This window comes from Arachnia rubra (genome assembly GCF_019973735.1).
Taxonomy (GTDB): Bacteria; Actinomycetota; Actinomycetes; order Propionibacteriales; family Propionibacteriaceae; genus Arachnia; species Arachnia rubra.
Map to the genome: position 1 here is coordinate 2,620,524 of NZ_AP024463.1, position 113,383 is coordinate 2,733,906.

At 65.0% G+C, this 113,383-nt stretch carries 107 protein-coding genes, 2 tRNA genes and 2 pseudogenes (2 of these 111 only partly in view); 47 read left to right on the plus strand and 64 right to left on the minus strand.

Features of this window, described 5'->3' with window-relative positions; all coding sequences use genetic code 11:
• Positions 1-954, plus strand: partial view of a glycoside hydrolase family 16 protein gene (locus tag SK1NUM_RS11930; RefSeq protein WP_212322254.1) — the 3' portion only. Its footprint begins 585 nt before the window's first position; only the last 954 of its 1,539 coding nucleotides appear in the window; its start codon lies beyond the left edge, outside the window; it ends in the stop codon at positions 952-954.
• Between the two features lie 117 nt (positions 955-1,071).
• On the opposite strand, the pseudogene mfd reads toward SK1NUM_RS11930, so the two are convergent.
• The 3 genes and pseudogenes from mfd to SK1NUM_RS11945 form a co-directional block, all read right to left on the minus strand.
• Positions 1,072-4,335, minus strand: a pseudogene (mfd, locus tag SK1NUM_RS11935) (transcription-repair coupling factor); the annotation flags it as partial.
• Between the two features lie 179 nt (positions 4,336-4,514).
• Positions 4,515-5,093 carry an aminoacyl-tRNA hydrolase gene (gene pth, locus SK1NUM_RS11940; protein WP_212322263.1) on the minus strand — a complete coding sequence of 193 codons (579 nt, stop codon included), beginning with the start codon at positions 5,091-5,093 and terminating at the stop codon, positions 4,515-4,517.
• Positions 5,090-5,383 carry a hypothetical protein gene (locus SK1NUM_RS11945; protein ID WP_212322265.1) on the minus strand — a complete coding sequence of 98 codons (294 nt, stop codon included), beginning with the start codon at positions 5,381-5,383 and terminating at the stop codon, positions 5,090-5,092. The genes pth and SK1NUM_RS11945 overlap by 4 nt, the downstream gene beginning before the upstream one ends.
• Positions 5,384-5,657: 274 nt before the next feature.
• On the opposite strand from SK1NUM_RS11945, the gene SK1NUM_RS11950 reads away from it, so the two are divergent.
• From SK1NUM_RS11950 to SK1NUM_RS11960, 3 genes are read left to right on the plus strand one after another with little or no spacing between them, the layout of a single operon-like run.
• Positions 5,658-7,043 carry a ferredoxin reductase family protein gene (locus tag SK1NUM_RS11950; RefSeq protein WP_212322267.1) on the plus strand — a complete coding sequence of 462 codons (1,386 nt, stop codon included), beginning with the start codon at positions 5,658-5,660 and terminating at the stop codon, positions 7,041-7,043.
• Positions 7,040-7,495, plus strand: coding sequence for an FMN-binding protein (locus SK1NUM_RS11955; RefSeq protein WP_212322269.1), 456 nt, complete (start codon positions 7,040-7,042; stop codon positions 7,493-7,495). Before SK1NUM_RS11950 ends, SK1NUM_RS11955 begins: the two co-directional genes overlap by 4 nt.
• Complete coding sequence (locus SK1NUM_RS11960; protein WP_212322271.1) at positions 7,492-8,193, plus strand: FAD:protein FMN transferase; 702 nt, start codon at positions 7,492-7,494, stop codon at positions 8,191-8,193. Before SK1NUM_RS11955 ends, SK1NUM_RS11960 begins: the two co-directional genes overlap by 4 nt.
• 44 nt (positions 8,194-8,237) lie before the next feature.
• Here SK1NUM_RS11960 and SK1NUM_RS11965 read toward each other — a convergent pair whose 3' ends face one another.
• Positions 8,238-8,867: a histidine phosphatase family protein gene (locus tag SK1NUM_RS11965; RefSeq protein WP_212322273.1), complete on the minus strand. Its 630-nt coding sequence runs from the start codon at positions 8,865-8,867 to the stop codon at positions 8,238-8,240.
• A 94-nt stretch (positions 8,868-8,961) separates the two neighbouring features.
• Between SK1NUM_RS11965 and SK1NUM_RS11970 the strand changes: the two genes are divergently transcribed.
• Complete coding sequence (locus tag SK1NUM_RS11970; protein WP_212322275.1) at positions 8,962-9,615, plus strand: DNA-3-methyladenine glycosylase; 654 nt, start codon at positions 8,962-8,964, stop codon at positions 9,613-9,615.
• 13 nt (positions 9,616-9,628) lie between these two features.
• On the opposite strand, the gene SK1NUM_RS11975 is transcribed toward SK1NUM_RS11970, so the two are convergent.
• The 5 genes from SK1NUM_RS11975 to SK1NUM_RS11995 form a co-directional block, all read right to left on the minus strand.
• Positions 9,629-10,102, minus strand: a complete 474-nt coding sequence (locus SK1NUM_RS11975) for a hypothetical protein (protein WP_212322277.1) — start codon at positions 10,100-10,102, stop codon at positions 9,629-9,631.
• Positions 10,103-10,286: 184 nt separating this feature from the next.
• Positions 10,287-11,132, minus strand: coding sequence for an ABC transporter ATP-binding protein (locus tag SK1NUM_RS11980; RefSeq protein ID WP_212322279.1), 846 nt, complete (start codon positions 11,130-11,132; stop codon positions 10,287-10,289).
• A complete protein-coding gene (locus SK1NUM_RS11985; protein ID WP_212322281.1) occupies positions 11,129-11,512 on the minus strand; it encodes a GntR family transcriptional regulator in 384 nt (127 codons plus the stop codon). The genes SK1NUM_RS11980 and SK1NUM_RS11985 overlap by 4 nt, the downstream gene beginning before the upstream one ends.
• A gap of 297 nt (positions 11,513-11,809) precedes the next feature.
• Positions 11,810-14,251, minus strand: a complete 2,442-nt coding sequence (locus SK1NUM_RS11990; RefSeq protein ID WP_223928003.1) for an FtsX-like permease family protein — start codon at positions 14,249-14,251, stop codon at positions 11,810-11,812.
• Positions 14,251-15,000, minus strand: coding sequence for an ABC transporter ATP-binding protein (locus tag SK1NUM_RS11995; RefSeq protein ID WP_212322289.1), 750 nt, complete (start codon positions 14,998-15,000; stop codon positions 14,251-14,253). The genes SK1NUM_RS11990 and SK1NUM_RS11995 overlap by 1 nt, the downstream gene beginning before the upstream one ends.
• A 299-nt stretch (positions 15,001-15,299) precedes the next feature.
• On the opposite strand from SK1NUM_RS11995, the gene SK1NUM_RS12000 reads away from it, so the two are divergent.
• Entirely contained in the window at positions 15,300-15,983 is a 684-nt protein-coding gene (locus tag SK1NUM_RS12000; RefSeq protein WP_212322291.1) for a Crp/Fnr family transcriptional regulator, read from the plus strand.
• Positions 15,984-16,209: 226 nt separating this feature from the next.
• Here the strand turns inward: SK1NUM_RS12000 and SK1NUM_RS12005 are convergent, their stop codons facing one another.
• From SK1NUM_RS12005 to glmU, 3 genes are read right to left on the minus strand one after another with little or no spacing between them, the layout of a single operon-like run.
• On the minus strand, positions 16,210-17,160 hold the full coding sequence (locus SK1NUM_RS12005; protein ID WP_212322293.1) for an L-lactate dehydrogenase: 951 nt from the start codon (positions 17,158-17,160) through the stop codon (positions 16,210-16,212).
• Positions 17,161-18,135: a ribose-phosphate diphosphokinase gene (locus tag SK1NUM_RS12010; protein WP_212322295.1), complete on the minus strand. Its 975-nt coding sequence runs from the start codon at positions 18,133-18,135 to the stop codon at positions 17,161-17,163.
• 10 nt (positions 18,136-18,145) lie between these two features.
• The gene (gene glmU, locus SK1NUM_RS12015; RefSeq protein WP_212322297.1) at positions 18,146-19,627 is read right to left on the minus strand and encodes a bifunctional UDP-N-acetylglucosamine diphosphorylase/glucosamine-1-phosphate N-acetyltransferase GlmU; all 1,482 of its coding nucleotides are present in this window, start codon (positions 19,625-19,627) and stop codon (positions 18,146-18,148) included.
• A 152-nt stretch (positions 19,628-19,779) separates the two neighbouring features.
• Between glmU and SK1NUM_RS12020 the strand changes: the two genes are divergently transcribed.
• On the plus strand, positions 19,780-20,868 hold the full coding sequence (locus SK1NUM_RS12020) for a hypothetical protein (protein ID WP_212322299.1): 1,089 nt from the start codon (positions 19,780-19,782) through the stop codon (positions 20,866-20,868).
• 3 nt (positions 20,869-20,871) lie between these two features.
• Here the strand turns inward: SK1NUM_RS12020 and SK1NUM_RS12025 are convergent.
• A tRNA-Gln gene (locus SK1NUM_RS12025) sits at positions 20,872-20,950 on the minus strand.
• A 204-nt stretch (positions 20,951-21,154) separates the two neighbouring features.
• On the opposite strand from SK1NUM_RS12025, the gene SK1NUM_RS12030 reads away from it, so the two are divergent.
• Together SK1NUM_RS12030 and SK1NUM_RS12035 are read left to right on the plus strand one after the other, a co-directional pair.
• On the plus strand, positions 21,155-21,721 hold the full coding sequence (locus tag SK1NUM_RS12030; protein ID WP_212322301.1) for a DNA-3-methyladenine glycosylase I: 567 nt from the start codon (positions 21,155-21,157) through the stop codon (positions 21,719-21,721).
• 119 nt (positions 21,722-21,840) lie between these two features.
• Entirely contained in the window at positions 21,841-22,458 is a 618-nt protein-coding gene (locus SK1NUM_RS12035; RefSeq protein ID WP_212327782.1) for a TetR/AcrR family transcriptional regulator, read from the plus strand.
• Here the strand turns inward: SK1NUM_RS12035 and SK1NUM_RS12040 are convergent.
• From SK1NUM_RS12040 to rsmI, 5 genes are read right to left on the minus strand one after another with little or no spacing between them, the layout of a single operon-like run.
• Positions 22,447-22,920 (minus strand): MarR family winged helix-turn-helix transcriptional regulator, encoded by a 474-nt coding sequence (locus tag SK1NUM_RS12040; protein ID WP_212322303.1) that lies wholly within the window; start codon positions 22,918-22,920, stop codon positions 22,447-22,449. The genes SK1NUM_RS12035 and SK1NUM_RS12040 overlap by 12 nt on opposite strands.
• Positions 22,921-22,929: 9 nt before the next feature.
• On the minus strand, positions 22,930-23,829 hold the full coding sequence (locus tag SK1NUM_RS12045; protein ID WP_212322305.1) for a 4-(cytidine 5'-diphospho)-2-C-methyl-D-erythritol kinase: 900 nt from the start codon (positions 23,827-23,829) through the stop codon (positions 22,930-22,932).
• Positions 23,822-24,709, minus strand: a complete 888-nt coding sequence (rsmA, locus tag SK1NUM_RS12050) for a 16S rRNA (adenine(1518)-N(6)/adenine(1519)-N(6))-dimethyltransferase RsmA (protein ID WP_212322307.1) — start codon at positions 24,707-24,709, stop codon at positions 23,822-23,824. Before rsmA ends, SK1NUM_RS12045 begins: the two co-directional genes overlap by 8 nt.
• The gene (locus SK1NUM_RS12055) at positions 24,702-25,565 is read right to left on the minus strand and encodes a TatD family hydrolase (protein WP_212322309.1); all 864 of its coding nucleotides are present in this window, start codon (positions 25,563-25,565) and stop codon (positions 24,702-24,704) included. Before SK1NUM_RS12055 ends, rsmA begins: the two co-directional genes overlap by 8 nt.
• Positions 25,562-26,410 (minus strand): 16S rRNA (cytidine(1402)-2'-O)-methyltransferase, encoded by an 849-nt coding sequence (gene rsmI, locus SK1NUM_RS12060; protein ID WP_212322310.1) that lies wholly within the window; start codon positions 26,408-26,410, stop codon positions 25,562-25,564. Before rsmI ends, SK1NUM_RS12055 begins: the two co-directional genes overlap by 4 nt.
• A 266-nt stretch (positions 26,411-26,676) precedes the next feature.
• Here rsmI and SK1NUM_RS12065 point away from each other — a divergent pair, with 266 nt between their 5' ends.
• Positions 26,677-28,389 (plus strand): dolichyl-phosphate-mannose--protein mannosyltransferase, encoded by a 1,713-nt coding sequence (locus SK1NUM_RS12065; RefSeq protein ID WP_212322314.1) that lies wholly within the window; start codon positions 26,677-26,679, stop codon positions 28,387-28,389.
• 18 nt (positions 28,390-28,407) lie between these two features.
• Here the strand turns inward: SK1NUM_RS12065 and SK1NUM_RS12070 are convergent, their stop codons facing one another.
• Positions 28,408-29,880 (minus strand): DHA2 family efflux MFS transporter permease subunit, encoded by a 1,473-nt coding sequence (locus tag SK1NUM_RS12070; RefSeq protein WP_212322319.1) that lies wholly within the window; start codon positions 29,878-29,880, stop codon positions 28,408-28,410.
• 104 nt (positions 29,881-29,984) lie between these two features.
• Positions 29,985-31,100, minus strand: a complete 1,116-nt coding sequence (locus tag SK1NUM_RS12075) for an FAD-dependent oxidoreductase (RefSeq protein WP_212322321.1) — start codon at positions 31,098-31,100, stop codon at positions 29,985-29,987.
• Positions 31,101-31,215: 115 nt separating this feature from the next.
• Between SK1NUM_RS12075 and SK1NUM_RS12080 the strand changes: the two genes are divergently transcribed.
• Positions 31,216-32,697: a uracil-xanthine permease family protein gene (locus SK1NUM_RS12080; RefSeq protein WP_212322323.1), complete on the plus strand. Its 1,482-nt coding sequence runs from the start codon at positions 31,216-31,218 to the stop codon at positions 32,695-32,697.
• Between the two features lie 11 nt (positions 32,698-32,708).
• Positions 32,709-33,905 (plus strand): tryptophan synthase subunit beta, encoded by a 1,197-nt coding sequence (gene trpB, locus SK1NUM_RS12085; RefSeq protein ID WP_212322326.1) that lies wholly within the window; start codon positions 32,709-32,711, stop codon positions 33,903-33,905.
• A gap of 14 nt (positions 33,906-33,919) precedes the next feature.
• Here the strand turns inward: trpB and SK1NUM_RS12090 are convergent, their stop codons facing one another.
• The 6 genes from SK1NUM_RS12090 to SK1NUM_RS12115 all read right to left on the minus strand — a co-directional run bounded on the left by SK1NUM_RS12090 (position 33,920) and on the right by SK1NUM_RS12115 (position 40,185).
• The gene (locus tag SK1NUM_RS12090) at positions 33,920-34,678 is read right to left on the minus strand and encodes a 4'-phosphopantetheinyl transferase family protein (protein WP_212322328.1); all 759 of its coding nucleotides are present in this window, start codon (positions 34,676-34,678) and stop codon (positions 33,920-33,922) included.
• 81 nt (positions 34,679-34,759) lie between these two features.
• Positions 34,760-35,722 (minus strand): zinc-binding dehydrogenase, encoded by a 963-nt coding sequence (locus tag SK1NUM_RS12095; protein WP_212322330.1) that lies wholly within the window; start codon positions 35,720-35,722, stop codon positions 34,760-34,762.
• 190 nt (positions 35,723-35,912) lie between these two features.
• Positions 35,913-36,374: a MarR family winged helix-turn-helix transcriptional regulator gene (locus SK1NUM_RS12100; protein ID WP_212322332.1), complete on the minus strand. Its 462-nt coding sequence runs from the start codon at positions 36,372-36,374 to the stop codon at positions 35,913-35,915.
• Between the two features lie 85 nt (positions 36,375-36,459).
• Positions 36,460-36,753, minus strand: coding sequence for an antibiotic biosynthesis monooxygenase family protein (locus SK1NUM_RS12105; protein WP_212322334.1), 294 nt, complete (start codon positions 36,751-36,753; stop codon positions 36,460-36,462).
• 24 nt (positions 36,754-36,777) lie between these two features.
• Positions 36,778-39,459 (minus strand): hypothetical protein, encoded by a 2,682-nt coding sequence (locus tag SK1NUM_RS12110; protein WP_223927561.1) that lies wholly within the window; start codon positions 39,457-39,459, stop codon positions 36,778-36,780.
• 141 nt (positions 39,460-39,600) lie between these two features.
• Positions 39,601-40,185 (minus strand): TetR family transcriptional regulator, encoded by a 585-nt coding sequence (locus SK1NUM_RS12115; RefSeq protein ID WP_212322338.1) that lies wholly within the window; start codon positions 40,183-40,185, stop codon positions 39,601-39,603.
• 102 nt (positions 40,186-40,287) lie between these two features.
• On the opposite strand from SK1NUM_RS12115, the gene SK1NUM_RS12120 reads away from it, so the two are divergent.
• Positions 40,288-41,532, plus strand: coding sequence for an MFS transporter (locus tag SK1NUM_RS12120; protein WP_212322339.1), 1,245 nt, complete (start codon positions 40,288-40,290; stop codon positions 41,530-41,532).
• On the opposite strand, the gene SK1NUM_RS12125 is transcribed toward SK1NUM_RS12120, so the two are convergent.
• Complete coding sequence (locus SK1NUM_RS12125) at positions 41,529-41,693, minus strand: MmyB family transcriptional regulator (RefSeq protein ID WP_212327785.1); 165 nt, start codon at positions 41,691-41,693, stop codon at positions 41,529-41,531. The genes SK1NUM_RS12120 and SK1NUM_RS12125 overlap by 4 nt on opposite strands.
• 1 nt (position 41,694) lies before the next feature.
• Entirely contained in the window at positions 41,695-41,838 is a 144-nt protein-coding gene (locus tag SK1NUM_RS12130; RefSeq protein ID WP_212322340.1) for a hypothetical protein, read from the minus strand.
• Positions 41,839-41,977: 139 nt separating this feature from the next.
• On the opposite strand from SK1NUM_RS12130, the gene SK1NUM_RS12135 reads away from it, so the two are divergent.
• The 8 genes from SK1NUM_RS12135 (at position 41,978) to SK1NUM_RS12175 (ending at position 50,003) form a co-directional block, all read left to right on the plus strand.
• Positions 41,978-43,000 (plus strand): zinc-binding dehydrogenase, encoded by a 1,023-nt coding sequence (locus SK1NUM_RS12135; RefSeq protein WP_212322341.1) that lies wholly within the window; start codon positions 41,978-41,980, stop codon positions 42,998-43,000.
• Between the two features lie 71 nt (positions 43,001-43,071).
• On the plus strand, positions 43,072-44,022 hold the full coding sequence (locus SK1NUM_RS12140) for an NADP-dependent oxidoreductase (RefSeq protein ID WP_212322342.1): 951 nt from the start codon (positions 43,072-43,074) through the stop codon (positions 44,020-44,022).
• A 21-nt stretch (positions 44,023-44,043) separates the two neighbouring features.
• Entirely contained in the window at positions 44,044-45,030 is a 987-nt protein-coding gene (locus SK1NUM_RS12145) for an aldo/keto reductase (RefSeq protein ID WP_212322343.1), read from the plus strand.
• A 79-nt stretch (positions 45,031-45,109) separates the two neighbouring features.
• Entirely contained in the window at positions 45,110-45,550 is a 441-nt protein-coding gene (locus SK1NUM_RS12150) for a low temperature requirement protein A (protein WP_244980236.1), read from the plus strand.
• Positions 45,551-46,325: 775 nt separating this feature from the next.
• Positions 46,326-47,672, plus strand: coding sequence for an MFS transporter (locus SK1NUM_RS12160; protein WP_212322346.1), 1,347 nt, complete (start codon positions 46,326-46,328; stop codon positions 47,670-47,672).
• Positions 47,673-47,984: 312 nt separating this feature from the next.
• Positions 47,985-48,800: a glycerophosphodiester phosphodiesterase family protein gene (locus SK1NUM_RS12165; protein WP_212322349.1), complete on the plus strand. Its 816-nt coding sequence runs from the start codon at positions 47,985-47,987 to the stop codon at positions 48,798-48,800.
• A 47-nt stretch (positions 48,801-48,847) separates the two neighbouring features.
• Positions 48,848-49,330, plus strand: a complete 483-nt coding sequence (locus SK1NUM_RS12170) for a hypothetical protein (protein ID WP_212322351.1) — start codon at positions 48,848-48,850, stop codon at positions 49,328-49,330.
• A 136-nt stretch (positions 49,331-49,466) separates the two neighbouring features.
• Positions 49,467-50,003 carry a GNAT family N-acetyltransferase gene (locus SK1NUM_RS12175; RefSeq protein WP_212322352.1) on the plus strand — a complete coding sequence of 179 codons (537 nt, stop codon included), beginning with the start codon at positions 49,467-49,469 and terminating at the stop codon, positions 50,001-50,003.
• Positions 50,004-50,109: 106 nt separating this feature from the next.
• Here SK1NUM_RS12175 and SK1NUM_RS12180 read toward each other — a convergent pair whose 3' ends face one another.
• The 4 genes from SK1NUM_RS12180 to SK1NUM_RS12195 all read right to left on the minus strand — a co-directional run bounded on the left by SK1NUM_RS12180 (position 50,110) and on the right by SK1NUM_RS12195 (position 53,988).
• Entirely contained in the window at positions 50,110-51,114 is a 1,005-nt protein-coding gene (locus SK1NUM_RS12180; RefSeq protein ID WP_212322353.1) for a sensor histidine kinase, read from the minus strand.
• The gene (locus SK1NUM_RS12185) at positions 51,107-51,784 is read right to left on the minus strand and encodes a response regulator transcription factor (protein WP_223927563.1); all 678 of its coding nucleotides are present in this window, start codon (positions 51,782-51,784) and stop codon (positions 51,107-51,109) included. The genes SK1NUM_RS12180 and SK1NUM_RS12185 overlap by 8 nt, the downstream gene beginning before the upstream one ends.
• 61 nt (positions 51,785-51,845) lie before the next feature.
• A complete protein-coding gene (locus SK1NUM_RS12190; protein ID WP_212322354.1) occupies positions 51,846-53,507 on the minus strand; it encodes a cytochrome c biogenesis protein DipZ in 1,662 nt (553 codons plus the stop codon).
• 4 nt (positions 53,508-53,511) lie between these two features.
• On the minus strand, positions 53,512-53,988 hold the full coding sequence (locus SK1NUM_RS12195; protein ID WP_212322355.1) for a thioredoxin domain-containing protein: 477 nt from the start codon (positions 53,986-53,988) through the stop codon (positions 53,512-53,514).
• Positions 53,989-54,226: 238 nt separating this feature from the next.
• Here SK1NUM_RS12195 and SK1NUM_RS12200 point away from each other — a divergent pair, with 238 nt between their 5' ends.
• Positions 54,227-55,627: a TolB-like translocation protein gene (locus SK1NUM_RS12200; protein WP_212322356.1), complete on the plus strand. Its 1,401-nt coding sequence runs from the start codon at positions 54,227-54,229 to the stop codon at positions 55,625-55,627.
• 202 nt (positions 55,628-55,829) lie between these two features.
• Here the strand turns inward: SK1NUM_RS12200 and SK1NUM_RS12205 are convergent, their stop codons facing one another.
• The gene (locus SK1NUM_RS12205; RefSeq protein WP_212322357.1) at positions 55,830-56,429 is read right to left on the minus strand and encodes a DUF1269 domain-containing protein; all 600 of its coding nucleotides are present in this window, start codon (positions 56,427-56,429) and stop codon (positions 55,830-55,832) included.
• Between the two features lie 439 nt (positions 56,430-56,868).
• Between SK1NUM_RS12205 and SK1NUM_RS12210 the strand changes: the two genes are divergently transcribed.
• Positions 56,869-58,041: a hypothetical protein gene (locus SK1NUM_RS12210; RefSeq protein ID WP_212322358.1), complete on the plus strand. Its 1,173-nt coding sequence runs from the start codon at positions 56,869-56,871 to the stop codon at positions 58,039-58,041.
• Between the two features lie 258 nt (positions 58,042-58,299).
• Here SK1NUM_RS12210 and SK1NUM_RS12215 read toward each other — a convergent pair whose 3' ends face one another.
• The 4 genes from SK1NUM_RS12215 to SK1NUM_RS12230 all read right to left on the minus strand — a co-directional run bounded on the left by SK1NUM_RS12215 (position 58,300) and on the right by SK1NUM_RS12230 (position 64,754).
• A complete protein-coding gene (locus SK1NUM_RS12215; protein ID WP_223927565.1) occupies positions 58,300-61,509 on the minus strand; it encodes a DEAD/DEAH box helicase in 3,210 nt (1,069 codons plus the stop codon).
• 347 nt (positions 61,510-61,856) lie between these two features.
• Positions 61,857-62,810, minus strand: a complete 954-nt coding sequence (locus tag SK1NUM_RS12220) for an NYN domain-containing protein (protein ID WP_212322359.1) — start codon at positions 62,808-62,810, stop codon at positions 61,857-61,859.
• A gap of 211 nt (positions 62,811-63,021) precedes the next feature.
• A complete protein-coding gene (locus SK1NUM_RS12225; protein ID WP_212322361.1) occupies positions 63,022-63,633 on the minus strand; it encodes an MBL fold metallo-hydrolase in 612 nt (203 codons plus the stop codon).
• The gene (locus SK1NUM_RS12230; RefSeq protein WP_212322363.1) at positions 63,630-64,754 is read right to left on the minus strand and encodes an S-(hydroxymethyl)mycothiol dehydrogenase; all 1,125 of its coding nucleotides are present in this window, start codon (positions 64,752-64,754) and stop codon (positions 63,630-63,632) included. The genes SK1NUM_RS12225 and SK1NUM_RS12230 overlap by 4 nt, the downstream gene beginning before the upstream one ends.
• A gap of 195 nt (positions 64,755-64,949) precedes the next feature.
• On the opposite strand from SK1NUM_RS12230, the gene SK1NUM_RS12235 reads away from it, so the two are divergent.
• From SK1NUM_RS12235 to SK1NUM_RS15260, 5 genes are all read left to right on the plus strand, one after another.
• Positions 64,950-65,873, plus strand: coding sequence for a TIGR01777 family oxidoreductase (locus tag SK1NUM_RS12235; protein WP_212322365.1), 924 nt, complete (start codon positions 64,950-64,952; stop codon positions 65,871-65,873).
• 111 nt (positions 65,874-65,984) lie between these two features.
• A complete protein-coding gene (locus SK1NUM_RS12240) occupies positions 65,985-66,704 on the plus strand; it encodes a class I SAM-dependent methyltransferase (RefSeq protein ID WP_212322367.1) in 720 nt (239 codons plus the stop codon).
• Positions 66,705-66,853: 149 nt separating this feature from the next.
• Positions 66,854-67,444, plus strand: a complete 591-nt coding sequence (locus tag SK1NUM_RS12245; protein WP_223927567.1) for a TetR/AcrR family transcriptional regulator — start codon at positions 66,854-66,856, stop codon at positions 67,442-67,444.
• A 410-nt stretch (positions 67,445-67,854) separates the two neighbouring features.
• Complete coding sequence (locus tag SK1NUM_RS15255; RefSeq protein WP_263407054.1) at positions 67,855-68,310, plus strand: ABC transporter substrate-binding protein; 456 nt, start codon at positions 67,855-67,857, stop codon at positions 68,308-68,310.
• Between the two features lie 11 nt (positions 68,311-68,321).
• Positions 68,322-69,059, plus strand: coding sequence for an ABC transporter substrate-binding protein (locus SK1NUM_RS15260; protein ID WP_212322373.1), 738 nt, complete (start codon positions 68,322-68,324; stop codon positions 69,057-69,059).
• On the opposite strand, the gene SK1NUM_RS12255 is transcribed toward SK1NUM_RS15260, so the two are convergent.
• Both SK1NUM_RS12255 and SK1NUM_RS12260 read right to left on the minus strand, forming a co-directional pair.
• Entirely contained in the window at positions 69,054-69,809 is a 756-nt protein-coding gene (locus tag SK1NUM_RS12255) for a transposase family protein (protein ID WP_212322388.1), read from the minus strand. The genes SK1NUM_RS15260 and SK1NUM_RS12255 overlap by 6 nt on opposite strands.
• A 110-nt stretch (positions 69,810-69,919) precedes the next feature.
• Entirely contained in the window at positions 69,920-70,693 is a 774-nt protein-coding gene (locus tag SK1NUM_RS12260) for an ABC-three component system protein (protein WP_223927570.1), read from the minus strand.
• Positions 70,694-70,844: 151 nt separating this feature from the next.
• Between SK1NUM_RS12260 and SK1NUM_RS12265 the strand changes: the two genes are divergently transcribed.
• Positions 70,845-71,279, plus strand: coding sequence for a helix-turn-helix domain-containing protein (locus SK1NUM_RS12265; RefSeq protein WP_212322392.1), 435 nt, complete (start codon positions 70,845-70,847; stop codon positions 71,277-71,279).
• Here SK1NUM_RS12265 and SK1NUM_RS12270 read toward each other — a convergent pair.
• The 3 genes from SK1NUM_RS12270 to SK1NUM_RS12280 are packed head-to-tail and all read right to left on the minus strand — an operon-like array spanning position 71,276 to position 73,211.
• A complete protein-coding gene (locus SK1NUM_RS12270; protein ID WP_212327380.1) occupies positions 71,276-72,166 on the minus strand; it encodes an IS3 family transposase in 891 nt (296 codons plus the stop codon). The two genes, SK1NUM_RS12265 and SK1NUM_RS12270, sit on opposite strands and share 4 nt — an antisense overlap.
• Entirely contained in the window at positions 72,157-72,444 is a 288-nt protein-coding gene (locus SK1NUM_RS12275) for a transposase (protein WP_212320937.1), read from the minus strand. The genes SK1NUM_RS12270 and SK1NUM_RS12275 overlap by 10 nt, the downstream gene beginning before the upstream one ends.
• A complete protein-coding gene (locus SK1NUM_RS12280; protein WP_223927572.1) occupies positions 72,369-73,211 on the minus strand; it encodes a transposase family protein in 843 nt (280 codons plus the stop codon). Before SK1NUM_RS12280 ends, SK1NUM_RS12275 begins: the two co-directional genes overlap by 76 nt.
• A 212-nt stretch (positions 73,212-73,423) precedes the next feature.
• Between SK1NUM_RS12280 and SK1NUM_RS12285 the strand changes: the two are divergent.
• A pseudogene (locus SK1NUM_RS12285) lies at positions 73,424-73,801 on the plus strand (transposase family protein); the annotation flags it as partial.
• 513 nt (positions 73,802-74,314) lie between these two features.
• On the opposite strand, the gene SK1NUM_RS15480 reads toward SK1NUM_RS12285, so the two are convergent.
• From SK1NUM_RS15480 to SK1NUM_RS12310, 6 genes are all read right to left on the minus strand, one after another.
• A complete protein-coding gene (locus SK1NUM_RS15480; RefSeq protein WP_396020914.1) occupies positions 74,315-74,650 on the minus strand; it encodes an ABC-three component system middle component 6 in 336 nt (111 codons plus the stop codon).
• Positions 74,553-75,005: an ABC-three component system protein gene (locus SK1NUM_RS12290; RefSeq protein WP_212322396.1), complete on the minus strand. Its 453-nt coding sequence runs from the start codon at positions 75,003-75,005 to the stop codon at positions 74,553-74,555. Before SK1NUM_RS12290 ends, SK1NUM_RS15480 begins: the two co-directional genes overlap by 98 nt.
• A gap of 1,185 nt (positions 75,006-76,190) precedes the next feature.
• Positions 76,191-76,448, minus strand: a complete 258-nt coding sequence (locus SK1NUM_RS12295; protein ID WP_212322398.1) for a hypothetical protein — start codon at positions 76,446-76,448, stop codon at positions 76,191-76,193.
• A gap of 184 nt (positions 76,449-76,632) precedes the next feature.
• Positions 76,633-76,705: transfer RNA gene (locus SK1NUM_RS12300), tRNA-Ala, on the minus strand.
• 47 nt (positions 76,706-76,752) lie between these two features.
• On the minus strand, positions 76,753-77,529 hold the full coding sequence (locus SK1NUM_RS12305; protein ID WP_212322399.1) for a hypothetical protein: 777 nt from the start codon (positions 77,527-77,529) through the stop codon (positions 76,753-76,755).
• A 75-nt stretch (positions 77,530-77,604) separates the two neighbouring features.
• Positions 77,605-78,891, minus strand: a complete 1,287-nt coding sequence (locus SK1NUM_RS12310; RefSeq protein ID WP_212322400.1) for a molybdopterin molybdotransferase MoeA — start codon at positions 78,889-78,891, stop codon at positions 77,605-77,607.
• A 17-nt stretch (positions 78,892-78,908) separates the two neighbouring features.
• Between SK1NUM_RS12310 and SK1NUM_RS12315 the strand changes: the two genes are divergently transcribed.
• From SK1NUM_RS12315 to mscL, 4 genes are all read left to right on the plus strand, one after another.
• On the plus strand, positions 78,909-79,484 hold the full coding sequence (locus SK1NUM_RS12315; RefSeq protein WP_212322405.1) for a 5-formyltetrahydrofolate cyclo-ligase: 576 nt from the start codon (positions 78,909-78,911) through the stop codon (positions 79,482-79,484).
• A gap of 31 nt (positions 79,485-79,515) precedes the next feature.
• Positions 79,516-79,824 (plus strand): FmdB family zinc ribbon protein, encoded by a 309-nt coding sequence (locus tag SK1NUM_RS12320; RefSeq protein ID WP_212322407.1) that lies wholly within the window; start codon positions 79,516-79,518, stop codon positions 79,822-79,824.
• Between the two features lie 97 nt (positions 79,825-79,921).
• A complete protein-coding gene (locus tag SK1NUM_RS12325) occupies positions 79,922-80,503 on the plus strand; it encodes an SAF domain-containing protein (protein WP_212322409.1) in 582 nt (193 codons plus the stop codon).
• Positions 80,504-80,728: 225 nt separating this feature from the next.
• On the plus strand, positions 80,729-81,094 hold the full coding sequence (gene mscL, locus SK1NUM_RS12330) for a large conductance mechanosensitive channel protein MscL (protein WP_212322411.1): 366 nt from the start codon (positions 80,729-80,731) through the stop codon (positions 81,092-81,094).
• Positions 81,095-81,156: 62 nt separating this feature from the next.
• Here the strand turns inward: mscL and SK1NUM_RS12335 are convergent, their stop codons facing one another.
• Positions 81,157-81,501, minus strand: a complete 345-nt coding sequence (locus SK1NUM_RS12335) for a hypothetical protein (protein ID WP_212322413.1) — start codon at positions 81,499-81,501, stop codon at positions 81,157-81,159.
• Between the two features lie 2 nt (positions 81,502-81,503).
• Positions 81,504-82,880 (minus strand): UTP--glucose-1-phosphate uridylyltransferase, encoded by a 1,377-nt coding sequence (locus tag SK1NUM_RS12340; RefSeq protein ID WP_212322415.1) that lies wholly within the window; start codon positions 82,878-82,880, stop codon positions 81,504-81,506.
• A gap of 346 nt (positions 82,881-83,226) precedes the next feature.
• Between SK1NUM_RS12340 and SK1NUM_RS12345 the strand changes: the two genes are divergently transcribed.
• From SK1NUM_RS12345 to SK1NUM_RS12360, 4 genes are read left to right on the plus strand one after another with little or no spacing between them, the layout of a single operon-like run.
• The gene (locus tag SK1NUM_RS12345; protein WP_212322417.1) at positions 83,227-85,476 is read left to right on the plus strand and encodes an ROK family protein; all 2,250 of its coding nucleotides are present in this window, start codon (positions 83,227-83,229) and stop codon (positions 85,474-85,476) included.
• Between the two features lie 23 nt (positions 85,477-85,499).
• Positions 85,500-86,762 (plus strand): ABC transporter substrate-binding protein, encoded by a 1,263-nt coding sequence (locus tag SK1NUM_RS12350; RefSeq protein WP_212322419.1) that lies wholly within the window; start codon positions 85,500-85,502, stop codon positions 86,760-86,762.
• Between the two features lie 5 nt (positions 86,763-86,767).
• The gene (locus tag SK1NUM_RS12355) at positions 86,768-87,706 is read left to right on the plus strand and encodes a carbohydrate ABC transporter permease (RefSeq protein WP_317988061.1); all 939 of its coding nucleotides are present in this window, start codon (positions 86,768-86,770) and stop codon (positions 87,704-87,706) included.
• Entirely contained in the window at positions 87,699-88,544 is an 846-nt protein-coding gene (locus SK1NUM_RS12360) for a carbohydrate ABC transporter permease (RefSeq protein WP_212322421.1), read from the plus strand. Before SK1NUM_RS12355 ends, SK1NUM_RS12360 begins: the two co-directional genes overlap by 8 nt.
• 86 nt (positions 88,545-88,630) lie before the next feature.
• Here the strand turns inward: SK1NUM_RS12360 and SK1NUM_RS12365 are convergent, their stop codons facing one another.
• The 4 genes from SK1NUM_RS12365 to SK1NUM_RS12380 all read right to left on the minus strand — a co-directional run bounded on the left by SK1NUM_RS12365 (position 88,631) and on the right by SK1NUM_RS12380 (position 90,902).
• Positions 88,631-88,993, minus strand: a complete 363-nt coding sequence (locus SK1NUM_RS12365; protein ID WP_212322423.1) for a type II toxin-antitoxin system VapC family toxin — start codon at positions 88,991-88,993, stop codon at positions 88,631-88,633.
• Positions 88,990-89,196, minus strand: coding sequence for a type II toxin-antitoxin system VapB family antitoxin (locus SK1NUM_RS12370; RefSeq protein WP_212322425.1), 207 nt, complete (start codon positions 89,194-89,196; stop codon positions 88,990-88,992). The genes SK1NUM_RS12365 and SK1NUM_RS12370 overlap by 4 nt, the downstream gene beginning before the upstream one ends.
• Positions 89,197-89,418: 222 nt before the next feature.
• Positions 89,419-90,465 (minus strand): glycoside hydrolase family 76 protein, encoded by a 1,047-nt coding sequence (locus SK1NUM_RS12375; protein ID WP_212322428.1) that lies wholly within the window; start codon positions 90,463-90,465, stop codon positions 89,419-89,421.
• Between the two features lie 95 nt (positions 90,466-90,560).
• Positions 90,561-90,902, minus strand: coding sequence for an Imm51 family immunity protein (locus SK1NUM_RS12380; RefSeq protein WP_212322431.1), 342 nt, complete (start codon positions 90,900-90,902; stop codon positions 90,561-90,563).
• A gap of 196 nt (positions 90,903-91,098) precedes the next feature.
• Here SK1NUM_RS12380 and SK1NUM_RS12385 point away from each other — a divergent pair, with 196 nt between their 5' ends.
• Together SK1NUM_RS12385 and SK1NUM_RS12390 are read left to right on the plus strand one after the other, a co-directional pair.
• Positions 91,099-92,799 carry an NAD-dependent malic enzyme gene (locus SK1NUM_RS12385; protein ID WP_212327804.1) on the plus strand — a complete coding sequence of 567 codons (1,701 nt, stop codon included), beginning with the start codon at positions 91,099-91,101 and terminating at the stop codon, positions 92,797-92,799.
• Between the two features lie 169 nt (positions 92,800-92,968).
• On the plus strand, positions 92,969-93,550 hold the full coding sequence (locus SK1NUM_RS12390; protein WP_223927573.1) for a hypothetical protein: 582 nt from the start codon (positions 92,969-92,971) through the stop codon (positions 93,548-93,550).
• 242 nt (positions 93,551-93,792) lie between these two features.
• Here the strand turns inward: SK1NUM_RS12390 and SK1NUM_RS12395 are convergent, their stop codons facing one another.
• Positions 93,793-94,188: an SdpI family protein gene (locus tag SK1NUM_RS12395; protein WP_212322447.1), complete on the minus strand. Its 396-nt coding sequence runs from the start codon at positions 94,186-94,188 to the stop codon at positions 93,793-93,795.
• Between the two features lie 353 nt (positions 94,189-94,541).
• On the opposite strand from SK1NUM_RS12395, the gene SK1NUM_RS12400 reads away from it, so the two are divergent.
• A complete protein-coding gene (locus SK1NUM_RS12400; RefSeq protein ID WP_212322449.1) occupies positions 94,542-95,381 on the plus strand; it encodes a hypothetical protein in 840 nt (279 codons plus the stop codon).
• A 72-nt stretch (positions 95,382-95,453) separates the two neighbouring features.
• On the opposite strand, the gene SK1NUM_RS12405 is transcribed toward SK1NUM_RS12400, so the two are convergent.
• Entirely contained in the window at positions 95,454-96,947 is a 1,494-nt protein-coding gene (locus SK1NUM_RS12405; protein WP_212322451.1) for a glutamine synthetase family protein, read from the minus strand.
• 180 nt (positions 96,948-97,127) lie between these two features.
• On the opposite strand from SK1NUM_RS12405, the gene SK1NUM_RS12410 reads away from it, so the two are divergent.
• The 5 genes from SK1NUM_RS12410 to SK1NUM_RS12430 all read left to right on the plus strand — a co-directional run bounded on the left by SK1NUM_RS12410 (position 97,128) and on the right by SK1NUM_RS12430 (position 102,556).
• On the plus strand, positions 97,128-97,832 hold the full coding sequence (locus SK1NUM_RS12410; RefSeq protein WP_212322453.1) for a phosphotransferase: 705 nt from the start codon (positions 97,128-97,130) through the stop codon (positions 97,830-97,832).
• Positions 97,833-98,037: 205 nt separating this feature from the next.
• The gene (locus SK1NUM_RS12415) at positions 98,038-101,385 is read left to right on the plus strand and encodes a bifunctional proline dehydrogenase/L-glutamate gamma-semialdehyde dehydrogenase (protein ID WP_212322455.1); all 3,348 of its coding nucleotides are present in this window, start codon (positions 98,038-98,040) and stop codon (positions 101,383-101,385) included.
• A 164-nt stretch (positions 101,386-101,549) separates the two neighbouring features.
• Positions 101,550-101,870, plus strand: coding sequence for a putative quinol monooxygenase (locus SK1NUM_RS12420; protein ID WP_212322457.1), 321 nt, complete (start codon positions 101,550-101,552; stop codon positions 101,868-101,870).
• Positions 101,871-101,882: 12 nt separating this feature from the next.
• Positions 101,883-102,308: a (R)-mandelonitrile lyase gene (locus SK1NUM_RS12425; protein WP_212322460.1), complete on the plus strand. Its 426-nt coding sequence runs from the start codon at positions 101,883-101,885 to the stop codon at positions 102,306-102,308.
• Positions 102,308-102,556 (plus strand): carboxymuconolactone decarboxylase family protein, encoded by a 249-nt coding sequence (locus tag SK1NUM_RS12430; RefSeq protein WP_223927577.1) that lies wholly within the window; start codon positions 102,308-102,310, stop codon positions 102,554-102,556. Before SK1NUM_RS12425 ends, SK1NUM_RS12430 begins: the two co-directional genes overlap by 1 nt.
• Before the next feature lie 165 nt (positions 102,557-102,721).
• On the opposite strand, the gene SK1NUM_RS12435 is transcribed toward SK1NUM_RS12430, so the two are convergent.
• From SK1NUM_RS12435 to SK1NUM_RS12465, 7 genes are all read right to left on the minus strand, one after another.
• A complete protein-coding gene (locus SK1NUM_RS12435) occupies positions 102,722-103,030 on the minus strand; it encodes a DUF2316 family protein (protein WP_212322462.1) in 309 nt (102 codons plus the stop codon).
• A gap of 80 nt (positions 103,031-103,110) precedes the next feature.
• A complete protein-coding gene (locus SK1NUM_RS12440; protein ID WP_212322465.1) occupies positions 103,111-103,683 on the minus strand; it encodes a TetR/AcrR family transcriptional regulator in 573 nt (190 codons plus the stop codon).
• Positions 103,680-105,155, minus strand: a complete 1,476-nt coding sequence (locus SK1NUM_RS12445; protein WP_223927579.1) for an MFS transporter — start codon at positions 105,153-105,155, stop codon at positions 103,680-103,682. The genes SK1NUM_RS12440 and SK1NUM_RS12445 overlap by 4 nt, the downstream gene beginning before the upstream one ends.
• A gap of 167 nt (positions 105,156-105,322) precedes the next feature.
• Positions 105,323-105,889, minus strand: a complete 567-nt coding sequence (locus SK1NUM_RS12450) for a CAP domain-containing protein (RefSeq protein ID WP_212322470.1) — start codon at positions 105,887-105,889, stop codon at positions 105,323-105,325.
• 629 nt (positions 105,890-106,518) lie between these two features.
• On the minus strand, positions 106,519-107,022 hold the full coding sequence (locus SK1NUM_RS12455) for a diadenosine tetraphosphate hydrolase (protein ID WP_212322473.1): 504 nt from the start codon (positions 107,020-107,022) through the stop codon (positions 106,519-106,521).
• A gap of 97 nt (positions 107,023-107,119) precedes the next feature.
• Positions 107,120-108,610, minus strand: a complete 1,491-nt coding sequence (locus SK1NUM_RS12460) for an MFS transporter (protein WP_212322475.1) — start codon at positions 108,608-108,610, stop codon at positions 107,120-107,122.
• A complete protein-coding gene (locus SK1NUM_RS12465) occupies positions 108,607-111,873 on the minus strand; it encodes a glycoside hydrolase family 2 TIM barrel-domain containing protein (protein ID WP_223927581.1) in 3,267 nt (1,088 codons plus the stop codon). Before SK1NUM_RS12465 ends, SK1NUM_RS12460 begins: the two co-directional genes overlap by 4 nt.
• 241 nt (positions 111,874-112,114) lie before the next feature.
• Between SK1NUM_RS12465 and SK1NUM_RS12470 the strand changes: the two genes are divergently transcribed.
• Positions 112,115-113,095 (plus strand): LacI family DNA-binding transcriptional regulator, encoded by a 981-nt coding sequence (locus SK1NUM_RS12470; RefSeq protein WP_223928008.1) that lies wholly within the window; start codon positions 112,115-112,117, stop codon positions 113,093-113,095.
• A 206-nt stretch (positions 113,096-113,301) separates the two neighbouring features.
• Here the strand turns inward: SK1NUM_RS12470 and SK1NUM_RS12475 are convergent, their stop codons facing one another.
• On the minus strand, positions 113,302-113,383 hold the end of the coding sequence (locus tag SK1NUM_RS12475) for an NmrA/HSCARG family protein (protein ID WP_212322494.1). The gene runs 872 nt beyond the window's last position; only the last 82 of its 954 coding nucleotides appear in the window; its start codon lies off the right edge, out of view; it ends in the stop codon at positions 113,302-113,304.

Consider the following 113,383-nt stretch of genomic DNA (forward strand, 5'->3'; position numbering starts at 1 on the left):
GCCTACGTGGGCAAGGGCAGTAGCACCCCCGTCACCACGACGGTCAGCAACCTGACCTCCGCGGACACCGCGGCGAGCACAGCACAGCAGACAAACCAGCAGAACGCAGCAGACGGCCACGTCGAGGGCTGGGGAGACCCCGTCTTCAATGACGATTTCAATGACTTCTCCCAGACGAAGAATAAGTGGAATATTGAAGATAATACCTATGTCGGCTACGACTGGGGGGAGATCAAGGCAGACAATGTTAACGTCCGTGATGGCAATCTGGTCATTCACACCGAACGTCTAAAGGAGCCGATATCCCACAAAAAGGGGGATATAGACAAGGATGGCAATATCATCAAGCAACGCTGGTACTCCACAGGATCCCTCCAGACCAAGAATGGAAAATTCTCCCAGGAGTACGGCCGTTTCGAGCTGCGTGCAAAGCTGCCGACGATCAAAGGACACTCCCGCGGCATCTGGCCCGCATTCTGGATGCGCCCAGATAATGCTGACACCAACGAAGGTGAGATCGATATCCTCGAGGCCTACGGCACCCCAGCGGAAAGCCACGAAGACGACCATATCGACCTGCTGACCCAGTCCACGGCCACCTTGCACTACGTGCAGCCAGATAAGCACCCGGGCCAGAAACAGAAGCACCCCAATGAAAAGGCGATCACGCCGGCGGGGATCGATGTCAATGATGGCCAATTCCACACGTGGACCGTGGAGTGGACGCCGGAGAAGATCACCTTCTTCGTGGATGGCCAGAACTACTTAGATGTCGACAAGTCGAACGACCCCCGCTGGAAGACTCTCTTCGGGTCGGGGGACAAATACAATCTCCGCCTGAACACCCAGGTCGGCTCGGGATACTGGGGCGAGCCCAATGCCGAGCAGACGGCCGACAGGACCGAGTTCGTCATCGACTACGTGCGCGCGTGGAAGTACCAGGGACAAAGCTGACTTTGCCACCTCGCCCGGCGGGGGCCGCGGGTCTAGACCCGCGGCCCCCGTTTGTTGCTACGGACTGATCACCCGGTCCAGCAGGGACATCGCCCAGGCAACCGTATCGCCGTCGGGTTTGGGTACCAGCAGCTGCGACGCCGCCGCCTTGTATACCGACCCCGGATACAGACGCTGCAGCCGCAGTTGGCGTGACTCGGGCAGCGTCACCGGCTCGACCCGGACGTTCTTTCCCTGCGCAACGATATCCACCACCCCGAGTTCGCGGGCGCGGTTGCGCAGCACCGCGACCCCCAGGAGCTGCTCGACGGGCGGCGGCAGCTCACCGTAGCGGTCCGCCAGCTCAGAGCGCACCGCCTCGACGTCCTCAGGCGAGCGGATCTCCGCGATCTGCTTGTACATCTCCAGCCGCAGCCGCTCCGACGGCACGTACTCGTCGGGCAGATGGGCATCGACGGGCAGCTCGATGCGCAGCGCCGGCTCCGGCGTGGTGTCCTCGCCCCGGTACTGGGCGACGGCCTCCCCCACCAGGCGCAGGTACATGTCGAAGCCAACGTCGGCGATGTGCCCGGACTGCTCCCCGCCGAGAAGGTTCCCAGCACCGCGCAGCTCCAGGTCGCGCATCGCGATCGACATTCCCGCGCCGAGGTCGGTGTGGGAGGCCATCGTCGTCAGGCGCTCATGGGCGGTCTGGGTGAGGGGCTTGTCCGCGGGATACAGGAAGTAGGCGTAGCCCCGCTCGGAGGAGCGTCCCACCCGGCCCCGCAGCTGGTGCAGCTGGGAGAGCCCTAGCACGTCGGCGCGGTCGATGATGAGGGTGTTCGCGGTCTGGATGTTCAGGCCCGCCTCGACGATGGTGGTGCACACCAGCACGTCGGCCCGCCGCTCCCAGAAGTCGAGCATGACCTGCTCCAGCCTCGACTCCCCCATCTGCCCGTGGGCGGTGGCGACCCGGGCCTCCGGCACCAGCTCCCGCAGCTCGGCGGCCACCTTGTCGATGGAGTCGACGCGGTTGTGGACGAAGAACACCTGGCCCTCCCGCGCCAGCTCGCGGCGGATCGCGGCCCGCACCTGCCCCTTGTCGTAGGGGCCGACGAGGGTCAGCACCGGGTGGCGTTCCTCCGGCGGGGTGGCGATCACGCTCATCTCCCGGATCCCTGTAATCGCGATCTCCAGGGTGCGCGGGATGGGGGTGGCCGACATCGACAGCACATCGACGTTGACCCGCAGCTCCTTCAGCCGCTCCTTGTGCTCGACGCCGAACCGCTGCTCCTCGTCGATGATCACCAGGCCGAGATCCTTGAACACGACCTCCTTGGCCAGCAGCCGGTGGGTGCCGATCACCAGGTCGATCCTGCCGTTCGCCAACCCTTCGAGGACCTTCCTCGATTCGGCGTCGCCCTGGAACCGGCTCAGCTGCGCCATGTGGACGGGAAAACCCGCGAACCGTGACGCGAAGGTCTGATGGTGCTGGCTGACCAGCAGGGTCGTCGGCACCAGCACCGCCACCTGCTTGCCATCCTGGATGGCCTTGAACGCCGCCCGGACGGCGATCTCTGTCTTGCCGAACCCGACGTCGCCGCAGATCAGGCGGTCCATGGGGACCACCCTCTCCATGTCGGCCTTGACCTCCTGGATCGCAGACAGCTGGTCGGGGGTCTCGACGAAGCTGAAGGCGTCCTCCAGCTCCCGCTGCCAGGGGGTGTCCGGCCCGAAGGCGTGTCCCTTGGTGGCCTGCCGGGCGGCGTAGAGCTTGATGAGCTCCGCGGAGATCTCCTTGACGGCCTTCCGGGCGCGCGACTTGCGTTTCGCCCAGTCCGCGCCACCCATCTTGTCCAGCGCGGGGGTCTCGGATCCGACGTAGCGGGTCAGCTGGTCAAGCTGGTCCATCGGCACGAACAACCGGTCACCGGGCTGGCCGCGTTTGCTAGCCGCGTACTCGATCACCAGGTAGTCGCGGACGGCGCCCTGGACGGTGCGCTGCACCAGCTCCACGAACCTGCCGACCCCGTGGACCTCGTGGACGATCGGGTCGCCGGCCTTGAGCTCCAGCGGCTGGATGGTGTTGCGGCGGCGGGACGGCAGTTTGCGCTGGCCACGCTCCGCGGCCTGCTGTCCTGACAGTTCCGCGGCGGTAAGCAGCTCCAGCTTCGCGGGCCCAGCGCGCCAGCCACGGCGGAAGGAGCCAACGACCACGTGCGCAGTCCCGGTCTCTGGTTCGCTGTCAAGTTCGGAGAGGCCCGCGGTGATCTGATGCTCAGCCAACAGCTCGGTCATGCGCGAAGCCAGGCCCTGCCCCTCGACGCCGATCAGCACCCGCCAGCCGTCACGGAGCCGGCCCTGGATATGAGCAACGGCAGCGTCCACGTCGCCACGGAAGTCCTCGGTGGGGGTGATACCGAGCTGGCGGGAATGCACAGAGTCGGCGTCGAGATTGGCGTCGGGGGCCTCGTCGGCTGTGAACGGGGTGAGGCTCCACCATTTGTGGCCGAGCCCCATGGTGTGTTCACGGACCTCACCGAGCGCCCGGTAGGAGGAGGCTCCCAGGTCGATGGGCGAGGTGCCGCCGCTGGCCGCAGCCGCCCAGCTGGCACTCAGGAACTCCTCACTGGTCGCGACCAGTTCGACGGCGCGGGCCCGCACCAGCTCCGGGGCCGCCAGCAGCACCAGGGACCGCTGCGGAAGCACGTCGGTGATCAGCTCCAGGCCGTCCACCAGGACGGGGATCAGGGCCTCCATCCCCTCGACCGCATGCCCCTCGGCGAGACGGGAGAGCATATCCGAGAGCTGAGGATGCTCCCGCTGAAGGGCTTTGGCCCGCTGCCGGACCGCACCGGTGAGCAGCAGCTCCCGGCAGGGCTCGGCCGTGACCTTCCTCAGCTGCTCACCGGTGGAGCGCTGGTCGGCGACGGAGAACGGCCGGATCTCGGTCACCTCGTCGCCGAAGAAGTCGATGCGGACCGGCTGTTCCGCGGTAGGTGGGAAGACGTCCACGATCCCGCCGCGCACCGCGAACTCGCCTCGCCGCTCCACCAGGTCGACGCGGTTGTACGCCGCATCCACCAGCGACTTCAGCAGACTGGTCAGGTCGCATTCCTGGCTAGCCTCGACGGTGACGGGTCGCATTGCGGCCAGGTCCTTGACCTGCGGCTGAAGCAGGGCGCGCACGGGCGCGACCACCACCTGCGGCGGCGCGTCAGAGGCAAGCCGCCGCAACACGGCCAGGCGCTTGCCGACGGTGTCGGCCCGGGGTGAAAGGCGCTCGTGGGGCAGAGTTTCCCACGCCGGGTAGTAGGCGACTGCGTCCTCACCGAGCAGGCCGGCGATCTCGGCAGCCATGGCCTCGGCCTCCCGGAAGGTGGAGGTGACCAGCAGCGTCGTGCGCCCGGACTCGGATGCCAGCAGGGCGGTCGCGGTGGCGAAGAATGAGGTGGCGCAGGTGATGTCACGCGCCTCCGCGCCCGCCACCTGGGAGTCGTGCAGCGTGGCCCGGACGGCTGGGTCGGCTTCGAGGGCGGGAAGAAGTCCGGGAAATCTCACGGCGTCATCCTGTCATGACACTAGGAGTTGAAACGATTCTGCGCGGCCGCAAGACCCTCGGCTACCAGGGCCTCGACCGCATCGGCCGCGACCGCCGCGTCGAGCCGCATGGCATCCAGATCCGCGGGGCGCATCCGGGAGAGCACGTAGTCGGCAGCGGGCTGGCGGCCCGGGGGACGGCCAATTCCCACGCGGACGCGGTGGAAGTCACCAGTGCCAAGGTGCGCCCGGATGGATTTAAGCCCGTTGTGCCCATTGTCGCCGCCACCGAACTTCAGCCGCAGGCGGGTGGGGTCGAGGTCCAGTTCATCATGGACGACGATCACGTCGGCGGGAGGGATCCTGTGGAACCTGGCGACGGCGGCGACAGCGACGCCCGAGTCATTCATGAAGGTGGTGGGCTTGACGAGCACCAGCCGGTGGTCACCCGGCAGCATCCCAGTGGTCACCTCGGCGCGCTGCCCGCGGGCGATGGAGAAACGCGCCCCCAGACGTCCGGCCAGGTCGTCCAGCGCCCAGAACCCGACGTTGTGCCGGGTGGGAGTATACGCCGGGCCCGGATTCCCGAGCCCGGCGACGAGATGCAGGGAAGGACTCACTCGGCCTTGACCGGAACCAGGTCGATGTGCTCAAGGAAGCCGGTGATCGGGTCGCGCTGGGTCTGCTTCGGCGTCACCAGGAGGGGGGCGCCGCCGTCGACGCTCACCTCCACGATGACTCCGGCCTCACGGAAGACCAGGAAGGCATCCTGGCCTTCAAAAGAGATGTGGATGGGGTCCAGCCCCGGGCCGTAGATGACGGCGGGAACACGGTCGGCGCGGCGCAGCTTGCGGGCGGCGCCCTTGCCGAACTCGGTGCGAGCGGTGGCTTCCAGCTTCTGGGGGGCCATTTCTACCTCCTGAGGTGTGGTCGGGGATGCACGCCTGCAGGGGTTGCTAGTCGATAACGGACGTCGGGTCCCTCGCCAGGCAGCCCGGTCAGCCTACCCGAGCTGTCGCGGAGACGTCACGTCCCCGACCTCAAGGGGTAACGAAGGTCATCAGGGTTTTCCCTGAGATACGATTTGGCACCGGTGAAAATTTAGTTACAATTTTCAACGACCCATAAGTTCTCACAGGTCATCTCACAGCTTCCTCACAAATTTGTCGCAAGGATTTATCAGCATGACCTCATCACCCCCATTGCAGCGCGTGGCGCAGCGGGCCCCTGCCCTGCCGCGCGGGCGGCGCCTACCCATCTGGCGCGACGTGCTGGTCGGGCTGGCGTGGGTGAGCACAGCCCTCGCAGTCGCCCTCTACCTGGCGGACGGCACAGTGCAGCAGATCCGCAGCATTCCCACAGCGCTGCACGCGCTCGGGATCGTGGCGGGTCTCGTCGCCACGAACTCGATGCTGTTCATGCTGCTGCTGGCCGCCCGGGTACCCGCCATCGACCGGGTGATCGGGCAGGTCAAGGCCATGGAATGGCACCGGCAGCTGGGGCAGATCACCGTGCTCGGGGTACTGGCCCACGCCGCCCTGATCCTCACGGAGGTCGCCTGGACGAGCCGCGACGGCCTCCTTGGGGCAATCAGCATGCTGTGGGAAGGCGACCTGCTGCTGGCCTCCGCCAGCGTCGTCCTGCTGGTGCTGATAGCGATCACCTCGGTGGTGGCGGTGCGCCGCAGGCTGCGTTACGAGATCTGGCACGTCGTCCACATCCTCTCCTACCTTGCCGTGCTCCTGGCGATCCCCCACATGTTCTCCATGGGCTCGGTTTTCCTGCCCGGCACCATGCAGCGCGTCTACTGGGCCACCCTGCTGCTGGCCGTCGGCGCCTGCCTGCTCGGCTACCGCGTCCTGACGCCCCTCTACCGTTCCTGGCGGCACCAGCTGCGGCTCGTGGAGACCGTGCGGCTAGCTCCTGACCTTCTCCACTTGGAGTTCGCAGGCCGTGATCTCGACAAGCTGGAGGCCCGGGGTGGCCAGTACTTCACGTGGCGCCTGCTGACCCCGCAACTGTGGCGGCAGGCCCACCCGTTCTCCTTGTCCGCGGCGCCGACCAACAACCGCCTGCGCATCACCATCCGCATCACGGGCGACGGCACAGCCGAGCTGGCCGCCGCCAAGCCCGGCACGAGGGTGATGTTCGCTGGCCCCTACGGCGCGTTCACCGACGCCTCCCGCACCCGCGATGGCCTCGTGCTGATCGGCGCGGGCACCGGCGTCGCCCCGATCCGGTCGCTGCTGGAGACCACCACCGCGCACCCGGCGGACACCGTGGTGATCCTCCGCGCCTCCCGGCCAGAGGACCTGCTCCTGCTCAGCGAGTTCCGGGGGCTGTGCTCCAGCCGTGGCATCGCGCTGCACCTGATGGTCGGGCCGCGGTACGAGGGACGCTGGGTGAGCGCCAACTACGCACACCATGATTTGTCGACGCTGGTCCCGGATGTGAAGAACTCCGACGTGTTCGTCTGTGGTCCTCGCGGATTCGTCGACTCCGTGCTGGCTGAGGCCCGCTCCCTGGGGGTGGCCTCCGAGCAGTGCCACGAAGAAAGGTTCTCTCTGTGAAAACCGGCTCCACCATCCTGACCGTCCTGGCCGCCGCCGGCGTGCTGGGCGCAGGGTACGCCATCGGGATGAGCGGGCAGTCACCCGCGTCCGAGTCCTCCCCCGGTTCCCCGGCGGGCTCCGGCGGCGGCTCAGCCACCACCTCCTCCCCGACCAGCGGGACTGTGAAACCTGGGGTCAGCGGCACCTTCACAGGCGCCACCACTCCGCATGAGCACGGCTCTGTGACGGTCACCGTCACCCTCGCGGAGGGCGCCATCACGAATGCGTCGGCCACGTACGAGGCGGTCGGGGACAGGTCGAGGGGCTACGCCGAATCAGCGATACCGCTTCTCAACCAGGAGGTGGTGCAAGCCAATGGGGCTGCGGTGGACACCGTCTCAGGAGCCACCTACACCACCGAGGCATACCTGACGAGTCTCCAGTCGGCGCTGGACCAAGCCCGGGCGTGAAGCAGATCTTCGAGGCGATGGGCACCATCGTCAGCCTGCGCTGCCCAGCCGGGAGCACCGCAGCAGTGGAGCAGATCTTCTCCGGCCTGGAGGCACGATTCTCGCTCTACCGGGAGGACTCCGAGGCCAGCCGGATGGCCCGCGGCGAGCTGCTGCTGAAGGACGCATCCACGGAGATGCGTTCCATGTATGCGCTGGCCCATGACTGGCGTGTGGCCACCGACGGCGCCTTCCAGCCCCACCGGCCGGATGGGGTCATCGACCTGGCCGGGGTGGTGAAGGCTGAGGCGATCCGCCGCTCCGGCGAGCTCCTGGCCAGCACCGGCGAGGCCTGGCTCGTCAACGCGGGCGGGGATGTGCTCACCAGCGGCGAGGGCGTGGTGGGAATCGTCGCCCCCACCGACCGCGGCAGGCTGCTGTCACAGTTCACCACGACCACGACGCACCGGGCGGTCGCCACGTCGGGGACTGCCGAGCGTGGCGAGCACATCTGGCGGGTCGGCAGTCGCAGCGAATTCACGCAGGTGACCGTCGCAGCCCCCGACATCATCACGGCCGATGCGCTCGCCACCGCCATCGTCGCGGGTGGGCAACGGACCCTGGACAAGATGGTCCGCGAACACCCCATCCAGGTCCTGGCGGTTGGCTACGACGGCAGCCTGGCGGCGACGTCCGCCTTCCGCAGGCCGGCGGGGTAAGTCCCGGAGCACCCGCCTGGGGACATTCCCGCAGCCCGGTGGCATTAGTGGTGGCCGCGGGTTCCCAGGTCGTTGACGAACTCAACCTGCGGGCCGTCCTGGGTGGCTTTGAACGAGGTCATGGACGTGGGGGGCAGGCTGAGCCGCCGCGCGGGCAGCAAGTCGATGCCGAGCACCAGCGAGATGCAGCTCATGATCGGCCCCCAGTGGGTCACGACCACCGTCGTGCCGTTGAGCCCGAGAAGCCTCTCGAAGGCGGGGCGGACCCGGCTGTGCAGATCGACGTGCGATTCGCCGCCGGATATCCGGAAGGTCTCGTCGCTCCAGAACCGGTAGGTCTCGTCGGGATGGTCGCGACGCAGCTCCTCACCGGTGCGGCCGTCCCATTCTCCGAAGGACAACTCGTCCCAGACCCGCCTGGGCGTGACCCCGGTGCCGAACAGCTCAGCGACCGGGGCCGCGGTTTCCTTTGCGCGACGCAGCGAGGACGATATGACACGCACCTCCGGCGCATCCCCCAGGAAGGCGCCGACGCGGGCCGCCAGGTCGCGGGCTTGGGCCTGCCCCTCGGCGTTGAGCGCCGGATCGGCACCCCCGCGCCCGTCCCATCGCCCGGAGGCGGTGAAGTCAGTGACACCATGCCTGCAAAGAACAACGCGGCTGCCGGTCTGCATACGAAGAAGGCTAACGGCCACGGGCATTAGCTGCCAGCAGCCGCTCCGGCTGGGCACAAAGACGCGCGGGTCGACTTCGCGGCACAATCTCCCTATGGACCTTCCCGGCTTCACACGAGCATCCCGTGACTGGTTCCGCCGCCCCGTCCTCAACCTCGCACCGCTGCTGCTCGGCTGCGCACTGGCCCGGACGACCGGCGACGGCACCGTCGCCGTCCGCATCACGGAAGTGGAGGCGTACGCGGGGCCGGCCGACCCCGGGTCGCACGCCTTCCGGGGCCGCACCGCCCGCAACGCCACCATGTTCGGTGAACCCGGGCACCTGTACTGCTATTTCAGCTACGGGGTGCACCACAACCTCAACGTGGTGTGCGACGAGGCCGGCACCCCGACCGGCTGCCTGCTGCGGGCGGGCCAGGTGATCCGGGGAGCCGAGCTGGCCAGGAGCCGCCGGACGGCGAAGCCCCGGGCCACTGCCCTGCCGGAGCAGCACCTGGCGCGTGGCCCCGGCAACCTGGGGCAGGCCCTCGGGTCGTCACGCGAGACCGACGGCGCCGACCTGCTGGGCGACGAGTGGTCGTGGTGGCTGCCACAGGACCCGCCCGCCTTGTGGCGGACGGGTCCCAGGGTGGGGGTCTCAGGCCCAGGCGGCGACGGCGAGCTCCATCCGTGGCGGTTCTGGCTGCCGGGCGAGCCCAGCGTCTCGGCCTACCGGCCGGGAACAGCCCGGGCCAGCCGCGGCCGGTGACCGCCAGCAAGGGTCAGTGGTCCTGACGCTCGTAGATGAAGATCGACACCAGCAGCGAGACGAGATAACCCACCAGGCCGAGCCCCAGCAGCAGCCACGGCCCCCAGGGGCGAAGCCACTCTGGGAAGTTCGCCATCAGCCAAGAATCAGGCATCGCCGACAGCGCTGCCCATCCTCCCACCATCACAGTTGCCACCGTGATGATAAAGACGAATAAACCCGTGATATATCCATATTCGAAGATTGCTCTCATGAGATATCCATAGTGAACGGAGACGGGAGCAAGGACCGCGTAGCTGAGCACAGCTGCCCCAAGGGATGACGGAGTCATGGCCACCCAGCCACTGGCTGCGTCCATCCCCAGGAGCACACGCAACCCCAAGACAACGGCTGCAAGGCCCCCGTAGAGCACCAAGAACATCAGCGAGGTCAGGTAATACGAGATCGTCACCACGCGCCGCCGCAGGAGCAGGATGTCGTAGAACACCCTGTGAGGGGCTAGCGTTTCCAGGCTGAAAATAAAAATCACCGACATCGTTAAGAATGTGCTGGCGAAACTCATGGGATCTTCAGCCCCATGAGAAAAAACAAACCAGTATAGGATCACCCCAGGGGTCGTGTAGAAAATCCCACGCATTCTGTATAGGTCGAACTTCAGCATGGCTCCAAGTTCACGACGCATTCTCTGATTCCTTTCGCTTGGCGAGATGCACCAGCAGCTCTTCGATAGACGGCGCTTCCGACACGATGCCGGGCCCGCACAGGCTTAGGTCGGAGGCGGCCAGGAGCCCCTCCCAGCCGACGGCGTGCCGCCTGAGTCCGCGGATCCGGGGGCGTAGCTCATCGGTGAGGTCAGCGGCCCCACCGCGGACCATCGCCCACGCCTCGACGACCTCATCGCGGGGTCCGGAAGCGATCACCCGGCCACGGTCGAGGATGGTGATGAGGTCGGCGATGCGTTCCAGGTCGCTGGTGATGTGCGTGGAGAACAGGATGGCGTGCCGCTCATCGGTCATGAAATCCGACAGCCTGTCCAGCAGCTCACTGCGCGCCAGAGGGTCGAGGCCGCTGGTCGGCTCGTCGAGGATCAGCAGCTCGGCCCGGTGCGCCAGAGCCACCGCGATCTGCATCTTCATGCCCATGCCGCGGGAGAACTCCTTGATCTTCAGCCGCGGGGACACCCCCGCCCAGCCGGCCAGCTCATCGAAGACCCGCTGATCCCAGTCAGGGTAGAAGGGACGGAACAACCGGGAAAGGTCGCGGACCCGCCAGTCGGTATGCCAGGGCGGCTGGTCCAGGACCACGCCAACACGGGTCTTGTCGATCAGGTGCACCGCGCCGGCATGGTGCCGCACTGCGCCGAGCGCGATCTTGATGGCGGTGGTCTTGCCCGCCCCGTTGGCCCCGACCAGGCCCATCACGTAGCCGCGCGGCACGGCCAGGTCGAGGGGGCCGAGACGGAATCCGCCATAGGCCTTGGCGATTCCCCTCAGGTCAAGGGGGTTGCTGCTGGTCATTGTTCCTCCTTGGAAGTGAGAGCTAGTTCGGCGATGGCTCGGATCTCGTCGTCGTCAATACCGGCTAGCCGGGCGGCAGCCACGCCGTCGGCGAAGTGTCTCTCCACCTCGCGCAGTGCCTGTTCCCGGACGAGCTCGGCGTCGCGTGCTAGGACGAAATACCCCTTGCCGGGGACGTTGGCGACCATGCCGGAAGCCACCAACTCCGCGTAGGCGCGGGTGGTGGTGATAACGGAGACCCTCAGGTCGCGGGCGAGGGCCCGGATGGAGGGCAGCGCCTCACCCTCGGTGACATCGCCACGCAGGATGGCCGTCTTGATCTGGTCCTCGATCTGGACGTAGATCGGGGTCCCGGCGGTATTAGATAGCACGATGTCCATGCACCCTCCTTTCTGTATATAGACACCATATACAGTAATGACGGAAAGTACAACTATGCCGCGGATTACGGGGTTCTACCGGTAGCCGACGGTGCTGATTCGGCCGGCCCATCTGGACTGTCAGCAGAGCGAAAAGCCAACCCGCGAGGCATCAGGATGAGCCCCAAGGAAAATCCCTGTTGTTGGGGTGCCCACTCACCGGGCGAGCCTGGCAGGCACCACTTCGCAACAAGCCAACCGGCCGGCGACGGGCTGCCCGTCACCGGCCGGTTTCGTCGAAGGACCTGTAGCTTGTAGCTAATCCACCGCCAGGGCCTCCGTCGGGGTGGCGTTGGCCGCACGCCGGCCGGGCAGGACCGATGCCAGGGCCGCTGCCGCCACGCACACCAGGATCAGGCCACCCGTGACCGGCAGGTTGACGGAGAACACCACATCGGGCCGGCTGGACTCCGACATCATCCCGAGGGAGGTGACCACGCCCAGCCACGCGAAGAACGACCCGGCTGCCACGCCCAGGACAATGCCCGCCAAGGCCAAGAACATCGCCTCGGTCAGCAGCATCAGCCTGAGCGAGCGCCGCTGCATCCCGAGGGCCCTCAGCAGGGCCGACTCGCGCTGCCGCTCCAGCACCGACAGGCCGAGGGTGTTGCCGACGCCGATGAGCGCGATGGCGACCGCGACGCCGAGCAGCGCGGTCAGCACCACCATGAGCACATTCACGACCTGCTCGATGATCCCAGCCGCGGTGGCACCGCCACCCATCACGACCCCGTCGCCGGTAGCGGCTTGCGTCATATAGGGTCTCAGCACGTTCATCACCTGGTTGATCGCCGAGACAGAGTTACGGTCGGTCAGCTTGACCCAGGCCTCCCGGACCTCGGCCGTCCCGGACAGCTTTTCGAAGACGGACTCCGAAACCGCTGCGGTATTTCCTTCAACCTTGTTGGAGCCGCGCACCTCGACCTCGCCGGCACCCGGAAGCTCAATCCGCGACGGCATGGCCCTGGCCGTCGCCAAGCTCACAGTGACCACGCCATCGGCAGCATCATTACGTCCGCCGGAGAGCCCAAGTTCCGCATACCCAGGGTTCACATTGCGGACGCTGAGTTGCTCACCGCCCAGGTCCACCTGCTTGCTGGAGACCTCGACCACCTTGGCGACCCCGCTGGAATTGCGGAGGCCCTCCACCACCCCGCTCGGGAGCGGACCGGAGGTAGCCCGCGCGGACACGTCAACGGGATAGCGCTGGTTGATCCACTCGATGGCCGAGGTGCGCATGGTCGAGACACCGACCTGCAGCGTCACGACCAGGCCCACCGCCAGCATCAGGGCCACCGCGGTGGCGGAGGCACGACGCGGGTTGCGGGCGGCATTGCTAGCCGCCAGCTTGACCGTCGGCCCTGCGAATCCGAAAATCCGGCCGAAGAGCCGCAGCAGGAGGGGGATATAGAACGGGGCCGCACCCAGGATGGCCAGGGAGAGGAAAGCGCCACCGCCGGCAGCCCACATGAGGCCATGCTCCGTGTCACTGAAGGCCTGGAAGACCAGCCCGCCTCCCAGCAGCAGGAACAGGCCACAGAACACTGCGCGCACGATGCTCAGCCGTTTGGCCCGGGCAGCACTCGGCACCACCTGCAGGGCCTCGAGGGGACTGACCCGGGTGGCGGTCAGCAACGGACCGATCATCGACAGCACGGTGGCCAGCACACCGGCGGCAACGGCGACAGCCAGCTCCCCGAACGGCAGCACCAGCCCCCAGTAGAGAGACTTCGTGAAGTACCCGGCGATGGCGCCAACCCCGATCCCGAGCCCCACGCCGATCAGCGACCCGATGAGCCCCAGCAGCACGGATTCGGTCAGGAGCCGTCCCGCGACCTGCCCGGTCGAGGCCCCGACGGCGCGCAGCAGGCCGATCTGGCGGCGTCGCTGGGTGACGAGGATGGTGAAGGTGTTGGCGATGATGATCATCCCGACGATCAGGGAGATCGCGGCGAATCCCAGCAGGAGGTTGCGGAAGACCTCGAAGCTGCCAGTCAGCTGATTGAGCTGAGCAGCGCGATAGGCGTCGGTGGTCTGCACCTTGAAGCTACCCTGCCCGAGGTCGTCGATCGCCTTCTGAATGGCCGGGGCCACCGAGTCCGGATCCTGGGCCTTGACGACCCACTGCACTGCCGTCTGCGTTTCGAAGCTGGCGACATAGGCGGTCGATAAGTAGAGCGTGGGCGCGTCGTTGGTGATGCCGACGACCTTGCGGGTGTTCTTGCCCTGCTCAGCGCCATCGATGGTGATCTCCTCCCCGATCTTCACCTCCAGTTTCTCCGCGCCCTCCTTGGACAGGACGATCTCATTCGCACCCGAGGGCCAGTTTCCCTCAGCGAGGGAGGCCCAGCGGAAGTCCTCGGAGGGCAGCCGCATGATGTTGAAATAGGCAGAGGAGGAGCCACGGGTCAGTGACGTGGGAAAGACCAGGATGGGCTCCGCGGCCGTCACACCGGAGACCCCTCGAATGGCCTTGGTGACGTCCTCCTGGTCGAACCGCTCGCCGGGCTTCTCCTCCATACTGACCACGACATCGGCCTTGGAGATCGACAGCTCCATGGACCGGGCAACCGAGTTCTCCTGGCTGCGCACCCCGACGAGGATGGCCGAGATGAAGCCGACGCTGATGGCGACGGCCAGCAGCGTCGCGACGAAGCGGCCGGGATGCAGCCGGATCTCGTTGATGGCGTCGCGTAGCATCACGCCCCCAGTCGGCCGAGACTAGCCAGCATGATCTCAGCGGAGGGCTGGGCCACATCGTCGACGATAACCCCGTCGGAGAGCACCAGCGCCCGGTCCGCGTAGCCTGCCGCCTTCGGGTCGTGGGTGACCATGATGATGGTCTGCCCCTGCTCGCGGGAGCACTGCTGCAGGTACTCGAGCAGCGCAACACCGGTGCGGGAGTCGAGCGCCCCGGTGGGCTCATCAGCGAAGATCACCTGTGGCCGGGTAATCAGGGCTCGCGCGATCGCGACCCGCTGCTGCTGGCCGCCGGAGAGCTGGCTGGGACGGTGGGTGAGGCGCTCGGTCAGGCCGAGGGATTCGACGACCTCCGCCAGCACCGCACGGTCCGGCTTGCGGCCCGCGAGCTCAAGCGGCAACAGGATGTTCTGCTCGGCAGTGAGGGTGGGAAGCAGGTTGAAGGACTGGAACACGAACCCGATCTGGTCGCGGCGGATCTTGGTGACCGCCCGCTCCGGCAGCCTGGAGAGGTCCTGCTGCCCCACCCACACCGATCCGCTGGTGGCACGGTCTAGCCCCGCCATGCAGTGCATAAGAGTCGATTTGCCGGACCCGGACGGTCCCATGATGGCTGTGAAGGACCCGGCCTCGATGGTGATGGTGACGTCGTTGACGGCGACGACGGGACGAGGTCCGCCCTCGCCGAACACCTTGGTCAGATTCTGGGCGCCGCAAGCGGGAGCCGTGACAGGTGGAGCGATGCTCACTATCGGTAACCTTCCTCGATTCGATTGCTCGTCATCAACGTATCGGCCAGGATCCGCGGGGTCATCACTCTGACGGGGGAAGTTCCAGACGGTCTCTTGCAGACCAAAGTGCTAGCCTCCCCCATGCCGGACTAGGGGTATCACCCCGCCTCACCGGCATCCAGCCCCAGGGAAATCAGATGATTGAATCGGGCACGACGCCGGACCTAACCCTTTGAATTGTCAAAGTTTGGCAAAACCCGGTCGGATACAGTTAACTATCGGAGAGAAAATCAGTTAACTGGGGTTAAGATCTGAACATGACCAGCGCCACACATCTAGTAGGCACCCGGTGGGAACCTATTGCCCGCCGCACAGTCGAGGAAGCTGTGGGTTGTCCCATACCGGGATGGAACCTGTGCGCAGCTTCATCCATCGTGATGGAGGTTGATTCAGGGCAGCCACTGCCCAACGGCAATCAGCCCATGATGTGGCTGATACTCAGCGGCACCATAACAGCCATGGTCACCATCAAAGGCAAGTCGCACATCGCGGGTTACCATCAGAAAGGAGATATCTTCCTCAACACAACACCCCACGAGTTCAGCGAACTGCTGGGGCTCCCCGCGAACCACCAGATACTGGAGTCCCCTCTGGCTCTCGCACGCCAGCGCGGATTGGCCAAAGAGAATTCCATCATCGTCGGCACCCCGATTCGTCTTCTCTCAGCCCTCGGGAAACGCCATCCCGAATGGCATCGCTTCTCCACCGTCGCATTGCTGCGCCTGGTCGCCTATCACATGCACCGGGAATACCAGCTTCTGACTATGAGCACCGAGGAACGCTACCTGGCATTCCTGCAGGAATACCCACGCCTGGCAGCCCGCCTGTCACAACGCGAAGTGGCGCAGTACCTCGGCCTGACCCCCGTCGGGCTCAACCGTGTGGTCTCCCGGCTCCGCCAGCGCGGCGCTATCCCCCGGCCGGCGGAGAACACGGCCTAGAGGTGTCGTGTGGCGTTAGTTCACCGGTGTTTTCCGGCCCCCGGATGCGGCGCCTCGCTTCGTTCACCTTCATCACGGTACGCAGTACCGTTTCACTCGACTGCCCCGCGAACCATCCGCTCCGGAACCGCCTCCCACTGACAGACTCCCACCACACGGCACTAGTAAATCAGCTGAATAGTGGATTCCCTGCCGGCAATGACGCCGGCAGGGAGTCCACGGAGTTTCAGAATCCCAGTGAATTCAGGGTATGCCGAATTGCGTCGGCCGATTCATGCATACAGCCGAGTTCACCATCGGTCAGATGCAGCCGGAGGCTACGCCCAGCGCCCTGACTGTCGACGATAGTGGGCACGGAAAGACAGACGTCCTTGATACCGTGCCAGTCATCCACGAGTCCCGAAATGGGAAGCACGCGATGCTCATCGCGCAGGATCGACTCGATGATCCGCGTCGCCGCCAGACCGATGGCATAGTTCGTTGCTCCCTTGCCCTCGATCACCTCGTATGCCGCATTCACCACGCGGTCCGCGATCTCATCGCGAGTGGACTCATCGAGTTTCCCGGTCTCGCGTTCCCAGTCCAGCAACGGAATGCCACCGATGGTGGCAGCGCTCCACAGCGGGATTTCAGAGTCGCCATGCTCACCCGCGATATATGCATGGACATTCACCACGGCCACCTCACAGGCCTCTGCTACCAGATAACGCAGCCGAGAGGAATCCAGCACCGTGCCCGACCCGAATACCTGATTGGAGGGCAGCCCGCTGATCTTGAGAGCCGCATAGGTGGTGACGTCCACGGGATTAGTCACCATGAGGAAAATCGCCTCTGGCGAACGCTCCACCAGCGGCGGGATTACCTTCTTCATCAGGTTCACGGTGGAGGCCGCGAGGTCCATCCGGGACTCCCCTGGTTTTTGCTTGGCGCCTGCGGTAATCACGACCACATCGGATCCCCGGGTGACCTCAGGGTCCTCTGACCCCTCGATCTTCGCCTGCGGCATGAACTGGCTGCCATGAGCCAGGTCGAGCGCCTCGGCGCGAACCTTCGCCGCGTTGATATCGTGCAACACGACGTGCCGGGCAACCCCCCGGATCAGACTGGCGTAGGCGAGCGAGGAACCCACCGCCCCAGCGCCGATGATCGATACCTTATTGACCCCACGAACACTCATTTATGCTTGCCCTCCAAACAGAGATGTCACCGATCCGTCGCGGAAGACGGCGTTGATGGCCCGCGCGATGAGCGGGGCGATTGACAACACCGTCAGATTGTGGATGGGCTCGGCGGTCCGAATCGGCAGCGTGTTGGTCACGATGATCTCCGCCATGCCCGATTGATTCAGCCGCTCCACCGCAGGTCCTGAGAACACAGCGTGGGTAGCGGCGCAGATGACCTTGTTGGCGCCTCGCTCATGCAGCGCATGGGCCGCCTGGGTGATGGTTCCAGCAGTGTCGATCATGTCGTCGACGAGCAGGCAGGTTTTGCCCTGCACATCGCCGACGACCTCATGCACGGCGACCGTATTGGCCTTCTCATGGTCACGGCGCTTGTGGATGATCGCGAGCGGGCAGCCAAGTTCGTCCGTCCACATGTCGGCCAGCCGGACTCGCCCCGCGTCCGGGGAGACGACACACATCTGTGAGGCGTCGTAGTGGTCTCGTATGTATGCGCTCAGCACCGGCAGACCCCAGAGGTGGTCGACGGGGCCGTCGAAGAATCCCTGGATCTGCGAAGCATGCAGGTCCACCGACATGATCCGGTCGGCGCCGGCGGCCCGGTACAGGTCCGCGACCAGCCGCGCCGAGATGGGCTCCCGCCCGAGGTGCTTCTTGTCCTGGCGCGCGTACGGGTAGAAGGGGGCCACCACGGTGATCCGCTTCGCGGAGGCGCGTTTCAGGGCATCCACCATGATCAGCTGCTCCATGATCCACTCGTTCACGGGCGCGGTGTGTGACTGGATCACGAAGGCGTCACAGCCACGTACCGACTCCTCGAAGCGCACATAGATCTCGGAGTTCGCGTAGGCCAGGGCGCGGGTCGGCACCAGGTTCGTTTCGAGGGTCTGGGCGATCTCCTCGGCCAGCTCCGGGTAGGCCCGCCCCGAGAAAAGCATCAGGTGCTTGTTGTTCGCGGTCTCATTCCTCATGCGGGGATGCTCAATCCTTCTGCTTGGCGCGTGACTCGACGACGGACGGATGGATGCTGCCGTCGTTCGCGGCGGCGGCCCGCGCGGCCTTGGAGTGGGGGCGCCGCTGATCCACCCAGTCGTCGACGTTGCGCTGCCGGCCCCGGGCCACGGCCAGCGCCCCGGCAGGCACGTCATCGGTGACAGCGGATCCGGCCGCCACGAAAGCGCCGTCGGCGATGTCGACGGGCGCCACCAGCACCGAGTTGGATCCAATGAAAGCGGAATTCCCGATGTGGGTGGTGGATTTGTTGACCCCGTCGTAGTTCGCGAAGATCGTGCCGGCCCCGATGTTGGTGCCGTCGTCGATCACCGCGTCTCCGACGTAGCTCAGGTGCGGTACCTTCGAGCCCTCTCCGATGACGGCGTTCTTGGTCTCGACGAAGGCACCGATCTTTCCGCCGGTACCCAGCTGGGTGCCGGGCCGCAGGTATGAGAATGGCCCGACATTGGCGCCGTCCCCGATGATGGCGAAGGATCCGTGGGAGCGGGTGACGGTGGCGTTCTCGCCGACCTCGACGTCCTGGAGGGTGGTGTCCGGGCCGATCACGGCTCCGGTGGCGACGGTGGTGGCTCCCTGCAGGATCACGCCGGGCAGGAGGGTGACATCCTGGCTGAGGTCGACGTCCACGTCCACCCAGGTGTTACGCGGGTCGATGACGGTGACCCCCTCCAGCATCCAGTGTTCGAGGATGCGGCGGTTCAGCTCCTGGCTCATCCGGGCCAGCTGGATGCGGTCGTTGACGCCTTCGGTCTGCCACACATCGTCGGTGATGAGGGCACCCACGGGGTGGCCCTGGTCGTGGGCGTAGCGCAGGACGTCGGTGAGGTACTGCTCGCCCTGGGAGTTGTCGGTGGTCAGGTGCGCCAGGCCGTCGCGGAGGGTGGCGGCGTCGAAGACATAGATCCCGGAGTTGATCTCCCGGATGAGAAGCTGCTCGTCGGAGGCGTCGCGGTGCTCGACGATGCCGGTCACCCTCCCGGCGGTGCGCACGATCCGCCCGTAGCCAGCGGGATCCGCCACCTCGGCGGTCAGCACGGTGACGGCGTTGCGCTCGGCGCGGTGGATGGACACGAGGCGGCGCAGGGTGTCCCCGGTCAGCAATGGCACGTCGCCGTAGGTGACGACCACCTCGCCATCGAAGTCGGGAAGCTGCCCCAGCCCGCAGGAAACCGCGTGGCCGGTGCCGAGCTGCTGGTCCTGGACCGCTGTGGTCACGTTCTGGCTCAGCGATTCGAGATGCTCGATCACCTCCACTCGCTGATGCCCCACCACGACCACGAAATGATGTGGGTTGAGCGCTGCTGCCGCGGAGACCGCGTAGCTGAGCATCGATTTCCCGCACACCTCATGGAGCAGTTTGGAGCGACGCGACTTCATGCGCGTCCCACCGCCGGCTGCCAGGACGATGACCGCCGCGACGGGAGCCAGATCGTTGTCAGGGATGGTCAAGACCGTTTCCTTCCCGCTGTGTCCACCGGGGCCTCCCCGGACTCACGGTATGAAAACTACCAGCCGGGGAGTCAGGGAGCCCAGAGCCTGCGTCAACCCGGTCCTCGACGCTGTCCGGTTCGCCTGACCCGCTGCCTCGTTACCCTGAGGCAGTGGTGAGGTTCAACACGGATCCATTGATGGCCCCGCTCACTCCGCAGGAGTTGCGGGTGTTGAAGCAGCGTCGACGCAGCGGAGAGTTCGGCTACACAAAGGTGTCTACGATCGCGGTAACCGCGATCTTCTTCATGGTCTTCTTCATCCTCTTCATATTCGTAGGCAGCAATGTGGCGAGGGTCTTCATCAGCGACATGTCCATCACGCAGAGATTTCAGCCTCGCTTCGAGCTGATCCTGATTCCGGCAGCGTTCGTGGGAGTCTTCGCCATCGTGGCCCTGGTCTTCATCAAGGCCGGGCTGGCAAATTTCCGGAAGAGACGCAACTGGGCTTTGCTGGCACGGTTCGCCGACGTGAACGGCCTGCGTTTCGCATTGCAGTCGGCTAACCCGCGGTACCCCGGGCTGCTGTTCGACATGGGGCACTCCAGAGCTTCGGTGAACCACTTGTACTCGCCCACCGGGGTGCTGGTCGATGTCGGCGGCTACGAGTACACGACAGGCTCGGGAAAGAACAGCACAACCCATCACTGGAATTTCGCTGCCTTCCGGCTGCCGAAGCCCGTACCGCATCTGCTGCTCGACGCCAAGGCGAACAACAACTGGGGGTTCACGAACCTTCCCGCGGTCTTCGCCTCGTCGCAGCGCGTAAGCCTCGGAGCGCCATTCGACGACCACTATCAGCTCTACGCCCCCAGCGGGTATGGCCACGATGCTTTCTACCTGCTGCCTCCCAACGTACTGGATGCCTTGCTGAGGGCGCCGGCCAGCTATGACATCGAGATGGTCGACCAGTGGCTGTTCTGCTACACGCAAAGTCCCCAGGATCTGACCGACCCGGCGACCTGGCGTCTCCTTGAGATGATCGCCGGCGGTGTGCTGGGGGCGCTGAATCCCGTCGTCAGCCGGTACAGCAACCAGCACACCAGGCAGCAGCCGGCTGGCGGGCCCTACGGCCCTGGGATCCCGGCCCAGGTGGCGTCACAGGGCCTGCGGCTCAAACGGGGAGTCAACCTGACGTCTCTCATCGGCATCGCAGGTTTCGTGATCTACCTGCTGGTGCGGGCGCTGCTGTTCAGGATGTGACGGCTCCCCGGGTAGGAGTCGAACCTACTTCGCTAATCCTGATTCAAAGTCAGGCGGGCCCTGCCGGAAGACCAACCGGGGAACGGCCCTTGCCGGGCCAGTTGGCAAGTGTATAGGAAAACCCGGCCAGGCTGAGTGCCTCAGAAGATCTGCAGCTGCTCACGGCCGTGCGGCGCTGTTTTCAACAGCGGTCACGAACCGGGCCGGTCCTGGAGGACCGGTTGCGGCAACGTCCATGATGGAAAATGACCAGGGCGGATCTTTCACGAGGGATCAAGGAGGGATCATGGAGCGTTGTTTCGGAGCCGGGGACCCGCTGTACGAGCACTACCACGATACGGAGTGGGGACGTCCCATCGCCGATACCGCCGAGGAGACGGTCCTGTTCGAGCGGCTGGTCCTGGAGGGTTTCCAGTCGGGGCTGAGCTGGATCACAGTGCTGCGGAAACGCGAGGCCTTCCGGGAGGTGTTCGCGGGATTCGACCCGGCGCGGGTGGCGCAGTTCGACGAGCAGGACATCGGCCGTCTGATGGGCGATGCCAGGATCATCCGGAACGAGGCGAAGATCCGCGCCGCCGTCGGCAACGCGAAGGCCCTGGTGGCACTGCATGAGGCGGGCGGGACCCTGGCGGGGATCCTCGCGGACCATGCCCCTGGCCCACCATTGGCAGCGCCCAGGAGCCGTGACGAGATCCCCAGCCGCACACCGGAGAGCGAGGCCCTCAGCCGGCGGCTGAAGGGCCTGGGCTTCCGTTTCGTCGGCCCGGTGACGATGTACGCCACCATGCAGGCCGTCGGACTGGTCAACGATCACCTGGCCTCCTGCTGGGTGCGTCAGGACAAAGCCTGGTGAGCTCTCCGAGGCGTGCACAACCGGAAGCCCGTCATTGTTTGGGCATCCCCCAGCGGATGCGGGAGACTGGAGGTATGTCCATGCCCGCCAGCGCACGCGCCCGGCGTTCCCGGGTGCGCCTGAGCTCGGCACAGCGCCGCGAGCAGTTGCTCACCATCGCCCGGGAGGTGTTCGCGGAACGCGGATTCGAGGGGACCTCGGTGGAGGAGATCGCAGCCCGCGCCGGCGTCTCAAAGCCTGTGGTCTACGAGCATTTCGGAGGCAAGGACGGCGCCTACCAAGCTGTGGTCGAGAAGGAGACCACTACCCTGCACGCCGAGATCCACGCCGCCCTCACCAGGCCAGGTGCAGGCCCGCGGGAAACCCTGGAGCGCGGCGCCCTGGCTCTCCTGGACTACATCGACCGCTGCCCCGACGGGTTCCGCATCCTCTCACGGGATTCCTCGCTCGCAAACCCCACCGGCTCTTTCGCCTCCATCCTCAGCGAGATCGCCACCCAGGTCGAGGACATCCTGCGCGCCGAGTTCCCCCGCCTCGGACACGACCCGCAATACGCGCACCTGTATGCCCAGGCCCTGGTCGGGTTGGTGGCCATGACCGGGCAGCAGTGGCTGGATGACCGCGAGCCCGAACGACTCGTGGTGGCGCGGCACCTGATCAACCTGGCCTGGAACGGCATGGCGCACCTCACACCCAGCCCCAGGCTTCTCGTGGAGGTCAAGGACTCACGCCAGTAGGCGGCGCAGCATCGCCGCCAGGGATTCCCGTTCGCCGGCTGACCAGCCAGCCAGGAGGGATTCCTCCAATTCGACCAGGGCCTCCAGGGCATTGTCCACGGCACGCCTGCCGGCCCCGGTGAGTCCGACGACGACGGAACGGCCGTCGCTGGGTGCGGCATGACGGGTCACCAGTCCACGGTCGCACAGCCGGTCCACCCGGTTGGTCATGGTGCCGGAGGTGACGTGGGTCTGATGCAAGAGCTGCCCCGGAGATAGCTGGTAGGGCTCCCCAGCCCGCCGCAGGGCGGCCAAGACGTCAAATTCCCAGTTGTCCAGACCATGCTCAGCGAAACAGCGTTTGCGGGCTGCGTCGAGCAGGGCGGCCAGGCGGTGGATCCGCGACCACACCGCCATCGGCGAGGTCGCGAGATCGGGACGTTCCCGGTGCCACGCGGCCATCACCTCGTCAACCTCGTCCATCACGGCTCCTCACCCCACCACCTGAGCCCCAGGCACTGGGCCACAGACCCTGCGGACAGCACGGACCCTGGAGGACAGCAGCAGCCGCTCAGCGATCGCATCGGATGTCCCGGCCTCACCGGCCAGGAACGCGATCGTCGGGCCGGAGCCACTGACGATGGCGCCGGCCGCTCCGGCATCGCGTCCCATCCTCAGGACCTCGGCCAGTTCGGGCTGGAGGCTGATCGCAGCCTGCTGCAGGTCGTTGCTGAGCAGCTTTCCCAGACGCGGAACGTCGCCGTCGGCGAGCGCCGCCAGCAGGTCCGGGCCGATGCCGGTGGGCTGCGGCGAGCTGATGCGGTCGAATTCCCGGAAAACCGCCGGGGTGGACAAGCCATGGTGGCTGAGGGCAAGCACCCACCGGAAGGTGCCGCCAACGGCCACGGGGGTCAGTTTCTCACCTCGTCCGGCCCCCAGTGCGGTGCCTCCGTGGAGCAGAAAGGGGACGTCGGCGCCGAGCTGGGCTGCGAGGCCATGGAGCTGCTGGAGGCTCAGCCCGGTTTCCCACAGCTGATTGCAGGCGACGAGGGTGGCGGCGGCGTCGGCGGATCCTCCGGCCATGCCACCCGCAATGGGGATGCGCTTGTGGATCCGGATGTCGGCACCAGCACCCTCGGCTCCGCAGGTCTTAGCCAGTAGCCGGGCGGCGCGGGTCACGAGGTTGGTGCCGTCCGTGGGCAGCCCCGCTGCTCCCTCACCCCGGAAGCTCAGCCGGATTTCCCCGGTGCTGAGTGGCCGGGCGGTCAGCTCGTCGAACAGCGACACAGCCTGGAAGACCGTGCCGAGGGCGTGATAGCCGTCCTGGCCGGTGGCCCCAACGTTCAGCGCCAGATTCACCTTCGCCGGCACCCGCACCCGCACTTCAGCCACAGTCCGGGCCTAGCGTCGCGGCGGCTCCATCCGCCAGCCTGCTCGCGATGGCGGCGAAGGCCGCGACGTCGAGGACCTCGCCCCGGACCTGCGGGTCCAGGCCTGCCGACTCGATGGCCTCCGCTGCCGCCGCTGACCCGCCGAACAGCCCCGACAACGCGGCCCGCAGCATCTTGCGGCGCGACGCGAAGGCCGCGTCGATCACCGCGAACACCTGCTGCCGGGTCGCCGTGGTCTCCGGTGGGGCGTGGCGCTCCAGCCGCACCAGCCCCGAGTCGACGTTGGGCACCGGCCAGAAGACCTTCGGGGGCACAGTGCCGGCGCGCGTGGCCGAGGCCCACCAGGCGAGCTTCGCGCTGGGCGCTCCGTAGACCTTGGAGCCGGGCTGCGCGGCCAGCCGGTCCGCGACCTCCAGCTGCACCATCACCAGGCCCCGCCGCCAGGACGGGAAGTGCTCAAGCAGATGCAGCAGCACCGGCACCGACACGTTGTACGGCAGGTTCGCGACCACCGCGGTCGGCGCCTGGCCGGGCAGGTCGGTGACGGCCAGCGCGTCGGCAGCGACCACGTCCAGCCGCGCCGCGGCCTGTGGCCCGAGCCGCTGCGCGACGGTTGTCCCCAGACGGCCGGCCAGGCGGTCATCGATCTCGACGGCGGTGACCGCACGAGCCACCTCAAGCAGCCCGAGGGTCAGCGACCCCAGCCCAGGGCCGATCTCCAGGACGACGTCATCAGGTCCAATGCCAGACAGGGCAACGATGCGGCGCACCGTGTTGGCGTCGACGACGAAGTTCTGGCCGCGCTGTTTGGTGGGCCGCAGGTCCAGCCCAGCAGCGATCCGGCGTGCCGAGCTGGGATCCAGCAGGCCGGTCTCAGGCATCGCCGCCCCAGCTCGTGGCGTAGGCCGCCTCGGTGTTGGCCCTCACCTGGCGGCAGAAGCCGGCCAGGTCGGCGTCCAGCAGATCAGCCAGGAATACGACCGTATGGGGTAGCAGGTAGGGCGCGTTCGGCTTGCCGCGCTGCGGTTTCGGCGTGAGATAGGGCGCGTCGGTCTCCACGAGAATGCGGTCCAGAGGTGTCGCCTTCGCGGCCTCCCGCAGCGGCCCCGCCGATCCGAAGGTCACCACCCCCGGGTACGACAGCCAGAAGCCACGGTCCACGCACTCCCGGGCGAAGCCGGCGTCCCCGGAGAAGCAGTGCATCACGACCCTCCCGGGGCGCTCCCCGGAGTCGAGGATCCTCAGCACGTCGGCGTGGGCGTCCCGGTCGTGGATCACGAGGGTGAGGTCCTTCTGTCGCGCCAGGGCAATGTGGGCGCGGAAGCTGTGGGCCTGCGCCTGCTGCCCCTGAGGGTCGCGGGTGCGGTAGTAGTCCAGCCCGGTCTCACCGACGGCCACCACGCCCGGCAGCGACGCGAGCGCCGGCAGTTCCGCCAGCTCTTCGTCGAGGGCCGCCAGGCCGCCGCCCTGGAAGCAGCGTGCCGCGTCATTCGGGTGGATGGCGACGGCGGCCCGGACCCTGGGGTCGGCAGCCGCCAGGGCAGCGGCGGCGCGCGATGAAGGCAGGTCGCAGCCGACATCGACCACACCCAGCACCCCGGCGGCCGCGGCCGCATCGAGGGACTGCGCCACCTCAAGTCCGGAATACTCGGCGGTGGATCCCAGATGGGTGTGATTGTCGATGACATGCGCAGGAAGCGCCTCAGGAGCAGCCGGGAGATGCTCTGGAAGGCTCATTCGCCCTCCTTCCTGGCCGCCAGGGCGGCCTCGTAAAGTTCCTTGCGGGAGATCCCGAGCAGGTCTGCCACAGCACGCACTGCCTGTGACAGTTTCTCACCATCGGCGACCCGGGAGGCCACCAGGTCAAGAGCGTCCCCCATCCCGGCGCGGACTGGTTCGGCTCCGGCAACGACGACGGTCACCTCACCCCGGACCCCGTCCGCAGTCCAGCCTGCCAACTCCGCCAGGCAACCCCGGACGATCTCCTCATGGGGCTTGGTCAATTCCCGGCACACCACCGCGCGCCGCCCCGGGCCGAAGGTATCCGCCGCGTCCAGCAGCCACTCGTGGAGACGGTGCGGCGCCTCGAACAGGATCATGGTGCGCTCCTCCGCGGCCAGGGCCGCCAGCCGGGCGCGCCGCTCCCCCGGTTTCCTGGGCAGGAACCCCTCGAAGCAGAACCGGTCGCAGGGCAGCCCGGAGACCGCGAGCGCGGTCAGGACCGCCGAGGGCCCGGGAACGGCGGTGACCGGCAGGTCATGGTCGATGCACGCCCTCACGAGGCGGTATCCCGGGTCGCTGACCGAGGGCATCCCGGCATCGGTGACCAGCACCACCCGCTGCCCGGCAGCAATCACGTCCACCAGCTCCGTGGTCCGGGCAGCCTCGTTGCCCTCGAAGTAGGACACCACCCTCGCCCCAGTCACCACACCAAGGCGACGCAACAAGGTCACTAAGCGGCGAGTGTCCTCAGCCGCGATCACATCAGCAGCCACCAAGGCCTCGCGCAACGCAGGACTGGCATGGGTATGCGATCCGATAGGGGTGGCAGCCAGCACCAGTACGCCTCGGGTCGGATCCATAACCGCCAGCCTAGTGTCGCCCCACAATCTCGCTGTTGCTCTCCCACCCCAGATGCGGCGTCTCGCCTCGTTGACCTCGCCCACGGCACACCCAGGCGCCGCTTCACACAGTTACCCGCCACTCCGCCCCGGGACCGCCTCCCACTGACCAGCCTCCGCCACACGACACCAGCATCAGGGCCGTGAACTCACTGGCCTGCCTCCCCAGCCCCCCAGTCCGCCTTTGCAACAGAGCACCTTGTCGCGGAACCTCTTAGACTGTCCGCGTGGTGACGACTATCGAGGCTCTTGAAGACGGGCAGCTCAGGGACCGGCTGCCCGGATGGCTGGTGGCCGTCGGTCTCGCGGTCTTCGCCTTCGCAACCCGCATCTACAACCTGGGGTTTCCCGGGAAGATCGTCTTCGACGAGACCTACTACGCCAAGGACGCCTGGGGGCTGCTGCACTCCGGCTACGAGAGGCAGTGGCTGGACACCAAGCAGTTCGGCACCGACGACAAGATCGCGGCCGGGGACCTGAGTGGCTTCACGGACAATCCCGCCTATGTGGTACATCCGCCCCTCGGCAAGTGGCTGATCGCGATCGGTGAGCATTTCTTCGGGATGACGCCCTTCGGCTGGCGATTCATGTCCTGCGTCTTCGGGGCGCTGCTGGTGTTCCTGACGGTGCGGATGGCGCGGCGCCTGTCGCGTTCGACGCTGGTCGGCGCCATCGCGGGGGTGCTGCTCACCTTCGATGGCCTGGCATTCACCATGAGCCGGATCGCACTACTCGACATCTTCCAGGCAACGTTCGTGCTCGCCGCCGTGGCTGCGCTGATCGCCGACCGGGACTGGTTCCGCTCACACCTGGCCCGGTACCTGCGCACAAACAACATGGAAAGCCTGCAGGGCGCGTATGGTCCGCTTGCCCTGCTGCGGCCCTGGCGGCTCGTGGCCGGGGTAATGTTCGGCGCGGCCTGCGCTGTGAAGTGGAACTCCATCTACGTGGTCGCCGTGTTCGGGGTCCTGACGGTGGCCTGGGACATCGGTGCCCGCCGCCTCGCCGGCGCGGGCCGCAGGCTGAACGTCACCTGGCTCACCTGGGCCACGGCGTCGGCGTTGATGATCTGCGCCACGATCGTGATCGGTTCCCGCGCCGGTTTCCCCCAGGCTGCGTTGCTGGTCGGTGCCGTCGGCGGGCTGATCCTGTACGCCCACGTCCTGGGGCTGTGGCGGTCGCTGCTCAGCGACGCCCCCATGGCTTTCCTGTCGACGGTGGTGCTAGCGATCCCCGTCTATCTCGCCTCATGGACGGGCTGGCTGACGACCTCGGGCGGCTACCTGCGTGACTGGGGCGCGAAGCACCCGGACGACCCCGTCGTGCGGTTCCTGGGACCGGACCTGGGGGCATTGTGGAACTATCACGTGTCCGCCTACTCGTTCCACACCGGCGAGACCATGATGGTCAAGGCGGAACACCCCTACGAGGCCCACCCGCTGGGCTGGCTGGTGATGGTGCGCCCGATCGGGATCGACGCCCAGAATGACATCCAGCCAGGCGACCAGGGCTGCACCGCCGACGGCACCACTTGCCTGAGGGTGATCTCGGGAATCGGCACCCCCATCCTGTGGTGGATGGCCTTTGCCGCTCTGATCGCGGGGATCTGGTGGTGGCTGGGCCGCCGCGACTGGCGGTTCGCCGTCCCCGTCCTGGGCGTGCTGTCGGTGTGGCTGCCGTGGTTCCAGTACGCGGACCGTCCGCTGTTCTTCTTCTACGCGATCGTGCTGCTGCCGTTCTACGTGACGGGACTGGCGATGGCTCTGGGAAAGATCCTCGGCCCGGCGCACCATCCGAGACGCCGCATCCGTGCCGTGCTCGCCGGGGTCGCCGTCGCGCTGGTGGTCCTGCACTTCGCGTTCATCTACCCGATCCTCTCGGACGAGCTGCTGACCCGCCCTGAGTGGCTGGCGCGGATGTGGTTTGGCACCTGGATCTAACGCAGGAACGCGGCAGGATCACGCTTTCTTGCGGGCTTCCAGGGCCAGACGCTGGTGCTGTGGCCGTTCCAGGAAGCAGGCGATGACCGCGACGAGGAAAATCGAGGCCGCGGGCAGCAGCAGGGTGGTCGACATGGCGGCGGCGATTCCCTCCCGGGCCGTCTCCGGGATCGCCTCTTCCTGTCCTGGCTCCGAGCCGACGTGCGTCAGCAGCAGTGCGCTCATCACCGTCGCGATCAGCGCGCTGCCGAGCACCGAGCCCACCTGCCGGGTTGAGTTGTAGACCCCGGAGCCCGCGCCGGCGCGCATCGGTGGCAGGTTCGCGGTCGCCGACGACGACAAGGGGCTGAACACCAGGCTGCCTGCCGCGCCGGTGAGGGTCATCGTGGCGATCGGCACCCACACGGGTGTGGTCATGTCGAGGAAGTGCGCGGTCGCCAGGAGCGACCCCGACCACACCAGGGCGCCGGTGACGGTGAGATAGCGCGGATGCACCTGGTTGACCAGCCGTCCGGTCCAGTTCGACACCACCAGGGTGACCACAGCCGCCGGGGCGTTCATCAGGGCCGCGGCCAGGGGGGTCAGGCCGCGAGCCTGCTGAGCCCACATCATCAGCGGGTACGGGGTGGCGACGGAGGTCAGGCCGACCAGGGCGATGGCCAGGTTGGCGACGGAGAAGTTGCGGTCCTTGAACAGTGCCAGGGGCATCAGCGGCTCATCCGGATTGCGCCACTGCCACAGGACGAACACCACGAGCAGTAGCACCCCCGTGATCAGCAGCGACGTCACGCTGATGGGCCCGTAGATCACGCCCCAGTCGTGGCTGGTCGCCTCCTGGAGGCTGAACACGATGCAGAACAGCCCCGCGCCGGAGAGCACGACCCCGAGCCAGTCGAACCGGTGCCGGTTCTTCTCCAGGTCCGGGACCAGCCGGGCGGCCGCGATGTAGCCGACCACACCGATCGGCACGTTGATGAAGAAGATCCACTCCCACCCGAGCATCCCGATCAGCAGGCCGCCCAGCAACGGGCCGACGAGCATCGCCAGGCCCGCGGTCGCCCCCCAGATCGCCATCGCCTTGCCGCGCTGGTGGGGTGGGAACAGCCGAGTGATCACGGCCATGGTCTGCGGGGTCATCAGAGAAGCGCCCAGGCCCTGCACCACCCGGGCCATGACCAGCATCTCGACGGTGTTGGTCAGGCCGCAGGCCAGCGAGGCGAGGGTGAAGACGATGAGCCCGAGTAGGTAGATCTGCTTGGGCCCGAACCGGTCGCCGAGCCGCCCAGTGATCAGCAGCGGCACCGCATAGGCCAGCAGGTAGGCGCTGGAGACCCACACCACGGCGGCGACGTCCGCGCCCAGCTCAGTCATGATCGTCGGAGTCGCGACCGTGACGATCGTGCTGTCGACGAGAATCATGAAGAACCCCGCCACCATGGCCCACAGCGACCGCCAGGCGTTGGAGGGCACAGCGGACTCGGGTTGGTTCATGGTTCTCCTCAGGTCGCGAGCCGATTATCTCGGCTAGGACAATAGCGGCCTTGCGGCGACCAGGAACTTTCCTGGACCAGATGCCGGGCATTTCGCCCAGAACATCAGCCGGCGGGGCGGCGGCGTTTCAGCAGGCGTCCGGCCCCAGCGCGCAGCTTCGAGGCCCAGGGCAGCGACACGCCGCGGGCAGCGCCGGTGCCCAGCAGCAGGGCCGCCAGGTAGCAGCCCGACGCGGTGCCATTCATCAGCTCACCGCGGCCGTTGCCGCGGGTGTAGAACCCGCCGGGAATGGCGGAGGCGCCGACGACGGGGCGGCCGTGGTCACTGGGATCGATGATGAGCTGCCCGGGCGTCGAGTCTGTGGCCCCAAACTCGGTGGCAGCCCAGTTGGACAGCGCCACGGCGGCATCCTGGACCTGGATGCGAGCGCATTTGGAGCCGAGCAGCAACACCTCGCCGCCGATGGGCCGGATCAGCCAGACCGGCGGGCCCGCGAGCAGCGTCACCTCCCTGGGAACCGCGACGCCCCGCAACCGCAGGGCCGGCACGTACTGCGGCTGCCCGATGCCGGCCACCGCCCCCCAGGGACTCACCCCGAGGGTGTCGACGACGGCGTGCGCGGTCATCACCTCCAGGTCCCGCGACCAGGCCAGGTTCCATCGGAACGCCACCTCGGTTGCCCCGTCACCGCGCCTGATGCGGGTGACGGTGACGTCGTGGAGGATTCTCGCCCCGGTGGACGCGGTCTGCGCCTCCAGGGTCTGGGCGTAGTCGCCGGGATCGACCAGGAGAGCTGCTGAACGCAACCCCGCGCAGGCCCTGGAACTCAGCTCGGGCGTCAGCAGCGAGACCTCCGCCCCGCCGCCAGCGATGAGCTGCTGCACCCGCCGAAGCTCCCGGTCCAGGGCAACGCCGAGGGAGTGGTCGTGCAACTCCACCTCGGTCAGCTCCAGGGCACCTGCAGCCGCCACTCCACGGATCTCCTCGAGTCCCGCGAGATTGCGCCTGACATGCTCGTGGGCCGCACCGTCCCCGTAGGCCCCGGCCATGGTCGCGACCGTGCTGGCATGCGCGCAGGCTGCGACACCATGCCCGATGGCTGCGGTGACAAGCTCCGGGTTAGGGTCGAGCACAGCGACGGAGAAGCCCTCTGTGGCCAGGCGTCTGGCAGCGGTCAGACCCGCGACGCTGGCCCCGATCACAACCACATCCAGCACCATGACCCAACCCTATCCGGGGCCCGGAGCCGGCTCGCAGGACATCACGGTTCACTCATGTCATCTGTGCCTGGACCCGGCAACGGCAGTAACATGCCCGCGACGAAAGGACTGGGCCATGTTCGGCTGGAAGTTGCACAACAACGGAATCCTTGCTCCCGGGGCCGTGGTGGCCCCGACCGAACGACTCAGCTGGGGACGAACGATCGGGCTCGGCGCCCAGCACGTGGTCGCGATGTTCGGCGCCACGTTCGTGTTCCCCCTGCTGATGGGGCTCAATCCGCAGCTCGCGGTGATGATGAGCGGCATCGCGACGCTGGTGTTCCTGTTCGTCGTGAAACACCGCGTACCCAGCTACCTAGGCTCCTCGGCCTCGTTCGTGGGGGTCGCGACCGCGATCTACGCGGCCGGCGGCAACCCCGCGACCTTGACGGGCGCACTCTTCGTGGTCGGCCTGACCCTGTTCATGGTGGGGTTGATCATCCACTTCGCGGGGGCCCGGGTGATCCACCGGGCGCTGCCGCCGGTAGTGACCGGGGCCGTCGTGATGCTGATCGGCTTCAACCTGGCCCCGGTGGTCGCGGGGACGTACTGGCCGCAGGACCCATGGCTGGCGTTCATCGTCATGCTGATCGTGATCACGTTAAGCGTCGGGCTGCGTGGCTTCCCCGGGCGGATCGCGATCTTCTTGTCGCTGGTGACCGGCTACATCCTGAGCTGGGTCTTCGACCTGGTCTTCGGGCCCGTCCAGAACGCCGCCGCCGACGGCACCGTCACTGAGAAGCTGCGCGTCGACTGGTCGGCCGTGACCTCCGCGGACTGGTTCGGGCTGCCGCCGGTCACCGACCTGGCCAGCTGGCAGTTCGGCGGCACCGGCAACGTCGTCGGCTTCCACCTGCCGCAGTTCTCGCTCGGCGCCATCGTCATCGCCCTGCCGGTGGTGATCGCGCTGATCGCTGAGAACACCGGGCACGTCAAGGCGGTCGCGGAGATGACGGGCGAGAACCTCGATCCGCTGATGGGACGCGCCATCGCCGCCGACGGTGGCGGCTCGATGCTCGCGACCCTCGTCGGCGCCGGCCCCACCACCACCTATGCGGAGAACATCGGTGTGATGGCCGCCACGCGCGTCTACTCGACGGCCGCCTACGTGGTGGCTGCGCTGGTCGCCATCGGGTTTGGCCTGTCGCCGAAGTTCGGCGCGGTGATCTCCGCCACCCCGGGCGCGGTGCTGGGCGGCATCTGCGTCGTGCTGTACGGCATGATCGGCCTGCTCGGAGCGAAGATCTGGAAGGAGAACCACGTCGACTTCGGCAATCCGATCAATCTGATCCCGGCCGCGGCGGGCATCATCATCGGCATCGGCGACGTGAAGCTGCCGATCGGCCCGAACCTCACCCTGGGCGGTATCGCGCTGGGCACCATCGTGACGGTGGCCGTCTACCACATCGCCCACGCCATCGCGCCACGCGAGCTCCGGGAGGCTGTCGACGGCGCAGGCCTGATCTATGACGCGCCCGGCTTCTACGACGAGGACGGCGACGACCCCCAGGAACCAGCCGATAGCGGCGATGAGCGGGGGGACAACGACCGGCGGTAGCATCTGGAGCCATGACTTCGCTGATCCACGCCGACCAGGCCGGTTTCTTCGGGGAACACGGTGGTCGTTTCCTGCCCCCGCAGCTTGAGGCCCCCATCGCCGAGGTGGCAGCCGCCTACGCTGAGGCCCGGCAGGACCCCCAGTTCCAGGCCGACTATGAGGCGCTGCTTGCCGACTATGTCGGCCGCCCGTCGCCGCTGTTCCTGGCAGCCGGGCTGACGAAGCATCTCGGTGGCGCGAAGATCTATCTGAAGCGCGAGGACCTCAACCACACCGGCGCCCACAAGATCAACCACTGCCTGGGCGAGGGCCTGCTGGCCAAGCGGATGGGCAAGAGGAAGCTGATCGCGGAGACCGGCGCGGGACAGCACGGTGTGGCGCTTGCGACGGCGGCCGCGCTGCTCGGGCTGGAGTGTGAGATCCACATGGGCGCCATCGACGTGGCCAAGCAGCACCCCAATGTGGTGCGGATGGAGCTGCTGGGCGCGAAGGTGGTCTCGGTGACCTCGGGCGGACAGGCCCTCAAGGACGCCGTCGACTCGGCCTTCGGGGTGTTCGCCAACGACTACGCAGATACGTTCTTCGCTATCGGGTCCGTCGTCGGCCCGGACCCCTACCCGTCGATGGTGCGCGACTTCCAGTCGATCGTGGGGCGTGAGGCCAAGCGCCAGATCCTGGAGAAGGAGAACCGTCTGCCGGATGCGCTGGTGGCGTGCGTCGGCGGCGGGTCGAACGCGCTGGGACTGTTCACTGGCTTCCTGGAGGACGAGTCGGTGAGGATGTTCGGCGTCGAGCCCTCGGGACGGGACCTGGGCGTGCTCGGTGAGCATGCCGCGACGATCACGCTCGGCTCCCCCGGGATGCTGCACGGCATGCGGACGCTGCTGCTACAGGACCAGGACGGCAACCCGGCGGCAGTGCACTCCATCGCTTCGGGCCTGGACTATCCCGGGGTTGGCCCGCAACACGCCTTCCTGCGGGATATGGGTCGCGTCGACTACGTGCACGCCTCGGACGACGAGACCCTCGCGGCCTTCCAGCTGCTGTGCCGCACCGAGGGCATCATTCCGGCGCTGGAGTCGTCGCATGCGCTGGCCCACGCCATCCACCTGGCCCCTACGATGAGCCCCGACGAAGTAATCGTCGTCAACCTCTCAGGCCGCGGCGACAAGGACATCGACTACGTCGCCGAGCGTCTGGCGAAGTAGGCGGCTCCCCCTGGTCAGGGCCGCTGGCGCCGTGTCGCCAGGGCACCGGTGCAGTCCCGGTCCCGCCAGGCCAGGATCCGGCACTGATCCCACTCGCAGGTCCACCAGGCTGGTGTGTCGGGACCGGCGGGGCGGTACTCCCAGGACTCCCCCAGGGTCCCTCCGGGTCCGGCCAGGCCGGGCAGGCAGACTTGTCTCATCCGGTCCAGGGTGATCGCCCCGGTTTTGACGAGGGCCTCCTTCGCGACCCACAGGCGCAGCAGCTCGTCGGGGCGCTGCGCCCAGTTCTCCGCGGGATGGCACAGTATCGCCTTGACCGCGCTGAGTTCGCTGGCGCGCGCGTTGTCCTCGACGTCGATTCCCACCGCCCCGCGGCCTGCGGCAGCCACCGCGGCAGCCACGCTGCGGCGGGAATGCGACAGGGAGATGCAGTCCCCAGTGGGGCTGATGGGTCGTCCGGCGTCGTCATGGCTGATCACGGGCACAGCGTTCGCCGAGGTCGCCGGGGCATCAGCGATCAGCGATTTCGCCACCAGATGCGCCAGGGTCTGTGCCAGGCGGTCGTCAGGTCTGCGCAGCCTGGCCAGCCGCTGCCACTCCGCGGTGGAGAACCAGCCCGTAACGTCGTCCAGTCCAGTTCTCGGGGTGGCCAGCCACCACTGAGCGCGGATCAGCGGCCCATCGGCCACGCTGAGCTCACCCAGGCACCCTCCCAGTGCCCTGGGGCCGGGGTGATTCCCGGTGGCCGGCGGCCGGAGCCAGTTCGTCGCCATGGGATCAGTTTTCTCACACCTGTGTCGGTAAAGCCTCCGCAGGGGATTTTAGTACCGCATGGCGTCATTTCGCCGGTTTTTTCAGCCCCGGATGCGGATCGCGACCTTCCCGGTGGTCCTCCCCTGTTCGAGTGCGGCGAGCAGGTCCGTGACTCTGGGAAACTCCGCGGTCTCGGTCAGGTCAACCCGGATGTCGCCGCGCGCCACAGCGGTGAGCGCCCAGGCGAGGGAGTCGGTGCCGGCCTTGGGGTGGGCTGCAAGCCAGGCACCAACGTTGAAGCCGGCGGTGGTCTTGTTCTGCAGCCAATGGTCGATGGAGCTGACCGGAACGTCGGGAGCCTGGGAGGCGTTGCCCACGCGGAGCAGCCGTCCGCCACTGCGCATGAGACCAAAAGCCGTCCGCGTGGCCTCACCACCGACCGGGTCCACCACGATGTCGTAGGTGTCCTCCGGCACCGCAGTCAGGTCGCTGCGCAGATAGGCGTGGTCGTAGCCGAGGGCGGCAGCTGTCTCCTGCTTGGCAGCGGTGCCGACGACAGCGTCGATGCGGCCGGCTCCAAGCGCTTTGGCCACCTGGGCGAACTGGGAGCCCAGCCCTCCCACACCCGCGTGCACGAGGAGGCTCTCGCCAGGTGTGAAGCGGGCGACGGTGGTCAACGCGAGGTGGGCAGTCACTGTGTTGATCGGGACCACCGCGGCCACGTCGGTGTCCACACCATCCGGGATCGCGGCCACGAGCGCGGCAGGAGCACAGACGATCTCAGCGAATCCGCCAGCGGCGGGGAGAATCGCCACCACCCGCTGCCCGAGTGTGAACCCGGTGACATCCTCACCGAGTTCCCGGACGACCCCGGAGACCTCCAGCCCGGGGATGAAGCTGGGGAGGGATGGCATCGCGCCGGTGGTCCAGAGGGCATCGATCAGGCCCACTCCGGCAACCTGCACATCGATGCTGATCTCCCCCGGCTCAGGACGTGGATCTGGGACCTCGGAGCACTCAAGGCCGGCAAAACGATCATGACGGGCGACGACGAGAGCATGCATGGGTTTCTCCTTGCAGGATCGGATCTAGTAAGCACTCTCATGTATATCAGGATTCTACTGAAAAACAGAACTCTGATATAGGTCAGGAGTCAGTCATCCTCGGCGATAGAGGTCCGGGAAATCGGCAAATACAGATCGGGGAGCTGCCGGCCGGCGAGCCCAGCTGCCGGGCCAGCCAGTGCTTGTCCCGCTACGCGCTACGGCTGCGAATATGCTCCTCAGCGCGGGAAAGATACTCACGGAAACGATCGAACTCGGCAGGTGTGAAAGCCGCGCGGAGGTCATCCTCGATGGCACGCGCCACCCGGTCCGCCTTGGCGGCGAGTTCCCGGCCCGCATCAGTGAGCTCACAGACGAGGACCCTGGCGTGCAGCGAGGAGACATCCCGGGTGATCAGCTTCTTGGCCTCAAGATTATTCAGGATCGTCGCCATGGTCTGAGGCGAAACCAGCGCCGCACGGGCCAGCTGCGCGGCCGACTGCCCAGGAACATAGCTCAATGCCAGGAGCGTGGCGTACTGCGGAACCGTCAGATCGAAGTCACGTAGAGCTCGCGCCTTCTCCGCCATGAGAACTTGCTCGACCCGCTTGATCCCGCTCCCAAGACGCACCGACACATCCGCCTCGAGTCGTTCCCGCCCCGCCTGCATCATTCTGGAAACCGCCTTAGTTCACTTCGCAACCACGCGGCAGTCTACTGAGCAGTTGCCAGTGGGCAGCGAGCGAAACCCCAACAGCTCACTCGTCGTGCTGGACGACCTCGAAGCCCAGTAGCTCGATGGACATCCCGCGGCGTTCGTCGGATGTGTGGGCGCTGGTGTCGCGGGCGGCCACCCACGCGTCGTAGTTCTCGCGGGAGGCCCAGCGGGTGACGACGAAATAGCGCTCCTCGCCGAATTGGGGACGTAGCAGTTCGAATCCCTCAAAACCATCGGCTGAGTCGACGGCCCGTCTGCGGGCTGCGAATCGCCTTTCGACCTCAGGTCCCGCACCCTCGGGAATCCTCAGGGCTGTGATGTTCACAAACGTCATGCTGTCCTCCTGAACTCCTGTGACCTAGCCGTCGGTGGTCTCCCGGGTGACGGGTGTGCTCACCCACACCCTCTCATCGCCTCGGTCGATTGTGGTGCCGAACCTCGCGAGCCGGTCCGCGAGGGTCTGCATTGAGGCTCTGGGCGGAATCCAGGTGGCGCTGACCCCGCAGGCGGCGGCGATGCTGGAGAGCACTTTGTCCGGGATCGCAGCCACCCGGAAGCGCGTCGAATCCCCAATAGCGATCACCCGCTGGGCGCTGTGGATGATCTCCAGCGCACGCTGCGGGGCGACCTGCTCGGCCTCGTCGGCGATCGCCCACCCAATGGCCTCAGGACCCAAGCTGCCGAACATCCCGCCAAACAGTTCGATGCCCGTGGTGACCACTGGGACCGCCAGGAAGAACAGCTGCCACGCCGCTCGGATCTTCTCCAGGCCCAGATCCTCCGGGGCTTTTCCCGTGATGACGTCGATGGCGGTGCCGAGCGCGCCGACCATACGGACGGCGGTCCCCGCCAGGAGAGCCTCATGCAAGTTCAAGGCCGCCAGGAACAGCTCCGAGCGCGCAGCCTCCAGCTCCGCATCGAGCCAGGGGGCGTGGAGTTCGCGCCTTTCCCCCACCCAGTGCTCATCGGGATAATTGTCGCCGAGCCGGTTCTTGTCCGCCCTGATCTCACGACTCAGCTGATCCAGCTCGGCCCCTATGCTCTCCAGCTCCGGGGCCATCTCCACCTGCTCCATCCGGAGTTTCTCAAAACGCCCCCGGAGCTCCTCACCCTGGTCGATCATCCGCTGGTATTCCTGCTCGGCCTGCTGCAGATTCCCAGTCGCCGCGTCATGCTGCCTGCGCCATTCCCGGGCAGAACCTCCCAGGGTGAAGAGAAACTCCGTCGCGCCCGGTTTGAAGGCCAGTGTCTTGTAGTGCTGGGTGGTCATGTCCTCGACCCGCTGCTTGGCGGCCCGCTCCGCCTCGGTGTTCGCCAGCATCTCGGACTCGACAGCAGAAAGCTCCGCCTCAACCACCGGCGTGCGGTCCTGGAGGATGCGTTCCCGCTCGATCAGGTCGCGTTGGGTCAGCATCGCCTGGCGGGCGTCGAGCCGGGTCTGGATGAGTTTGGTCACCTTCTTCTCAGCCTGCTGGAATTCGTGCCGGGCCATCCACCAGCTCCGGTGGGACGCCTTGCCGTCGCGCCAGTTCCTCAGCTTGCCCAGCATCCTGACCGAGGTGGTCTCCCCGGTGTCCGGGTCTGTTGTGTCTAACCAGAACTCGGCGCCGAATGCCTCCCTAGCATTCGCGTCGCCGAACCTGGCTGCGACCATTCCCCAGGCCGCGCTGGGGGCCGCCCCGTCCTGCGTCGGCTTCTCGGCGGGTGGTTCCTGCGAGCCATCCTGCGCCCCCTCCCCCAGGACAGCAGTGGCGATGTCGGCGAAATAGTCCGCGGATTCCCGCCACGGCTGGCCAATGGACTCGCGGCTCAAGAGGTCCGCCGCGATCTCACCGGCGGCCGCGTCGCTGCCCGCGACCACCACCATCTCGAACCCACAGAACTCGTCACGGAGCTGCGGCATCACCCGCTGGAACCCCTTCGCATCCTTCCAGCTGTGCTCCTCAGGGGTGAAGGCCTCCGTCGGATGCGACAACCCGGCCAGCCGGCGCGCACGCTCCACGACATTGCCCGCCAGGATGTCGCGCAGCACGACGGTCCGGCCGGGCCCGGACGTGACGTTGATCCCCAGCAGCCCTCTCGTGGGCGCCAGGTCGTCAAGGGCCCGGTTGATGACGAACTGCTGCCTCAGGGTCGGGGAATGTGACGGGTCGCGGGGCCAGCGGCCGCGGGGAAGCCGCTCCGGTGAGGTCAGGGCGTCCACTGCCTCCGGTTCGGCGACGATGTCGATCCGGCTGGTCTCGGCCAGCTCCTGGTCCTTGGTGAGGTAGGCACGCAGCGCCGCTCCCACCTCGCCCTCCTCCTGCAGGGCTGCAATGACGATGTCCAGCTCCTCCTGGAAGGGACTGCCGGGAAAGTGCGGTTCCGCGATCTCACCGCCCTGGGGGATGTCAGTCAGCTGGCTCTTCAAGAGGATCCGGTCCATGGACAGCTCACGGGCGCCCTCGATACCCCAGGTCTTCTCAACGATGCGCAGCAGCTCCTTCAGGGAGTCGGCGTCCTGGGGCGGCGGAAGCTCCTCCTCGACGCTTGCACGCCGCGCCCTCTCGAAGGAGCCGATCATCTCATCCAGCCGGGTCTGCGCGGAGGCGAATTCATCGATCCACCCGGGACCGGGGTCCTCTCCGTGGGCAACCCTCCCGATCGCCCAGAGCGCCGCCGACAACACCGCGGACCCGGGGATGATCCGCCCGTTCTCGTCCAGCACCAAGAAAACGCAGGCACCGTCTCCCGTGGGTAGTCCCGCGTGCGCAGGCTCCTCTTTGGACACCCTGCGGAGCCACTCGTAGGTGTCCTTGAGCCGGTACACCCCGAGGAAGACGAGGTGCCGCCAGGCCTTCGGCGTCTCCTCCTGCTCATTCTCCGGGGTCTGGAGCACGTCCCACGGTAGCGGGCTGGAAGGCACCCACTCGATCACCTGCTCTTTCCCGTCCCCGTCAGCGAGCGAGAAGAGGCGTGGCATCGGCTGCGGGCTGAAGAGCTCAAGCAGCCGCCAGAACGTGAGAATCTGGCGGCGCTCATTATCAAGAAAGCCCGGCATGGCTACCATCTTGCCGTTGAAGAGACTCAAACGCACTCGTCTTTCTACCCGACGACATCCGGGATCCATCCTAGAGCGTCACGCGAAATAACTTCGCGCCAGTGGTTTTCCTCTCCAGGATTGCCTCTGCCGGCCCCACCCCTACAGGGCAAGCCTGCGGGCAGCCCTCACCACCGACTCCCGGCGCCGGGCATGCTCGGCCTCGGTGGCTGGCCCGGTCAGCATACGCGCGACCTGCGGCACTGATGACCACCAGCTGGCCAGCGACAACACCAAGAAGACGATGTGATCGGCATCAAAGTCACCGGTGATCACCTTCCCCCGCTGGCCATCAAGGACAGCCGCCGTCTTGTAGCTGTAGTGCTCGCGCCGCTGTTCCTCGTCGGGCACCTCCTCGGCGTCGAAGATGAGTCCCTCCCAGCGCAGCAGCCGCCCGAGCTCCGGGTGCTCCAGATGGTAGTCATAGACCTGTCCCGCATAGTCGCCGATGTCCTCTTTGGCGAAAGATTCGACGGGCAGGGCCTGCGCCACCTTGGCGAGTTCCTCACGCAGGACCCGGGAGAACAGCTCGCGCTTGCCGCCGAAGTAGTTGTAGACGCGCTCCTTGTTGACTCCCGCCGCCTTGGCGATCCGCTCGATGGTGGTGCCGTCTGGGCCATGGGCCGCGAACTCACTCGTGGCCGCCTCCAAGATGCGGCGTTTCGTCGCCTCAGTGTCCCAGGCCATCGCTCATTCCCGTTCATTGCTCAAATTCCAACGATTTGGTTGGATTTCGGCGCCGCATCGCACTACCCTCTTTTCCAACGATCACGTTGGGAAGGAAGGTATATGACGCCGGATCCCGAAAGCACCCCCGTGGCAAGGACGGGAGGAGACCAGCCCGGCCAGGAGGAGACTTTCCCAGCCAGTGTAGGTGGGGTCTCAGTGCTGGTCATCACAGCGTTGGCGGTGTTGTCGCAGCTCTACGCGGCGATCCCGCTACTGGTGCCAGTCGGCACTGCCCTGGGTGGCAGTGCGACGTTCGCGCTCTCCACAGCCTATGGACTGTGCTATGCCCTCGGCTTCCTCCTCTGGGGGCCAATAGCAGACCGGTATGGTCGCAGACGGGTCATGATCACCGGACTGGCCTGCCTGGTGGTCACGACGTTCGGATGCGGACTGGCCAGCTCGCTTCCGCTGCTTGCCGTGCTGCGCGGCGCACAGGGGTTGATGGCCTCCAGCCTTCCCCCCGTCGGGCTGGCCTACCTCAGCGAGGCCGTGACTCCCAAGCACCGAGCGACGGCGATCGGAGCGATGTCCACCGCTTTCCTCGTCGCTGGGATCGTCGGGCAGATAGGGGCGCAGGCTGTGGCTGAGCGGTTCGGATGGAGTTGGGTGTTCTTCGGCAGCGCCTGTCTGCTTGCGCTGTGCATGCTGTCGATCGCCCTGCTGGTGCGTGAGCCTGGCCGCGCGCCGTCTCCCGGTGGGCTCGGCCAGCAGTTCCTCACCATCGTCCAGCTCTTTTCCAGGGGCGATGTGCTGTTCCTGTGCGCCGCGCACCTCACGCTCCTGTTGTCTTTTGTCGCCATGTATACCGGTCTCGGCATGCATCTGACTGCTCTCGGGCACGATCCGGGAACGGTGTTTGCACTGCGACTGGCCGGCCTGCCGGGCATGTTTGTCGCGCTGGCCGCGGGGCCCCTGACCCGCAGACTGGGTGGCAGCACGGGCCTTACACGGACGGGTTTCCTGGTCGCTGGTCTCGGATTGGTCGCAGAGGCCCTGGCTCCAGAATCGATGATCGGCCTAGGGCTCGCCAGCCTGGTCTTCGTGACTGGCATCGCCCTGGCTGTACCGGCCATGATCGCGCTGTTCGGGCAGGCCGCCGCGCCCCGGCGTGGAAGCGGCATGGCTATCAACGGCTTCGTCCTGTTCATCGGTGCCAGCCTTGGTCCGGTCCTGGCCACCGCCGGGCTGAGTTTCACCATCCTGTTGTTGGTCATCGCGCTGCTCCTGGGAATCGCCGCCGTCTTCGTGACGCTGTCCGCCCGCGCTGCGGCGTCAGCAACAGCAAAAAGACCCAAGGAGTCCTAGGAGTTCTTGGGAGCGGTGAGGGCGCGCAACCGGACGAGCCGCTGATAGGAGGCCGTCCCAGGGACCGCGGTCCAGGCGACGACCTGCATGTCCGGGTCGGCGTTCCACGTCAGCGCCGACCATTCAAGTTCGAGATCCCCGACCAGCGGGGGATGCAGCACCTTAACTCCCCAGGTGCGCGGCGCGACCTCGTGGCTGGCCCGGCACCCGGCGCATACCGAACGACGTCGTTATCCCCACGGCCTCGGGTGTCAGGCCAGCTCGCCGCGCCCGCAGGAAGTCACCGAGGACGGTTGATGAAGCCATGGCTGTGACTATTCCAGAAGAACCGGCTCCATGCCGTGTCACTGCCAGGGAAAGACGCTCCTAGGTTCGATGCTTGCTGTTACCGGACCAGAAATAAATACTGGCCACAATCCCAAACGTCTTCCAAAGGAGCACACTCATGCGTGCAACCGTCATGTACGGCGCCGGCGACGTCCGCGTTGAGGATCGTCCCGCCCCAGCCATCGAGGAGGACACCGATGCAATCGTGCGCGTCGTGCGCACCTGTATCTGCGGTTCCGACCTGCACCCTTACCACTCAATGGCGGCCTCCAGCGACGGCACCACCATGGGTCACGAGATGATCGGCGTGGTGGAGCAGACCGGCGACCTGGTCTCCACCGTCACCCCGGGCGACCTGGTGATCGCACCATTCGCCTTCTCCGACAACACCTGCGACATCTGCCTGGACGGCTTCCAGACCGCCTGTCCGCACGGAGGGTATTTCAGCACCTGCCAGTCCGAGGTGGTGCGCGTACCACAGGCCGACGGCACCCTCGTCGTCGCGCCCGCCACCGAGGATGAGGCGATCCTGAAGTCCTATCTGGCGCTGTCCGACGTGTACTTAACCGGCTACCACGCCGCCTTCATGGGCAAGGTGGAGCCGGGCAAGTCGGTGACGGTGATCGGCGACGGCGCAGTGGGGCTGTCCGCGGTGCTGGCCGCCTCCCGGATGGGTGCCGACCGGATCATCCTGATGGGCCGTCACACCGACCGCACCGACCTGGGCCGCGACTTCGGTGCCACCGACGTGGTCGCTGAGCGCGGTCAGGAGGGCGTTGAGAAGGTACGAAGCATGACCGACAGGCAAGGCACCCACGTCGTCCTGGAGGCCGTCGGCCACATGGCCGCCTATGAGCAGTCCTATGGGGTGGTGCGCTCTGGTGGGGTCATCAGCCGGGTCGGGGTCCCGCAGTATGAGGACGCGCCGGTCGGTTTCATGAGCCTCTTCGGCCGCAACATCACCCTGACCGGCGGGCCGGCCCCGGTGCGCGCCTATCTGGAACAGGGATTGAAGGACGTCACCTCCGGCCTGATCAACCCAGGACAGCTGTTCGACGTCACCCTGCCGCTCGACGAGGCCCCCAAGGGTTACGAGCTGATGGACTCCCGCAAAGCCCTGAAGGTGATGCTCAAGCCCTGACGGCAGTCCGCCGGGGGCCGCTTCCGGCGGCTCTCTTCGACCCCACACCTGTCAGCTAGGAGGATTCAGGCATGCATGCCATCGGTTTCGACACTTATGGGGCTCCCCAGGTGCTCCACCCCGTCAACCTCCCGGACCCCACACCGGGCGCCGGCGAGGTACTGGTCCGCGTCGCGGCCGCGGGAGTCGCCCCCGTCGACGCGATGGCCCGCTCCGGCCTGCTCGCGGCTCTGTACGAGAGACAGCAGCCGCCCTTCGTCCCCGGGATGGAGATCGCCGGGACGGTGGAGGTGCTCGGGATTGGGGTCAGCGACGGTGAGCTTTCCGCGGGTACCCCCGTGGCCGCCTTCGTCGACTTCAAGGGCGCGCATGGCGGCTACAGCGAGCTGCTCGCACTGCCGGCGGAGTCGGTGGTGCGCGCCCCCGCCGGGCTGTCGATGCCCGAGGCGGCCACCACTGTGCTCAATCCCCTGACCGCCCGCAATGCCTTGGATGCGCTGGACCTGCCGGCCGGGGCGACGCTGCTGGTGACCGGTGCCGCTGGTGCGGTCGGCGGGTATCTCGTCCAGCTGGCCGCGCATGCGGGCCTGCGGGTCGTGGCCCAAGCCAGTGCCGGGAACGAGAAGCTGGTGCGCGACCTCGGCGCGGCGTGGTTCGTGCCGCGTGACGCAGACCTGGCACAGGCCGTCAAGGCACAGCTGCCGGATGGCGTCGATGCTGTGGTGGACACCGCGAACATCGGGGTTGCGGTCGCTGATGCGGTCCGTGACGGCGGCCAGTACGCGGCGCTTCGCCCCTCGACGGACGAGACCGGCCGCGGCATCGCGGTCAAGGGCCTCAATGTGCGCCAGCGTGCCACCGACCACGCCGCGATCGCGGCCCTGCGCGACCTTTTCGACCAGGGGGTGCTGACCGCGCGGCTCGGTGAGGTCGTCCCAGCCCGCGACGCTGCCCGCGCCCACGAGCTGCTGGAGACCGGTGGGTTGCGAGGCCGCATCGCCCTGGACCTGACAGCTTTCTAACACCCCGTGAAAGGAGCCAGCATGCACGCTCGTTCTCTCGGCCAGGGACTCCAGGTCTCGGCGATCGGCCTCGGCTGCATGGGGATGTCGCAGAGCTACGGACCGAACCCCGGCAGCCGCGACGACATGATCGCCGTGCTGCGTGACGCCGTCGACGAGGGCGTCACGTTCTTCGACACCGCCGAGGTCTACGGCCCCTACGTCAACGAGGAGCTCGTCGGCCAGGCCCTTGAACCGCTGCGCGACGCGGTCATCATCGCGACCAAGTTCGGCTGGGACATCCGCGACGGATCAATAGTGGGCCTTGACAGCCGCCCGGAGCAGATCCGGCGCGTCGCGGAGGAGTCACTGCGACGGCTGCGCACTGACGTCATCGACCTGTTCTATCAACACCGGGTCGATCCCAGCGTGCCGATCGAGGAGGTGGCGGGCACCGTCGGTGACCTCGTGGCGGAAGGCAAGGTGCGTCACTTCGGGCTGTCCGAGGCCTCCGCGAAAACCATCCGCCGCGCCCACGAGGTGTTCCCCGTGACCGCGGTGCAGAGCGAGTACTCGCTGTGGACGCGCGACCCGGAGGCGGAGGTCCTGCCGACGCTGGCGGAGCTCGGGATCGGGTTCGTGCCGTTCAGCCCGCTCGGCAAGGGTTTCCTGACTGGGACCATCGACACCTCCACCGCCTTCTCCGACGGGGACATCCGCACCCGCGTGCCCCGGTTCAACGAGGAGAACCTCTCCGCGAACCAGGTTCTCGTCGAGCAGGTGCGCGCGCTAGCCGCGGCGAAGGACGTGACGCCGGGTCAGGTGGCCCTAGCGTGGCTGCTAGCCCAGCACCCGTGGGTCGTCCCGATCCCCGGCACCCGCCGGGTATCACGGATCCGGGAGAATATGGCCGCCACGCAGGTGGCGCTGTCAGCCGACGAGGTGGCTGATCTCAACGGCCTAGCTGAGCGCATCGGGATCCGGGGCGACCGCTACAACCCCGAGCACATGGCCTTCCTCGACCGCTGACTCCCCCCACCCGGCACAACAGATACACCAAGACGGATACACACCGAATGACCGATACGGAATCACGGTCCTGTGCGGGCTGTGGTGGGGCTATTTCCTCTTCGGTCCCACCACCCTCCAGAGCGTCCTGGAGGAGAGCGAGAACCGCATCGAGCTGATCAGGCCGGTGCTGTCGTACGGGCACCTGGCGCTCGCCGCCGGGATCGTCGCCATCGCTGCGGGCATCGGCCAGGCTGTTGCCGATCCCGGGGAGCCGCTGCAGGTGGACAACGCGATCCTGCTGTTCGGCGGCACGATGCTTTACCTGGTCACTTTCGCCTTCACCCGGTGGCGGCTCTTCCAGACCCTCGCGGTGCCGCGGCTGTCAGCGGCGGCTGCGGTCCTGATCCTGTTCTTCCTGTCGACGCAGGTCGCGGCGATCTACTCGGTCGCCCTGCTGGCTGTCGCGCTGATCATCTTGAACATGGTCGAGAGCGTGGTGCTGCCCCGCACCCTCCGGAAGCCCGGGACCGCAGGGTAGGCGCAGGCTGATCCCGGCCCCGGCCAGGCCTACAACACCGCCTGGGGTGAGACGGACGGCGCGGGTGTCGGCGATGCGTTCAACCCAGCCCTGCGCGAAGAACGCCTGGCAGATGCTGACGCCAAGCGGTCCTGCGAGGTGGAAGCGACGCTCGGTGGCGTCCAGGCAGGCGGCGCCCCGGGTGGTCTCCGGGATTCCCCAGCTGGCGAGAAGATCCAGTCCGCCGGAGGTGGGCTGGAAGTCGTCATCCATCAGGCCGCAGTGCTGAAGCTGCGCGGCGAGACCGACGCCGAGACGTCCGGCAAGGTGCCGGTAGCAGGTGCGACCGGCACGCAGGCGATCCCCCGCGCGGTGGGCACCGAGGCTGGGCGGGGTCGCGACGGTGGTGCCAGAGACGACGGCGAGGTCCTCGATGATGCGCGCGATGCATTCCCCCGCTAGGCGCAGGTAGCGGTGACGTCCCTGGCGGATCTCCTCGGCGAAGCCACGGGCGACGAGCAGGTTGGCGTGTTCGCTCGCTGTGGAGCGGGCCAGGCCGCAGTACCTCCCCAGTTCACCGGCCGTCCAGGCTCGCCCATCCATCAGCGCGGCGCACATGGCCGCCCGCGACGAGTCGGCCAGCACCGCCGCGGCCGTGGAGATGTCGGGTACCGGTTCAGGGAATGTGCGGGCTCTCATCTTCTCCATTCTGGCTCCGGCTTCGTTCGGCCTGCACCGAACATTCCACGTGCGAGCATCGAGGCGACACCTGGCAGCCGAGGAAAGGGATGCCCGCATGGACACAAGACCAGCCCGGGGAGCTCTGGCAGCGGTGCTGCTGGGGTATTTCGTCGTCATGCTGGACACGACGATCGTCAATGTCGCGCTGCCGCGGATCGGAGCCGATCTTGGCGCCCAGGTGGCGGAGCTGCAGTGGGTAGCCGACGCCTATACGATCGTATTTGCAGCTTTGCTGCTGGGCGCGGGCTCGGCATGCGATCGTATGGGAGCGCGCAGGGTCTACGTCGCTGGGTTGCTGCTGTTCGCGGTCTTGTCGGCCGGATGCGCGCTGGCTCCCTCAATCGGGGTGCTCATCGCCGCGCGAGCGGTGCAGGGCGTCGGCGCCGCGGCGATCGTGCCTGGGTCGCTGGCGCTCATCACCGAGACCCATTCCGGCCCCGGTGAAAGATCCAGGACCATCGGACTCTGGGGCGGCGCCGGTGGGATTGCGGCGGCCGTCGGTCCGGTGCTGGGCGGGATGCTGGTGGAGACAGCGGGCTGGCGAGCGGTGTTCTGGGTGAACCTGCCGGTGATTGCCGTCACCTGTCATCTTGCTCTTAGTAGGCTCCCTGCCGCCTCGACAACTCTCCCCCGCGGCCCGGTGGATCACGCTGGGCAGATATTAGCGATAGCAGGGTTGGGGACGCTGGCTGCCGGGATCATCACCGCCGGTGAGGAAGGCCTGCGACCCGCTCAGGCGCTGCTGCTCGTCGCCGGGGTGCTGCTCCTGGCCGGTTTTGCGCTCGTCGAGAAACACCACCCGGCCCCGATGCTGCCGTTGAGCCTGTTCACCACCGCTGGCTTCGGGCTGCCTGTGCTGGCCGGGTTCGCGCTGAACCTGGGGTTCTTCGGGCAGCTCTTCGTGCTCTCGCTGTTCTTCCAGCAGCACCTCGGCTACCCACCCTGGCTGGCGGGACTGGCCCTGGCGCCGCAGGCATGCAGCGCGGTGGTCGCGGCGCCCCTTGGCGGAAGGGCCGCGGCTAGGATCGGTCCGTCCATCGCTATGCTCCTGGGCCTGGCAGCGGGGGCGGCCGGGTTCGCGTCCCTGGCCTTGGTGGATGAGCGGACACCCTATCCGGCAGTCGCTGTCCTGACGTTCATTGCCGGATGCGGGGTGGCTTTCGCAGTGCCCGCGGCGACCTCCGCAGCCATCACCGGGGCCCCGGCCGCCTTCGCAGGTCTGGCCGGAGGGGCATCCAACGCCGCCAGGCAAACCGGCAGCGTCCTAGGGGTTGCTCTCCTGGGTGCGCTGGTGGCTGGGCGCGATTTTCTGTCCGGGTTCCATCTGGCTGCCCTGGTCGCGGCCGGGGTCTTGGCCACCGCCGGCGCATTCACATCGGTGCTCATACTTCACAAGAGCTGACAGACCCCACCGGCAGATATGCTGCCACCGCCTGCCCTCCATACGGACGGCCAGCCTGGGAGGGCCCGGAGGGGTTGCGTTGACCCCATCGTGGGGTACGTTGAGGATGTACCTGAAGGTGAGGTACTTGCCCGATAACCGCCGGCTTGGGGCCGGTCGTGGGTTGAGCTCTTGTTGTACCGACTGCGTTTGAGGCAGTTCGACAATCACATTCATCGCGACGAGTGTTTGTTCGTCGTCCCTGCGCCTTGCGCGGTCACTCCCCCGCGATTAATCGGCCTAGCCAATTAAAACGAATAGGAGTCATTGCACGTGACAGTCAACCAGAATGCACAGCCCTCCGAGGCTACCGGCACTGTGGATGTCCAGGTGATGGGCTTTGACGGGGTAGCCAGCGAAACCCAGATTGCACCGACAGCCCAAGGCGTGACCGTCGATGAGCTGCTGGCGCGGAAGAACGGCTTCATGATCGCCCACCGAGGCGGCTCAGCCGACTGGCCGGAGATGAGCCTGCTGGCCTATAACGAGTCAGCCAACCGGGGCATACCCGCGCTGGAGTTCAGCTTCTCCCTGACCTCCGACGGCGTACCCGTGGGTGTGCACAACGAAAACCTGAAGGGTGTCGACCCGTCGGCCCCCGACACTCCCGTCACCCAGATGACCTGGGAGCAGGTGCGCCAGTACAAGACGAAGGGCCAGCCGTTCATCCGGCTGCAGGACCTGATCGCCGCCTATGGCTCAGATCACGTGCTGTTCGTCGACCCGAAGCGTAGCGCCCAAGCCTCCGACACCTATCTGCCCTGGCTCGATCCCCAGCACACCATCCTGAAGTACTCCGCTGATGCCACATGGCTGGCAGATATCTGGCGCGCAGCCGGCTTCAAGACCTGGGGTTTCTTCTACGCAGAAAGCGATGCCCTCAAAAGCGAGGCCAAGGAACAGGCCACGCACTGGGACCTGATCGGGGTGACGTGGGAGGCCCAGGAATCCACGTGGGAGACCGCCAAAGGCTATGGGCGTCCCATCATCGGGCACATCTGCCCTAGCCAGGACGCGATCAACAAATGCATGTCATTGGGTGCCGTGGGGGTCATGTGCTCCAAGATCGACGGAATGACCCTGCCGTGACGGCGCAACCAAACTCTGAAACCCACATCGAACAGGAGACCAGGACCATGCTGAACAGGCGTTCTTTCATCACGATCTCGGTAGCGGGAGCGGGCGTGGCGGCGGCGGGTGTCATCACGCCGGCCCTGACAGCTGCCGCCGACGAGTCAACCTCCACTGGGAACACCCAGATCCAGATCGGCCCCGTGGCGGTGCTGGCGGGTACGACGATCCTGCAGGTTGCCGCCAAGAAGGCCGACTTCGATTTCTTCACGTCGAGCGGAGCCTTCTCCAAGAGCAGCAATGGCCTGCTCGTCCCGTCGGGCATCCGGCTGCTGTCGCAGGAACGGGGCGTGGCACTGACCCCCATATCCGAGCAGCCGGAGGTGAAGCCGAAGGCGGAAACAGCCTTCTGCTGTGCCTATGCCGTGTTCGACGGCCTGGAGGGGACCAACCCGGTCGAGGTACGCATCCCCGGCTACACCCTCGTTACCGGCGTCCCGGTCGTATCCCTCGACAATGCGCCATTCGTCGTCAACAACAACACATAGTTCATGACCTGCTGGGGCCGGGAGGAGAAGCTCTCCCGGCCCCAGCGGCATCACCTCACCCCCAGACCGGGGGATAATCCGCACAGGTGGAATGTGGGATCCTGATCTCATGTCCCCTGATGACAGAATCGTGATCATGCGTGGACACGACGACCTGACCGCCACCGACCTGGCGAGTCTCGCTGCCCTTTTCGACACTGAATATCGCGCATCCTTCGGCCCCTGGACCCCGGAGCGTCCCTACGGCTATGCCGGGCACGACGTGCACATCCTGGCTCGCCGGGGCAGTCGAATCGTCGGACATGCCGGTTTCCAGCGGCGACGGATCGCCATCGGGGCTGGGAAACTGACGATCGCAGGTGTTGGGGGCGTGCTCGTCGCCCCTGAGGTCCGTGGCACCGGGCTCGGGACCCAGCTGGTGGACGCAGCCGCCGCGGCGATGCGGAGCCGGACAGGCATTGACGCCGGCTACCTGGGGTGCCGGGAGGATGTCGTCCCCTTCTACGAGTCCTGCGGCTGGCGGCGCATCGCCGCACCCGAGCGTCACATCGACCGGCTGAGTGGGGAGGTTGTCGAGAAGCCACCGGGACCGCCGCTGCTGATCCTCCCCATCACACTGGCCCTTGAGGACTGGCCCAGCGGGATGATCGACCTGCGCGGCCGCCCCTGGTAGTTTCCCGCGCACCATCACACCCGAACAGCTCATCGGAAAGCCGGTTCTTGACATCCCTGAGCAGCATCATCCGCCCCATAGTCATAGCCACAAGTGTAGCCATGCGCTATCCACTTGCCGTCCTCGGCAGTTCGATGGTCACGACACAACCGGGTGGCCTGTTCCGGATCTCGGCGGTCCCGGCGTGAGCGGCGACGATGGTGCGGACGATGGGCAGGCCGAGTCCGCTACCGGAGATCCCGTCAGGGGTGCGGGCTTGGTCACCACGCCAGCCTGCCTCGAAGACTTTCGTAAGCTCCTCGTCGCTGAGCCCGCCACAGCCGTCACCGACCTCCACCCGCACGGTGTCCGCATCGGCTGAGACGGTGACAGTCACGTCGGTGCCCGGCCGCGTGTAGGCGATGGCGTTGCCGACGACGTTCTGCAGCGCCCTGGACAGCAGTCCGGGGTCGCCGACGACGTCACTCGGCCCGCACTCGGCCGTCCCGGTCAGGTTCACACTGCGCTGCGCAGCCAGTGGGGCGAGGCTCCCGACGAGGTCGGAGACCAGGTCGCTGATGGCGATGGTCTCGGAGCCGAGTTCCAGGGACCCGCTCTGGAGCCCGGCGAGTGCCAGCACGTCATCGACCATGCCTGCGATGCGTCTCGTCTCGGCGATGATGCTGCGGTGGTAGGCGGCCGGATCCGGTGCGATCCCGTCCTCCAAGGCCTCCGCCATGGCGCGGATACCGGCCAGCGGGGTGCGCAGGTCGTGCGACATCCAGGTGATCAGCTCCCGTCTGCCTTGCTCCACCTCGCGCTGACGGCGTTCCTGCTCCAGGGCAGTTGATGCACGGGCGATCATCCGCTGGCTGCGCAGCGACACAAACACGCCAGTCAGCAACGCGGCCGGGGCGGTGGCTGCCAGCAACAGCAGCGGAACCCCCACGGACTCGATCAACATGAGCCGCACCCCGACCAGTAGGCCGGTCCCGATGGTCACCACCACCGCGAGAGGGCTCAGCAGCGACGCCCAGCGCACGGAACGTCTTGCAACCGTGGAGGTCAGCGCCGCACACACCAGCCCCACCGCCAGAGTCACTAGAGCGACTATCAGCAAATGCTCAGCCATGGGGCTCCCAGCGGTAGCCGCGTCCCCAGACGGTGACCAGCCGACTGGGATGGTGTGGGTCGGTTTCCACCTTGCCGCGCAGCCTGCGCACGTGCACCGTCACCGTCGACGCGTCGCCGGCATCCCAGCCCCACACCGCGCGCATCAGTTCATCGCGTGAGAAGACCTGGTCGGGATGCGTGACGAGGTGTGCCAAGAGGTCGAACTCCCGGATCGTCAGCGCCAGCGACACCCCGGCGAGGGAGGCCTTCTGGGCGGTGAGGTCGAGCGTCAGGTCGCCGTCGGTGACGACGTCACGCTCAGGTGCGCTGGGCTGCCGGCGTCGCAATACGGCCGTAACGCGCAGCACTAGCTCCCGAGGGCTGAACGGCTTGGCCAGGTAGTCGTCGGCACCCAGTTCCAGTCCCAGGATCCGATCGGCCTCCGCGCCCTTGGCGGTCAGCATGATCACCGGCGCCTGAACGCCACGGCTCCGCAGGCGCCGGAAAACCTCAAGCCCGTCGATGCCGGGCAGCATCAGGTCGAGGATGATGAGATCCTTGTCATCGCCGTGTCCCAGAGCCGCCAGCCCGTCGGCGACTTCGGAGACGTCGTGCCCAGCGGCACGCAGGTAGTCGCTAACCACACCGCGTACCGTCGGGTCGTCATCGACGATCAGGATCCTGGGCACCCGATCAGGATAGGAGATGCTGTCTGGCACGGCGGGGTCCCTGACGTCAGGGTCCCCCATCTCATCCGAAGGTGAAGGCATTGGCTCTCACACCTGCATCGAAGGTCAGGGTGACAGTGGCTCCCTCGGTGGCCTGGGGCAACCGGACAAGCCGGTACAGCCGAGCGCCGGAGAGGGTCACCGTCTCCCCCTGCACATCTGCCCCGCCCGGCGAGTCCATCCCCTCCACATGGACGCGCACCTTCGCCCCGGCTGGCCCATCCATCACCAGGTAAACTTCGCTTCCGGCGAACCGATAGCGCAGCTGGGCGCCGTCCTGCAGCGCGGTGACCGACTCCTCATCGGCCGACCAGCGCCCAGACAGCGTCCACCGGTTGGTGTCCTGGGGGCCCTCGGGCTGGCCGTAGTCATGTTCACCCCCGACCAGCTCCATCTGGTTCCCGGATGCACGCCGCATCCCGAGATAGGTCTCAGGGGACTGCCCAGGCGTGGGGTGCAGGACGTCGCCGGAGACTTCCGCTTTGTCGCCGCCCTCACCCAGGAGTTCCCGGATCTGCGCCTCGGCCTGGTCGTAGCCGCCCTCGCCGAAGTGCGTCCAGCGGACCGTCCCGTCCTTGTCGATCAGGTATTTGGCAGGCCAATACTGGTTTTTGAAGGCCTTCCAGGTAGCGAAGTCGTTGTCCAGTGCCACCGGGTATCTGATGCCGGCTTCCCGGACTGCACGTTCCACATTCTCCGGAACCTTCTCGAAGGCGAACTCGGGTGCGTGCACGCCGATGATCTCCAAGCCCGCCGCGTGGTAGCGGTCGTACCAGGCGTTCAGGTACGGCTGGGTGCGCATGCAGTTGATGCAGCTGTAGGTCCAGAAATCCACCAGCACGACCTTTCCCCGCTGGGCCTGCAACGTGGTCGGCTCGCTGTTGACCCAGTGCGTGATCCCGGACAACTCCGGTGCGCTGCCGAGAGCACGGGACTGGCTGTCGCCTGCCACCCCAGGCACCGCGTCCGAGGAGGGGATCAACCCCTGCTCGAACGCCGACAGCGACGGGAATTTGTCGGCGGCCCACGTCTGGAGCTGCTTGTCCACCCCGGTCGCAACCAGGAGCCCGACGACGATGAACAGCACCGCGACCGCCCGTTGGAACCTGCCACGCGGATTGCCCGCCCATCCCAGGCGGTTGATGAGCTTGCGCCCAGCCAGCGAGATCGCCAGCAGCGCCCCCGCCACGCCGACGCAGTAGATGCCGAGATAGATCATCCCCGCGACCGGGCTGGCCGGAAGCACCGTCGCAATCACCCAGGCGTAGGTCGGGGAACAGCTGCTGAACACCGGGCCGAGGGCCGCACCAGTCAGCAACGCTCCCGTGGTCTCGCTGCGCTGGGCGCGTGCCTTGTCCAGCAGGCCATGGGAGCTGTCGAGCCGGGTCCATTGCGCAACCCGCGACCACACCCTGGGAAACAGCATCGCCAGGCCGAGCAGGACCACCAGGGTCCCAGAGCCAATGGCCCAGATCCTGGGGTCGATGCTGAGGAAGGCGGTGCTGGCCTTCAGCAGCAGCGTGAAGACGAGCAGCGACGCCACCAGGCTGCCTGCGATGAGGTAGGGACGGCGACGAGACCCATGCCCCAGGCTGCCGCCAACGATCACCGGAAGGAACGGCAACACGCATGGGGCCAGCACCGTCAAAACACCGGCGACGAGCGAAAGGAACGCGATGAACATCTTTCTAACCCTGTAGTTCCTTCAGCAGGGCGTTCGGTGAAGTGCTGACCCATGTGCGGGTTGCCATACCCTGGGCATCGACCTGGACGAAGGTGTGCTGCATCGTCACCCCGTAGCGCTGACGCAGGTCGGTGTGGCTGTCGTAGTCGACGCTGACGACGGTGGTCTTGGCTGGTATCTTTCCGGGATCGTCGGTGAGCGCCTTGGTGATGGCCTGACAGTCCGGGCACCACGTGGCATTGAAGAACAGCACCACTTTCACGCTGGAGTACTTGTCCATGGCGGCGGAGTACTCTTCGTAGCTCACGTACCCCGACGGAGTCATCATCGCGTCACCGGGCGAGGTGCTCATTCCGGCCGAGGGCGACATGGCCCCGGACGGGCTCATCGCGGGCGACATCGCATCCGACGATGCGTTCTGGGAGCATCCGGCGAGAACGATGACACCGGCGACGGCCAAGGGAGCAAGGATTCTTTTCATGCCTGAGAGTCTTCCGCCGCGGCGATGACAGGAACCAGGGGAGTTTTCTTACGGAAGTGTGACGCCCCAGCATCGATGACTCTGTGTCAGCCTTTTGGCCATCCGGCCAGTGACTGCGAGATGCGCACTGCCGGGGCATAGCCATTGGTTGAGGGGTTGGCTAGGCTGAGCGCGCGGACGGTTGGAGGGCAGGTTCCGCGACCAGATATGTTCCGGGAGCCAACCGTGAGGAGTCAGCATGAGCTTCCGTCTAGTCCGATTCAGTGCGTTGTCCGTTGCGGCCGTCCTCGCAGTATCGGGGGTGAGTACCGCGGCCGCAAACGGGGAGACCCCCACGCCGGCACCGTCGCCGTCCGCCACGGCACCGGCTGCACCCAGCGACCCGTTGTCCAGCCAATATCCAGCCGATTTCAAGCTCACGCCGCTGTCAGCCGACCCGATCAGCGACACCGCCGCACCTAACTACGGCGCCTACCAGAGTGATCCTGCTTATGGAACCCATGTTTACCGCGCCACCAAAGCCGATGAGAGCGGTCGCATGCGACATGAGTATTCCCGGCGCCAGGCGTTCAACGCCGACCAGTCCCGCTACCTGGCTCAGGACACCAGCGGCCACTGGCACCTGTACGACGGCGTGAAGCTCACCGAGATCTCCCAGCTCGACGCACTCGGCGGCGACTGCGAACCCCTGTGGCATCCCACCGACCCCAACAAGCTGTACTTCACGGCCCGCGACGGCGGCCTCCAGTGGTGGGTCTACGACATCGCCTCGGGTAACAAGGAGGTCGTCTTCGACTTCACCGGCCAGACCCCTTGGCCCGATGCGAAGTCCTTCTGGACCAAGGGCGAGGGCACGATGAGCGCCGACGGACGTTACCTGTCGCTGATGGCCACCAGCTACGACGAGTCCACCCAGGCGAAAGCCATCCACGGACTGGTGACCCTGGATCTACAGGAGAGGAAGATCGTCGGGACCCTCGACGCGAAGGACTTCCCCGTCCCAGGTGCCTACCCGGATCACATCAGCACCTCGGCCAGCGGCAAGTACGCGGTCCCGTCGTGGCTGGACGGGCAGGGCGGCACCCGCGCTTACACGCTGGACTTCAAGGAGTCGCGGCAGCTGACCCCGGCCTCGGAGCACTCGGATCTGGCTTTCGGCCCGAACCGTGAGGACTATCTGGTCTACGCCGACTACGCCCGCGGCTTCATCTCAGCCATCAACCTGGACAATGGTGAGGCAACCGACCTGCACAAGCTCTATCCGGCCTCAGGTGAGGGTTATGCCCTGCACATCAGCGGCCAGGCCTTCGATCGTCCGGGCTGGGCGGTTGTCTCTACCTACGAAGACTTCGCTGACTACGGGAACACCCGCCCTGCGCCTGAGATCCGTCCGGAGTACCGGAAGGTGTGGCTGATGGAGCTCAAGCCGGGTGGCCGCACGGTGAACGTCGCGCATGTGAGGAGCAACTGGTCAGGCGTGGAGGGTGACAGCAGATACTTCCTGGAGCCCCAGGCCAGCGCCTCCCGCGACCTCAGCCGGATCATCTTCGCCAGCAACCACGGCGGAGCGACGGAGAGCTATATCGTCCCGCTGCCCACCAAGGCCATCGACGAGGCACCAGCCTCCAGCGGCGAGTGACCTGAACCCAACAGTTGAGGGGTGCCCATCCGGGCACCCCTCAACACTGTCTGGACAGCGGCCGACCTGCCAGCCTCACTCCGGTCCGCCGGCTGGCCTAGTGAACGTCCCTGCTGGAATGGTCACCAGAGCATAGAAGCTGTGTGCCGCCCCGGGGGAATTCCAGAGCGCCTGAACACTCACTGTGTCGCTGTCGGTGGATCTATTTGTCGTTGCGCTGGAACTTCGCTTTGAGGTTCTCGATCCGCTCGTCCCATTTCTCGCGAAGCTCCTGCTTCTTGTGCTCGCGCACCGCTTCGCGGGCTGCCCGGGCCGCGGCCTCGGCCGCCGCCTGCTGGGCCTCGATCTCGGCGACCACCTCTTCCACAGGACGCCGCACCACAGTCGCGCTGACGCTGTCGGCGAAGGCGTTGAGGGCAGCGGGCGCGTCCTCCACGACCTGGGCCAGGATCGCGTTGCCGCCGGGCGGCACGACCTTGGCGAAGTCGGAGATGACATCGTCGCCCAGATCCAGGCGGTCGGCGTCGATGAGAGAACCAGTCAGGGCGCCGGCGCCAAGGCCGAGCAGCATGCCGAGAGGGCCGCCCAGGATGCCGACGAGCATGCCGATCAGTGAGCCGCCCGTGGTGGCAGCCCCGGCCTGATAGTCGCGGCCTTCGGCCAGGTGGGCTATGCCGTCGGCGTCGCGCTCGATGATGACGGCGGCGTTGAGGTCGAAACCGGCAGCGCTCTTCAGTTTGCTGAAAGCCTCGTAGGTGCCGCTGTGTGTGGGGAGGGTCATGACGACGATGTTTTCGGCCATGCACTTTCCTTTCGTTGCCCGGCCCCATTGTGATTGGACATGAGGGACAGCCCGGCTGAAGAGTGCCGCCGAACCACCCCAGGAAGAGGCCGGTTCACCTCAACCTAACCCAGCAATCCCCCTCCCCCGGTTCCGACACACCTCCGCCGGACCGCGGTCTTCTCACCTCGGAAACCCAACAGCAGCATGTGTTGACTACGTGTTTTACCCAGATGGACGACAAGAGTCGAGACATAGCTTTGCCTTTATGTCAACTTTTCAGCCGACCGGCCAGGCGCGAAACCGCAGCCTCAGGAGAGCACCGCACCGTAGAACTGCCGACCGCAAGAAGGTCAATGCCAGACCTAGTGATCCACAACTTCCCGGCCCAGGAGCTCGCCCAATTCCACCGCCGTAAATCGAACCTTCTACCGGCCCTGCCCTTCAGTACGCTCGTCGCATGGACCGCGAGGAAGCTATCAGGATCTTCTCCCTTCATCCCGGCGTCGAGATCGTGCATCGACCGCCGCAGGAGCTGGCGGACCCCGGGATGGTGGTTGTGCGGTTCGAGGACGGCGAGATGCATGGGTTCAACCCAGACGCGTTACCCCAGGCCGATCCCGGTGAGAGCGAGAAGGAGTTCATCGCGAGGGTCCACCGCCACATCGACTCCCAGCACGTTCCTGGCAGGCTCGACAACCACACCCCCGAGACGGCCGTCCCCGCTCCCCGCAGCGCCCGCTACTACATGCCAGGACGGCTCCAGGCCGGCGTGGTGGGATGGTTGAGCGACTTCATCGGCTTCGGCCTCGCCATCGCCGAGCCGGACACGCTGCGCATGGTCATGGAGTCCGAGCTGCCCACCGACCGGAGCGAGTTGGACAATTTCCAGTTCCAGAGCCGGGCCCTGATGAACCTGCACGAGATGACCGAGGGCATGCCCGTGAGCCAGATGGGCCTGGGCCCGGACGTGCTGCGGGTCACAGCCCCCTACGGGCATGAGATTGCCTGGTTCGCAGACCCCGGTTATATGCAAGAGGTGTTGCTCCGCTTTGCGCTCCGGACCCACTCGGAGTGGGCGGCCATCCCCGCGCGCTGCAATGACCTGCTGCTCGTCAACACGGAAACCGACCAGTGGGAGGCGTTGCTCGGCGAACTAGAGACCATGGCCAAGGACCGCAAGAGCATCCATCCCGTCCCGTACGTGGTGCGGGATGGTCGCTGGGTGGAGCACATTCCGCGGCTACCCCAGCCACTGCACCGCCGGTTCCAGGAGATCAAATGGCGCGTGGAAAGCGAGATCCATTCCTTCCACCGGCAGCAACTGCAGGAAACCAACGACGGCGAGGTGGATCTCATCGCCACATTCGAGGGCGAGATCATAGACGGCACCGACGATCTCGTTTCCTTCGCCGTCGTCCCTACGGCCTTGGAACGCACCAGCATTCCGAAGGTCGACCGGGTCTACTTCGTGGTCTCCGGCATCGAACAATACTGGACACGCTTCGACGACCTGCGCCAGGACCTCCCCCACCTGGTCAGCCCGCACCCCGGCACCCATCCACCTCGCCACATCATCAGCCGGCCCAACGCCCAGGACTACGCACGCCTGCACCACTGGAAACCGAGCTGAACACAGCCGGTTGGAGACGGCCAAGTGGCCGGTGGTTCTCTGGACCGCCGCTTAAGGAGTGAAAAATTTCGTGACATTCCCGCCCCGGGACCCGTCTCAGTGGTGAAGCCATCACTCGATGGACGAACAGACGACCACCAGGGAGACAACATGGCCAACCACAACAACGTTCCGGGTGCGGGCTGGCAGAGCTGGGTCTTCGACGTGAGCATCCGGGTTACAGTCGCCCACGTTGAATAGGAGTGAATGCGCCCTGGATTAACTCAGTTCTCTGGAGAGCTGCCGGAAATAGTTGTACTCCGACCATGTCTTGCGGTCGCCGATGACGAACAGCCGGCGTTGTGCCCGGCTGGCTGCGACGTTCACGAGGTTGACGGTCGCTGACGCCCAATCTTTTGCACCCGGCTTGTCCGGATCACCGCCCAGCACCAGGAAGACCACCGGGGCCTCTCTCCCCTGGGCTGTGTGAATGGTGCCAGCGCGAAGCCCGGGGTATCGCCTCGTCAACGACTCCAGCTTGTTGGCGACATCACGGAACGGCGAGATGGCTATCACCTGCGACGCGGGCACGCCTTTCTGCTCCAGATATTTGATGGCCTTCTCCAGGCGCGCTATCTGGTTGACCTGCAGGTGGGTTCCGGGCGTCGGCGCGGGTTCGTCGACCCAGCTGCTCGGAGTGACCAGGGGGCCGTCCGGGGTTTCGTCGAATGGTCCCGGCTCGCTGGTGCTGCTTTTCCGGGGCGGCACCCCATTGACCATGATGTCGTTGTAGGCGATCTTGTTGCACAGGGTGAACATCGGGTCGTCGCAGCGGCGGTGAACCCTCAGCGGGGCGCTGACCCAGACCTCCTCCTCGCTCTGCGGCAGAGTCGTCCCGAAGCAGGAGACGCGGTCCGCGAGGGTCTGGACGGAGGCCAGCGGCGGAATCCACACCGGCGAAACCCCGTAGGCGCTGGCGATGTCCCGCCTCGCTTTCGGTGGGATCGTGACCACAGGCTCAAGCTGCAGCGGGTCACCGACCGCAACCACCCGTTGCGCACGCCAGATCGCGCCAACGGCGTACTGCGGCGATGCCTGTCCCGCCTCGTCGATGAGCAGCCAGCCGATCGCCTCCCGGCCCAGGCCAGCGAACATGCGGCCGACGGACGCGAAGGTCGTGGAGATCAGGGGCACGACCAGGAAGAACAGCTGCCAGGCGGCGCGCAGCTTCTCCGGTTCCAGGTCGCGGGGATAGCTTCCCGCGACGACATCACAGGCAGCGCGGAGTCCGTGTTCCATCTCGCCTGCCGCATTAGCCAGGAAGTCCTGGTGGAGTTGAAGCGCGGCGAGGAACAGCTCCGAGCGGGCAGCGTCGATCTCGGCGTCAAGCCAGGGCGCGTGGAGTTCACGCTGGTCGCCGGTCCAGGTCTCGTCCGGGTAGCCGGGCGCATAACGCTCACGGTCCCTGGCGCACTGGGCACGTAGCTCAGCCAGTTCCGCGCGGACCTGTGCCAGGTGGGTGTTGGCCGCGGTCAGGTCGGCGCGAAGCTGCATCATGCGGTCGCGGAGCTGGCCGGCTTGCCGCGCGACCTCGTTCCTGGCCTGCTCCGCGGCACTAAGGTCGGCGGCTATCGGGGCGAGGTCGGCGCGCCAGGCCCGTATAGCGCGGCCCAGCGTGAAGACGACCTCAAGGAAGCCCGGTTTGACGTCCCGGTGGCGGTCGTAGCGGGTAGTGGCCTCGGTCACGAGCGCCTCGGCCTGCCCCAGCATCGGCGTGTACCTGCTTAGCTCGACCTCCGCGTTCTGCAGGATGACGCCCAGGCGCCTGATCGTCGACCGCAGGTCCTCCTCAGCACGGACCAGCTCCGGGAGACGCTGCATGCGCTGCTGTGCCTGGCGTCGCTGCTCGACCAGGGCGTCAACACGCTGCTCGGCCTGTTTGAAGTCGCGGCGAGCCTGCTCCCAGGTCTTGTGTGGGACGTCACCTTTGCGCCACTGCTGCAGACGGGTCTGCATCCGGATGCCGTCGTCATGGGTGGCTCCCTTGGTGCGGGGGTCTTTCTTGTCGAACCAGAATGCGGAGCGGAAGGCACCGCGGTTGCGTTTGTTGCCGAGCCGGGCGGCCACCAGTCCCCAGGCCAGCTGCGCCGGGATCGTTTTGCCGTCGTCGTCGGTCACGTTCGCCAGCACGGCGGAGGCGATCTCGGCGAAATAGTCGGCCTTGTCTCGCCACCGCTGGTCGATGGCCGTTCGCGCGGGGATCTCGGCGGTCACGTTCTCGACGGCGGAGTTGTTCGCGGACGCGACGACCATCTCGAATCCGGTCAGCTCCAGCCGGAGCTGGCGCACGCTGCGGTTGTGGCCGCCGTGCCCTGTCCACCTGTGGGTCGTGGTGGTGAACGCGTCCCCGGGACGCTGGAGTGAGGCCAGGCGGCGAGCCCGCTCGACGACGTTGCCGGCCAGGATGTCGCGCAGCATCGTCGTCTTCCCCGTGCCGGGCGGGCCGTTGACTCCCATCAGGCCACGCGTGGGCGCCAAGTCGTTGAGCGCCTGGTTGACCGCGAACTGCTGGCTCAGCGCCAGGCCGTGGCTGGGATTCGACGGCCAGCGTCCCTTGGGAAGCCTATCGATCGCCACGCCGGCGTCCACGGCCTGCGGCTGCTTCACAATATCCACGCGGTCGCGAACGTTGAGGCGGTCGTCGCTGGTCAGATAGGCCGCAAGGGCATCACCGGCGCCAGCTGAGCCGCCGATATTCCTGCGCACCGTGGCGAGGTCGTCCAGGTAGAAGCTGTTGAGGAAGTCGATGTCGGTGGGCGGTTCGGAGCTGTTGACCACGACAGCCCGCGACTGGATGACGAAACCCCTGACCGTCAGGTCCGGGGCTCTCGCGATCCCAGAGACCTCGCGAGCGATGTCCAGGAGTGTGTGAAGGGAGTCGGCATCGTGTGGGAGCGCTGTGTCGATGCCGGCGGAATCGTGTCTTTCGCTCTCACATTCGTCGACGGCCTTCATGAAGGCCTGCGCTGCCTCGGGAAACCCGTCGGCCCAACCTGGGTGACGCGGACCGGGGTTCTCAATGCGGGCGACGGCCCACAGCGCCGAGGACAGCACCGCCGACTCGGGGACGATGCTGCCGGTCTGGTCGATGAGCAGTCCGGCGCAGGCACTTCGCCCGCTCGGACGCTCGTCGTATGCCTCACGGTCCTCGCCGAATGCCCGGTGCAGCCACTGGTAGGTCGCCTCCAGGTCGTACAGCCCCAGGTAGAGCGTGTGTTGCCAGACCCGTTTCCTATTGCCAAGCGGCGGCGGGGGTGGCAGCATCTCCCACGGCAGCGGTTTGGGGCTCTCCCACTCGACGACCCGCTGGTCGGCAGGACGCTGCGCCCCGTGCGTGGGTTTCGGGACCTTCTGCGGACTGAACAGCTCCAGCATCCACCAGAACCGCAGGACATCTTGCTGGTCACTACCGGTCCGAGAGGTTCCCATGCCTCCATCCTGCCCCAGCCATGATCTCCGCAGGGGGAACTGCGCAACTCGCAGACGTCCCAGTGGAGATCTCAGCCCATTGCCCGGTTTCTTCCAGCGTGCCGAACAGCCACCCCGGCTGAAAGTAGGTCGTAGTCACCGAACAGGTGATCCCTTCAAAGCCCAGCGCCTTCCCGCCAAAGAAGATGACATAAATAGCCATCGTTCCTTGAAGATCTATTCAGACCTACGAGAAGCCAGGTTTGACAACGAGCTTGCCGTCCCGCGGACTATTTGTTGACATGCTTCAGCGTCACGGATATTTATTGTCTTTCCGCCTTGTCGCGGCTGGATTCTGAAGAGAAAGTTCAGTCTTCACCATCGACTGCCACCCACAGCTGGGCGCGGAGTTTCACCCGGATCTCGTCGCTCAGGTAGTAGTCGCCGAGGGCGTCGGACAGATCGACCAGCAGGGCCCGGTCGAGTTCCCGGGGGATGGTGGGACGCCCTTCCCGGAGTTCCTTCCGCTGCTCGGATGTGGCGGTCGCCGACCAGGCACGGTACGCCTTCCCGACGACGTCGATGATGGCCTGCTCAACCTCGGCTGAGTCATGCTGGTACGTGGGCGCTATGTAGGGCTGGACCCCGCCGCCTCCGCTGTAGGCGGTGATCGATGCTGTCTCTTGCATCGGCGCTGCGCGCCGCGCGAGGTCGAGGGGGCTCGGCGGGCGTGCGGCCCGGGCCGCCAGCCCATCAGCCAGTAGTCGTGGCTGGGCGACGGCCTTGGTCACCGTGGTCTCCAGGATGCTGCCCTCCAGGACCTCGACGCCATCGGCGGCCTTGGTGAGATAGCCACTGACGCCGTGCGGCTCCCCGGACTCCGTGGGAACGGCCAGGACGAAGACCTGGACCCCCTGAGCCTGAGCCTCCTCGACCGCCTCCGTCAGGTCACCGTCACCAGACAGCAGGTAGATCACGTCGACCGCATGATTGCGGGAGTGCCCGACCATGTCCAGGCCGATCCGCAGGTCGACGCCCTTCTGCTCGCCCACGACACCGACGTGCCCCAGCCGCAGCTTCACCTTCGGCAGCACAGCGACCTTCTCATGCTCCGGTTCTGCCGCGCCGTTCTTGCCGGCGTCATACCAGTAGACCCGCAGCACCGGCAGCCCAGCGCGCTCCTCGACCAGCGCGATCAGCTCAGAGACCAGGCCCGCGTAGTCGACTTTGATACCGCGCCGTAACGACGACCCGGTGACGCGGGTCGCTGCGGCCGCCATGAGATAACCGGCATCGACAAAAATCGCTGACTGAGAACGCATGATCTCCCTACTAGCATCCTGCGTGCGTGGAAAAGAAGGCCCAATGAAGCCGAGTGGGCCAAATCCTGATCTTCTCGTGTGAGAGCACCCGGTGCTCATAACCTAAGGACAGAGCAATACGACCAACCCCGCCCATCGGGCTCAAGACTACCATCGGCCTCCTGTCGGTCGCGGTCCGCCACGGCGTTCAGATGCAATCCCGGCACAAAGCTCAGGCGGAGGCCAGGACACGCCTCTCCTCACCGATGGTGGTGTCCTGCCCATGACCCGGTTTCACCACGGTGCCAGGAGGCAGCGTGAGCAGCCGGTTCCGGATCGACGCCAGGATGGTGTCGCGGTCGGAGAAGCTGCGGCCGGTCGCGCCAGGACCGCCGCGGAACAGGGTGTCGCCGGTGAACACCACCCCGAGCTGCTCAGAGTAGAGGCAGCACGACCCGGGGGAATGCCCGGGCGTATGCAGCACCGTCAGCTCCACGTCCCCCACCAGCAGCCGCTGCCCGTCCCTCAGCTCCCCACCGGGCGGAAGACTGTGCACCTGATGCCACAACACCAGGTCGTCCGGATGCAGCAATACGATCGTATCCACGACGTCGGCCAGCTCCCGCGCGACCCTCACGTGGTCGTCGTGGGCGTGGGTGCAGACGATCGCCAGGACCCGGCGACCGCCGATGACCTCGCGGATCGCCTTGACGTCGTGCGGGGCGTCGAGGACGATGCACTGGTCATCGTCGCCGATCACCCATACGTTGTTGTCGACGTCGAAGGTCTCGCCATCCAGCGAGAAGGTGCCGGCGGTCACGCCATGGTCAATCCGCACGCTCATGCCGCGATCTCCTCAGGCTCGTCGGGTTCGCCGGAAGCTCCCAGAATGACCACCGAGCGCAGCACCTCGCCGCGTCCCATCGCGTCGAATGCGGCCTCGACGTCCTCAAGACCGATCTCCTCGCTGACGAAGGCATCGAGTGGAAGACGACCGTCCTGGTACAGATCGACCAGCATCGGGAAGTCGCGGTCGGGAAGGCAATCGCCATACCACGAGGACTTCAGCGACCCACCACGGCTGAACACATCCGCCAGGGGCACCTCCAGCCTCGCCTCCGGATCCGGCACCCCAACCAGGACCACGCGCCCCGCGAGGTCACGGCCATGGAAGGCCTGCAGCCAGGTCTCGGGCCTGCCGACCGCGTCGATGACGACATCGGGGCCGAAACCGTCAGTGAGCCTGCGCATCTGCTCGATGGGATCCTCACGCCGCGAGTTGATGCGCTCGGTTGCGCCCAGTCGCGCGGCGAGATCCAGCTTGCGGTCATCCACGTCGACGGCAATGATCTTGGCGGCCCCGGCCAGGCGGGCCCCGGCGATCGCAGCTGCGCCGACTCCCCCGCATCCAATCACCGCGACGGCCTCTCCGCGGCTGACCTCGCCAGTGTTGATCGCGGCGCCGATACCAGCCATGATCCCGCAGCCGAGCAGAGCCACCGCCGCTGGCCGCGCAGCGGGATCGACTTTGGTGCACTGTCCCGCGTGCACGAGGGTCTTCTCGGCGAAGGCCCCGATCCCGAGGGCCGGGGTCAGCTCGGTGCCGTCCTGGAGCGTCATCTTCTGGGTGGCGTTGTGGGTGGCGAAGCAGTACCAGGGTTTCCCACGACGACAGGCCCGGCACTGCCCGCACACAGCCCGCCAGTTCAGGATGACGAAGTCACCGGGCGCGACACTGGTGACACCATCACCCACACTCTCCACAATGCCGGCTGCCTCGTGCCCCAGCAGGTAGGGGAATTCGTCACCGACATGGCCGTCCCGGTAGTGCAGGTCGGTATGGCACACCCCGCAGGCCAGGACCCTAACGACGACCTCATCGCGTCCCGGATCGGGCAGATTGATGTCGGCGAGCTCGGCCTCCGCGCCTTTGTCGCGGGCGATCACTCCCTTGATGAGCTGCACGGTTCTCCCCTTCGCGTCAAACGGCTACGCCTCCATCTTGAGTCAAGACAGCGAACCTGTGTGGTATCAGTGCCCACCCCGCGAGTCGCCTGTGTGGATGCTGGCGCTGGCGGCCTTTATGGCCGGGCGCCTGTAGGGCGGTACGATCACCGGAAGCCAGGCCCTCACAGCACCAGTCCCAGGAGAGGAGGGTCCATGACTCCTAGACGAGTGGTCATCTCGGGAGCATCGGGGCTCATCGGGTCCGCACTGGAGTGTTCGCTGCGCGCCGACGGCATCGCGATCACCAAACTGGTGCGCACCCAGCCGCGGAACGCCGACGAGATCCCCTGGGACCCCGCCCGTGGTGTCCTCGATCCTGACGCGCTGGCGGGCGCTGAGGCGGTCGTGAACCTGAATGGAGCGAGCATCGGGAAACTGCCATGGACCGCCGCATACCGACGGACTCTCCATGAATCTCGCATCCAGCCGACCCGCACCATCGCCGCGGCCATCACCTGGCTGGGGCGTCACGCACCCATGCTGGTCTCTGCCTCCGCCGTCGGCTTCTATGGTCATCGCCCGTCGGAGAGACTCCGGGAGGACTCCGGGGCCGGGGACACCTTCCTCGCCAACCTCTGCGCTGCCTGGGAGGCAGAGGCGCTGAAAGCCTGCCCGTACACCGATGTCGCGCTGATCCGTACGGCGGCGCTGCTGCATCCGCAGGCGGTCCTGAAACCCATGATGTCGCTGACGCGGTGGTTCCTCGGCGGACCGCTGGACAGCGGCAGACAGCAGTGGCCCTGGCTGTCGCTGGAGGACGAGGTCCGGGCGATTCGTCACGTCATCGACCACCGCCTGAGGGGACCGGTAAATCTCAGCGGCCCCACCCCGGCCAGCGGCGCGAATATCGGCAGAGCACTCGCAAAACGCCTCAATCGTCCCTATGTGTTGCCCACCCCCGCACCGGCGCTGCGCCTACTACTAGGCCGTGACGCCGCCGACTCCCTACTGCTCGCCGACGCTCACGTCGAACCCGCGGTACTCCTCGAATCAGGTTTCACCTTCACACATCCGACCGCGGAAGCGGCAATCGAGGCGGCGCTGCCCAGTTCATCGAGACCGACATCGCCTTCGTAAGGATTGGATAGTATCAGTTTGTCACTAAATAGGGTCTCACAGCAGTGAGCGTGCGGAGGTCACACCGTCTTGAAATCTCGTTCACCAGAACCAATCGCAGAAATCATCAGCTTGTGGGAAAGACAGCAGGATGCCTACGTCGCCCACCGCGCGCAGCGTTTCAACATCATGTTGGACGCCATCAGCTATACCCACCCAGAGGTCAGGCTGGTTCTCGACATCGGCGGTGGCCTTGGTTCTTTCTCCAAACTCATCCTGCAACACTTCCCCAACGCGACGGTTCTCACTCTTGATTACGACCCCGCCCTGCTGAAGCTGGCCCGCCACAACCTGCACGACTACACGCGACGTTCTAAGATTGTGGAGGCAAACCTGGTCGATCCCACATGGCCGGAATCACTCGGCCGGGCTGAGCCAGAGGTGATCGTCTCAAGCACCGCTCTCCACTGGCTCTCGTCTGCAGAACTAGTCGCCCTGTATGAACAGCTTGCCGGGATCCTTCCTGCAGGTGGCCTGTTCTTCAACGCCGATCATCTCTCCCACACCACTGCCGGAGCCTTCTTCCATACGGTCAGCGCCGCCGACGACGCACGCCAGCAGAGCGTCTTCGACTCCGGGGTTCCCGACTGGGCTGACTGGTGGGACGAGCTACGCGAAATCGACGGCTTCGAGCACCTGATCGCGGAACGCGACCGCCGGTTCGCAGGCGGGACCGACAATCAGGATGCCACCGCCGCCCTACACATCGAGGCCCTCCGTGTCGCCGGCTTCACCGAGTCGGGCACGCTCTGGCAGTATTTTGATGATTATGTCGTCTACGGGGTCCGCTGACTCACCTGCTGTCCTGGCGGCCTCAGGCCCCGGCACTCGGTGCCACCACTTCCAGCACAACCCGCGCAAGCGTCCAGTTATCACGGCCATCAACCGGAACGCTGACACCTCCTTTGGAAAATGAACATGCACGATGAGAGTGAGGGACAATGGCGGACACCGGGAGAAAACAGCGAATTGGAAGGCCCCCCACAGTCTCACGCGAAGAAATAATCAAGGCAGCCCTCGGAGAGGGAATATCCAAGTTTTCCATGCTGTCCGTGGCCAAGCGGCTAAATATCACTCATGGAGCCCTATACCGCTACTTCCCGTCTCGCGACGAACTGGCCATCGCGGCAGTCGACACGGTCATCGAGAGAGCCTGCTGGGACGATACCGCGACACAGTGGCGCGAGCTCCTAACCGGATATGCACGATCATTGTGGTTGTTGTGCCAGGCGGCCCCCGGCCTGGCCGAGTGCGCACTGAATCTGCCGCGCGACTCACAGGCCATGAGCCGGATAGTGGATAAATACGTCCGGCGTCTGAGCCAGTGCGGCGTCAGACGTGAGGACGCGACGGTGGCGGTTGGTCTGATCACCGAGGGCGCGCTCCTCAGCTCTCTACTGCCACGACGAGGGGATGCTCATAGGACCACCGCTGCCAAGGACGCGACCTTGGAGGAGACCAGCGAGCTTGGCGGACTTGCTCAGAAGCTGGCACTCATCCTGGATGGTGTCGCACATCGCCTGACCTGCTGATCCAACACCTGCTGGCCTGCCCACAACACCCGTCAAAAGCCTTGTGAAGTCTTATACACCACTTAATGACAGTGTGATACTATCGCGACCCCAGGACAGGGTTGCCTGCCTAAGCAGCACGTGATGAGGCGTCGCGCACCCCGACCTGGACCAGACGAACTTCCTCGGAATATGTACTCAGAGCTAGTAGGAGCCGATCTTGAAGAAGCGACTCGCAGCCCTCACAGCAGCGGTGCTGACGACGGTCATGATGCTGACTGGTTGCCAGCAGGGTGGGGCCAGCACAGACGGACAGTCACCTACGATCCAGAGAACACACGGCAGCGATGAGGCCGTGATGTACCTCGGCCCCCCTGGCCGAACCCGAAATGGGCTTTGACCCCACGCTGGGATGGGCGAATGTGGACGGGGTGAGCATCTTCCACTCGAACCTGGTCCACCTGGACCAGGATATGAAGATCCAACCCGACTTAGCGACAAGCTGGGAACTGGCATCTGACGGCATCACCTATTCCTTCACCTTGCATCCCGAGGCGCGCTTCTCGGATGGGTCACCCATCACTGGCAACGACGTCAAGTTCACCTATGAAAAGGCGATCGAACGTGGATACGTGGGTGGGATCGACACCATCGAATCAATAGAAGCACCCGATGACCATACGGTCGTCATGCGACTCAAAGACCCTAACTCCCTCTTCATCTACGCTGTCGCCAGACTGGGAATCATCCCGGAGAGCGGTTACTCCAATGACTACGGGAGTAAGCCGGTCGGTTCTGGACCTTATCGGCTCATTCAGTGGGATAAGGGACAGCAGCTGATAGCTGAGGTCAACGAGCACTATTTCGGCCAGCCCCCCCCTCGCTGAAGAAACTGACAGTGCTGTTTCTCAGCGAGGAGACGGCACTTGAGTTCGCCAAATCGGGCAAGCTAGACCTCTACAGCACCCCGATCATCTTCTCTGGTGAGCAGGTGCCCAATATGCGAACCCTTGAGCTGTCCAGTGCTGACCGTCTTCACATCTCGCTGCCCAATACGGCTCCAGGTGAGACCACCAGAGAGGACGGCCTGCCCGTGGGCAACGCAGTCACCTCCGACCCGGCCATCCGGAAAGCCCTGAATGTTGGGATCAACCGGCAGGAGATCGTCCAGGGTGTCCTGGGCAATCATGGCAGGCCTGCGTTCGAGCTTGTCTCTGAGGACATGCTCTGGTGGAATCCGGAGACCGCCTTCACCGACAGCGATACCGAGAAGGCACAGCAGATTCTCGCGGAAGCCGGCTGGCAGGACACCAACGGCGACGGAATCGTTGAGAAGGACAGCGTGCCCGCCGAATTCGACCTGCTCGCCGCCGCCGACAACAAGACCTACCAGGCCTTGGCCATGGTGGTGGCGCAACAGGCGAAGAAATTTGGCATCAACATCAACGTCTCTGCCAAAAGCTGGGATGAGATCGACAAACTGATGTACGCCAATCCCTTCGTGCTGCTATGGGGGTCGAGAGACCCGATCAACGTCGAGTTCCTATACCACAGCACGAAAGCAGGAATGGGCTATCACAATACAAGTTACTATTCGAATGAGACAGTCGACCAACACATTGAGGCTTATTCATAGGGTGTAGGCGAAGATGAGTCCCGTGACGGCTTGTATTGTGGTTTCGAAGGTGTTGTAGGGGCGACGGTAATCGGTGTGCAGGACACGCCATGTTTTGAGGTTCGCGATGACACGTTCGATGAGGTAGCGGACGCGGTTGATGGTTGTGTTGTTTCTCCTGTCGGTGTTGGTGAGTTCGCCATGGGCGGGTTTCTTCGCGGGGGTGATCATTCCCAATCCGATGTAGCCCTTGTCTCCAATATGCGTCGTGGTATCAAGTGTCTCGAGGAAGCCGGATTCCTTGATTGCCTTTGCGTCATGCACGCTACCCGGCAGGGGTGGGGAGATCCAGGCGAGGTGTCCTGCTAGGGTGCAGGCCACTTGCAGGTTCACCCCTGTGGTGTGGTGTTTGCCTGAGTACAGCTCGGGACGCTCGTGCCACGACCAGCAGGACACCAGAGTACCGTCGATGATGTACTGGCGGTTCGGGTCGAGGTCCCCCACGCCGGGCACCCAGGCTTGGAGGGCCTCGGCGATCAAGGGAGTGTAGACCGCCACCACTCGTGAGATGGTGGCTTGGGAGACCGTGTGGATGTTGGCCAGCAACTCCTGGGTGAGGTTGTGTCTGAGTGTTAACAAAGTGACTTGGATACAGCGGAACAAGCCTAGGACACGGGATCCTGCTGCGGGAAGGTTTCCGGAACGGGATGTGTGGATCAGTTCGCACAGGTTGAGGATCTGGTCGCGGTCAAGGCTTGTGGTAGTATTCACGGCAGCGGCTTGTCTTTCATCTGAGGGTTTTCTTTCTACACCTTGAATTATCCCAGATCGGGCAAGCCGCCCTCACATCCCCCTCAGGACAAAGCACTAGCTGGGGAAAGTCAAAACACCCCTATGAATAAGCCTCCAAGTTGCTGAAACAAGACGATGGCTGATTCCAGAGGAAGCTCACGGTCTGCGATCTCAGTTCGGACGTTGGCTTCTGCCTCGGACATCATTGCGCGCAAGCGAAGACCTGTGTCGCTGACAGACTGCACAAACTCCAGTTTCCGCTCCAAATCAGCAACAAGAGCGTCTAGCTCAGTGACTTCGCGTTCTGCCTCGCGGAACGTTTCTAATGCCATCGAGTTATTCAACAGGTTCATCACGGCCGCGCGTCGTTGATCAAGAGCTTGGCGCTCCGAGTGAGCCTCATCCAGACGCTGATTAACGGCCAGCAGTTCTGTCTGAAGGTACATTTGCCGGTTTCTCACCACGGAGGCTTGAAACTCGGCGACTTCGCTGAAACGGCGGGTCACGGTGCCCGGCAGGACGATACCGATTTCCGCGTACATGCTTTCAAGCTGCTTGGCGAGTTCTCCTCCTGCAACTGCGGGGCGCTCTTCCATCATTGCTAGCTCAAGGTCACGCTTCCGTTGTTCGAGCGAGAGGCTCTCGTCATTGAGATTTCTGATTTCATGAGTCAGACGGTCTGCCTCCGCCTGATGGTCGGCATACTGCTCATCGACCCTAAACCCCGACAGATTGGACTCCATTCGAGACCGCTTCTCACGAGTTTGAGCCAAACGGGCCCGCAACTCCGGCTCGCTGAGTGCGATAGCCCCGAGCGTGCCGTCAGAAATAGCTTTATTAAGCGCTTTCCGATTCTTCTCCAAAGCTGTTATTTCGCCAGCTTTAGAGGCTTAGTCAGAATCGGTGGCTGCAATAGTTAATTGACGTGTTGTGCGTGTCGGTATGCGCGAGGAAGGCTCAACTTCCTGAATAATTGATAGTACCAACACAGTCAATCGAAAGTTGAGCCTTCCCATGTACTCTAGCACAGGTCTTAGCAGCGAACAGATCACCGACCTTGTCGCACGCATCCATGACCTCCGCGAGGCACCAGCCTCCCGAGCAGGACGGAAACCCACACTAGGACTGTACAAGTGTGTTGTTGTGGCCTTGATCTATCTGCGATCCAACCGCACACAAGCATCGATTGCCGACCAGTTCCACGTCTCCCAGAAAACGATCTCTCGAACCATCGCATCCTGGATGCCCATCCTGGGACAGGCCCTGCAGGACTGCACCCCCACGGTCGACGACCTCGATGTCAGCGAACCACTCATCGTCGATGGCACCCTACTGCCGACCTGGTCATGGCGCACCATGCCAGAACTGTACTCCGGCAAACACAAAACCACCGGCGTCAACTGGAGTGCTATGGGTTTTGTGGACACTACTGAAAAATGGGATTTCTAGGCTGCTTTCTGGTGTTGGCTCCATTCTTGGTGGACGTGGTTGGGGGTTCGGTACCCTAACGCCGAGTGAAGTCGTTTCTGATTGTAACGTAACTCGATCCAGGCTGTCACATCCTTTATAGCATGTTTCCGTGTTGGGTAGATCTTCCGGTTCACTACCTCCTTCTTGCAGGTGGCATTAAATGATTCCGCTGCGGCATTGTCGTAACACGACCCAGTTCTACCTACCGAGGCACGGATACCATATGTGTTCATGATTTCCGCGTAATCAGCTGAGGTGTATTGCGAACCACGATCCGAATGGAAGACGGTTTCACCTCGGGTTACTGGGCAATTTCTGACTGCCATGTGTAAAGCCTCGGCAACAAGCCGGGTGCGCATATTCCCGGCGATCGCATAACCGATGATCTTTTTCGAGTAGCAATCCATGACGGTTGCTAGATAAGTGAATCCTTCCCAGGTGGGGATGTAGGTGATATCGCCTACCCATTTCTGCCCTGGTTTGTTGGCGGTAAAATTCCTTTTCACCAGATCCGGGCGGTGGTGAAGATCCTGGGCCGGGATGGTGGTACGGACCCGTTTCCGGGGCTGACAGGCCACCAAGCCAGCCCGGTGCATGAGCTGACGCACCAGCTCTGGGCTCGCGTGGATTCCCCGTTCAACCAGAGCTGCGTGGATACGTCGATACCCGTAGGTTTGCTCAGACTCGTGGAAGAAATGCGTAATTAAAATAGTGAGTTCTTCCCGGCGTTTCTGCGTCTCGGATAAACCCTGATTCCGCCATCTGTAGTAGCCGGAACGAGACACTCTGGCCCAGCGGCACATCAGATACACAGGATAGCTGCCTTCCTCGCGGTGAATATAAACATATTTCGCTGCTACCGGGATTCCTGCGCGAAGAAGGCCGCCGCTTTTTTCAAAAACTCGATCTCCATCTTCGCTTCACGCAACTCAGCCTGCAAGCGCTTGTTCTCCGCCACCTGATCCGACGAGGCTTCTACCATACCTGGGTCGGGATGCTGCTTCCGCCATATTCTCACCCAGTTACCCACAGTTTGCGGAACCAGATTGTAGGACTTCGCCACTTCCGCTATCGGCCGAGACCCCTCAAGAACCTCCGCGATGATTTGTTCTTTAAACTCTTTACTAAATTTCGAAGCCGGCATAGAGGCTTATTCATAGGGTGTAGGCGAAGATGAGTCCCTGTGACGGCTTGTATTGTGGTTTCGAAGGTGTTGTAGGGGCGGCGGTAATCGGTGTGCAGGACACGCCATGTTTTGAGGTTCGCGATGACACGTTCGATGAGGTAGCGGACGCGGTTGATGGTTGTGTTGTTTCTCCTGTCGGTGTTGGTGAGTTCGCCATGGGCGGGTTTCTTCGCGGGGGTGATCATTCCCAATCCGATGTAGCCTTTGTCTCCAATATGACTTTGACTGTCGAGGGCTGCGAGGAAGCCGGATTCCTTGATGGCCTTTGCGTCATGCACGCTACCCGGCAGGGGTGGGGAGATCCAGGCGAGGTGTCCTGCTAGGGTGCAGGCCACTTGCAGGTTCACCCCTGTGGTGTGGTGTTTGCCTGAGTACAGCTCGGGACGCTCGTGCCACGACCAGCAGGACACCAGAGTACCGTCGATGATGTACTGGCGGTTCGGGTCGAGGTCCCCCACGCCGGGCACCCAGGCTTGGAGGGCCTCGGCGATCAAGGGAGTGTAGACCGCCACCACTCGTGAGATGGTGGCTTGGGAGACCGTGTGGATGTTGGCCAGCAACTCCTGGGTGAGGTTGTGTCTGAGTGTTAACAAAGTGACTTGGATACAGCGGAACAAGCCTAGGACACGGGATCCTGCTGCGGGAAGGTTTCCGGAACGGGATGTGTGGATCAGTTCGCACAGGTTGAGGATCTGGTCGCGGTCAAGGCTTGTGGTAGTATTCACGGCAGCGGCTTGTCTTTCATCTGAGGGTTTTCTTTCTACACCTTGAATTATCCCAGATCGGGCAAGCCGCCCTCACATCCCCCTCAGGACAAAGCACTAGCTGGGGAAAGTCAAAACACCCCTATGAATAAGCCTCATAGTACAGATTTTACCTCACATGTTCGAATAAACTCAGGTTTTTCACCACTGTCCACGAAACGCCGGGCACTCCAAACGTCCAGGTTGCATGCGACCTGACAGGACGGCTCGCCTTCATCTCCGACCCGATGCCCGGCCGCACCCATGACGCACACGCACTCAAAGAAACCGGCCTACTCGACCACATCACCACCGGGCAACTCATCGGCGACAAAGGATACATCGGACTCGGCATGATCACCCCCATCCGAACCCAACCGAAACAACAACACACAGAAGAAGAAAAAAGGTTCAACAAGTCAGTAAACGCGATACGCTACATGATCGAACGAGTCATCGCCAACCTCAAAACCTGGAGAATTCTCCACACCGACTACCGCAGACCCTTCACAACATTCCCAGAAACAATCACCACAGTAGCCGCACTCGAATTCTACAGAAACACATTCTGACTAAGCCTCTTAGTAAGGATCTCAGGCGAGAATCCAAGAAGGAAGCCAATCCGAGTTCCCGACTCCCAGTCAGACTCGACGCGATGAGTCTTGAGCGGGTCACCGAAGTAGTCACGGGCAAGCTGTCCAAATAAATGTCCTACTGTCGGCCTTTTGACGGATTTGGGAATCCCGAAGAGGCTAGAGAGTTCGCGCTTCCAGTCATCAATGCTAGTCGCAGATCCATCGATATATACCTTCGTTTGCGGCGATACTGGCCTTTGTACGCAGCTAGGCTTTGCGGCTCCGTCTAGTTCAAGTTCGGCTCAGAACGAATGCTTGGCTAACAGATCAGCTTTGAGACTGTCGTTGATACTCCCCCCGAGAACATAGCGCAGGATTCTGATGAAACTCGTCTTTCCCGCACCATTCCGACTGTCTCCCGACGTGGATTCAGTCGTCTTATCTGCGAGCAGGATGTTCATCCCGTCGTGAAATTGCAATTGTTTGAAGCGTGCGTCGGATGAGCCAAGCTTATGCAGAAACATCAGACCTCACCAACTGCCCAGACTTATTCCAGGAAACTGCGTTAATCGCGAACAGCATGGACAAGGCAAATGCAAACCAATCGAAGGTAATCTTGGCGTCTCCGCTAGCCTCACCTGAGCTTTTCGAGAATCGTTCCCAGAGCCCCGAGACGGTTGCCGGAGAGTCCAATAGTGAGATGATGTTCGCTCCAACAGTTAGCAAAGCTCGCTGAGGCTCGATGCCTTTAGTGGGAAGCAACATCGTGCAGCTCATCCCTATCGTGCTCGACAGGCGGTTCTTCGAAAATATCACATGAATCAAAGAAGTATGCCGTGACGGCATATACGGCGTTAGCCCTTTTCGTGGACAGATCAAAGTCTTGGCCGCCAAGCGCCCCATAGATTCGACGAACAATCTCACGTACATCCTGCGTAGCCTGCCGGGCTTCTTGGTAGATGACGCGGAAGCGTTGAGCTTTCTCGTCGCGCAACTCAGGGTTCGCTTGTTCGGAAAACCATTTGTCAATGCGCGACGAGAGCAGTCTCCCTGCGTAGAACTCCGCTCTTGTAGTTTCGGGGAGGTTATTGAATTCTATCTTGGTTGAGGGAACTGGACGGATGGATTCGATGTGATCGGGGCCAGCCCCATCTATATCCTCCAGGGAGAGGATCAAATGCACAAGATCGGCGAGCTCCACGTTCTGTGCGTGTGGGACGCCTGGAATGACTTCATCTAGCTGCGCTAGGGTCAGTTTATTAACAGCCTTCCACCACAGATCATCGGCCTTCCAGGAGGCTTATTCACAGACAGCGTGGCGGCCAGTAAAATCCCTAGTCAGGACGCACTTGAGGAAGGCTGTGAATAAGCCTCCAGATCTCGATTAAGATGGGACGTTGACTGCCCGGCGCATGCTGCGCCCGCAGAGCCAGAACACTCTTAGTTGGCATCGGACCAAAGGGAGCGTTGGTTACAAAACGCCAGGTTGAGAAGCTCTTCCAACTAGCGGTTCCTCTGGCGAAGTCAGACTCCAGCTGATCTTTGGTTTTCTGGTCAATGCCGGTTGTGGCGCGCTATCCATAACAGGCGTACAGGATCGACCCACTGTCAGCAAGCCCATCACAGCCGCCGTCGCCGTGCCTTCCCATCGGTGTTGGGTTCAGATAGTCGACATGGAGACGCTTCAAGACCGCCATAGCATAGTCCTCGAAAACGTCGCCGGAAGCGAGACACCGCTGGTCATGCATTGCTCGGTACCAGCTCTTCCATGCCGAGTCGATCATGGACACGATCCCCTCTCACAGATGATTCGCGTATGTGGCCAGAACAGTGTCGCGGTAACGGGGTTGCGCCACCCTGTCAGCCCAGTTTAGCTGTCCACCTCGACCTCAGTCCCACCCGCTCGGTTCCTGCTGCCGCTCGTCAACGGCCTCTTCAGGGAGTGTCGAACGCTTGGCAGTCGCACAGATCTCGGCTCAGAGTTCAAGCTGGCGGTCCACCCACTGTCAGGCTCCCTCCAGTCATTCTCGACACCAGTATGAGGCAGCTTCCGGAGAGCGATCGCGGCGCGGACTCGGTCGAGCTTCTGCGCGGATGACCGAGTCTTCAGTCATGAAGCCGGCGCTGCCAGTAGCGGGGCTGCGGCAGTGGTGCGGTAGTAGAGCACCCGGTACGGGAATACGCGCACGCTGGCTCTTCGCACAACGGGCAGCTCCTCCCAGCCGGGGAACACGGGCGAGGCATCAGGCCAGTCGAGAATATGCTGTTCCGTGGTGCGGATCTCGGTGAGGAAATCAGCACCGAGCGATGCACGTTACTGTTTCGTACCGCTCGGCTGCTCCTAGGAGTTCAGCAGCTGCCTCGGGGGGAACACGGAGCGCGAGTGTCACTTGCGCATCGCGGCGAGCTTGGCACGGATCTGTGCATGAACCTCGCCCGCGTCGAGTAGTTCGACTTTGCCTGATTCGATGTCGTCGATACAACAGCGCAGTTCTGAGCGCCATGCCGCATCACTCTCGGCCTGATCCTCGACCATATGATCGTCTTCGTCGAGGCTGCAGATGCCACGGTGCAATGCCGCAACGCGGTCATGATGATCAAGCGAGCGCAAGGTCCCCTCGACCTCAGCCGCATTCATAGACATGACCCAAGCGTACGCCGCAGCGCCGACAATACGTAGGGACGTTTTCCGCAATCTCCGTGGGGCTCGGCAGTCTCATCCCCGACCCGGTAACGTATAACGGCGTCTGGCACGTACTCGGCAGGGATGAGAACGTATCGTTGCTGATCGTGCTGTTTGTGCATGATGCGCTGATTCGCAGCTGCAGTGGAGCTAAGGGGATTCGAACCCCTGACCTTCTCATTGCGAACGAGACGCGCTACCAACTGCGCCATAGCCCCAGGTACCGGATGATGTTAGCACCGCTGTCAGGCCCAGTGCCAACCCGTCATTCGCCGACGGCCCTGGGCCTCTGGACGAGCTCCTCGGGGGGTTCCCAGTCGGCGGGGGCAGCGCGCCGCGGAGCCACTGGACGATCGGCAGGGGTGTCGGCGGTGGGGATGATGATGGTGTTGTTGACCGGTGCGGACAGATCGATGGTGCGCACGCTCCGGGGCACGAGAGGCTTGGAGACGTAGGTGGGCGTGATCACGGGGATCGGCTCCCACAGCGGACCCGACTTCTCCGGCGCGGTCAGGTCGACGGAGAACTCGTGGGAGGTTTCCTCCTCCTCGATGGCCTTCATCATGGACGTCGACTCGCCGTCGACGTAGCCGGCTTTGACCTTTGCCGCGCGCTCGTCGAAGCGGCGGTGCATCTTCTTGACCCCGACCCGCGCGGAAATCAGGAACGCACCCAGGGCGACGATGGGGATCGCCACCGACCAGCCGGGCACGATGTCGAACAGGCAGAGCACGAGGCATAGGAGGGTCATCACCCCGAGCGCCGTGACCACACGCCGCCGCCGCATAGCGGCCTCCCGCGCCATCAGGCGTAGCTCGGTGAGCTCCGCTCTGCGGGTCAGCGGCGTGGAGACCTCGACTGGCGAGTCCTCCTCGTCGTCGTACTCGTTGACGTTCCCGCGCAGGATCCGCATGGAGCCGGAGAAACGCTCGACGGGGTCTCCGTCGAGGACATCAACGTCGTCTTTATGAACCGACAACCAGGGCAGGCCGAAGGCCAGGACGGCCAAGACCAACACACTGATGACAATTCCCGCGAGCACGATCACACGTTAAACAACAGCGGCGTAATTTTCTTCTGCGGCGCGCCGTAATTTTCCCGGGAACCTGAAAAAACCTCAGGATTCGTCCAGGAGCCAGCACTGGACCGCCTCCCCCGGACGCACCAGCTCGGTGTCCTCGTCCAGGACGATCAGGGCGTTCGCGCGCCCCAGCTCGGCCATGGCGAAAGGGTCGCTGACCCGGCTGGCGGTGCGGAGCCGCCCGTCATCGATCACCTCAGCGCGCAGCAGGTGTCGCTGACCCCAGATCGAGCGCATCGTCGTCCTGGCTATTGCCCTGACTGTCTTTCGGTGCACGTCCGCTCCTGTGAGGCGCTTCAGCAGGGGCCACACGAACACCTGGAAGGACACGTAGGCGGACACGGGATTGCCCGGCAGCATGACCATCGGGACACGTTCATCGCCGATCAGCCCGAAGGTCTGGGTGCGTCCCGGTGACATCGCCACCTCGACGGCGTCAACCAGCCCCATCTCCGACATGGCCTCGGCCACGGCCTCGTATTCCTCGCGGCGTCCGCCGGTGGTGGAGATGACAAGGTCGGCGCGGATCAGCTGGTCGGTGATCGCCTGTTTGAGCTCGTGTTTGTCACTGGAGTGCACGGCGACCCGGAACACCGTCGCCCCGGCGGCCCGCGCGGCGGCTGAGATCAGGAATGAGTTGGCGTCCGTGGCCTCGCCGTAGCCGACGTCCTCCCCCGGCTCCACCAGGTCGGCTCCGGAGCTGACCACAACCACGCGGGGCTTCGGTCGCACCAGGACCTTGTCGATACCGGCTGCCGCCAGCATCCCAACGCTGCGGTCAGTGAGCACATCACCCTCGGAGAGCAGCCGGTCGCCGACCGCGAGATGCTCGCCCGCGGCCCTCAGATATTCACCCTCTGAGACCTCTTTGACGAGCTCGATGCGATCGCCGTCGACGTTCGCGAAGGGGTAGGGCAGGACAGCCGTCGTGCCGCGGGGAACCACCTCGCCGACGTCGACGGGAACAGCCTGGCCGACCCCGAGATGCTCGGTGCCGACAGCCAGCTGGAGCGACCCCACCGGCTGGCCTTCCTCCCACAGGTCGGAGGCGCGCACCGCGTAGCCCGCCACTTTGCTCGTCGAGTTCTGCGGCACATTGATCATGGAGTCGATGTCCTCACAGATCACCTGCCCCCAGGCCTCCAGCACCGACATGCCGAAGGGTTTGAGGGGCTCGACGAGCTCCAGCAGATAGTCGACGTGATCCTGGACACGGCGCAGGCCGTTAGAGTCCGGCTCAGGCGGTGGCGGCAGGGACGGGGCAGGGGCCTCCTCGATCGAGGGTTCCTCTTCCACTTGCCTTCTGCGACCGAAAAGCGCCATGTTTCTACGATAGGCCAATGGAATTCACACATGAGAAGGGCGCGCTGCGGGAAACCATCACAGCGCGCCGCAGGGCCCTGGAAGAACCCGACTGGCAGAAAAACGACGAAACCCGTTGCGAGACGCTGTTGGGGCAGCTTGGAACCCCAGGGGTGATCGCTCTATACGCCTCCAGAAAACAGGAGCCCGGCACCCTTATCGCCATTCGGCGACTCCTGGAGCTGGGCTGGCAGGTCCTGCTGCCCAAGCTCTCCAAGGAGCCGGACTGGGCCTGGGCCACCGGCGAGCTGCGTCCTGGCTGGGCGGGTATTCCCGAACCCACCGACCAGGGGCTGGGAATCGGCTCCCTGGCCCTGGCCGACGTGATAGTGGTGCCCTGCCTGGCGGTCTCCCGCGACGGCACGCGGCTGGGCATGGGAGGTGGCTGGTACGACCGGGCCCTCCACCACCGCCGGCCCGGAACCCCGGTGTGGGCGCTGGCGAACTCCGATGAGGTGCTTCCGCGCCTACCCCATGAACCGCATGATCTTCCCGTGGATGCGGTGATCACCGAGGATGGATTCACCCGTCTTGGGGCAGGGAGCGTATCCTGATTCGCGTTTGTCCATCGAAGCGGGAGCGTGAATGCCCACCTATCAGTACCGTTGCACGGCATGCGGCGAGGAGCTTGAGGCCGTCCAGAAGTTCTCCGACCCTGCTCTGACCACCTGCACGGCGTGCGGTGGCGACCTACGGAAGGTCTACAGCGCGGTCGGCGTGGTGTTCAAGGGCTCCGGTTTCTATGCGACAGATTCCCGCAAGTCGAAGTCCGCCCCAGCGTCGGATTCCTCCAAAGAGTCCTCCTCCAAGACGGATTCAAAGTCCACGACAGGTTCGGCTTCCACCCCCGCCAAGTCCAACAAGTCCAAGGAGGCCTCCAAGGCAGCGTCCTGAGGGAACACCACAGCCGCTCTGTGGAAAAGTGCCCACGGGGGCTGGCATTGCCCATAAAGAGGGCGTGGAGAGTTTCTTTCAGCGCCTGAGGCGCTTCGTGAGCTGGCACCGCCGGGCCATCGCCGCTCTGTTGGCGGGCCTGGGTGCCTTCGCATTGGTGACGCACCTGTCCCCGAGAGGTCAGGACCAGGTGCCCGTGGTGGCTCTGGCCCGGTCCGTGGCTGCTGGGGGTGTCCTCAGGAGCGATGACCTGAAGGTCACGCACCTGCCTTCCGGCACGCTTCCCGAGCACAGCTTCAAGGATCCCGGGGAGCTGGTCGGCCAAACCCTCGGGTTCGGCCTGGAGACAGGTACCGTGCTGCAGCCAGGGATGCTGGCCGCCACACCGTCGCTGGCTGAGGGCCGCGCGCTGGTCCCGATCCTCATCCGCGACAATTCGCTGAGGACGCTGCTGTCCCCCGGCACCCCCGTCACGCTGGTGCTCGCCGACTCCGGTGAGGTGGTCGCCACCGATGCCCGGGTCTCATCCATGCCCAGCGCTTCAGAGGGCACCCTGTTGAATCCAGGCGGAGGGGCAAAGCCCCTCATCCTGGTGGATGTGCCAGCCGGAATTGGGCCCGAGGTCTCAGCGCTGGGACAGCAGGGAAAACTGACAGTGATCCTCGGGAACGGGTCTTGATGTGTTTAGGGATCTCGCGCACATCCACATTTGGCATCTTTCACGTCATCCGATTGGCCAGAATTTACTCCAATGAGCCATTTGGAGACCGAGAAGCTGGCCTCTCCCGCCACGATATGCATAGAGTGACTCCGGTCCCTGAAACAGGGCTACCCGGACCTGAATCCCCAGGTTCCGGGCCGCTCCCCGGCCCGTCGAGTGGCCGGAGCACAGAAGGAATGCAGGATGAAGGGCTTCAAAGAATTCATAATGCGCGGCAATCTCGTCGAGCTTGCCGTCGCAGTCATCATCGGTACCGTGTTCTCTGCGGTGGTCAAAGAGTTCACCGCCATTCTCATGGGCTTCATCGGTAAGATCGGCGGCCAGCCGGACTTCTCTGCAGTGACCCTGTTCGACGTCAATGTCGGTCTGTTCATCAATGCGGTGATCACCTTGCTGATCACCTCCGCGGTCGTCTACTTCTGCGTTGTGAAGCCGTACAACATGCTGCGTGACCGCTACTTCCCGAAGAAGGACGAGGAGCCCGCAGGCCCCAGCTCCGAGGAGCTCCTCACCGAGATCCGCGATCTCCTGAGGACCCGCAACTACTGATCAGGAGACAGACAACTCCACGACGAGCCGCTCCGCTGGGCCAACGAGCTTCGGCGAGCCCATCACCCCCAGTGGGGCGGCCTGTCCGCCAGCAGCCGGCGCTCGTCGGCGTTGAGCGGACGCACCAGGGCCTGGCCCCGGGACGAAGTCCCGGCCAGGCCCGTTTGCTTTCTCACCTCAGCCAGTAAGGCATCGAAACGCGCGAACCCGAGCTCTCGCCGGGCTTCGAGGTCGACGGGGAACGGCCACGGCAGCCGCTTGTTCATCTGCTCCTGTCTGAGGGCCGCCAGCCGCTCCGCGCCCCACCCGAGACGAGCCAGCTCGGCTGGCAGCCCAGCAGCGTCACCGCTCACCGGAAGCGTCCGCCCCGTCAGCGCCCGGGCAAGCTCGACCGCCTCATCGGCCAAGGTCAGGCGCCTAGCACGGTTCCGGCGGGAATGACCTGAGGCGTTCCTTTGTCGGGGAGGTCGACGGCGCCGCGCACTTTCACATGCGGCTCAAAGACCCAGTCCCCCTTGATCCGCAGGGCCGTCGCACCGCGCAGCGATGGGGCCTGCGGGATACGGGCCTCGAAATCCTGGACGGTCTTGTAGTGGCGGGAGTCGAGGCTGATCTCAGGCGTGGCCGAACGCGCGACGAGGTGCCCGTCCTCGTCGAGGTCGTAGACGTCAGAGCGCAGCAGCAGCAGCTCGTTGGTGGTCTTCACCGGTTGGAACCGGTCGCGGCCGACGCAGATCGCGGTGGCTCCTGGGAAGACCTCGATGGCAGCCCCCATCGCCGTCTCCACCTGCACCACCTTCGGGGAGCTAGGATCGGCCGGATCCACAGTCTTCTCGTTGCGAATCATCGGCAGCCCGAGCACCGAGTTGCGCTCACGCAGTGTGTCAGCCAGGCGCTGCAGATCGAACCACAGGTTGTTGGTGTGGAAGAACGGATGCCGGTGCTCGTCAGTGAAGTAGCCCATCTCCTCGGGCGCCGTCTGGGCGGTGTCACGGAGGATGAGCTGCCCGTCACGTTTGCGGACGGCCAGGTGACCACCCTTGCGATCGTTGATGGTGCGGCGGCACAGCTCAGCGGCGTAGGGGGCACCGGAGGCGGCAAACCAGCCGGCCAGCCTCGCATTCGGAGCGGCGCCCAGGTTGTCCCCGTTGGCGGTGCAGGCGTACCGGAACCCCTTGTCGATCAGCTGCTGCAGCAGGTTGGAGCTCCACAGGGAGGTGTAGATGTCCCCGTGCCCGGGCGGGCACCACTCAAGCCCCGGATCCGCAGGCCACTCGACGGGGGTCAGGTCGTCGGCGCGAAGCTTGGGCTCCTGGTTCTGCAGGAAGCTGAGCGGCAGGCCGTCGACGGGAAGGTCGGGGTAGCGGGACAGGTGGGCGAGGGTGTCGGCCTCAGTGCGGAAGGAGTTCATGAAGAGCAGCGGCAGCGGGGCGTCCCAGTCGCGCCGGGCGGCCTGCACCTGCTGCACGATCAGGTCGAGGAAATTGAGGCCATCGCGCACCTCTAGGAGATTCTTGGCCTTGTCAAGTCCCATCGATGTGCCTAGCCCACCGTTCAGTTTGATGATCACGGTGGCGCCGATGGCCTCGCGCGCCTCGTTGTCGCTGACCTCGACGTCGTCCAGCATCGGCGGGTTGGTGAGGGGCTCGATGTCCTCCTCCCGGATTAGTCCGGTCTCTCCCGACTCAACCAGCCGGTAGTAGTGGGAGAACACGTCGACTGCAGGGGTAGCCACCCCGGCGTCAAGCATCTTCTGACGGGCGGCTTCCAGGCCAAGCTGCGACACTGCTGATTTCCCTTCCTCGGTTCCGGCCTCATCCTAATGGCCTGCGACGGTTTGCCGCTGCTCAATGAGAGTTTTCGTGGCGCGGTTCTCACAGTGGCACAGTTCTTCCAACTGTTTTCCTCGTGCACGAAACGCCGCGTCTGCCCGTAACCATCACCACGAGAAGGGGTTATAACCGCTCGCGACGGCGTTTCGTGCACACCGGAATGTGATGCGGTTATTGCTTTCTTGACTAAATCCGGCCCCAGGCCTACTCTCTGATCGTTCATTTAGGTACTTACGTAAGTATTCTGAGAAATTGAGGTCGCTGATGCCCCCGAGCACGCACGGAAGCAGGCCAAGCCGCATGGCCAGCGTCTATGAGACGCTCGTCACGCATCCGAACTCGACCGTCAGCTCGCTGATGAGGCAGACCCGGCTCTCGCGACCCACCATCACCACTCTGCTCGACTCCCTCACCGAGATGGGCCTGGTCGCCCCCCAGGGGGCGGAGGGTAGTGTCGGGCGGCCCGCTGAAACCTGGGCGCCGCGCAAGGACGCCGGGGTGGTCATCGGCGTCGATCTGCTCCAGCACAGCGTCCTGCTGGCCGTGGCCCAGCTCGACGGCGAGATCATCGAGACGGACCACCGCTCCGGCCTGAGCGTGGACAGCTCGGTCCGGTTCAGGAATGTGCTGGACCTGATCAGCAAACACGTCACCGAGGGCACCGCCGGCCCGCCGCGCGCCATCGTCATCTCCACCACCGGGACCGTGGACCTGGATGGCCGCCTGATGCGCAGCGACGCCGTGCCGCAGTGGGAGGGTTTCGACCTGGGCAAGGAGCTGTCGCAGCGCCTCAGGCTCCCGGTGCGCATCGAGAATGACGTGAATGCCGCGGCTTTCGGGGAGTTCGCGCTGCGCTGCGGCGATGGCTCCCTCAGCCCCGGCGACGACCTCCTGCTGATCGCCCTGTCCCGGGCGATTGTCACGGGCCTGGTCATGAACGGCAAGCTGCACCGGGGGCACCGGCAGAACGCCGGGGAGGTCGGGCTCCGGATCGTCGACGGAGTGGGGCTCTCGCCTGGAAGCCTGGCGCGTGCCGCCGAGAGCATCGGCACCGTCTCCGCTGTCCTGGACCCGGCCAGCATCGTCCTGACCCTGCCGAACCGGGAATCCCCCGGGATCCTCGCCGAGATCATCGAACACCTGCGCACCGCCCGCGAATCCAGTGCCGCGGAACTCAACCTCGAGGTCTCCCGCCTCGGGCAGGGATCCGCCATCGTCGGCGCTCTCTCCCTGGCCCTCCAGGAGGCCCGGACCAGTCTCTTCGGCGAGTCCACCGCGCTCATACCGATCCCGAAGGGCCTCAACCACATCACGAGAATCACAGCGAGAGGAATCCACTACCCCATGTCCACGGTAAAGCCGGCCGCCTCTGACCGGGCGACGCTGCGCATCGGCGTAGTCGGGGTGGGAGCCCGCTCCGACATCGCCAAGCACTTCGAGCTCCCCGGGCTGAACTGCCGCATCACCGCTGCCGCGGAGCCCCACCCCGACGGCGAGGCCCGCATCCTGAACCGCATCGGCCGCAGCGACATCAAGCTGACGAGCAGCGTCACCGAGCTGATCGCCGAGGGCATCGACGCGGCCCTGGTGACCTCTCCCGACGACACCCACGCGCAGGTGGCCTGTGAGCTGTTGCGGGCTGGCGTGCCCGTTTACGTCGAGAAACCACTCGCGACCCGCATGGACGACGCGATCGCCATCCTGCAGACCGCGTACGAAACCGGCACGAAGCTGTACGTCGGGCACAACATGCGTCACATGCACGTGGTGCGCTCGATGCGGGACCTGATCCGCCGCGGCACCATCGGCGAGGTGAAGGCCATCTGGTGCCGTCATTTCGTCGGCAATGGCGGTGACTACTACTTCAAGGACTGGCATGCCACCCGTGAGCACGGCACCGGGCTGCTGCTGCAGAAGGCCGCCCACGACCTGGATGTGATGCACTGGCTGGCTGGCTCCCACACCGAGCAGGTGACCGCGATGGGCGGCCTGACCCTCTACGGCCAGATCACCGACCGCCAGGACCGCTCCGACCAGCTGCTGGGCGACTGGTTCAGCATGGACAACTGGCCTCCGCTGTCGCAACGGGGCCTCAACCCAGTGGTGGACGTCGAGGACCTGTCGATGATGCTGATGCGGATGGAGTCGGGGCTGTTCGCCTCCTACCAGCAGTGCCACTACACCCCCGACTACTGGCGCAACTACACCGTGATCGGCACCGAGGGTCGCATCGAGAACTTCGGCGACTACGAGGGCGGGCACATCAAGCTGTGGAACCGCCGTCACCTCTACGACCCAGAGGGCGATGCCCAGTTCCCGATCAAGGGCGACGACAAGGGACACGGCGACGCCGACGTCCTGACGGTCAGCGAGTTCGTCTCCTTCATCACCGAGGGCACCCCGACGGACACCTCCCCGCTCGGCGCGTGGTACGCCGTCGCCGCGGCCATCGCCGCAACAGATTCCATCCGTAACGGCTCTTCCCCCCGGGACATCCCGAAGCTGGCTCCGGAAGTCATCGACTATTTCAACAACAACCAGGTCAAATGACCGACACAAAGAAGGAGAACCCGATGAAGCGTCGCACGTTCCTGGCGGCCGCCTCAGTACTTGGAATCGCACCTGCCCTGTCCGCCTGCTCCAGCCAGACCAGCCAGGGCTCCGCGGAGTCGCTGAGCAAAGACACCGAGGCCGAGCTGACTCTGTTCTACTGGGACAAGGCTCAGAAGCCCACCATCGAGGCCAACATCGCCGCCTTCAACAAGGAGTACCCGAAGATCAAGGTGACTCCGTCGGTCGCGGTCTACAAGGACTACTGGACCAAACTGCGCACCCAAGCCGAGGGCGACCAGCTGCCCGACGTGTTCTGGATGAACGGCCCCAATTTCCAGCTCTATGCCGGCAACGGGATGCTCGCCGAACTCGACGACCTCCAGGACGTCGCCTGGGACAAGTACCCCAAGGCCCTGGTCGACCTCTACACCGCCGAGGGCAAAAAGTACGGGGTACCGAAGGACTTTGACACCATCGCCTGCTTCATCAGCAAGGAGATCTTCACCAAGGCCGGCGTCGCGGTCCCCACGAGCGGCTGGACCTGGGAGGAACACCACGCCGCCGCCAAGGCCATCGCCGACGCCAAGGCGGGCTACGGCGTGGTCGTCGGGCTGACGGACCACCAGTCCAGCTACTACAACACGATCTACCAGGCAGGCGGCTACGTCATCAAGGACCGCAAGTCCGGATATGACGACCCCAACACCATCAAGGGCATCCAGTACTGGGTTGACATGATCAAGGACGGCTCCATGCCTGAGCCGAAGGTCATCGCCGACACCGAGGCAGATCATCTCTTCATGGATGGCCAGGCGGGCATCCTGTGGGGTGGTTCCTGGCTGGTCAAGACGCTGCGTGAGAAGTTCACGGGCGACGAGGTGGTGGTGGTGCCGCTGCCCAAGGGTGAGAAGGAGGCCACCATCATCCACGGCCTGTCCTACGCTGCCTCGGCGAAGTCGAAGAACCTGCCCGCTGCGAAGGCACTGATCAAGGCGTTCACCAGCCAGGCCGGCGAGGAGACGGAGGCCACCAACGGGACCGCGATCCCGGCGTTCAACGGCACCCAGGCCAAGTGGCTGGAACAGGCACCCAGCTGGAATCTCGACGTGTTCACTAAGGCCGCCGACAGCTACGCCGTTCCCTACCCGGTGTCGAAGAACACCGCGGTCTGGGAGGAGAAGCAGAACACCATCCTCAGTGACGTGTTCACCGGCCAGCTGGCCGCCGAGGAAGGCTGCAAGAAGCTGGCTGCCGAGATGAACACGGCCCTCGGACAGGAGTAAGTGAGATGACCGTCGACAGGAGCGGCGGGGCCAAGGTGTCGCCCTCCCGCCGGCGTCGCGTCAACCCGATGTCAGTGGGGGCCTGGCCCCTGCTGTTCATCGGGCCCCTGATGCTCGGCGTCCTGATCTTCTACTATTTCCCGATCATCGGGAACCTGTACGCGTCCTTCACGAAGACGAATGCCTTCGGCGGCAATCAGAAATTCGTCGGGCTCGACAACTACACGGATCTGCTGGCCCGCCCGGACCTCCCCTCGGCGACGGTCAACACCCTCTTCTACACGGCCGTGGTGCTGCTGGCGGTGCCGTTCTCAGTGGTGATCGCCTCGCTACTGGAGTTGCCGGGCCTGAAGGGCCGCTCCCTCTACCGGGTCCTGTTCTTCATGCCCTACCTGGCGATGCCGGTCGCGATCGTCCTGGTGTGGCGGCTGTTCTTCAACGGCAACTTCGGGCTGCTGAACCAGACGGTCAAGGCGCTCGGCGTGGCTGACCCGCCCTACTGGCTGTCCACCCCAGGGCTCGTCATCCTCGCCGTCGCGTTCTTCGGGATCTGGGCATCGATCGGTTTCAACGTGATCATCCTGTCGGCTGGCCTGAAATCGATCCCCAAAGAGCTCTACGAGGCCGCGCAGCTGGACGGAGCGGGTGCCTGGCACCAGTTCAAGAACATCACGGTCCCGCTGCTGACACCGTCGATCTTCTTCCTGACGATCATGCAGGCCATCGGAGGCTTCCAGCTCTTCGACGCACTGTTCGGGATGCTCGGGCTGAACAATCCTGCGGCGGGCGCCTCCCGGTCGCTGGTCTCGCTGTTCTACCAGGAGGCATTCGTCAATAACAACCGGGGTGCCGGGGCTGCGATCTCCATCATGATTCTCCTGCTGGTGGGCGCGGTCACCGCGGTCCAGTTCTGGGCACAGAAGAAGTGGGTGCACTATGTCTGAGCGTTCACACAACACCTGGAGGCAGCAGGTACGGCTTCTGCCCGCTCACATCATCCTGCTCCTCGGCGGCCTGACGATGGTCTTCCCGTTCGTGTGGCAGGTGATGATGTCCCTGTCGACGAACCCCGAGATCCAGTCCGTGCCGCCGCAGTTCCTCCCTGCCACACCGCAGTGGAACAACTACGTGGACGTGTTCGCCCGGATGCCTTTCCTCTCGCAGTTCTGGACGTCGCTGCTGATCACGGTGATACGGACGGGAGCCCAGCTGCTCCTGTGCTCGATGGCGGGCTATGCCTTCGCCCGGATGCAGTTCCGGGGACGGAATGTGCTGTTCGGCCTGCTGCTGGCGATCCTCATGATCCCAAGCCAGGCGTTCCTGATCACCCAGTACCAGATCGTCAAGGGCATGGGCCTGCTGGAGACCCCCTGGGGAATCGTGCTGCCCGGGCTGTTCTCCGCCTTCGGAACGTTCCTGATGCGGCAGGCCTTCATGTCACTGCCCAAAGAGCTGGAGGAGGCTGCCCGCCTCGACGGCTGCAACCCGTGGCAAGTGTTCTGGAAGGTGATGCTGCCGCTGACCAAGCCCAGCCTGTTCGCCGTCGCCATCACGACGGTGCTGTGGAGCTGGAACGACCTGCTGTGGCCGCTGATCGTCACCACCCGCGAGACGAACATGCCGCTCAGCGTCGGCATCGCGACCTTCGCCGGACAGCACCAGGCTGACTGGAACCTCATGATGGCGGCCTCCGTGATGGCGATGGCGCCGATCTTCGCGCTGTTCTTCGCCATGCAGCGCAAGGTCATCGAGGGCCTGGCGACCTCCGGCCTGAAGGGCTGACAGCACCGCCGCCGCTCCGGGGAGTCATGCCTGCCCGGAGCGGCGAGCGGGCCGGGCGGCCCCGTCCAGCGCGCCTCCCAGATCCCCTACTCGAAGGCGATCTCCAGCTCCTCCGCCATTGACTTAAGACGCTTGTCCCGGGTCCACAGTCGCGCCCCTGGCACCACGAGGACCGCGCCGAGCAGGTTGACGTCCACCAGGCTGAGGCCGCGGCCCCACAGGCGCCTGGACTCCACGAGGTGCAACATTTCGTCGTCCTGCAGGCTGGGAAACCGGTGCAGGTTCTCCAGGTAGGACATCCGCACCGAGCGAGCGGGCATGGAACTGAGCGCCAGCTCGCCGATCACCATGGCGTGACAGCCCGCCTCGTCGCCACGCAGCAGACGGACCAAACGCAGGTCGCTGCGGCGAAAGTGGTCGATCCAGACGGAGGTGTCGACGAGGATCACTTGGCGAGGTCTCCAAGGTCCCGGTTGCGCGCCGACGCCTGCGCCTCGGGCTCAGCGCCACCCAGTGCCGCCAGCCGCCGGGCACTCTCAACGCGGATCAGCGTCTCCAGGCCCTCGCGGAGCAGAACGGAACGCTCCTTGACCCCAGTGAGCTCCTGGGCGCGGCTCACCAGGTCATCGTCCAAGGTCACCGTGGTTCTCATGATCGTCCTCTCCGGCATCAAAACTAGCATCAGATGATGCTTTTCCAGCCTCATCCCTGCCTGTCCGACATGACAGATCGAACCACATTCTCAGGCCATCGGTCCAAAATCTTGCTGACAATCAGACCGGCATGAGCTGCTGCCACAGCGCCCTCCGAAGCAGGAAGCCCCTACGTTCCGTCACGTCCAGGCGGCCTTCAAGGCCGAGAGGATCACCGTCTATCAGGCCCACCGGCTGGGCAGCGCCGCGGCAGCCTCCAGGAGCATCCACGCCGAGGCCTGCACTGACAGGTCCCGCTCTGGGATCCGGCTCCTCCGGTCGGGAACCTGCGCGGGCTGGCTCCATTCATGCCCGAAGACCGGCAGCCCGTCCGCCCCCTCCGCCGCGTTGCGCCACGCGGCATCCGCGGAGACCCGCACCATGTGCGCGGCGAGCTCCCGGGTAGCGTCATCGCCCTCCAGCCGGTTGGCCACGAGCGCCAGGTAGCGGGCCAGGATGCCCGCGAACAGGCCGCCGTCGTCGCCATCACGCCCGATCATCACCCCCTCATAGGTGAGGTGACGCGAAGTGGCTGCCACCAGGTCGGCGATCCGGCGCGGCGACTGCGACCCCATCACCTCTAGCTCAGCGCCGAGCACAACGCCCTGGCAGTAGGTGTAGATGGTGTCGTCGCGCCTGGGTCCCTCCGGGGTCTGGACGATCCCATCGGCCACCAGGCCGTTGCCGAGCATCAGGTTCCCGGCGATCCAGTCGGTGATCCGCACCGCCTCGTCGCGATACCCGGCGCGAGCCAGCATGATGGCCACCGGGCCGTTCGCAGGAGCGTTGAGGAAATTGTCGCCGATCCGCCAGGGCACCACACCCTCGGCCCGGATCGCACCGCGGCAGGCCCGGATGATGGAGGCCGCGCTGAACGACAGCTCGAAGACGTCCTGGGCACGCTGCAGGGCAAGTCCCCACCAGGCCATGTCGTCGTAGAAGCGGTTGGTGCGCCTGCCGCCGTTACGGATCAAGCTGGCGCGCGCCATCCGCCGGGCCAGCCGGGCCCGTTGCAGGCTGGGGGCACGCAGCTGGGCGTCAGTGATGCAGTCGAGCAGGTGTGCCTGCCACCAGTAGTGCCATGCCAGGAACAGCCGGTGGGACAGCCGCGACGGGTGGGAGATCACCCCGCCCCGGGTCCCGGGAAGAGCCCAGATCCGCCGGATGCTGCGCGTCAGGACAGCCTGCTCAGCCAGCGCGGCCCGCCCGGCCGGGGTGTCGGTCTGCATTCGCCCTCCCATCGATGTCTGGGCCCAGTTAATCAGATGGCTTCAGGACCACCGGCGAAGACATCAGGCGCGATCCAGCGCCTTGATCAGTACGCCTAGTCGTCGAAGTCGTGGCCCGCCGCGTCGGCCTCCTCGATGAGGGCTGCGAGCTTATCCTCCTCCATCAGGTAGGGAGTCAGGACGCTGATGAGCTCGTCAAGCTCCTGAGGAGTGCCCTGAGCGGAGTACATACCGGCCTCAGGGTCCGAGCTGACATCCGGTGCCTGCCCCTGGGCGATCAGCCACCGCACCACCCCGTCCCAGAAATACCCTCCTGGCTCGTGGCCGCTCTCCTCCGCGACCTCGAAGGTCGGCGGGGCGTCGAAGTCGAAGAAGATGGAGCGGGTGCCATCGTCGAGATCGATGTGCTTGATGAAGTCAGGGGTGGTTTCAGGCATCACAAACTCCTGGCTGAGACAAGACCTGGACTACAGGGCGTGACAGAGTCTGACAGACCTGTTTGCCGATGGCCAACAGCAAAGTTCGCACACCGATCCAAACACCTCGTCCGACAATCGCCTTCAGAGGGGCATCAACGGTAGATTGATAGTCCAGCGCATGGACAGCGCTGAGAAAGATGAGAGGCACAGCGGGATGCAGCAGGCGGGTTTCAAACTGGACACCAGTTCACGGGAGGCCATCCTGGAAATCACCTCCCGGGGCCGGCTGGTGATCACCAATCCGGTGTCGAACCGGGGCACCGCCTTCACCCACCGGGAAAGGGAGCAGCTGAATCTGTCAGGCCTGCTGACGAACCGGGTCTCCAGCATCGAGGAGCAGCTTCAGCGCACCTACGGCCAGTTCAAGCGCTGCCCCTCGGCGCTGTCGAAGTTCATCTACCTGTCGCAGTTGCGAGACCGCAATGAGGTGCTCTACTACCGGCTGGTCAGCGAGCACCTGGAGGAGATGCTTCCCATCGTCTACACCCCGACCATCGGAGAGGCCATCGAACGCTTCAGCCACGAGTACGTCGGCACCCGGGGGGTGTTCCTGTCCATCGACCATCCCGAACGCATCGAGGAATCCCTGCGCAACTTCGAGCTGACACCCGAAAATGTCGACCTGGTGGTGGTCACCGACTCCGAGGGGATCCTCGGCATCGGTGACCAGGGGATCGGCGGTATCCAGATCGCCATCGGGAAGCTGGGACTGTACACGGCCGCCGCCGGCATCCACCCGCAGCGCGCCATCCCGGTCGTCCTGGATGTCGGCACCGACAACCTGGGGCTGCTGCACAGCGACAGCTACCTGGGTGAGCGTCATGCGCGGGTCCGTGGCGAGAAGTACGACGAGTTCATCGACCGCTTCGTGAGCGTAGCGACCGAGCTGTTCCCCAATGCGATGATCCACTGGGAGGACTTCGGCGTCTCCAACGCGCACCGCATCCTGCAACGCTACGCGGACAAGATCTGCACCTTCAACGACGACATCCAGGGCACCGCAGCCGTCGTCCTGGCCGCGGTGATCGCAGCTGTCCGCCGCACCGGCATCCCGCTGCGCAAACACCGGTTCGTGATCTACGGGGCGGGCACCGCAGGCATCGGTATCGCCGACATGATCCAGGGCGCCCTCAACGCGGCAGGCCGCGAACCGGGGCAGTTCTACGCCTTCAACCGCCATGGCCTGATCATCGAGGACAGCCCCGGGATGCGTGATTTCCAGCGGCCCTACGCGCGCGGCCGCTCTGAGATCGACGGCTGGGATGTGGCCGACCCGCAGCGGGTGAACCTGCTGGAGACCATCAAGAACGCGAAACCCACCATCCTGATCGGCACCTCCGCGCGCGGTGGTGCGTTCTCGGAGGAGGTGGTGCGGGAGATGCACTCCTACTGCGACCGCCCGGTCATCATGCCCCTGTCGAATCCGACCGACCGCGCGGAGGCCCGCCCGGCGGACCTGCTGGACTGGACCAACGGCAAGGCCCTGATCGCGACGGGCAGCCCGTTCGACCCGGTGCGGCGCGGCGATGTGCACCACACGATCGCCCAGGCCAACAACGCCCTGATCTTCCCGGGACTGGGACTGGGCGTGTCGGTGGTGAGGGCCAAGCTGGTCAGCGAGGAGATGATCTACGCCGCGGCCCAGGCGCTGGCTAGCTTGGTCAATGAGCACCAGCCCGGGGCATCACTGCTGCCCACCATGCGGAATCTGCGGATGGTCGCGGCGACGGTGGCGAAGGCAGTCGCCGAAACAGCCGAGTCCCAGGGGCTGGCCCGGCGTCCCCTGACCAACCCAGTCCAGGACATCTACGAGCGCATGTGGAAACCGGAATACCCACAACTACGCATCGTGTGAAAACGTCCCGGCCATAAATCCACTGAATTCATCGCATTGGATCGCTTCGAGCATCAATGCCGGATCCCGACCCGGCTTTGAGACGCTCATGACAGGACCCGCCCTGTACCCCAGTAGGCTTTCGTGGCACTCTGGTCGTTGTCAGCATTCGCCCAAACAGGAGATATCCGTGCCCTTTTCTCGACGTATCGCTCCAGCGGCCACCGCCGCGTTGATGGCGGCTGCTCTCCTGGCAGGCTGCGGTACCAACAACCAGCAGGCCAGCCCCTCCTCCCCCGGCAACGACCAGTCGAATCCCGCGGCAGAGGGGATCAAGCTACCGACCACTCGCCCCTCAAAGGGAGAGGGAAGCAAGCCGAGCCCCTCTGCCAGCCCGACCCCAACGCCTGTCAAGGTGCCAGGCGCCTACGCCGGGGCAGGCGGCCCCCGTCCCCAGAACGCCACCCCGATCACCTCGGTCCACCCGGCAACGGACACCAGCCCGGAGACGGCGGTGATCAAGACCCCGTCGAACAACATCGGCTGCGATCTGTCCGCTGACTTCGCCGGCTGCGGCATCGAGAATTACCAGCAGTCCAAGCCCTACGGCAGCGACCAGATCGGGGCGAAGTGGTGGGTGCCGCTCGACGGCTCAGGCAATGAGGTCGAGGCGAAGGGTGATGCTCCCACTTACATGGACGCCACCGTCCCCCCCGCAGCTGGTGGAGTACGGCAAGGTCGTGTATTACAACGACTATGTCTGCGCCTCTGAGCAGAACGGCCTGACCTGCTGGAACACCTCGACGGGTCACGGCGCCTTCATGAACCGCGACAGCACAACGCTCTTCTGACCGATCCCCCAACCCTCAGGCCGCGGTCACGCGGTGAGCCCGGAGAGGTGCGGCGACATTCATCGCGAGGGTTTCCAGCGGGCAGAGTCATGCCAAGATGTGGCGCAGCGGGATCCTATGAATCCTGGCAGCCACCATGAAGTACCGATCGGAGGCATCCCCACTAAGGCTGTTTGACGTCGCAGTCCCTCATTTCACTTTTGCTGAGCACTTTCGCCGCGGCGCGGTCACCCACCAGGAAGCAGTAACCGACGATGGCGGCGGCCACCATCGTGATCGACACCAGGCCGGTGAGCGCGGTGGAGAAGGATACGGGCAGCAAGAGCCAGGCACCCGCCAGGATCGTCACCACCCCCGCCACCTTGGCGGGACGGGAGGCCCGGATATGCGCCGCCGTCCATGCCTCCTCGCTAGCCAGGGTATTGGCCGTCCGGATACCCGCTAAATCCTTGCGGTCGAATAAATCTTCGGCGGCATACCTGCCAAGAATGATCAGGAGAACACCAGATAACCCCATACCCCCAGCCACGACGATCCGACCTATCCATTCCGCAAGCACAAGCTTCTCCCTTCATGTCAGCATTCGACTTTTATTCATAGGTCACAGGCCGCCCAGGAGCTGCTGCCCCTCGGCCAGACCACGCTAAGGAACCTAAACTGACGATAGTTGATTGTTTTACCAGTCTGCTTCCCTGGCGAGAAACGTGCATTCACGAAGTGCAATTGCCAATGGCGGCACCACCGTCCGGAGTAACCGTTCAGACAACTGGGAGGAACTTTCGTTAAGTAACGAAAATCAACCCAGACACTTCCTATGCCTATTCCTCGCCGGAGAAACACCTGAAGACGAATCACCAGCGTGCAGTCGATAGACTATCGGACCACAGGACTTTTGCTTTAGGGGGTCAAAAAATGAATCTGAAGACACGCATGGGAATCGGGGTGCTCGCTCTCTCCGTCGGTTTCCTCGCCGCCGCGCAGCCGGCGGAGGCGACGAACCGCGGCACGCAGAATGGCGACGAGTCGAAGGAGTGCTCGGCGCTCTGGCGTGCCGAGACTGTCCTAGACGCTGATCTGACCAACGACGACGCCGAGTACCCGGACCTCATGGTGGATTTCGCGGGTGATCCTGTGCACTACACGAACGGCGGCTACATCCGCGAGGTCACTCCCGCCCTGAAGAACTCCGGGATGCTGGAGATCAACCACTTCTACGTCGGCTCGGGAGCCAACCTGGCACAGGTCTGGCGGATTCCCACCGCAACCAAGGACGCCATCAAGGATGCGAGGGTGACGGTGAAACTACCGCCAGCCGTGGTCACTGGCGGGTACAAGGTGACCTTTGACGCCGTCTCGGTCAACTCCCGGATCAGTGCCTGGGGTGACAACTACTCCGGTTTCGAATGGGCGGAGCGGGCCAAGGCCACCGACAATGGCGACGGCACCTGGACTGTGGACCTGGGCGACCTGCCGGCCGGAGCCGGCACCGTGTACCAGTTCACCGTCGCCGTCGGGTCCGCCGTCAGCATCAACGACCGCTTTGTCGCGAGCGCGTCCCTGACCGGCACCTACGAGCAGGGCGGCAACAATGGCAAGTGCGGTGCGCCTTCCCCAAACCCAACCGACTCACCCACCGCCTCTGCCGATCCCACACCGGCACCCACACCGTCGGTCTCGCCGACCCAGTCGCCCTCGGCCCAGTCCAGCCAGCTTCCGAGGCGCGCTGGCCTGCCCCGGACCGGCCTGGCATAACAAACGCCTGAGGCCCCGGCGGCCCTGATGGGTTGCCGGGCTTCAGTCTTTCTTCGCACCGGACAGAAAACGTCAGCCGATGTGGAAGTACCGCTCCACCAGGTCCTCCATCCGGACCCGGTCGGCGACGATGTCCGCGCGCAGGTTCTCATCCTCGAGCGCGATCAGCTGCCCGGCCCAAGCGTCGATCAGGCCGGGCGGGAAGACGCCGAGGGCCTCGTAGTCGCCGCGCTGGTCCAGCAGCCGGCGAGCCGCCTCGGCGCAGGAGGCTGGCAACTGATCGAGCCCTGAGAGCCCGGAGGCGTCGCCGTTGACGTAGCGCGCCATCGCGTAGTCGAGCATCGATGGGTCGGACAGGCCGATCCGGGCCGCGACGGTGATCCCCGCCAGCAGCAGATGAACGTTGGCCGCGCCGTCGGGGGACCGGAGCTCGACGGTCTGGGAGTCGTTCGGCAGCGCCCCGATGGCCTCCTCCTGCGGGTTGGCGTCGCGGAACATGCGGTCGTCGAGATGCTGCCAGCCAAGCGGCACCCGCACCAGCGCGGAACGGTTGCGATCGCCCCAGCAGATGGCGGTGGGCGCCTCCTGGTGCGGCACCAGCCGCAGGAAGGACGTGGGCACCGGGTTGCCGAAGGCCGTTAGGGATGCGGCGTGCGACAGGTACCCGCCCACAACACGGCGCGCCACATCGGTGAGCCCGGCTCCTTGGGAGAACTGGTTGACCCCGTCCCGCATGAGGCGGGTGTGGAAGTGCATGCCCGACCCGGCCTGCCCCACCACGATCTTCGGTGAGAACGACACCTCGATGCCGTGGGCGTGCGCGACCTTCCGCACCACCCACTTCGCCAGGGTCATCTCGTCGGCAGCGCGGGTGACGTCGGTGGGCAGAAACTCGATCTCCTGCTGCACCATCTGGAGGCCGTCCGCGACGAAGTTGCCCACCTCGGAGTGCGCATACTTGACGGAGCAGCCCATCCGCACCAGATGAGCCAGGGACTCGATACGCACCTGCTCACATTTCGAGAACGGGCTGGCCTCGTGGTAGCCGCGCTGCGGCTCGACGGGAAACAGGTCCTCGGCGGGCGAGAACAGGTAGTACTCCAGCTCGCCGAGCGCCTCCAGCCGACAGCCGGTCTCGTCTTCAAGGGCCTGCTGAGCTTTGCGAAGGATCTGCTGGGGCGAGCTTGCCAGGGGATTTCCCTCGACATCGTAGAAACCGCACACGATGTCGAGCGTGGGGAATTCCGCGAAAGGGTTGAGGAAGGCGGTGCGCAGTTGCGGCACCACGTAGAGGTCGGAGCTGGTGGCGTCGACGAAATTGAACAGCGACGACCCGTCGACCCGCTCCCCCATCGTGAGGATCCTGTTGAGGTGTGCGGAGGACTGGATGGCGAAGTTCAACACCTTCAACCGGCCGTCACCGCCCAGATATCGCAGGTTCAGCATGGGGATGTCCTGCTCCGCGACGAACCGGATGATGTCATGACGGGTGAATTCGTGCGGCTGCTTACCGAGCGCACGAACCAGCGGGTTGGGGTTCAAGGTAAGGGTGTCGATCTCCACCACGGCTCCTCCTCTTCGAGTTGCCCAGATTGTTTCAGAGATGTTACGAAACAGCCAGTCCAGAATAGTTCCCAGTTTCGTTCTCGGCTCCCCGCCACGGCCGTTCTCTACTCAACAACGAACGCGCTCCGCAGCCTGATCGGCAGCAGGACCTCACCAGGCTGCTTGATTTACCCTTCTCCCATGAGGCTTGGCGCGGTGCTTGAAGCCTGGTCCGGCTTGGCCCAGGGACCTCCGCTGCCTGGCGGCAACCGGAACGAGGTGCTTGCTGGGAGCATCGCGGGACGGCAGGTTGTGATTCGCCATTCGAGCCGTGGCGAGGAATCCCTGCATTGGGAATTCGATCTGCTTTCGCATCTGCGGTCCCGAGGCTGCCTAGTCCCTGAGCTGATCCCGGCCGATGATGGACGTCTTCACCTCAGCGGCTGGCATGTGCAGGAGTTGCTTCCTGGACGCCCCGCCACCTGTGAGGACGGATCAGCCGTGCGGAAGGCGCTCGCGAGGGTGCATGAATTAACTCGTTCTTGGGCGCAGCGCCCAGGAGCGGTGTCAGCGTCGAAGCTCCTGACTGCCTGGCACGGCGGAGACATCGACCTCAGCGCGATGCCTGACCCACTCGTTGCGGAAATCCGGCGGAGCTGGCAGGCCGTGAAGCCAGCGGAGAGCTGCGTGGTCCATGGCGACGCAGGTGGGATGAACGCCCTGGTCGCTCCCGACGGCAGCTGTGCCCTGATCGACTGGGATGAAGCTCGCGTCGACGATCCGCTTTTCGACGTACCCGCGGACCCCGGAGAGGAGAGGGCTGCGCTGGCCTGGGAGGTCGCGACCTGCTGGATGCGGGAACCCGGCTATGCCAAGCGTCTAGCTGTCACCTTTATGGCCGGTTAGTGATCCTGGCGGCGCGACCGGCTGAAGCACAGCACCGGCCACCGCGCCGGACGCATTGTTCGTTGTCACCGCACGATCGCGGTTTGTCTTTCTCCCGAGTCACCTCACCCTGGGTGCTCTCGGGCCATCGTCTTGCCGGTAAGTTCCCCCAAAGGTATTTGGTCTTTGTAGTCCGAATGAAACAAAGTTGGTGCAATATGTTCCTGTGAGCAACGTGACCAACACATCATTGATCGACAAAGCTGTACGCACCGCACGACGGTGGGCGCAGCGTTCCCTTGCCTACCCGGAGCCCCGGGCGGCAAAGCTGTTGGCCAGTGCCTTGGACCACCCGGACGGGCTCCGCTTCACCCTTGAGTTCGTCGACGGCGTTCTGCGACCCGAGGATCCTGCCGTGGCAGCCAGGAACCTGGGCCGCCTGGCCCGGCAGCCCGTCCCATTCCTCCCGTCCTACCTACGCGCCGGCCTCGGCCTCGGCGTCGCCCCCGCACCCAGGGCAATGCTGCCCGCTGTGCGACGTGCTTTCTCCGTGCTGCTCGGCGACCTCGTCGTCGACATCGGCAGCGACCTCGGGCCGGCACTGGCCAGGCTACGGCGCAGCGGCGCGAGCCTGAATATCAATCTTCTCGGCGAGGCTGTCCTGGGTGACGAGCACGCCTCCTCGCGGCTCAACCGCACCATCGACCTGCTGAACCGCCCGGACGTCGACTACGTCTCCATCAAGGTGTCGTCGGTGATGGGCCCCCATTCCCCCTGGGCCCATGACGTGACGGTCAAGGAGGCCGTGGTCCGGCTCGGCCCGCTGATGGAGACAGCCGACCGGACGGGCAAGCTCGTGAACCTCGACATGGAGGAGTATCGCGACCTCCACCTCACCCTCGAGGTGTTCGAACAGTTCGCCATGAAGCTGCCGAACCTTAGGATGGGGCTGGCCGTCCAGGCCTACCTGCGCGAGTCGCCCCTGATGATCGAGCAGATCCAGGAACTCGCCCGCCGCCGCCACGAAGCCGGTGGCGTACCGCTGCGGGTGCGCCTGGTCAAGGGAGCCAACCTGGCGATGGAACGCACCCAGGCGGAGCTGCGGGGCTGGCCCAATCCGGTGCTGCCGTCGAAGGTGGAGACCGACGCCAGCTACCTCAGCGCCCTCGATCGTCTCCTGACGCCCGAGTCCATCAACACTCTGCATCTCGGAGCGGCCAGTCACAACATCTACAGTCTCGCGACCGCCGTCGAGCTGGCGAAGTCCCGCGGCATCACGTCGGGCTTCGGCATCGAGATGCTGGCTGGCATGGCGGTTCCGCTGCAGCGGGTGATCCTTGAGGACCTGGGGGCGCTGCGTCTCTACGTGCCGGTGGTGCCACGCAGCGAGTTCGACTCCGCGATCACCTACCTCGTGCGGCGTCTTGAGGAGAACGCGGCCCCCGAGAACTTCATGTCCGGAGCTGCTTCCCTCGGCCGCAACGCCGCCTTCCTCGACAAGGAGGAAGGCCGGTTCCGCGATGCCGTGGAGCTGATCGGATCCCCCACCCCGGCCGCCTGGGCGCAGCAGGAACGCAGCGAACCGACACCGGTGTTCACCAACACCCCCGACACCGACCCCGCGCTGCTGAGCAACCAGCGGTGGGCGGATTCCATCCGCGAGGCGCTGGGCGGCTCCGATCTCGGCAACAACACCGTCGCGGAGGGCACGCTCGACTCCGCCGAGGCCCTCGACGAGGTGCTTGAGACCGCCGTCGCGGCAGGCAAACGCTGGGCCGCGACGCCCGCGAAGGAACGTGCCGCGGCTCTGCACCGCCTGGGCGCTGAGCTTGAGGCGATGCGCACCCAGCTGGTGACCGTCGCTGCCGACGAGGTCGGCAAGCTCATCGACCAGGCAGACATCGAGGTTTCCGAAGCCTGCGACTTCGCCCACTACTACGCGTCCCTGGCCGGGGAAGAGGTCGACGGCGCCACCCACGTCCCGCCGCGCGTCACGGCCGTGGTCCCGCCGTGGAACTTCCCCATCGCGATCCCCCTGGGTGGGGTCGCGGCGTCACTGGCAGCCGGGTCTGCGGTGGTGCTGAAGCCTGCCTCGCCCTCACGGCGCTGCGCGGCGCTGCTGGCTGAGGCCTGCTGGCGGGCGGGCCTGCCGCACGACCTGGTGCAGTACGTCATCATGGGTGACCGTTCGCTCGGCAAACGCCTGGTCAGCGACGAGCGCGTCGAGCTGGTCGTGCTGACCGGGTCGGCGGAGACAGCCGAGATGTTCCGTTCCTGGCGTCCCAACCTGCCGCTGCTGGCCGAGACCTCAGGTAAGAACACCCTCATCGTGACCCCGTCGGCCGACCTGGACCTGGCGGCCGCCGACCTGGTGGCCTCCGCTTTCGGGCACGCCGGGCAGAAGTGCTCGGCGGCATCACTCGGCATCCTGGTCGGGTCGGTGGCGCGGTCCCGGCGCTTCCTGGACCAGCTGGTCGACGCCACCTCTTCCCTGGTGGTGGCGTGGCCCGAGGATCCCGCAGCCCAGATGGGCCCGCTGACGGAGGTGCCCGGGGAGAAGCTGAAGCGCGGCCTGACCGAGCTGGAGCATGGACAGAGTTGGCTCGTCAAACCGCAGCGCATTGACGACCGGCTGTGGCGGCCGGGCATCCGCGTCGGCGTGCGGCCAGGCAGCGCATTCCACCAGGTGGAGTACTTCGGCCCGGTGCTCGGCCTGATGGCGGCACGCGACCTCGAACAGGCCATCGACTGGCAGAACGGCACCGAATACGGACTGACAGCCGGCATTCACTCGCTGGATGCCGAGGAGATCCAGCTTTGGCTGGACTATGTGAAGGCAGGGAACCTGTACGTGAACCGCGGGATCACCGGGGCGATCGTGCGGCGTCAGCCCTTCGGCGGCTGGAAGCGTTCCGCCGTCGGCACCGGCGGCAAGGCGGGTGGGCCGAACTACCTGGTGGGTTTCGGTTCCTGGAAGCCGGAGGATCTCGACTCCTCCAGCGCCTTGACCGAGCCGCGCCTCGTGAGGCTCATCCAGGCTGCCGCGCCGATTCTCGACGAAGAACAGCTTGCGCGGCTCAACGTCGCAGCATCCTCGGACCAGGCGGCCTGGCGCACCCTGTTCGGCGTCGCGCACGACCCGTCGGCGCTGACTGCGGAGATCAACGCGTTCCGCTACCGCCCGACGGCGGTGACAGTGCGGGTGGAGTCCGACGACCCAATCGCGGTGCTGCGGGAGGCCTCGGCTGCCGTGGTCACGGGGTCCCCGGCGATGTTCTCATTCCGCGAGGAGCCTGCGGAGGATTTGGCAGGTGTTCTCACCGAGCTCGGCTTGACCGTCAGGGTGGAGGACGACACCACCTTCGACCGGGACATCCGAGGCCGGGTGCGGCATCTGGGTGACCGGGATCTGCTGACCGCGGTCGGCGGGTCGATCGACGTCAGCGTCCACTCGAGTCCAACCCTCTACCCGGGACGCCTGGCGCTGCTTCCCTACCTACACGAGCAGGCGGTGTCCGTGACGAACCATCGCTTCGGGCATCCGACACCACTGACCGACGACCTGCGAATTTAGTGCCGCGTGTTGTGAGTTCGCCGGTGTTTTTCGGCCCCGGAACCGCCTCCCACTGACGAACTCCCACCACACGACACTAATAACAATTCACCGGCCCAGCCACCGTGCGGTATCCCTGCCGCTGGCTGGGCCGGTTCGCGCCAGTAGGACGTAGGGTTGACGGCATGATCCTGATTGTCGTGAAGTTCCCGGTCAAGCCCGAGCGCGCTGAGGAGTTCATCGCAGCGATGGGGCCGGTCACCACCGCCACCCGAGCTGAGCCAGGCAACAAATGGTACGAGTGGTCGCGCAGTGTGGAAGACCCGAGAGAGTTCGTCCTGGTCGAGGCGTTCAACGATGATGCGGCCGAGGCGCACGTCACGTCAGCGCATTTCAAGGAGGGCCTGGAGACCATGCGTCCCTTCCTGACGGCCACCCCCAAGATCATCTCACGAGTGGTCGAGGGAGATGGCTGGGAGCCGATGGGTGAGCTCCAGATCGACTGACAAGGAGCGATGATGGACATAGAGTCGAGAACAGGCAGCACCCAAGGCTCACCGGAATTTTTCACAGGAGACGTCTGGGTGAATTCAATCGCCGCCCCGAAGTTTCCGGGACAGCGGGCGATAGCTGCTCTCGTGAGGTTCGCACCATGCGCCCGCACCGCTTGGCATTCACATGCGCTCGGCCAGACCCTGCATGTGGTCTCAGGCGTCGCCCTGCTGGGGACCCGCGATGGCCAGGTGATCAGGGCATACCCCGGACAGACCATCTACACCCCGCCGGGCGAGGAGCACTGGCATGGAGCGACGCCGGAGGACTTCATGTCACACCTAGCGGTCCTGGACCAGGGCGATGATCCGGCAACCACCACTGTCTGGCTGGAGCACGTCGAGGATGCCGACTACCTGCGCTCCACCATTCCTGGAGAGGAGATTCCCTGATGGCAGAACAACAGCCCTCCGGTGCGCAACGCCAGTTCGGGCAGATCGCGCCATTCTTCGCGGAGATGACCGATGACGTGCTGTTCGGACAGGTGTGGTCCCGCAGGGAGTTGTCTGCCCGGGACCGAAGCCTGGTGACCGTTGCCGCACTCGTCGCCGGCGGCAATACCGAACAGCTGCGTTTCCACCTTCCGCACGCGGTCGAGAATGGCGTGACCCGCACCGAGCTGATAGAGGCGATAACATAACCCATCTGGCCTTCTATACCGGCTGGCCCAGGGCGGTGTCCGCGATCAGCATCGCCAAAGAGGTCCTCGATGACGCGGGAGACGCTGCTTCCTGAAGGCTGGGTGAATAGCCTGCCGGGTCCCACAGCGATGCTGACCGGTTGCGGGGACTCCGCTCGCAACCGGTCAGAGACCGGCGGGATCTGGCACCTCCCAGGAACCGAACCACATCTGCGCCTGCCTGCGTCTGGCCTGCTTCAACACGCTGAACTCGGGCAGCTGGATGCCGCGGGCGGCCGCGATGGCAACAAGGAAATCACGCACTCGCCAGACCTCGCGCGGATCCACGGCGGGCCTCATGTCCAGGACAGCCGCCAGCTGGTCGGTGCCGTACCCAAGCCGGTGAGCCAGCTCCTCGTTAGTGGCAGGCAGTAGTTCCCGCAGCGCCGTGAGTTCCTCAGCGGTCTGGCGGCGTTCGGCATCGTTGATCGACATGATCCCAAGTGTGCCAGCCGGGGTTCGCCCACCACCTGCTGTGACTTGCGGCTCGACGCCCTCAGAACCGTCGACTACCTTCAGAGATCTCCCAGGGCACTGACCGATTCCTGTGCGCAATGGCGCAGGGCCGCCACGGACGGGAAGTCCTCATGGTCTGGCCAGGCCAGACAGCCCTCGACGCAGACGCTGATGATGGCGCGCGCCCGGGCGCGGACACCCAGGCCTTCACCTATCAGCATGCCTTCCAGCGCTGCGGTCCAGGCAGTTGTCTGCTGCCACAGCAGTTCTTGAAGCCTGGGAGTGTCGTGCACCAGACTGACCCTGCGGGCGAAGTCGTCGATCCAGTCGCCGGAGTTGTCCAAAACCAAGTCAATCAGGGCGATGATCTCCGCTGGTGTTCCCACTACTGGATCCGTCGTGGCCTCGTGGTACAGCATCTGTCCGATACGCCCCGTCAACACGACATCGACGATGACGGCCTCCTTGGTGCCGAAATGCCGGTAGAAGGTCATGGGTGAGACGTCGGCGGCATCAGCGATTTGCTCGACGGTGACGTTGTCGAAACCATTCTCGGTGAACAGGTCCAGGGCGGCATGCCGGATGTTCCTGCGCGTGGTGAGTTTCTTGCGCGTCCGCCGGTCGCTGGTCATGGTCGCGATTGTACGAAAACCCGTCGCCCAGCGGTCACGAGAAGCACCACGCTCACAGCCAGGGCGATCAGTGCGCAGGCACCGAAGACCAGCTGCATGGCCTCGACATAGGCGGTGGAGGCGACAGCCCGTACCGTCTCGCCCTGCGGGGATGGCAGTCTTCCAGCAGCCGCGAAAGCCGCCGTGATGGATTGGGTGATGGCGGCCCCGGCCTCGGGAAGGTCCTTAACCAAACCTGCGACCCCTACGGCGTAGCGATTGCCGATCAGCGACCCGAACAGTGCGACCCCCAGGACTGCCCCCAACTGACGGATGCTGTTGAGCAGCGCCGCCCCAGCACCGCTGCGTTCTTCAGGGACGGCGCTCATACCCGCTTCGATGCCACGAGACTGACCGATGCCAAGGCCGAGGCCGGCAACCAGCAGGCCCCAGAACATCGGTGTGTATCCGCTGGTGGTGGTGCTCATCGAGCACAACCACAAACCTGCCGCCACCAGCACCAGCGCCCCCGGCAGGATGAACTCACGGATAGGTCCGAGCCGCGACAACCGGCCGGCAATGACCGCGCCGGCCACAGCCGTCAACGCTACCGGCATGAGCATCATGCCTCCCGTGGTCGCATCATTGCCAAGCACAGTCTGAAGATAGCTGGGCGCGGCGAACAGGACCCCATAAAGCACGCAGCTGATGAGCATGAGCACGAGCACCGGAAGCCGGAAACCGCGTCTCGCGAGCAGTCCAAGATCAGTGAGCTTGCCCTTGGCCCGGTTCTCAACCAGTACGAAGACCGCCAGGAGGACACCTCCCGCGACAAGCAGCCCCCACGTGGTCGGCGCCGTCCAGGTGCGTTCGGCATTGATCAGTCCCCAGGTGAGCAGGGAGAATCCGCCGGCTGAGATCACGATCTGCGGCAGGGGCAGGGGACGCCTGTCAGATGCCGGCCGGCCCCGGGGGACGAAGAGTAGGCAAAGCACCAGGGTGAGGATCGCGACGACAATGTCCAGCCAGAAGACCGCGCGCCACCCCCAGCTGTCGATCATGGGACCTCCGATGAGCGGGCCGAACGGAGCACCCACTGCCCCGGAAGCCGTCCAGATCGCCGTCGCCATGGCTCGTCTTTCGGAGCCGAATAGCGCAGGGATGAGGGCTAGCGACATGGGGATGAAAACCGACGAGGCAAGGCCCATTAGCACACGGGCTGCTATCAGCAGCCCAGGTGTCATCGACACCGCTGCCAGGACAGCTCCCGCGATGAACAGGCCAACACCACCCAGCAACAGACGACGATGTCCGAACCGGTCCCCCAAAGCACCGCCCAGCAGCAGCACTGACAGCGAGGCGAGGTTATACGAGGAGACGATCCACTCCAGCTGGCCAGCGCTCGCCCCAAGCCCGGACGCCAAAGCGGGCAGCGCAACGTTGACCATTGTCGTGTTCATGAACAGCAGGACCATGCCCAGGCAGAGAGCCATCAGGCCGAGCCATCCCCGCTTAATGTTAGTAGCTAGCACATGTTAGAGTCTATCTCTAAGTCAAGTCCCCCAGAACGGCCAAGACCTCCGGAACAAACGGAGCCGCGGGGCGGCCCCTGAGGTCGATCAAGCCGACCCGGGACCGCCCCGCGGTTGTGAAGTGAGCTCTACGCAGACTCGACGAGACCTGCGCCACCGGGATTCTGGTAGCCACCGAAGTTCTGGGTGGCATACCAGGATTTGGTGGACGAGTTGTAGGCCATGCCAATACCCAGGGCGTTCGCATCGGGAGCGACCATGTTGGCGTAGTGGCCTGGCGAATGCAGCCACTGCTCAAAGATCTGAGCACCGACATCACCGCTGAGAGCACTCCCCCCGCGCATGGCGACGTTCTCCGAGGCCGTGCTCCAGCCACTCGGGTAGCCATCCGAGAAGTGCGGACGATGTGTCATCGTGTTCTGCGAAGCCATGTGTTCGGCCCAGTCCTGAGCAATCGCGTCCAGCTGTACGTAGCGGGTCACGGGCTTCAGGCCCAGGCTGATGCGCAACTCGTTGACCTTGTGGAAGATGGTCTGAGAGTATGCAGCGCCGTCCTGGGTGACAGCCGCAGGGGCGACGACGGCCTGCGGAGCTGTCTGGGGCGCATCCGATCCGGTGGCAGCCTGAGCAGCCGGAGCCGCAACGAGCGGCACAGCAGCCAGCAGCGCACCCGCGAACAAACGCGTCATCTTCATGAGCAGTCCTCTCTTGGTTAGGGAAAATGGACTGCGCACCACTCCAGCACACCCCAAAGATCACGACAAGGTAACGTTGCAGCTGCCAGCCACCCAACAGATGAGTTAACGATAGTTAATTGCACTTTGACTAGGGGGTTCACCGCCATCATGGAGATGATAAAACCGTTAATCATCGTCACGGCGCCCGGCGTGTCGGTATGGGCGACACCACAAGCAGCCTCTGTCACACAACCTCGCCCCATATACCAGCAAGATCACAGGCCACCCATCCCCACAAGCATGACTCCCCCAGAGGCTTTTAGATAAAATTTAACTATCTTTAGTCTCTATTGACCCTCGGTGAAACCCTCATTAATATCCTCGTGGGGGGAGTAAGAAATCCAACTGTAAACCAAATTCGTTGGCACTTCGGAACAGCAACTCCCCCCACCCACATCTTCTTTAAATGGCCGACAAGACCAGTTGATTGCTCTGCCATCGCCTAGGGCCTTGACCATCGAAGATCACGAAATTCATCTCAGCGCCCGGAAACCACAACGTCGCTGATGACAACACGGTACGCTGAGGAACCTCCTTCACACGACGCGAGCATCAAACGTGCGGCGCATGATGCACTATGCAGATTTTTAGAGCCCCTCCAATAGACACCGGACCTCCTCGGTGAGCCGGAGGCGTAATGGATCATGCTGATCTCCCAGCAAATGATCGGAATTTCGCCAGTGCCCAGGCGGATAGAGCCAGACGGGTTTGTCACGGATACCAGCGGGCTCCCAGTCGTAGCGTGGCCAGATGTGGGCGTGTAGGAACGGGTCGGTATTGCCCAGGATCTCGATATTCACCCGCCGGAACCCGGAGTACATGTCACGGCAGACGCTCTCAACCGCGAAGGCCAACAGGTCGGTGTCAGCGAGGAATCGCAAGCGCCGGGGACGCGGTAGGTCGGACAGCATGCCAGTTTCCGGGTCGCTGGTCAGCGCGACACAGTAGCCCGGCAGCCACTGGACGTCACCGATGACGGCGAAACTCTCGGTCATGCGGGCCAGCACAGTGGGGTTGTGGCCCTCGAGCGCAGAACGTACCCGGTCCTTGCGCCAGTTGAGGAATCCATTGCCAGCGACAATAGCGCTCATAGGACGTTCAGCGATGTGCGGTTTCAGGCCTGCGAAGCCCATCCCGGCGGTAGCTTCCTCAGGTTGTGCTGCGACGGCTACCTGATTGCAGGAGCACTCACTCCCCACCCCCGGCAGGTTCGCTGGACCCGTCAGCTAGGGCCCTGAGCCGGGTGTTGGCCCGCTCCACGTCGAGGCGGGTGAGCAGGAAGAGGATGAGCGCATTGGCGGCCAGCGGCAGCCACACATACATGATGTAGAGCATCTGGATGGCCGAGTCCGGCTGTGTCTCCGCTCCCCCGATGTATCCGCTGGCGGCCAGCATCCATCCGGCCAAGGCCGTGCCGATGCCACCGCCCACCTTCACTCCCAAAGACGTGCACGAGAACATCAGCCCGTCAATGCGCTTGCCGGTGCGCAGCCAGGTGTTCTCTGAGGTCTCGGCGATCATTGCGTTGAGCGTCCCCTGCAGCGGGCTCATCCCCAGGGAGGCCACCGCGGACAGCGCCAGCATGAGCGGCATGTTCCCCAGGTAGGCGGCCACCAGCACCCCCAGACGCCCGGCCACCGCGATCACATATCCCCAGATGTTCACCCGGTACATCTCCTTGAAACGCCCCACCACCACGGGGGTCAGCAGCAGGCCCACGATCAGGGGAATGTTGATGGCCCAGGCGAAGGCTCCCAGCAGATTGGCATCACCCAGGATGTAGGTCATGAAATAGATGCCCATGTTGAGCATGGCTGTGAAGATCTGGGTCAGGAGGAAGACCACCAGGATGACGAGATAGTACTTGTTGGCCAACAGCATCCGGGCGGACTCACGTACCGTGAGTTTCTCCTCCGCTCCCTCACCCGACGACGCGTCATCCTGCTCTGCTGCCTCCTCCAGCTCCTCGGGCGGCAGCTCCTTGACGGAGAAGACAGACAGGGTGTTGACCGCCAGCCCGAGGAGCGCGTAGATGATGGCGATACCCCGCCACCCCTGCGCCCCGCCGCCCAGCATCTCCACGCCTTGGACGGTGACAGTCTGGATAAGCAGGCTCGTCCCGAAGGCGAACATGAAGCGGATGGAACCCATCTGCACCCGCTCGGCGCTGTTCTTGGTGACCAGGGCGGTCAACGCCGAGTAGGCGATGTTGTTGGCGGTATAGAAGACCGCGTTGAGCAGCGTATAGGCGATGAAGAACCAGGCGTACTTCGCCCACTCCTCCATGCCCGCCGGGATCGCGAAGATCGCGATGATCATGACCGCGCAGCCCACGAAACCCCACAGCATCCACGGCCGGGCCTTACCCATGCGCGTGTGGGTCCGGTCCAGCAGCGCCCCGAAGACGACGTCGGAGAACCCGTCGAAGAGCCGGGAGACCATCATGAGCGTCGCGACCACCCCCGGGTTGAGCCCGGCGGTGTCCGTCAGGTAGATCATGACGAAGGCGGACAGAAGCACATAGACGACGTTCCCGGCCACGTCGCCTGAGCCGTATCCCACCTTGTTGTACCACTTCAGGTACCTGCGCTCCTCGGCCTTGCCGCTCTGAGCGCCTGACGACTCTCCGGCGCTCCTGCCTGCTGCACCGGTTGTCTTTTCTGCATCTTTACCACTCATGGCTTCACCTCGTTGTGTGTGCTGATGGTGCGGGGCTGGAAGTGGATTCCCAGCTCCAGATCACGGGCATCGACCTGGTAGCGACGGGCCAGGCTCGGACCGCAGCTGTTCGAGCCGATGCCGGCCATAGCCGCGTCCAGGCACAGAACCGTCGACCCGCAGGGCCGCAGCTCCGTGTTGTGGCGTCGGCTGGCCAACTCCTCCTGCGTGTATGGCGAGACATTGAAAGAGAAGGGCTGCTGTCCCACAGCGGTGAGGCTCAGGCCGCCGCCAGAGAGGGCCACGTAGTCGCAGTCGGCGCGGCTGCCGTTCTCCTGGGGCCGGATGTAGTCCTCATGAAAGGCCTCGGCATCGGCGGCGAACTCCCCATGCCAGCTGGCACGCCGCTTGTCCGCGTAGCTCTCCAGCGGGCCCAGCCCGTAGTAGGAGACGTGACGCATCGTCTCCGGCAGGAAGAGACGCAGGCCCAGCCGCGGTAAGGATGGGAACCCCTCGGCCCGGCTCACGGCGAGCTTCAGATCCATCTCGCCATCGCCCCAGATGGTCCAGGACATCTCCCCGCGCAGGATGGGCTGGACGGTGGGCGCAACCATCGCGATCCTGGAACAGAGGACAACGCGCCCCTCCTCCTCTGTGATCTCCGTCCCATAGGCCCGCGCCACGGCCTGGTGGTAGTGGGCACGTTCCCACTCCAGGCGCACATGGCGGTCGTTGTCGGTGGGGGCGCGCCAGATATTGAGCTCAGCCGGGCGATCCAGGAGTTCCCGACCGCCCGCTGCCATCCGGGAAGGCAGTCCAGTGCGTGTATCGAAGACGCAACGCAGATCGCCGGCGATGACACCGACCCGCGGTCCCTGCCGCGTCACCTGCACCGGAGCACAGGTGGTGGAGTGGCGCGCGAGCTCCCGGACCCGGCGATGACGCCCGTCGGTGTTCTTCACCAGAATCTCGTCGAAGCCGAGAACGTGCCCGGCTGAAAGCAGCGGCTGGTCCGAGGCGAGCCGGTAGGTGATCTTGAGGTGGCAGCGACCCGCGTCCGGGACCTGGAGGGCGCAGGGAACAACGACCTGGGAGTGTGGCGGAACGGCCTGCCCCAGCTCCAGCTCACCGCATTCGGCGACGGCGCCGTCGCACATCAGCTCATAGGAGACACGGACGTAGCCGGCCAGGTCGGTGTGGTCGAGGTCGTTGCGGATGGTGACAAGCCCGGCCTCCTGGTCGTAGCCCACCACCCGGGCGGGACGCTGGACGTTCTTGAGCTCAGCCAGCCCTGGGTGAGGGACGCGATCGGGCGAGACCAGGCCGTCGACACAGAAGTTGCCGTCATGGATGGCCTCGTCGTGGTCGCCGCCATAGAGGTAGACCGTCCGTCCGACCGGGTTGGCCCTCGCGGCAATGGCGTGGTCGCACCACTCCCACACGAAACCACCGCACATGCGCTCGTCGGCCAGGATGATCTCCCAGTAGTCCTCGAGGTCGCCGGGTCCATTGCCCATGGCGTGGCAGTACTCCACCAGGATGAAGGGCTTGTCCGGGCCAGAGTCCAGGTAGGCGCGGATCTCGTCTAGGGACGGGTACATCCGGGAATACAGATCGATGCTGGAGTAGTCATAGACGCGCTTGGAGTCGCGGTAGTAGGCGCTCTCGTAGTGAGTCAGGCGTGTGGGGTCGAAGGCTTTGGCCCAGGCCAGCGCCGTCTCGAAGGCGCAGCCGTAGCCGCACTCGTTGCCCGCGGACCAGGAGATGATGCTGGGGCGGTTCTTCTCCCGGTGAACGCACAGGCGCATCCGGTCCACAGTGGCTTCGGTCCACTCGGGGTTGTCAGCAATGGGCTCGTTCCAGTGCTCCACCTGGTTATCCCAGGAGTCGTCGGCCAGGAAACGGGCCTGGGTGCCATGGCTCTCGTTGTCGGCCTCGGACATGACGTAGAAGCCGTACTCGTCGCACAGCTGGTAGAAGCGCGGATCGTTGGGGTAGTGGGAGCTGCGCACCGCGTTGATGTTGTGCTCCTTCATCAGCCTCAGGTCGCGCTGCATGTGGGCGAGGTCGACGACAGGACCAGTGAACGGGTCGGAGTCGTGCCGGTTGACCCCGCGCAGGGTGACGGGACTTCCGTTGACCCGGACGACGACGCCCGAGACCCCGACCTCACGCAGCCCCACCCGGTCAGTGATGACCTCGTCCGGTGTGGTGATCACCAGGGTGTAGAGGTAGGGGTCCTCGGCGCTCCACAGATGCGGTTCCTCCACCGTCAGGTGGACTCGATGGCTATAGCCGTCACCACCAGCGGCAGGGTCGAAGGGCTCCAGCTCCCCGGTGGCGATGGCTTTGCCCTCATGGTCCATCAGCGCTGCCGTGGTGGGCGTCACGCCGCCGCGAAAGGCTCCCCGCAACTCGACGATCGCGTCGCTGCGTGCTGCCTCCTCATCCTCACCGCACCCGAGCGCGGTGGTGATGGCGTAGTCGAAGAGGACCGAGCGTGGCCGCGACAGGAGGTAGACGTCCCGGAAGATGCCGCTGGTGCGGAACTTGTCCTGATCCTCCAGGTAGGTGCCGTCGCACCACTTGAGTACCAGGACAGCAAGACGGTTGGTGCCGGGACGGATGTACTCGGTGACGTCGAACTCACTGGTGGCATGGGAGACCTGGCTGTAACCGACGTAGGCGCCGTTGAGCCACACGTAAAAACAGGAGTCCACGCCCTCGAAGGTCAGGTAGGTGCAGGGAGCCTCAGGAATACGTTCGTACTGGAAATCCTTTAGGTAGGCGGCGCAGGGGTTGTCCTGGGGAACGTGGGGCGGGTCGAAGGGGATGGGGTAGCGAATGTTGGTGTACTGGTGGTGGTCGTAGCCGAGGTGCTGCCAGACGCTGGGTACCGGCACCGGTTCGAAGCCTGGCGGCACAATCGGGTCGATCCAGTCGGTCGTATTGGCCGAGGCCACAGACCCCGTAAGGCCCCTCGGCCCCGTCACCACGCTTGCGTCTGCGCTGGCCGCCTCCGTAGGAGCCATCAGCCCGACGCCATCCGCATCCTCTGTCGGCACTGGGGCCGCCATCGTCGCCCAGAAGCGCTCGGCGAGGTCGTGGATGCTGGGCAGGTATCTCATGAACCATTGGCCGCTCAGCAGTTGGAGACGATCCGATTCCTCACGTTTCCAGGGGCTCGGGTCCGCCGGCGCGGAGGCGGGAATGTAATAGGCGCGGGGCGGCAGGGTGTTCTCGTGGAGGATCCCGAGGTCCTCGTAGTGCCTAGGAACGATCATCGTTCATGCTCCCTTGGGTCAACGGAACGTGGGGTTGCATCGGTGCTACACCAGCCATGTTGACGTTACCAGGATAGATTTTGTTCGTCTACCCCTTGATTCAAAGGGAATTTAGGCGATAGTTTTAATCAAGTATGGCAACGTCAACATAATATTATGAAGGGCGTTCTATGGCCTTTGATAAGCTCCGCCCATGGTCAGCCGGCGCAGGAGCACGAAGGGTGGACCGTCGTTGAGCGACGTGGCCCGCCTGGCGCGCGTCTCCACGCAGACGGTCTCACGTGTCTCGATGGGAGCAGACAATGTGAGTCCAGCCACCCGCGAGAAGGTGCTGCGAGCGATGAACCAGCTGGGTTACTCCCCCAACCGCGCGGCACAAGCCCTGCGACGGGGGTCCTTCAAGACGATCGGCGTGCTCACCCAGCAAATCCAGCGCACCGGGGAAGCCCTGACCACCGCGGGGGTACTGGAGGCCGCAACCGAGGCTGACTACGCCGTCAACCTGGTACAGGTGAAGCGCCCCGAATCCGACGATATGCGCCAGGCCGTCTACCGGCTCTCCCACCAGACCATCGACGGCCTCGTAGTGGTCCAGGCCGGCCGGGCAGGGCTCGATCACCTTTCTCTGCCGCAGGCCATGCCGGTGGCTGTCTCGGACTCAGCCCTCGTGGGCTACTACCCCTCAGCCAGCGCCGACCAGGTGGGCGGGGTCCGTGATGCCGTCGGGCACCTCCTAGCGCTGGGGCACCGCACCGTTCATCATGTCAGCGGGCCGGAGGGGTCGCAGTCGGCGTTGATCCGCAAAGCCACCTGGGCGGCCTGCCTGCGGGAGGCAGGTGCGCTGGTGCCCGAGCCAGTACTTGGGGATTGGGAGGCAGCCGCTGGTTATAAGGCAGGCCTGCACCTGGCAGCCGACCCGGACGTGACGGCTGTCTTCTGCGGCAACGACGAGGTGGCCCTAGGGCTCATCCGAGCGATGCACGAGCAGGGCCGGCGCGTGCCGCAGGATGTGTCCGTGGTGGGTTTCGACGGCCTGGACCTGGGCGAGTACAGCTTCCCGCCGCTGACCACGATCCGCCAGGATTTCAAACGCCATGGCAGGGAGATGGTCGGGCTGGTGCTGGAGCAGGTGACCACCGGCCCGGTGGACGGCTCCCGGAGCGTCATCATCCCGACCGAACTGGTACTGCGCGGCAGCACAGCTCCCCCACCCACCAGATAGAACGCCCCACCTGAACAACCTCCACATCCCGAACCGGTCATCCCGAATTCCCCTCTCCAGCCATCGCCAGCGCAGGGGTCGGTAATATGAGCCTTTAAGCACAGATCCAAACCAGCCTTGGCATGACCATCAACGTGAGGACCTGCGCCTGGCTGATTCAAGGAGGCGACCAATGCCACGACCCATTGACCGCCCTCTCGGGATATCTATGAGTCGTTGAAAGAAGTACGCTCACCACGCCAACCTGTGGTAAGCAGGAACTGCTCCCACGTGAGGGTATCCGGGGCG

Coding starts and splice junctions, on each gene's coding strand:
- SK1NUM_RS12145 (WP_212322343.1), top strand. CDS start 44,044: ATGCACGCTCGTTCTCTCGGCCAGGGACTCCAGGTCTCGGCGATCGGC.
- SK1NUM_RS12080 (WP_212322323.1), top strand. CDS start 31,216: ATGTTCGGCTGGAAGTTGCACAACAACGGAATCCTTGCTCCCGGGGCC.
- SK1NUM_RS12180 (WP_212322353.1), bottom strand. CDS start 51,114: ATGGCTGAGCATTTGCTGATAGTCGCTCTAGTGACTCTGGCGGTGGGG.
- SK1NUM_RS12070 (WP_212322319.1), bottom strand. CDS start 29,880: ATGAACCAACCCGAGTCCGCTGTGCCCTCCAACGCCTGGCGGTCGCTG.
- SK1NUM_RS12205 (WP_212322357.1), bottom strand. CDS start 56,429: ATGGCCGAAAACATCGTCGTCATGACCCTCCCCACACACAGCGGCACC.
- SK1NUM_RS12005 (WP_212322293.1), bottom strand. CDS start 17,160: ATGAGTGTTCGTGGGGTCAATAAGGTATCGATCATCGGCGCTGGGGCG.
- SK1NUM_RS12100 (WP_212322332.1), bottom strand. CDS start 36,374: ATGATGCAGGCGGGGCGGGAACGACTCGAGGCGGATGTGTCGGTGCGT.
- SK1NUM_RS12245 (WP_223927567.1), top strand. CDS start 66,854: ATGGCGGACACCGGGAGAAAACAGCGAATTGGAAGGCCCCCCACAGTC.
- SK1NUM_RS12295 (WP_212322398.1), bottom strand. CDS start 76,448: ATGTCTATGAATGCGGCTGAGGTCGAGGGGACCTTGCGCTCGCTTGAT.
- SK1NUM_RS12140 (WP_212322342.1), top strand. CDS start 43,072: ATGCATGCCATCGGTTTCGACACTTATGGGGCTCCCCAGGTGCTCCAC.
- SK1NUM_RS12430 (WP_223927577.1), top strand. CDS start 102,308: ATGGCAGAACAACAGCCCTCCGGTGCGCAACGCCAGTTCGGGCAGATC.
- SK1NUM_RS12310 (WP_212322400.1), bottom strand. CDS start 78,891: ATGGCGCTTTTCGGTCGCAGAAGGCAAGTGGAAGAGGAACCCTCGATC.
- SK1NUM_RS12190 (WP_212322354.1), bottom strand. CDS start 53,507: ATGTTCATCGCGTTCCTTTCGCTCGTCGCCGGTGTTTTGACGGTGCTG.
- SK1NUM_RS12175 (WP_212322352.1), top strand. CDS start 49,467: ATGCGTGGACACGACGACCTGACCGCCACCGACCTGGCGAGTCTCGCT.
- SK1NUM_RS12375 (WP_212322428.1), bottom strand. CDS start 90,465: ATGCAGACCGACACCCCGGCCGGGCGGGCCGCGCTGGCTGAGCAGGCT.
- SK1NUM_RS12435 (WP_212322462.1), bottom strand. CDS start 103,030: ATGTCGATCAACGATGCCGAACGCCGCCAGACCGCTGAGGAACTCACG.
- SK1NUM_RS12440 (WP_212322465.1), bottom strand. CDS start 103,683: ATGACCAGCGACCGGCGGACGCGCAAGAAACTCACCACGCGCAGGAAC.
- SK1NUM_RS12455 (WP_212322473.1), bottom strand. CDS start 107,022: ATGAGCGCTATTGTCGCTGGCAATGGATTCCTCAACTGGCGCAAGGAC.
- SK1NUM_RS12320 (WP_212322407.1), top strand. CDS start 79,516: ATGCCCACCTATCAGTACCGTTGCACGGCATGCGGCGAGGAGCTTGAG.
- mscL (WP_212322411.1), top strand. CDS start 80,729: ATGAAGGGCTTCAAAGAATTCATAATGCGCGGCAATCTCGTCGAGCTT.
- SK1NUM_RS12160 (WP_212322346.1), top strand. CDS start 46,326: ATGGACACAAGACCAGCCCGGGGAGCTCTGGCAGCGGTGCTGCTGGGG.
- SK1NUM_RS12370 (WP_212322425.1), bottom strand. CDS start 89,196: ATGAGAACCACGGTGACCTTGGACGATGACCTGGTGAGCCGCGCCCAG.
- trpB (WP_212322326.1), top strand. CDS start 32,709: ATGACTTCGCTGATCCACGCCGACCAGGCCGGTTTCTTCGGGGAACAC.
- SK1NUM_RS12355 (WP_317988061.1), top strand. CDS start 86,768: ATGACCGTCGACAGGAGCGGCGGGGCCAAGGTGTCGCCCTCCCGCCGG.
- SK1NUM_RS12215 (WP_223927565.1), bottom strand. CDS start 61,509: ATGGGAACCTCTCGGACCGGTAGTGACCAGCAAGATGTCCTGCGGTTC.
- SK1NUM_RS12345 (WP_212322417.1), top strand. CDS start 83,227: ATGGCCAGCGTCTATGAGACGCTCGTCACGCATCCGAACTCGACCGTC.
- SK1NUM_RS12235 (WP_212322365.1), top strand. CDS start 64,950: ATGACTCCTAGACGAGTGGTCATCTCGGGAGCATCGGGGCTCATCGGG.
- SK1NUM_RS12265 (WP_212322392.1), top strand. CDS start 70,845: ATGTACTCTAGCACAGGTCTTAGCAGCGAACAGATCACCGACCTTGTC.
- SK1NUM_RS12105 (WP_212322334.1), bottom strand. CDS start 36,753: ATGACGTTTGTGAACATCACAGCCCTGAGGATTCCCGAGGGTGCGGGA.
- SK1NUM_RS12075 (WP_212322321.1), bottom strand. CDS start 31,100: ATGGTGCTGGATGTGGTTGTGATCGGGGCCAGCGTCGCGGGTCTGACC.
- SK1NUM_RS11945 (WP_212322265.1), bottom strand. CDS start 5,383: ATGGCCCCCCAGAAGCTGGAAGCCACCGCTCGCACCGAGTTCGGCAAG.
- SK1NUM_RS11985 (WP_212322281.1), bottom strand. CDS start 11,512: ATGGACATCGTGCTATCTAATACCGCCGGGACCCCGATCTACGTCCAG.
- SK1NUM_RS12115 (WP_212322338.1), bottom strand. CDS start 40,185: ATGGCCTGGGACACTGAGGCGACGAAACGCCGCATCTTGGAGGCGGCC.
- SK1NUM_RS12275 (WP_212320937.1), bottom strand. CDS start 72,444: ATGCCGGCTTCGAAATTTAGTAAAGAGTTTAAAGAACAAATCATCGCG.
- SK1NUM_RS12055 (WP_212322309.1), bottom strand. CDS start 25,565: ATGAGCCTTCCAGAGCATCTCCCGGCTGCTCCTGAGGCGCTTCCTGCG.
- rsmI (WP_212322310.1), bottom strand. CDS start 26,410: ATGGATCCGACCCGAGGCGTACTGGTGCTGGCTGCCACCCCTATCGGA.
- SK1NUM_RS12360 (WP_212322421.1), top strand. CDS start 87,699: ATGTCTGAGCGTTCACACAACACCTGGAGGCAGCAGGTACGGCTTCTG.
- SK1NUM_RS12220 (WP_212322359.1), bottom strand. CDS start 62,810: ATGCGTTCTCAGTCAGCGATTTTTGTCGATGCCGGTTATCTCATGGCG.
- SK1NUM_RS12090 (WP_212322328.1), bottom strand. CDS start 34,678: ATGGCGACGAACTGGCTCCGGCCGCCGGCCACCGGGAATCACCCCGGC.
- SK1NUM_RS12450 (WP_212322470.1), bottom strand. CDS start 105,889: ATGAAGATGACGCGTTTGTTCGCGGGTGCGCTGCTGGCTGCTGTGCCG.
- SK1NUM_RS11965 (WP_212322273.1), bottom strand. CDS start 8,867: ATGCAGACCGGCAGCCGCGTTGTTCTTTGCAGGCATGGTGTCACTGAC.
- SK1NUM_RS12465 (WP_223927581.1), bottom strand. CDS start 111,873: ATGATCGTTCCTAGGCACTACGAGGACCTCGGGATCCTCCACGAGAAC.
- SK1NUM_RS12110 (WP_223927561.1), bottom strand. CDS start 39,459: ATGCCGGGCTTTCTTGATAATGAGCGCCGCCAGATTCTCACGTTCTGG.
- SK1NUM_RS12030 (WP_212322301.1), top strand. CDS start 21,155: ATGGAGCGTTGTTTCGGAGCCGGGGACCCGCTGTACGAGCACTACCAC.
- SK1NUM_RS12010 (WP_212322295.1), bottom strand. CDS start 18,135: ATGAGGAATGAGACCGCGAACAACAAGCACCTGATGCTTTTCTCGGGG.
- SK1NUM_RS12380 (WP_212322431.1), bottom strand. CDS start 90,902: ATGCCTGAAACCACCCCTGACTTCATCAAGCACATCGATCTCGACGAT.
- SK1NUM_RS12385 (WP_212327804.1), top strand. CDS start 91,099: ATGCAGCAGGCGGGTTTCAAACTGGACACCAGTTCACGGGAGGCCATC.
- SK1NUM_RS12095 (WP_212322330.1), bottom strand. CDS start 35,722: ATGCATGCTCTCGTCGTCGCCCGTCATGATCGTTTTGCCGGCCTTGAG.
- SK1NUM_RS12420 (WP_212322457.1), top strand. CDS start 101,550: ATGATCCTGATTGTCGTGAAGTTCCCGGTCAAGCCCGAGCGCGCTGAG.
- SK1NUM_RS11990 (WP_223928003.1), bottom strand. CDS start 14,251: ATGCTACGCGACGCCATCAACGAGATCCGGCTGCATCCCGGCCGCTTC.
- rsmA (WP_212322307.1), bottom strand. CDS start 24,709: ATGCCTGAGACCGGCCTGCTGGATCCCAGCTCGGCACGCCGGATCGCT.
- SK1NUM_RS12350 (WP_212322419.1), top strand. CDS start 85,500: ATGAAGCGTCGCACGTTCCTGGCGGCCGCCTCAGTACTTGGAATCGCA.
- SK1NUM_RS12210 (WP_212322358.1), top strand. CDS start 56,869: ATGGACCGCGAGGAAGCTATCAGGATCTTCTCCCTTCATCCCGGCGTC.
- SK1NUM_RS12425 (WP_212322460.1), top strand. CDS start 101,883: ATGGACATAGAGTCGAGAACAGGCAGCACCCAAGGCTCACCGGAATTT.
- SK1NUM_RS12410 (WP_212322453.1), top strand. CDS start 97,128: ATGAGGCTTGGCGCGGTGCTTGAAGCCTGGTCCGGCTTGGCCCAGGGA.
- SK1NUM_RS12200 (WP_212322356.1), top strand. CDS start 54,227: ATGAGCTTCCGTCTAGTCCGATTCAGTGCGTTGTCCGTTGCGGCCGTC.
- SK1NUM_RS12135 (WP_212322341.1), top strand. CDS start 41,978: ATGCGTGCAACCGTCATGTACGGCGCCGGCGACGTCCGCGTTGAGGAT.
- SK1NUM_RS15480 (WP_396020914.1), bottom strand. CDS start 74,650: ATGCCGTCACGGCATACTTCTTTGATTCATGTGATATTTTCGAAGAAC.
- SK1NUM_RS11950 (WP_212322267.1), top strand. CDS start 5,658: ATGACCTCATCACCCCCATTGCAGCGCGTGGCGCAGCGGGCCCCTGCC.
- SK1NUM_RS12040 (WP_212322303.1), bottom strand. CDS start 22,920: ATGGACGAGGTTGACGAGGTGATGGCCGCGTGGCACCGGGAACGTCCC.
- SK1NUM_RS12315 (WP_212322405.1), top strand. CDS start 78,909: ATGGAATTCACACATGAGAAGGGCGCGCTGCGGGAAACCATCACAGCG.
- SK1NUM_RS12120 (WP_212322339.1), top strand. CDS start 40,288: ATGACGCCGGATCCCGAAAGCACCCCCGTGGCAAGGACGGGAGGAGAC.
- SK1NUM_RS12400 (WP_212322449.1), top strand. CDS start 94,542: ATGAATCTGAAGACACGCATGGGAATCGGGGTGCTCGCTCTCTCCGTC.
- SK1NUM_RS12170 (WP_212322351.1), top strand. CDS start 48,848: ATGCTGAACAGGCGTTCTTTCATCACGATCTCGGTAGCGGGAGCGGGC.
- SK1NUM_RS12130 (WP_212322340.1), bottom strand. CDS start 41,838: ATGGCTTCATCAACCGTCCTCGGTGACTTCCTGCGGGCGCGGCGAGCT.
- SK1NUM_RS12000 (WP_212322291.1), top strand. CDS start 15,300: ATGACCAGCGCCACACATCTAGTAGGCACCCGGTGGGAACCTATTGCC.
- SK1NUM_RS12460 (WP_212322475.1), bottom strand. CDS start 108,610: ATGAGTGGTAAAGATGCAGAAAAGACAACCGGTGCAGCAGGCAGGAGC.
- SK1NUM_RS11970 (WP_212322275.1), top strand. CDS start 8,962: ATGGACCTTCCCGGCTTCACACGAGCATCCCGTGACTGGTTCCGCCGC.
- SK1NUM_RS12195 (WP_212322355.1), bottom strand. CDS start 53,988: ATGAAAAGAATCCTTGCTCCCTTGGCCGTCGCCGGTGTCATCGTTCTC.
- SK1NUM_RS11980 (WP_212322279.1), bottom strand. CDS start 11,132: ATGACCAGCAGCAACCCCCTTGACCTGAGGGGAATCGCCAAGGCCTAT.
- SK1NUM_RS12445 (WP_223927579.1), bottom strand. CDS start 105,155: ATGGCTCTCTGCCTGGGCATGGTCCTGCTGTTCATGAACACGACAATG.
- SK1NUM_RS12225 (WP_212322361.1), bottom strand. CDS start 63,633: ATGAGCGTGCGGATTGACCATGGCGTGACCGCCGGCACCTTCTCGCTG.